General features: G+C 68.4%; 90 protein-coding genes and 2 pseudogenes (1 of these 92 cut by a window edge). 47 read left to right on the top strand and 45 right to left on the bottom strand.

Annotated features, from left to right (window positions below; translation table 11 throughout):
* The 4 genes from AC1RNC_RS10535 to AC1RNC_RS10520 form a co-directional block, all read left to right on the top strand.
* Window positions 1–301: the end of a TadA family conjugal transfer-associated ATPase gene (locus tag AC1RNC_RS10535; RefSeq protein ID WP_492886017.1), read on the top strand. Its footprint begins 1205 nt before the window's first position; only the last 301 of its 1506 coding nucleotides appear in the window; the start codon falls outside the window, past its left edge; it ends in the stop codon at window positions 299–301.
* 3 nt (window positions 302–304) lie between these two features.
* On the top strand, window positions 305–1282 hold the full coding sequence (locus AC1RNC_RS10530) for a type II secretion system F family protein (protein WP_492886015.1): 978 nt from the start codon (window positions 305–307) through the stop codon (window positions 1280–1282).
* Window positions 1283–1295: 13 nt separating this feature from the next.
* Complete coding sequence (locus AC1RNC_RS10525; RefSeq protein WP_492886013.1) at window positions 1296–2279, top strand: type II secretion system F family protein; 984 nt, start codon at window positions 1296–1298, stop codon at window positions 2277–2279.
* A gap of 95 nt (window positions 2280–2374) precedes the next feature.
* Window positions 2375–2560, top strand: a complete 186-nt coding sequence (locus AC1RNC_RS10520; protein ID WP_492886011.1) for a hypothetical protein — start codon at window positions 2375–2377, stop codon at window positions 2558–2560.
* Between the two features lie 67 nt (window positions 2561–2627).
* Here the strand turns inward: AC1RNC_RS10520 and AC1RNC_RS10515 are convergent, their stop codons facing one another.
* Window positions 2628–3509, bottom strand: coding sequence for an aldo/keto reductase family oxidoreductase (locus AC1RNC_RS10515; protein WP_492886009.1), 882 nt, complete (start codon window positions 3507–3509; stop codon window positions 2628–2630).
* Between the two features lie 75 nt (window positions 3510–3584).
* On the opposite strand from AC1RNC_RS10515, the gene AC1RNC_RS10510 reads away from it, so the two are divergent.
* Window positions 3585–4211, top strand: a complete 627-nt coding sequence (locus AC1RNC_RS10510; protein WP_492886007.1) for a TetR/AcrR family transcriptional regulator — start codon at window positions 3585–3587, stop codon at window positions 4209–4211.
* 4 nt (window positions 4212–4215) lie between these two features.
* Here AC1RNC_RS10510 and AC1RNC_RS10505 read toward each other — a convergent pair whose 3' ends face one another.
* Entirely contained in the window at window positions 4216–5034 is an 819-nt protein-coding gene (locus tag AC1RNC_RS10505; RefSeq protein ID WP_492886005.1) for a tetratricopeptide repeat protein, read from the bottom strand.
* Window positions 5035–5119: 85 nt separating this feature from the next.
* Here AC1RNC_RS10505 and AC1RNC_RS10500 point away from each other — a divergent pair, with 85 nt between their 5' ends.
* Both AC1RNC_RS10500 and AC1RNC_RS10495 read left to right on the top strand, forming a co-directional pair.
* Window positions 5120–6541, top strand: coding sequence for a leucyl aminopeptidase family protein (locus tag AC1RNC_RS10500; RefSeq protein ID WP_492886003.1), 1422 nt, complete (start codon window positions 5120–5122; stop codon window positions 6539–6541).
* Complete coding sequence (locus AC1RNC_RS10495) at window positions 6538–7371, top strand: C40 family peptidase (RefSeq protein WP_492886001.1); 834 nt, start codon at window positions 6538–6540, stop codon at window positions 7369–7371. The genes AC1RNC_RS10500 and AC1RNC_RS10495 overlap by 4 nt, the downstream gene beginning before the upstream one ends.
* A 64-nt stretch (window positions 7372–7435) precedes the next feature.
* Here AC1RNC_RS10495 and AC1RNC_RS10490 read toward each other — a convergent pair whose 3' ends face one another.
* On the bottom strand, window positions 7436–8134 hold the full coding sequence (locus AC1RNC_RS10490; RefSeq protein ID WP_492836993.1) for a c-type cytochrome: 699 nt from the start codon (window positions 8132–8134) through the stop codon (window positions 7436–7438).
* Between the two features lie 165 nt (window positions 8135–8299).
* Between AC1RNC_RS10490 and AC1RNC_RS10485 the strand changes: the two genes are divergently transcribed.
* The 3 genes from AC1RNC_RS10485 (at window position 8300) to AC1RNC_RS10475 (ending at window position 10383) form a co-directional block, all read left to right on the top strand.
* Window positions 8300–9040 carry a 3-deoxy-manno-octulosonate cytidylyltransferase gene (locus AC1RNC_RS10485; protein WP_492885998.1) on the top strand — a complete coding sequence of 247 codons (741 nt, stop codon included), beginning with the start codon at window positions 8300–8302 and terminating at the stop codon, window positions 9038–9040.
* Window positions 9037–9891 (top strand): prephenate dehydratase, encoded by an 855-nt coding sequence (locus AC1RNC_RS10480; RefSeq protein WP_492885996.1) that lies wholly within the window; start codon window positions 9037–9039, stop codon window positions 9889–9891. The genes AC1RNC_RS10485 and AC1RNC_RS10480 overlap by 4 nt, the downstream gene beginning before the upstream one ends.
* A 75-nt stretch (window positions 9892–9966) precedes the next feature.
* Window positions 9967–10383: an MAPEG family protein gene (locus AC1RNC_RS10475; RefSeq protein WP_492885994.1), complete on the top strand. Its 417-nt coding sequence runs from the start codon at window positions 9967–9969 to the stop codon at window positions 10381–10383.
* Between the two features lie 76 nt (window positions 10384–10459).
* On the opposite strand, the gene nadC is transcribed toward AC1RNC_RS10475, so the two are convergent.
* From nadC to nadA, 3 genes are all read right to left on the bottom strand, one after another.
* Complete coding sequence (gene nadC, locus AC1RNC_RS10470) at window positions 10460–11308, bottom strand: carboxylating nicotinate-nucleotide diphosphorylase (protein WP_492885992.1); 849 nt, start codon at window positions 11306–11308, stop codon at window positions 10460–10462.
* Window positions 11305–12819: an L-aspartate oxidase gene (locus tag AC1RNC_RS10465; protein ID WP_492885990.1), complete on the bottom strand. Its 1515-nt coding sequence runs from the start codon at window positions 12817–12819 to the stop codon at window positions 11305–11307. The genes nadC and AC1RNC_RS10465 overlap by 4 nt, the downstream gene beginning before the upstream one ends.
* A 130-nt stretch (window positions 12820–12949) precedes the next feature.
* The gene (nadA, locus tag AC1RNC_RS10460; protein ID WP_492836987.1) at window positions 12950–14038 is read right to left on the bottom strand and encodes a quinolinate synthase NadA; all 1089 of its coding nucleotides are present in this window, start codon (window positions 14036–14038) and stop codon (window positions 12950–12952) included.
* Window positions 14039–14746: 708 nt separating this feature from the next.
* Between nadA and AC1RNC_RS10455 the strand changes: the two genes are divergently transcribed.
* Window positions 14747–17731, top strand: coding sequence for a TonB-dependent receptor domain-containing protein (locus AC1RNC_RS10455; protein WP_492885988.1), 2985 nt, complete (start codon window positions 14747–14749; stop codon window positions 17729–17731).
* 225 nt (window positions 17732–17956) lie between these two features.
* On the opposite strand, the gene AC1RNC_RS10450 is transcribed toward AC1RNC_RS10455, so the two are convergent.
* The 3 genes from AC1RNC_RS10450 to AC1RNC_RS10440 all read right to left on the bottom strand — a co-directional run bounded on the left by AC1RNC_RS10450 (window position 17957) and on the right by AC1RNC_RS10440 (window position 22338).
* Window positions 17957–20257, bottom strand: a complete 2301-nt coding sequence (locus AC1RNC_RS10450; RefSeq protein WP_492885986.1) for a TonB-dependent receptor — start codon at window positions 20255–20257, stop codon at window positions 17957–17959.
* Between the two features lie 235 nt (window positions 20258–20492).
* Window positions 20493–21767 (bottom strand): DUF5690 family protein, encoded by a 1275-nt coding sequence (locus AC1RNC_RS10445; protein WP_492885984.1) that lies wholly within the window; start codon window positions 21765–21767, stop codon window positions 20493–20495.
* A 28-nt stretch (window positions 21768–21795) separates the two neighbouring features.
* Window positions 21796–22338: an HD domain-containing protein gene (locus AC1RNC_RS10440; protein ID WP_492885982.1), complete on the bottom strand. Its 543-nt coding sequence runs from the start codon at window positions 22336–22338 to the stop codon at window positions 21796–21798.
* Between the two features lie 293 nt (window positions 22339–22631).
* Here AC1RNC_RS10440 and AC1RNC_RS10435 point away from each other — a divergent pair, with 293 nt between their 5' ends.
* Complete coding sequence (locus AC1RNC_RS10435) at window positions 22632–24953, top strand: TonB-dependent receptor (RefSeq protein WP_492885980.1); 2322 nt, start codon at window positions 22632–22634, stop codon at window positions 24951–24953.
* 89 nt (window positions 24954–25042) lie between these two features.
* On the top strand, window positions 25043–26176 hold the full coding sequence (locus tag AC1RNC_RS10430) for an SGNH/GDSL hydrolase family protein (protein ID WP_492885978.1): 1134 nt from the start codon (window positions 25043–25045) through the stop codon (window positions 26174–26176).
* Here AC1RNC_RS10430 and AC1RNC_RS10425 read toward each other — a convergent pair.
* Window positions 26165–27130 carry a LysR substrate-binding domain-containing protein gene (locus tag AC1RNC_RS10425; protein ID WP_492885976.1) on the bottom strand — a complete coding sequence of 322 codons (966 nt, stop codon included), beginning with the start codon at window positions 27128–27130 and terminating at the stop codon, window positions 26165–26167. The genes AC1RNC_RS10430 and AC1RNC_RS10425 overlap by 12 nt on opposite strands.
* Before the next feature lie 192 nt (window positions 27131–27322).
* On the opposite strand from AC1RNC_RS10425, the gene AC1RNC_RS10420 reads away from it, so the two are divergent.
* A complete protein-coding gene (locus AC1RNC_RS10420; protein ID WP_492885975.1) occupies window positions 27323–28675 on the top strand; it encodes an alkaline phosphatase family protein in 1353 nt (450 codons plus the stop codon).
* 42 nt (window positions 28676–28717) lie between these two features.
* Here the strand turns inward: AC1RNC_RS10420 and uxuA are convergent, their stop codons facing one another.
* From uxuA to AC1RNC_RS10405, 3 genes are all read right to left on the bottom strand, one after another.
* Window positions 28718–29881 (bottom strand): mannonate dehydratase, encoded by a 1164-nt coding sequence (gene uxuA, locus AC1RNC_RS10415; protein ID WP_492885973.1) that lies wholly within the window; start codon window positions 29879–29881, stop codon window positions 28718–28720.
* Between the two features lie 17 nt (window positions 29882–29898).
* Window positions 29899–32589, bottom strand: a complete 2691-nt coding sequence (locus AC1RNC_RS10410) for a glycoside hydrolase family 2 TIM barrel-domain containing protein (RefSeq protein WP_492885971.1) — start codon at window positions 32587–32589, stop codon at window positions 29899–29901.
* 89 nt (window positions 32590–32678) lie between these two features.
* Window positions 32679–33488, bottom strand: a complete 810-nt coding sequence (locus AC1RNC_RS10405; RefSeq protein WP_492885969.1) for a FadR/GntR family transcriptional regulator — start codon at window positions 33486–33488, stop codon at window positions 32679–32681.
* 235 nt (window positions 33489–33723) lie between these two features.
* On the opposite strand from AC1RNC_RS10405, the gene AC1RNC_RS10400 reads away from it, so the two are divergent.
* The 7 genes from AC1RNC_RS10400 (at window position 33724) to AC1RNC_RS10370 (ending at window position 44694) form a co-directional block, all read left to right on the top strand.
* Window positions 33724–35979, top strand: coding sequence for a TonB-dependent receptor (locus tag AC1RNC_RS10400; RefSeq protein WP_492885967.1), 2256 nt, complete (start codon window positions 33724–33726; stop codon window positions 35977–35979).
* Window positions 35948–37207, top strand: coding sequence for a LacI family DNA-binding transcriptional regulator (locus AC1RNC_RS10395; RefSeq protein ID WP_492885965.1), 1260 nt, complete (start codon window positions 35948–35950; stop codon window positions 37205–37207). The genes AC1RNC_RS10400 and AC1RNC_RS10395 overlap by 32 nt, the downstream gene beginning before the upstream one ends.
* A gap of 167 nt (window positions 37208–37374) precedes the next feature.
* Window positions 37375–39561, top strand: a complete 2187-nt coding sequence (locus AC1RNC_RS10390) for a beta-glucosidase (RefSeq protein ID WP_492885963.1) — start codon at window positions 37375–37377, stop codon at window positions 39559–39561.
* 66 nt (window positions 39562–39627) lie between these two features.
* A complete protein-coding gene (locus tag AC1RNC_RS10385; RefSeq protein ID WP_492836972.1) occupies window positions 39628–39840 on the top strand; it encodes a hypothetical protein in 213 nt (70 codons plus the stop codon).
* A gap of 167 nt (window positions 39841–40007) precedes the next feature.
* Window positions 40008–41141 carry an ROK family transcriptional regulator gene (locus AC1RNC_RS10380; protein ID WP_492885961.1) on the top strand — a complete coding sequence of 378 codons (1134 nt, stop codon included), beginning with the start codon at window positions 40008–40010 and terminating at the stop codon, window positions 41139–41141.
* A gap of 95 nt (window positions 41142–41236) precedes the next feature.
* A complete protein-coding gene (locus AC1RNC_RS10375) occupies window positions 41237–43912 on the top strand; it encodes a TonB-dependent receptor (RefSeq protein WP_492885959.1) in 2676 nt (891 codons plus the stop codon).
* Window positions 43912–44694, top strand: a complete 783-nt coding sequence (locus AC1RNC_RS10370; protein ID WP_492885957.1) for a DUF1868 domain-containing protein — start codon at window positions 43912–43914, stop codon at window positions 44692–44694. The genes AC1RNC_RS10375 and AC1RNC_RS10370 overlap by 1 nt, the downstream gene beginning before the upstream one ends.
* Here AC1RNC_RS10370 and AC1RNC_RS10365 read toward each other — a convergent pair.
* Window positions 44691–45848, bottom strand: coding sequence for an ROK family transcriptional regulator (locus AC1RNC_RS10365; RefSeq protein WP_492885955.1), 1158 nt, complete (start codon window positions 45846–45848; stop codon window positions 44691–44693). The two genes, AC1RNC_RS10370 and AC1RNC_RS10365, sit on opposite strands and share 4 nt — an antisense overlap.
* A 172-nt stretch (window positions 45849–46020) precedes the next feature.
* On the opposite strand from AC1RNC_RS10365, the gene AC1RNC_RS10360 reads away from it, so the two are divergent.
* The 3 genes from AC1RNC_RS10360 to AC1RNC_RS10350 all read left to right on the top strand — a co-directional run bounded on the left by AC1RNC_RS10360 (window position 46021) and on the right by AC1RNC_RS10350 (window position 50484).
* Window positions 46021–48300 (top strand): TonB-dependent receptor, encoded by a 2280-nt coding sequence (locus tag AC1RNC_RS10360; RefSeq protein ID WP_492885953.1) that lies wholly within the window; start codon window positions 46021–46023, stop codon window positions 48298–48300.
* The gene (locus AC1RNC_RS10355; protein WP_492885951.1) at window positions 48300–49097 is read left to right on the top strand and encodes a DUF1868 domain-containing protein; all 798 of its coding nucleotides are present in this window, start codon (window positions 48300–48302) and stop codon (window positions 49095–49097) included. Before AC1RNC_RS10360 ends, AC1RNC_RS10355 begins: the two co-directional genes overlap by 1 nt.
* 118 nt (window positions 49098–49215) lie before the next feature.
* A complete protein-coding gene (locus AC1RNC_RS10350; RefSeq protein WP_492885949.1) occupies window positions 49216–50484 on the top strand; it encodes an MFS transporter in 1269 nt (422 codons plus the stop codon).
* A 113-nt stretch (window positions 50485–50597) separates the two neighbouring features.
* Here the strand turns inward: AC1RNC_RS10350 and AC1RNC_RS10345 are convergent, their stop codons facing one another.
* Together AC1RNC_RS10345 and AC1RNC_RS10340 are read right to left on the bottom strand one after the other, a co-directional pair.
* Entirely contained in the window at window positions 50598–53936 is a 3339-nt protein-coding gene (locus AC1RNC_RS10345) for an amidohydrolase family protein (protein WP_492885947.1), read from the bottom strand.
* A gap of 134 nt (window positions 53937–54070) precedes the next feature.
* Window positions 54071–56470 carry a hybrid sensor histidine kinase/response regulator gene (locus AC1RNC_RS10340; RefSeq protein ID WP_492885945.1) on the bottom strand — a complete coding sequence of 800 codons (2400 nt, stop codon included), beginning with the start codon at window positions 56468–56470 and terminating at the stop codon, window positions 54071–54073.
* Window positions 56471–56530: 60 nt separating this feature from the next.
* Here AC1RNC_RS10340 and AC1RNC_RS10335 point away from each other — a divergent pair, with 60 nt between their 5' ends.
* Both AC1RNC_RS10335 and AC1RNC_RS10330 read left to right on the top strand, forming a co-directional pair.
* On the top strand, window positions 56531–57010 hold the full coding sequence (locus tag AC1RNC_RS10335) for a Dps family protein (protein WP_492885943.1): 480 nt from the start codon (window positions 56531–56533) through the stop codon (window positions 57008–57010).
* Window positions 57011–57026: 16 nt separating this feature from the next.
* Window positions 57027–58256, top strand: a complete 1230-nt coding sequence (locus tag AC1RNC_RS10330; protein ID WP_492885941.1) for a cell wall hydrolase — start codon at window positions 57027–57029, stop codon at window positions 58254–58256.
* 130 nt (window positions 58257–58386) lie between these two features.
* Here AC1RNC_RS10330 and trxB read toward each other — a convergent pair whose 3' ends face one another.
* The gene (gene trxB / locus AC1RNC_RS10325) at window positions 58387–59394 is read right to left on the bottom strand and encodes a thioredoxin-disulfide reductase (protein WP_492885939.1); all 1008 of its coding nucleotides are present in this window, start codon (window positions 59392–59394) and stop codon (window positions 58387–58389) included.
* Window positions 59395–59514: 120 nt separating this feature from the next.
* Between trxB and pseI the strand changes: the two genes are divergently transcribed.
* Complete coding sequence (gene pseI / locus AC1RNC_RS10320; RefSeq protein ID WP_492885937.1) at window positions 59515–60567, top strand: pseudaminic acid synthase; 1053 nt, start codon at window positions 59515–59517, stop codon at window positions 60565–60567.
* On the opposite strand, the gene AC1RNC_RS10315 is transcribed toward pseI, so the two are convergent.
* The 7 genes from AC1RNC_RS10315 to AC1RNC_RS10285 all read right to left on the bottom strand — a co-directional run bounded on the left by AC1RNC_RS10315 (window position 60564) and on the right by AC1RNC_RS10285 (window position 67924).
* Window positions 60564–61418 carry an SDR family NAD(P)-dependent oxidoreductase gene (locus AC1RNC_RS10315; protein ID WP_492885935.1) on the bottom strand — a complete coding sequence of 285 codons (855 nt, stop codon included), beginning with the start codon at window positions 61416–61418 and terminating at the stop codon, window positions 60564–60566. The two genes, pseI and AC1RNC_RS10315, sit on opposite strands and share 4 nt — an antisense overlap.
* 51 nt (window positions 61419–61469) lie before the next feature.
* Window positions 61470–62468: a UDP-2,4-diacetamido-2,4,6-trideoxy-beta-L-altropyranose hydrolase gene (gene pseG / locus AC1RNC_RS10310; protein WP_492885933.1), complete on the bottom strand. Its 999-nt coding sequence runs from the start codon at window positions 62466–62468 to the stop codon at window positions 61470–61472.
* A gap of 428 nt (window positions 62469–62896) precedes the next feature.
* Window positions 62897–64042, bottom strand: a complete 1146-nt coding sequence (locus AC1RNC_RS10305) for a mitochondrial fission ELM1 family protein (RefSeq protein ID WP_492885931.1) — start codon at window positions 64040–64042, stop codon at window positions 62897–62899.
* A gap of 188 nt (window positions 64043–64230) precedes the next feature.
* Window positions 64231–64704: a transcription elongation factor GreA gene (gene greA, locus AC1RNC_RS10300; RefSeq protein ID WP_492836952.1), complete on the bottom strand. Its 474-nt coding sequence runs from the start codon at window positions 64702–64704 to the stop codon at window positions 64231–64233.
* A gap of 148 nt (window positions 64705–64852) precedes the next feature.
* On the bottom strand, window positions 64853–66166 hold the full coding sequence (locus tag AC1RNC_RS10295) for a surface lipoprotein assembly modifier (RefSeq protein WP_492885929.1): 1314 nt from the start codon (window positions 66164–66166) through the stop codon (window positions 64853–64855).
* Window positions 66163–67173, bottom strand: coding sequence for a HupA family protein (locus tag AC1RNC_RS10290; RefSeq protein ID WP_492885927.1), 1011 nt, complete (start codon window positions 67171–67173; stop codon window positions 66163–66165). Before AC1RNC_RS10290 ends, AC1RNC_RS10295 begins: the two co-directional genes overlap by 4 nt.
* 88 nt (window positions 67174–67261) lie before the next feature.
* Window positions 67262–67924, bottom strand: a complete 663-nt coding sequence (locus tag AC1RNC_RS10285; RefSeq protein ID WP_492885925.1) for a glutathione S-transferase family protein — start codon at window positions 67922–67924, stop codon at window positions 67262–67264.
* Between the two features lie 112 nt (window positions 67925–68036).
* On the opposite strand from AC1RNC_RS10285, the gene AC1RNC_RS10280 reads away from it, so the two are divergent.
* Window positions 68037–70244 carry a methyl-accepting chemotaxis protein gene (locus tag AC1RNC_RS10280; protein WP_492885923.1) on the top strand — a complete coding sequence of 736 codons (2208 nt, stop codon included), beginning with the start codon at window positions 68037–68039 and terminating at the stop codon, window positions 70242–70244.
* On the opposite strand, the gene AC1RNC_RS10275 is transcribed toward AC1RNC_RS10280, so the two are convergent.
* Both AC1RNC_RS10275 and AC1RNC_RS10270 read right to left on the bottom strand, forming a co-directional pair.
* Window positions 70241–72760, bottom strand: coding sequence for an ABC transporter permease (locus AC1RNC_RS10275; RefSeq protein ID WP_492885921.1), 2520 nt, complete (start codon window positions 72758–72760; stop codon window positions 70241–70243). The genes AC1RNC_RS10280 and AC1RNC_RS10275 overlap by 4 nt on opposite strands.
* On the bottom strand, window positions 72757–73446 hold the full coding sequence (locus AC1RNC_RS10270; protein ID WP_492885919.1) for an ABC transporter ATP-binding protein: 690 nt from the start codon (window positions 73444–73446) through the stop codon (window positions 72757–72759). Before AC1RNC_RS10270 ends, AC1RNC_RS10275 begins: the two co-directional genes overlap by 4 nt.
* 57 nt (window positions 73447–73503) lie before the next feature.
* Here AC1RNC_RS10270 and AC1RNC_RS10265 point away from each other — a divergent pair, with 57 nt between their 5' ends.
* Both AC1RNC_RS10265 and AC1RNC_RS10260 read left to right on the top strand, forming a co-directional pair.
* Window positions 73504–74157, top strand: a complete 654-nt coding sequence (locus AC1RNC_RS10265) for an arylesterase (protein ID WP_492885917.1) — start codon at window positions 73504–73506, stop codon at window positions 74155–74157.
* Window positions 74158–74235: 78 nt separating this feature from the next.
* Window positions 74236–74646, top strand: coding sequence for a hypothetical protein (locus AC1RNC_RS10260; RefSeq protein ID WP_492885915.1), 411 nt, complete (start codon window positions 74236–74238; stop codon window positions 74644–74646).
* Here AC1RNC_RS10260 and AC1RNC_RS10255 read toward each other — a convergent pair.
* The gene (locus AC1RNC_RS10255; RefSeq protein WP_492836942.1) at window positions 74643–75092 is read right to left on the bottom strand and encodes a hypothetical protein; all 450 of its coding nucleotides are present in this window, start codon (window positions 75090–75092) and stop codon (window positions 74643–74645) included. The two genes, AC1RNC_RS10260 and AC1RNC_RS10255, sit on opposite strands and share 4 nt — an antisense overlap.
* Before the next feature lie 258 nt (window positions 75093–75350).
* Between AC1RNC_RS10255 and AC1RNC_RS10250 the strand changes: the two genes are divergently transcribed.
* From AC1RNC_RS10250 to AC1RNC_RS10240, 3 genes are all read left to right on the top strand, one after another.
* On the top strand, window positions 75351–76139 hold the full coding sequence (locus AC1RNC_RS10250; RefSeq protein ID WP_492885913.1) for a hypothetical protein: 789 nt from the start codon (window positions 75351–75353) through the stop codon (window positions 76137–76139).
* A 496-nt stretch (window positions 76140–76635) separates the two neighbouring features.
* Complete coding sequence (locus AC1RNC_RS10245) at window positions 76636–77391, top strand: helix-turn-helix transcriptional regulator (protein WP_492885911.1); 756 nt, start codon at window positions 76636–76638, stop codon at window positions 77389–77391.
* Window positions 77392–77509: 118 nt separating this feature from the next.
* Window positions 77510–78928 carry a S41 family peptidase gene (locus AC1RNC_RS10240; protein ID WP_492885909.1) on the top strand — a complete coding sequence of 473 codons (1419 nt, stop codon included), beginning with the start codon at window positions 77510–77512 and terminating at the stop codon, window positions 78926–78928.
* A gap of 125 nt (window positions 78929–79053) precedes the next feature.
* Here the strand turns inward: AC1RNC_RS10240 and AC1RNC_RS10235 are convergent, their stop codons facing one another.
* Window positions 79054–80739, bottom strand: coding sequence for a sensor histidine kinase (locus AC1RNC_RS10235; protein ID WP_492885907.1), 1686 nt, complete (start codon window positions 80737–80739; stop codon window positions 79054–79056).
* Window positions 80740–80970: 231 nt separating this feature from the next.
* Here AC1RNC_RS10235 and pgsA point away from each other — a divergent pair, with 231 nt between their 5' ends.
* On the top strand, window positions 80971–81588 hold the full coding sequence (gene pgsA, locus AC1RNC_RS10230) for a CDP-diacylglycerol--glycerol-3-phosphate 3-phosphatidyltransferase (protein WP_492885905.1): 618 nt from the start codon (window positions 80971–80973) through the stop codon (window positions 81586–81588).
* 100 nt (window positions 81589–81688) lie between these two features.
* The gene (locus AC1RNC_RS10225) at window positions 81689–83470 is read left to right on the top strand and encodes an SLC13 family permease (protein ID WP_492885903.1); all 1782 of its coding nucleotides are present in this window, start codon (window positions 81689–81691) and stop codon (window positions 83468–83470) included.
* A 317-nt stretch (window positions 83471–83787) separates the two neighbouring features.
* Here AC1RNC_RS10225 and AC1RNC_RS10220 read toward each other — a convergent pair whose 3' ends face one another.
* Window positions 83788–83997 carry a hypothetical protein gene (locus tag AC1RNC_RS10220; protein ID WP_492885901.1) on the bottom strand — a complete coding sequence of 70 codons (210 nt, stop codon included), beginning with the start codon at window positions 83995–83997 and terminating at the stop codon, window positions 83788–83790.
* 296 nt (window positions 83998–84293) lie between these two features.
* On the opposite strand from AC1RNC_RS10220, the gene AC1RNC_RS10215 reads away from it, so the two are divergent.
* Window positions 84294–84503, top strand: coding sequence for a cold-shock protein (locus AC1RNC_RS10215; protein WP_099575950.1), 210 nt, complete (start codon window positions 84294–84296; stop codon window positions 84501–84503).
* 145 nt (window positions 84504–84648) lie between these two features.
* On the top strand, window positions 84649–85863 hold the full coding sequence (locus tag AC1RNC_RS10210) for a patatin-like phospholipase family protein (RefSeq protein WP_492885899.1): 1215 nt from the start codon (window positions 84649–84651) through the stop codon (window positions 85861–85863).
* Window positions 85864–85911: 48 nt separating this feature from the next.
* Here AC1RNC_RS10210 and AC1RNC_RS10205 read toward each other — a convergent pair whose 3' ends face one another.
* Window positions 85912–89172: a hypothetical protein gene (locus AC1RNC_RS10205; protein WP_492885897.1), complete on the bottom strand. Its 3261-nt coding sequence runs from the start codon at window positions 89170–89172 to the stop codon at window positions 85912–85914.
* Between the two features lie 360 nt (window positions 89173–89532).
* Here AC1RNC_RS10205 and carB point away from each other — a divergent pair, with 360 nt between their 5' ends.
* Window positions 89533–92832 carry a carbamoyl-phosphate synthase large subunit gene (gene carB, locus AC1RNC_RS10200; protein ID WP_492885895.1) on the top strand — a complete coding sequence of 1100 codons (3300 nt, stop codon included), beginning with the start codon at window positions 89533–89535 and terminating at the stop codon, window positions 92830–92832.
* A 101-nt stretch (window positions 92833–92933) separates the two neighbouring features.
* Here the strand turns inward: carB and AC1RNC_RS10195 are convergent, their stop codons facing one another.
* Window positions 92934–94067, bottom strand: a complete 1134-nt coding sequence (locus tag AC1RNC_RS10195) for an alkaline phosphatase (protein ID WP_492885893.1) — start codon at window positions 94065–94067, stop codon at window positions 92934–92936.
* Window positions 94068–94170: 103 nt separating this feature from the next.
* Window positions 94171–94707: a hypothetical protein gene (locus AC1RNC_RS10190; RefSeq protein ID WP_492885891.1), complete on the bottom strand. Its 537-nt coding sequence runs from the start codon at window positions 94705–94707 to the stop codon at window positions 94171–94173.
* A gap of 166 nt (window positions 94708–94873) precedes the next feature.
* Here AC1RNC_RS10190 and AC1RNC_RS10185 point away from each other — a divergent pair, with 166 nt between their 5' ends.
* The 3 genes and pseudogenes from AC1RNC_RS10185 to AC1RNC_RS10175 all read left to right on the top strand — a co-directional run.
* On the top strand, window positions 94874–96625 hold the full coding sequence (locus AC1RNC_RS10185) for a DUF6311 domain-containing protein (protein ID WP_492885889.1): 1752 nt from the start codon (window positions 94874–94876) through the stop codon (window positions 96623–96625).
* Between the two features lie 88 nt (window positions 96626–96713).
* Window positions 96714–98654, top strand: a complete 1941-nt coding sequence (locus AC1RNC_RS10180; protein ID WP_492885887.1) for a hypothetical protein — start codon at window positions 96714–96716, stop codon at window positions 98652–98654.
* Between the two features lie 24 nt (window positions 98655–98678).
* Window positions 98679–98816: pseudogene (locus AC1RNC_RS10175) on the top strand (hypothetical protein); the annotation flags it as partial.
* A 29-nt stretch (window positions 98817–98845) separates the two neighbouring features.
* On the opposite strand, the gene AC1RNC_RS10170 reads toward AC1RNC_RS10175, so the two are convergent.
* The 5 genes from AC1RNC_RS10170 to rsgA form a co-directional block, all read right to left on the bottom strand.
* A complete protein-coding gene (locus AC1RNC_RS10170) occupies window positions 98846–99571 on the bottom strand; it encodes a class I SAM-dependent methyltransferase (RefSeq protein ID WP_492885886.1) in 726 nt (241 codons plus the stop codon).
* On the bottom strand, window positions 99559–100008 hold the full coding sequence (locus AC1RNC_RS10165) for a GtrA family protein (RefSeq protein ID WP_492885884.1): 450 nt from the start codon (window positions 100006–100008) through the stop codon (window positions 99559–99561). The genes AC1RNC_RS10170 and AC1RNC_RS10165 overlap by 13 nt, the downstream gene beginning before the upstream one ends.
* Window positions 100005–101057: a glycosyltransferase family 2 protein gene (locus tag AC1RNC_RS10160; protein ID WP_492885882.1), complete on the bottom strand. Its 1053-nt coding sequence runs from the start codon at window positions 101055–101057 to the stop codon at window positions 100005–100007. Before AC1RNC_RS10160 ends, AC1RNC_RS10165 begins: the two co-directional genes overlap by 4 nt.
* An 87-nt stretch (window positions 101058–101144) precedes the next feature.
* Window positions 101145–101483, bottom strand: coding sequence for a hypothetical protein (locus tag AC1RNC_RS10155; protein WP_492885880.1), 339 nt, complete (start codon window positions 101481–101483; stop codon window positions 101145–101147).
* A 100-nt stretch (window positions 101484–101583) separates the two neighbouring features.
* Window positions 101584–102660, bottom strand: a complete 1077-nt coding sequence (gene rsgA / locus AC1RNC_RS10150) for a ribosome small subunit-dependent GTPase A (protein ID WP_492885878.1) — start codon at window positions 102658–102660, stop codon at window positions 101584–101586.
* A 306-nt stretch (window positions 102661–102966) separates the two neighbouring features.
* Here rsgA and AC1RNC_RS10145 point away from each other — a divergent pair, with 306 nt between their 5' ends.
* Both AC1RNC_RS10145 and AC1RNC_RS10140 read left to right on the top strand, forming a co-directional pair.
* Entirely contained in the window at window positions 102967–103758 is a 792-nt protein-coding gene (locus AC1RNC_RS10145) for a tryptophan 2,3-dioxygenase (protein ID WP_492839814.1), read from the top strand.
* Complete coding sequence (locus tag AC1RNC_RS10140; RefSeq protein ID WP_492885876.1) at window positions 103755–104945, top strand: aminotransferase class V-fold PLP-dependent enzyme; 1191 nt, start codon at window positions 103755–103757, stop codon at window positions 104943–104945. Before AC1RNC_RS10145 ends, AC1RNC_RS10140 begins: the two co-directional genes overlap by 4 nt.
* A 76-nt stretch (window positions 104946–105021) precedes the next feature.
* On the opposite strand, the gene AC1RNC_RS10135 is transcribed toward AC1RNC_RS10140, so the two are convergent.
* On the bottom strand, window positions 105022–105591 hold the full coding sequence (locus AC1RNC_RS10135; RefSeq protein WP_125155676.1) for a sigma-70 family RNA polymerase sigma factor: 570 nt from the start codon (window positions 105589–105591) through the stop codon (window positions 105022–105024).
* 372 nt (window positions 105592–105963) lie between these two features.
* Between AC1RNC_RS10135 and AC1RNC_RS10130 the strand changes: the two genes are divergently transcribed.
* Both AC1RNC_RS10130 and AC1RNC_RS10125 read left to right on the top strand, forming a co-directional pair.
* Window positions 105964–106233, top strand: a complete 270-nt coding sequence (locus AC1RNC_RS10130; protein ID WP_492885874.1) for a hypothetical protein — start codon at window positions 105964–105966, stop codon at window positions 106231–106233.
* 16 nt (window positions 106234–106249) lie between these two features.
* Window positions 106250–108289 carry a HAMP domain-containing methyl-accepting chemotaxis protein gene (locus AC1RNC_RS10125; protein WP_492885872.1) on the top strand — a complete coding sequence of 680 codons (2040 nt, stop codon included), beginning with the start codon at window positions 106250–106252 and terminating at the stop codon, window positions 108287–108289.
* A gap of 102 nt (window positions 108290–108391) precedes the next feature.
* Here the strand turns inward: AC1RNC_RS10125 and uvrC are convergent, their stop codons facing one another.
* The 5 genes from uvrC to AC1RNC_RS10100 are packed head-to-tail and all read right to left on the bottom strand — an operon-like array spanning window position 108392 to window position 112018.
* Window positions 108392–110314: an excinuclease ABC subunit UvrC gene (uvrC, locus tag AC1RNC_RS10120; RefSeq protein ID WP_492886563.1), complete on the bottom strand. Its 1923-nt coding sequence runs from the start codon at window positions 110312–110314 to the stop codon at window positions 108392–108394.
* A gap of 19 nt (window positions 110315–110333) precedes the next feature.
* Window positions 110334–110612, bottom strand: coding sequence for a type II toxin-antitoxin system RelE/ParE family toxin (locus AC1RNC_RS10115; RefSeq protein WP_492885870.1), 279 nt, complete (start codon window positions 110610–110612; stop codon window positions 110334–110336).
* Entirely contained in the window at window positions 110609–110902 is a 294-nt protein-coding gene (locus AC1RNC_RS10110; protein ID WP_492885868.1) for an antitoxin, read from the bottom strand. The genes AC1RNC_RS10115 and AC1RNC_RS10110 overlap by 4 nt, the downstream gene beginning before the upstream one ends.
* 35 nt (window positions 110903–110937) lie before the next feature.
* Window positions 110938–111111, bottom strand: coding sequence for a hypothetical protein (locus AC1RNC_RS10105; protein ID WP_492839807.1), 174 nt, complete (start codon window positions 111109–111111; stop codon window positions 110938–110940).
* A gap of 10 nt (window positions 111112–111121) precedes the next feature.
* Entirely contained in the window at window positions 111122–112018 is an 897-nt protein-coding gene (locus AC1RNC_RS10100; protein WP_492885866.1) for a hypothetical protein, read from the bottom strand.
* A gap of 112 nt (window positions 112019–112130) precedes the next feature.
* On the opposite strand from AC1RNC_RS10100, the gene AC1RNC_RS10095 reads away from it, so the two are divergent.
* Entirely contained in the window at window positions 112131–112751 is a 621-nt protein-coding gene (locus tag AC1RNC_RS10095; RefSeq protein WP_492839805.1) for a TIGR02466 family protein, read from the top strand.
* An 86-nt stretch (window positions 112752–112837) separates the two neighbouring features.
* A complete protein-coding gene (locus AC1RNC_RS10090; RefSeq protein ID WP_492885864.1) occupies window positions 112838–113866 on the top strand; it encodes an AI-2E family transporter in 1029 nt (342 codons plus the stop codon).
* Between the two features lie 78 nt (window positions 113867–113944).
* Here the strand turns inward: AC1RNC_RS10090 and AC1RNC_RS10085 are convergent, their stop codons facing one another.
* Window positions 113945–114523, bottom strand: a complete 579-nt coding sequence (locus AC1RNC_RS10085; RefSeq protein ID WP_492885862.1) for a hypothetical protein — start codon at window positions 114521–114523, stop codon at window positions 113945–113947.
* A 29-nt stretch (window positions 114524–114552) separates the two neighbouring features.
* A pseudogene (locus tag AC1RNC_RS10080) lies at window positions 114553–115252 on the bottom strand (DUF998 domain-containing protein).
* Window positions 115253–115343 lie beyond the last annotated feature (91 nt).

The following is a 115343-nucleotide window of genomic DNA, read 5'->3' as shown; positions in this document are numbered from 1 at the left end:
CGGCCTGCCCTCGAAGACCATCAAGGAGATGATCGTCGGCTCGGTCGACGTCATCGTCCAGGCGGCGCGCTTGCGCGATGGTAGTCGCCGCATCACCCACATCACCGAGGTGGTCGGCCTGGAAGGCGACGTGATCGTCACCCAGGACCTGTTCGTCTACGAGATCACCGGCGAGGACGCCGACGGCAAGGTGATCGGCAAGCACCGCTCGACCGGTATCGCCCGGCCGCGCTTCTGGGATCGCGCCCGCTACTACGGCCTGGAGCGTGAGCTGGCCGAAGCCCTCGACGCGGCGGAGTAGGCCATGCTGTTCGTGATCGCCGGCATCCTGGGGTTCATCACCATCGCGGGCCTGGGCTTCGCCTTCGCGGGCGGGGACAGCGGCCAGGCCAAGGCCGCCAAGCGGGCCCAGATGATCGCCGGAGGCGGCGAGCGCCAGGTCGCCGTGCGCGCCAAAGCCGCCGCCAACACGCCCGACGCCCGCCGCCAGAACATCCTCAAGGCGCTCAAGGAGCAGGAGCGCAAGCAGAAGAAGGCCACGCTGAGCATCAGCGCGCGCATGCTGGCCGCGGGCCTGGGCCAGAACGTCAGGATGTTCTGGATCATCAGCGGCGCGCTGGCGGTGGTCGTCGCCCTGATCGTCCTCGTGCTGAGCCAGAACCCGCTGATCGCCCTGGCGGGCGGCTTCGCCGCGGGTATGGGCCTGCCGCGCTGGGTCCTGGGCTTCCTGGCCAAGGGGCGGACCAAGAAGTTCACCGAGGCCTTCTCGGACGCCATCGACATCATCGTGCGCGGCATCAAGTCGGGCCTGCCGGTTCACGACTGCCTGAAGATCATCGGCAAGGAGAGCCCCGAGCCCCTGGGCGGCGAATTCCGCACCCTGACCGAGAACATCGCCATGGGCGTGCCGATAGATGCGGCCCTGGAGAAGATGTACGAGCGCATGCCGACCAACGAGCTGCGCTTCTTCTCGATCGTGCTGGGCATCCAGGCCAAGACCGGCGGCAACCTGGCCGAGGCGCTGGGCAACCTCTCCACCGTGCTGCGCGCGCGCAAGCTGATGAAGGAGAAGATCAAGGCGCTCTCCGCCGAGGCGATCGCCTCGGCCTCGATCATCGGCTGCCTGCCGCCCGGCGTCGTCATCCTGATCAGCGTCACCTCGCCAGCCTATATGAAGCCGATGTTCACCGACCCGCGCGGCCACCTGATGATCCTGGGCGGCCTCCTGTGGATGACCATGGGCATCCTGGTGATGCGCAAGATGATCAACTTCAAGTTCTGAGAGGAGGGTCGCCGTGAGTCTCGCCACCGCCCTGACCGATCCCTCGAACCTGCTGACGGCGTTCATCGCCCTGGTGACGTTCGCCACGATCATCACCCTGGCCTCGCCGGCGCTGCGCGACAACAACCTCGAGGGCCGCCTGAAGTCGGTGGCCAACCGCCGCGAGGAGCTGCGTCGAAGATCGCGCCAGAACATCGCCTCGCGCGGCGCGACGGGCGGCACCCTGCGCCACCAGGACGAGGGCCTCTACAAGAACGTCGTCGAGCGGCTGCAGCTGTCGCGGCTGCTCGAGGATCCCAAGGTCGTCGACAACCTGGCCCAGGCCGGCTTCCGCGGCCCGCGCCCGGTGACCACCTTCTATTTCTTCCGCTTCGTGGCGCCGTTCGTGTTCGCCGGGGTGGTCGGGTTCTATCTCAATGTCGTCAACGGCTTCGGCCTGCTGCCGATGCAGAAGCTGTGCGCCTGCGTCGCGGCCCTGGCCCTCGGCTACTACGCGCCCAACGTCTACATCAGCAACATCGCCCAGAAGCGCCGCGAGTCGATCGTGGCGGCCTTCCCGGATTCGCTGGACCTGCTGCTGATCTGCGTGGAAAGCGGGATGTCGATCGAGGCGGCCATCCAGAAGGTCGGCTCGGAAGTCGGCGCCTCGTCGATGGAGCTGGCCGAGGAGCTGTCCCTGCTCACCGCCGAACTGTCGTACCTGCCCGACCGCCGCCTGGCCTATGAAAACCTGGCGCGCCGGACCAACCATCCGGGCATCAAGTCCGTGGCCACCGCCATGATCCAGGCCGAGCGTTACGGCACGCCGCTGGGCACGGCCCTGCGGGTCATGGCCAAGGAGAACCGCGAGCTGCGCCTCTCGGCCGCCGAGAAGAAGGCCGCGGCCCTGCCGGCCCAACTGACCGTGCCGATGATCGTGTTCTTCCTGCCGGTGCTGTTCGTCATGATCCTGGGCCCGGCGATCCTGAAGGTGCAGGACATCTTCGGGAAGCACTGAGGCTTCCCACCCCTAAAAGACCCGTCCAAGGCGTGGCGCGCGGCTTGCGCTGACCCGACCCCTCGGTTTCGATTTGGGACAGTGGGATGAAACACATGGGGAAGGGCCCTCCGGTCCGCGCGTTCGCGGCCGCGGAAGAGGGAGGCGCGGCCATCGAGACGGCGCTGGTGGCGGGCCTGGCGGCGTTTCTGGCGTTCACCATGAAGAACATGGTGGCGATGCCGCTGCTGGGCTTTCTCACCAAGGCCAGCCGGGTGCTCAGCCAGGCGCTGGGGGGGTAGGCGCGCCGCGCGCGACCGGAGACCGGGACGGCGATCCCGGCGGAGGTTCGCGGCGGCGCCTAGGCGTTCAGGTCGCCACGGCTTCCAGCTCCGCCATCACCGCGTCCGACAATTCCAGGTCCGCCGCCGCCAGGTTCTCGCGCAGGTGGGCGACCGACGAGGTGCCGGGGATCAGCAGGATGTTGGGCGACCGGCGCAGCAGCCAGGCCAGGGCTGTCTGCATCGGCGTGGCGCCGAGACGCTCGGCCACGGCCGACAGGGCCGACGACTGCAGCGGCGAGAAGCCGCCCAGCGGGAAGAACGGCGTGTAGGCGATCCCGGCCTTGGCCAGGTCGTCGACCATCGCGTCGTCGTGGCGGTGGACCAGATTGTACATGTTCTGCACGCAGGCGATGTCGGTGAGGCTTCGCGCCTCGGCGACCTGGGCCCGCGTGACGTTGCTGATCCCGATCTGGCGCACCAGCCCGTCGCGCTTCAGGTCGGCCAGGACGCCCAACGGCTCGGCGATCGAGCCCTCGGCCGGACCCATCATGTCGAACATGGCGCGGTAGTTGACCACGTCCAGCGCCTCCAGCCCCAGGCGGCGCAGGTTGTCGTGCACCGCCGATCTCAGCTCGGCGGGCGAAGTCGCCGTCAGCCACGCGCCGTCGTCGCCCCGCCGCGCGCCGATCTTGGTGACGATCACCAGGTCGTCGGCATAGGGGTGCAGCGCCTCGCGGATGATCTCGTTGGTGACGTGGGGGCCGTAATAGTCGCTGGTGTCGATGTGGTTGACGCCCAGAGCCACGGCCTCGCGCAGCACGGCCAGCGCCGCCGCGCGATCCTTGGGCGGGCCGAACACATGGGGTCCGGCCAGCTGCATCGCCCCGTAGCCCAGCCGCCGGACGTTGCGGTCGCCGAGCTTGAAGGTCCCGGCCCGATCCAGGCTGGAGGTGTCGATGCTGGTCATGCTGACTTCCCTTGCTTGCGTCTCAACGCGAGCTGGAGCATCTGAAGAATCCTTCAGGTTTGGAATTCGCTTTCGATGACCGCCCTCGCAACGCCGCTAAGCCCAAGGAAACAACCGGTCCAGGCCCGGTCGGCGGCCACGATCGAGGCGCTGCACACCGCCGTGATTCAGGTTCTGACCCGTGAGGGCCTCAGCCGCTGCACCACCACGCGGATCGCCGAGCGGGCCGGCATGTCGGTCGGCAGCGTCTATCAGTATTACCCCAACCGCGACGCGCTGCTGGCGGCGGTGCTGGAGCGGCACCTGAGCGGCATCGCCGACGCGATGGAGCGGGTGTGTCTCGACAGCCGGAGCCTTCCGGTCGCCCGGATGGCCGAGGCTCTGGTCGAGGGCTACATGGCCGCCAAGCTGCGCGACGCCGGCGAGTCCAGGGCGCTCTACGCCGTGGCGGGCGAGCGGGGCGGGTTCGAGCTGGCGGCCCGCGTCTACAAGCGCATCGAGGCGGCGGTCACGGTCCTGCTAGCCACCGCGCCCGACGCGACGTTCGAGGACCCGTCCATGACGGCGTCGATCGCCTTGAACGCCCTGGTCGGGCCGGTGCGCTCGATCCTGGACGGCCAGGCCACGCCGGCCTTCGAGGCGCGGCTGCAAGGCCAACTGGTGCTGCTGCTGACGGCCTACCTCAAGGCCGGCAAGGCCTGAGGGCCTACTGCCCGCCGCCGGCCTTCATCGCGTCCCAGCTGCGGCCGGAGCCGGCCTGGCCGAGGGCGGCGCGCAGATAGGCCAGGTTGTTGCTGACCTGCTCGGGCGGCAGGTCGGCGCGGGCCAGTTTCTCGGCTTCCGGCAGGCGGCCTTGCAGGCCGACCACCAGGGCCAGGTTCTGGCGCACCTGGATGCCGGCCGAGGGCAGGGCGGCGGCGCGGCGCAGCTGGGTCTCGGCGCCGGTCAGGTCGCCCTTGGCGGCCAGGTGCATGGCGTAGTTGGCCAGCGGCGTGGCCTCGGTCGGCGCCAGCGCCAGAGCCTGGCGGTGCGCGGCCTCGGCCTCGTCGTCGCGCTCGGCCTGCTCGTAGGCCACGCCCAGCAGGGTCAGCGGACGCCAGTCGCGGGGATTGAGGGCGGCGGCCTTGCGGGCCGGCTCGATGGCGTAGAAGCCCTGGCCCCGGGCGATGTGGGCGCGGGCCAGCTCCAGCAGCAGGGCCTCGTCGTCGGGGCGGGAGACCAGGCCCTTGGTCGCGGCCTCGGCGGCGTCGTCGTTGCGGCCCAGGGCGCGCAGGGATTGGGCCAGGGCGGCGCCGGCCTCGGCGTCCGCCGAGTCGGTCTCGAACTCGGCGCCCCAGAAGGCGGCGCGGGCCAGCGGGTCCAGGCGGCGGGCCTCGGCGCGCTGCTGCGGCGAGGCCTTGACCGGCGCGGCCTTGGCGGCCTCGACCTGGGCGGGCTTGGCGGAGTCGGCGGCGAAGGCGGCCGGCGCGATCAGCAGGACGGCCGGGGCGAGCAGGGTTGCGACGAGCGCGCGCTTGCGACACATGAAAGACATGTCTCCAGAAGGTTCGCCCATTGTCCGGGCGCGGCCCTCAAGGAATCGTTAAGCATAATTTTAAAGGACTTCGTCGATGTCCGACGCGACGCATCCGATCCTAGCCGAGGCCAAAGGGCAGGCGATCCCGGTCCATCCGGTCAGCGAGGCCGAGCTGGAGGCTTTCCTGGCCCGAAAGCGCGCGCCGGTAAGGACTTACGCCGCCGCCAACGCGTTCACGGCCAAGGCCGGCCAGGTGCTGGTGGTCCCCGGATCCAGCGGCGCGGTCGAGCAGGTGCTGCTGGGAACCGGCGCCGGCCGCGCTGATCTGTCGCTGTTCCGGACCCTGGCGGGCAAGCTGCCAGCCGGGGAATACGCTCTGTCCAAGCTGCCGCGCGGCGTCGATCCGGAGCAGGCGGCCCTGGCCTTCGGCCTGGGGACCTACCGCTTCGACCGCTACAAGAAGCGCGGCGAGCCGATCGCCCGGCTGGTGGCGCCCAAGGGCGTCGACGCCGCGACCGTGACCGCCACGGCCCACGCCTGCGCCCTGGCTCGCGACATGGTCAACACCCCGGCCAACGACATGGGGCCGCTGCAGATCGAGACCATCGCCCGCGAGATCGCCGAGAAGTACGGGGCGACGTTCTCCGTGGTCGCTGGCGATGCGTTGCTGACGGAGGGCTATCCCGCCGTCCACGCCGTGGGCCGCGCCGCCGTCGAGGCGCGTGCGCCCCGCATGATCGAGATCACCTGGGGCGATGCCTCGCACCCGATCGTGGCGCTGGTCGGCAAGGGCGTGGTGTTCGACACCGGTGGCCTCGACATCAAGCCCTCGGCCGGCATGCGGCTGATGAAGAAGGACATGGGCGGCGCCGCTCACGCCCTGGCCCTGGGTCGGATGGTCATGGAGGCCGGGCTGCCGGTGCGGCTGGTCATCCTGACCCCCGTGGTCGAGAACGCCATCGCCGGCGACGCCATGCGCCCGGGCGACGTGCTGCGGACCCGCGCCGGCCTGACCGTCGAAGTGGGCAATACCGACGCCGAGGGTCGTCTGATCCTGGCCGACGCCCTGACCCGCGCCGCCGAGCTGAAGCCCGCCCTGACCCTGGACTTCGCCACCCTGACCGGCGCGGCGCGCATGGCCATGGGGCCGTTCGTGATCCCGTTCTGGACGTCCGACGACAAGCTGGCCGGCCAGCTGGAGACGGCGTCGAAAACCGTCGCCGACGCGCTGTGGCGGATGCCCCTGACCGAGGCCTATCGCGAGGCCCTGGACAGCGACATCGCCGACCTGAAGAACGATCCCGACGGCTGGGCCCAGGCCGGGGCGACCACGGCGGCCTTGTTCCTGCAGCGCTTCGCCCCCAAGTCCGACAAGGAGAGCGGCGAGGATGTGGGACCCTGGGCCCACTTCGACGTCTTCGCCTGGAACCCCAAGGCGCGCCCCGGATTCCCGGTCGGCGGGGAAGTCCAGGCCATTCGCGCCGCCTTCGCCATGCTCAAGGGCCGTTTCGCATGACTTTGGACACTCGGATCACCCTGGCCCGGCCCGACTTGGCCGACCAGCGCCTGGAGGGCCTGGTTCCGGCCGAGCGCTACGCGGCCAGCCGATTGATGGTCTGCGCCGCGCCCGCGGCCGCCATCCGCGCCGCCGCCACGCCAGACGCCGAGCAGTGGGACCAGCTGTTGTTCGGCGAGGTCTTCCGGGTGCTGGAGGAAAAGGACGGCTTCGCCTGGGGCCAGGCCCCGCGCGACGGCTATGTCGGCTATGTCGCGACCGGCGACCTGGTCGAACAGGGCCACCCGCCGACCCACGCGGTCTCGGCGATCCGCACCTACGCCTTCGGCAAGCCCGACATCAAGTCGCGGCCGGAGGGGCTCTACAGCCTCAACAGCCTTGTGACGATCGAGGCCCGCGAGGGCCGCTTCGTCAAGGCCACCGGCACGGGCTGGTTCGTCGAGGCGCACCTGACCCCGATCGGCCGGGGCGAGAAGGACTATGTCGCCGTGGCCGAACGCTTCCTAGGCGCGCCCTACCAGTGGGGCGGCCGCGAGAGCCTGGGCCTGGACTGCTCGGGCCTGGTGCAGCAGGCGCTCTATGCCTGCGCCCGCGCCTGTCCGAGGGACACCGACATGCAGCGCGGCTTCTTCGCCGAGATCGCCGAGGCCGACCGCCGGCGCGGCGACCTGGTGTTCTGGAAGGGCCACGTGGCCATCCTGCTGGACGGGGAGACCATCCTCCACGCCAACGCCCACCACATGGCCACGGCGATCGAGCCGCTGGCCGAGGCCGTGGCCCGGATCGCGGCGACGCCCACGGGCGCGGTGCTGGGATATCGGCGGGTTTGAAACCGAAAAAAGGCCGCGGAGCTTTCGCTGCGCGGCCTCTTCGATCTTGTCAGCCTCGGAAGGCTTAGGCCTTCGGCGGGGCCGTCGCGCCACCGGCGGCCGGAGCGGCCGGAGCAGCGGCGGCGCCAGCGGCCGGAGCCGTCGTGCCGCCCGGAGCGGCCGGGGCCGCGGCGTCGGCGGCGGGCGCGCCTTCGGCCGGAGCGGCGGCGGCGGCCGGACGCGGCGGCGGGATCGGCAGCTTCGAGCCGAGGCTGTGCAGGTAGGCGATGACCGCGATGCGATCTTCCGGCTTCTTCAGGCCCACGAAGGTCATGTTGGTGCCGGGGACGTCCTTACCCGGGGCCTTCAGGAAGGTGTACAGGGCGTCGTAGTCCCACACCGGGGTCTTGCCCGAGAAGTCCTTCATCGCGCCCGAATAGTTGAAGCCCGGGTGGCCGGCCGGCTTGCGGCCGACGACGTCCCAGAGGCCCGGGCCGGTGGCGTTGGCGTTCGAGGCGTCCAGCTTGTGGCAGGCCGCGCACTTGGCCGAGACGGCGGCGCCGGCGGCCGCGTTGGCCGGGGTCAGGACCGCGTTCCAGTCGGGCGGGGTGTCGACCGCCGCGGCGGCGCCGCCGGCGGAGTCTTCCTGGACCGCGATCTCGTAGCCGGCCTTCTCGACTTCATGCTTCTTGAAGACGATGTCCGACGCTTCTCGCAGACCAAAGATGATGAGGCCGGTCAGCAGCACGCCGCCAGCGATCTTGTTGAACGTCAGGTCGCTCATTTCAGCCTAGTCAGCCTCTTGTCGGCCCACCCCAGGGCGGGCTTTGAACCAGCGCCTCGGACTCGCGATACGAGTCTCCAGCGCACGTCATGTTGCGCTCGCGTCTCTTACACGCTACCGCCCCTCGCGCAACCGGTCCGCAAAGATTTGAGACCCAGAACCGCCATGAACCCGATCGTCCTGATCCCCGCGCGGATGGCCGCGACGCGTCTGCCCAACAAACCGCTGGCCGACATCGGCGGCGCGCCGATGATCGTCCGGGTTCTGAACCAGGCCCTGGCGGCCGGCATTGGCCCTGTCGCCGTGGCGGCCGGCGATCGCGAAATCGTTGAGGCCGTTCAAGCCGCTGGCGGCGTGGCGGTGCTGACCGATCCTGATCTGCCATCGGGTTCGGACCGGATTCTAGCGGCGCTCGCCGAACTCGATCCGGGGTTCGAACATGACGTCGTGATCAACCTGCAGGGCGACATGCCGTTCGTCGATCCGGCCGTGCTGAGCGACTGCGCCCGGATACTTAAGGAGTTCGACGACGCCGATATCGCCACCGTCGTCGCCCCGGAAGCCTCGCCCGCCGACCGCTCGAACCCGGACGTGGTCAAGGCCGTCCTGGCCATGGAGGACGACGGGCAAAGCGGCCGCGCGCTCTATTTCACCCGCTCGACGCTCTATGGCGACGGGCCGGTATGGCGCCACATCGGCATCTACGGCTATCGCCGCGAGGCGCTGGTGGTGTTCAACGACGCCGCGCCGTCCGCCCTCGAGAAGCGCGAGAAGCTGGAGCAGCTGCGCGCCCTTGAGCTGGGCCTGACCATCCGCGCGGCGGTGGCGGCGACCGCCCCCATTTCCGTCGACAATCCTTCCGATCTGGAAGCCGCCCGCCAAGAAGCTGGAAAGCAGGCCCTATGAGCATCCTCAAGAAGATCGCCTTCCAGGGCGAACCCGGCGCCAACAGCCACGAGGCGTGTCGGACCTATTTCCCGGACTACGAGGCCTATCCCTGCAAGACCTTCGAGGAGGCGTTCGAGGCCATCAAGACCGGGATCGCCGCCCTGGGGATGATCCCGATCGAGAACTCGATCGCCGGCCGGGTCGCCGACGTCCACCACCTGCTGCCGGCCTCGGGCCTGAAGATCATCGGCGAGCGCTTCAAGCCGATCCGCTTCCAGCTGATGGCTAACAAGGGCGTCAAGCTGGAGGACGTGAAGGTGGTCAGCTCAATGCCGATCGCGCTGTCCCAATGCCGCAACAGCCTCAAGCGCCTGGGCGTCGAGACCGAGGCCGCCGGCGACACGGCCGGCGCGGCCAAGGCCCTGGCCCTGAAGCCCAACCCGACCCACGGCGCCGTCGCGCCGGCCCTGGCGGCCGAGATCTACGGCCTGGACATCCTGGCCCGCGACATCGAGGACGAGCGCCACAACACCACCCGCTTCCTGGTGATGACGGCCGACAAGGCCCCGCCGGCCCCGGACTTCACCCACCGCTGCGTGACCAGCTTCGTGTTCCGCGTCCGCAACCTGCCGGCGGCGCTGTACAAGGCGCTTGGCGGCTTCGCGACCAACGGCGTCAACATGACCAAGCTGGAAAGCTACATGGAAGGCGGGAACTTCACGGCGACCTTTTTCTACGCCGAGGTCGACGGCCGGCCGGAGGACCGCTCGCTGGCCCTGGCGCTGGACGAGCTGAAGTTCTTCTCGGAGAAGTTCGAGATCCTGGGGGTCTATCCGGCCGATCCGTTCCGGGATCGGGGCCAAGGTTAGCGCCGTCCCCAAACGTCACCCTTCCGATATCGACGTTATCCCGTTAGGCTTTCCCAAAACAAGGGGAGGGTTCACGTGAATAGTTCGATGATCGCGCCGGTGATGGCGCTGGTGGCCTGGTCGCTGGTGATGTGGGTCTGGATGTACGTCCAGCGGATCCCGGCGATGCAGAAGGCCGGGGTCAAGCCGCAGGACGCCCGCTTTCCGGGCTCGCTGGACATCCTGCCGGATTCCGCGCGGCAGGCGGCCGACAACTACAACCACCTGATGGAGCAGCCGACGATCTTCTACGCGGCGGCGCTGGCCATCCAGGTCGCGGGCCACGCCGACCCGATGGCGGTGCATTTCGCCTGGGTCTATGTCGGCGTGCGGGTGCTGCACAGCCTGCTGCAGATCAGCATCAACCTGGTGCCGGTGCGGTTCCTGCTGTTCGTGATTTCGACGGGCGTGCTGGCCGCGATGGTGGCGCGGGAGTTGATGAAGGTCTTCTGACCGCAAACCATTCTTGTCATCCCGGCCGGCTCTCCGCTTCGCCGTGGCCGGGATGACAAGCTATTTTTGGCTTCGACTAATCCGCGTCCAGCCCGATATCCAGCACCGGCGCCGAGTGGGTCACCGCCCCGACGCTGATCACGTCGACGCCGGTCTCGGCGATGGCCCGGACGGTGGTCAGGTTCACCCCGCCCGAGGCCTCCAGCACCGCGCGGCCCTTGGCCAGGCGCACGGCGGTCTTCAGGTCGTCGAGGCTGAAATTGTCCAGCATCACCACATCCGGCCGATGCTTGAGGGCCTCGTCCAGCTGGTCCAGGCCGTCGACCTCGACCTCGACCTTCACCAGGTGGCCGGCGTGGGCGCGGGCGCGCCTCACGGCTTCGCCGACCCCGCCGCAGGCGGCGACGTGGTTGTCCTTGATCAGGATGGCGTCATCCAGGCCGAAGCGGTGATTGACCCCGCCGCCGCAGCGAACGGCGTATTTCTCCAGGGCCCGCAGGCCCGGCGTGGTCTTGCGAGTGTCGACGATGGTCGCCCCCGTGCCCGCGACCAGGCGGACATAGGCCCGCGTCAGGGTGGCGACGCCCGACAGCCGGCCCAGCAGGTTCAGCCCCGTGCGTTCGGCGGCCAGCACGGCGCGGGCGTTACCCTCGGCGCGGGCCAGGATCGCGCCCGGCATGACATCCGAGCCGTCCGGGGTCGCGACCTCGAAGGTCGCGGTCGGATCCAGCGCCGCCAGCGCCAAGCGCGCGCAGGACAGGCCCGAGACACGGCCGTCCTGCCGGCTGGCCCAGACCACCGACAGGCGGGCGTCCGGATCGATGCAGGCCTGGCCGGTGATGTCGCCGGCCCGACCCAGGTCCTCGGCCAGGGCGTGGTCGACGATCGGGCGGACGAGGATGTCGTCCAGAGGTTGGATAATCATTCGGCGGCGTAGCGGACGGCGGCGTCCGCGCTCGTGAGGGTGACGAAGGTGCGGACCGGCTCGGCGGTCGCGGGGAAGTCGCGGCGATAGTGGCCGCCGCGGCTTTCCTGGCGGGCCAGGGCGGTGTCGACGATCAGCCGGGCGGCGACCAGGGGCGGGCAGGGGCCGTAGGCGGGCTCCAGGGCGTCGATCTGTTCCAGCAGGCGGGTCAGGCCGGCCTCGTCGCGGATCACCCCAGCGTCGCGGCTCATGGCCTTGCGCAGGATCTGGAAGGCGGCGTCGGGCAGGTCGGGCAGGGGCTCCAGGCTGACCGGTTCGCCGCCCGCTTGACCCTCGGCCGCCGCCGCGTGGCCGGCGCGGGCGCCGAACACGGCCGCTTCCAGCAGGCTGTTGGAGGCCAGGCGGTTGGCGCCCTGCACCCCGGTCGAGGCGCACTCGCCGGCGGCGTAGAGGCCCGGCAGGCTGGCGCGGCCGTCCAGATCGGTGGCGACTCCGCCCATGTGGTAGTGCACGGCCGGGACGACCGGGATCATTTCGCGACGCGGGTCCAGGCCGCCCGCGCGGCAGGCCTCGAACACGGCCGGGAATTCCTTGGGGAAGTGCGGGCCGACGGCGGCGACGGCGTCGAGGAACGCGCCGCGCCCGGACTCGCGCTCGGCATGGATGGCGCGGGCCACCACGTCACGCGGGGCCAGCTCGCGGGCCGGGTGATAGTCGGCCATGAAGGCGCGACCGTCGACATTGCGCAGGATCGCGCCCTCGCCGCGCAGGGCCTCGGTGGCCAGGGGGGCGGGATCGCGGCCGATGTCGATGGCCGTGGGGTGGAACTGCACGAACTCCGGATCGGCGATCGTCGCGCCGGCCAGGGCGGCCAAGCCGAGGCCTTCGCCCCGCACTTCCTTGGGCGTGGTGGTGACGGCGTAGAGGCCGCCGATGCCGCCGGTGGCCAGGATCACCGCCTTGGCGCGGATCTCCACGAGCTCGCCGTCGATCTCGGCCAGGACCCCGACCACGCGGCCGGTCGCGTCCTGAAGCAGACGACGGGCGCGGGCGGTCTCGCGGACCTCGATGGTCGGGACGGCGCGGACGGCGGCGATGACGGCGGCCATGATCGCCGCGCCCGCGCCGTCGCCGCCGACCCGGGCGACCCGGGCCCTGGCGTGGGCGGCTTCCAGGCTGAGCACGAAGTCTCCACCTGTCTTGCGGTCAAAGGGCGCGCCCAGAGCGGCCAGGTCGCGGACGGCCTGCGGGCCTTCGCGGGTCAGCAGGTCGACGGCCTTGGGATCGCAGAGGCCCGCGCCGGCGGCGATGGTGTCGGCGGCGTGCAACGCCGGGCTGTCCTCGCTCGACAACGCCGCGGCCATGCCGCCCTGCGCCCAGGCGCTGGAGCAGCCGGTCGCCAGCGGGGTCGGCGACAGGACGAGCGCCTTGTGCGCGGCCAGCGCGGCCGAGAGGCCGGCAAGACCGGCGCCGAGGATGACGGGGCCGTCGAAGTCTACGCGTTCGATCATTCCACACTCCACTCCCCTCCCCCTTGCGGGGAGGGGTTGGGGGTGGGGGTGTAAGCTCGGCTCAGAGCCGACACCCCCATCCGACCGCTTCGCGGCCACCTTCCCCGCAAGGGGGAAGGGAGCCAGTTCGTTAAATCAGCTCGACATTCACGTGATGCCGGGCCTTGACCAGGTCGTACCGGGCCGGGACGGCCGGCGGCGGCAGGTCGATCATCCGCTGCACGGCCAGGCGCGCGCGGTCGAGGATGTCGGCGTCGACCGTCACCTCGAACTGCTCGTGGACCAGGGCGTCATGGATGTTCTGGAGCGTGATCCGCTTCATGTGCGGGCACATGTTGCAGGGGCCGATGAACTGGGTCAGCGGGCTTTCGGCCTGGACGTTGCTGGCCATCGAGCACTCGGTGATCAGCACCACCTGGGCCGGCTTGCGCTGGGCCACATAGTCGTTCATCGCCGCGGTCGAGCCGGCGAAGTCGGCGGCTTCCAGGATCTCGGTCGGGCATTCGGGGTGGGCCAGCACTTCCGCGCCGGGCCAGGCCGCGCGCATGTCGGCGATGTCGCTGGCCGTGAAGCGCTTGTGCACCTCGCAGTGGCCGGCCCAGGCGATGATCTTGACGTCGGTCTGGCGCGCGACGTTACGGGCCAGATACTCGTCCGGGATCAGGATGACCTTGTCGACGCCCCATTCCCTGGCGGCCCACTCGACCACCTGAACCGCGTTGGCGCTGGTGCAGCAGATGTCGGTCTCGGCCTTCACGTCGGCGGTGGTGTTGACATAGGTGACGACCGGGATCCCCGGATAGCGCTGCTTGATCAGTCGCACGTCGGCGCCGGTGATCGAGGAGGCGAGGCTGCAGCCGGCCTTGAGGTCCGGGATCAGGATCTTCTTTTCGGGGCTGAGAACCTTGCTGGTCTCGGCCATGAAGTGGACGCCGGCCTGGACGATGATCTGGGCGTCGGACTTCGCGGCTTCCTTGGCCAGGGCCAGGCTGTCGCCGACGAAGTCGCCCACGCCGTGGAAGATGTCCGGCGTCATGTAGTTGTGGGCCAGGATGGCGGCGTTTTTCTCGCGCTTGAGGCGGTTGATCTCGGCGATCAGCGGGGCCTGGACGCGCCACTCCATCGGGGTGACGTGGTGCTTGACCTTGTCCCAGACGCCGGCGGTCTCCGCCTCGACCTGGGCGGTGAACTCGAGCGGAGCGGCAAACCCGTCAGCCATCTGATACTCCGTTATGCTCAAAGTGAGCATTTCCAGGGCCTCAAAAAACGCCGGAGCTTCCGCGGATGTTCCGCTGGCGACCCGGCGCCTAGGTTATGCTGAAAGTGAGCATAACTGATCCGTACATATAGCCCCTGCTAGCGAGAATGCAAACCCGGCATAAAAGCGCGGCGCCATTTTCCGAGGTGACAGCTTCGCCTTGGAAGCAGCACGTTAAACTACGGCGAGGCGCCGCAGCGGTCGCCGCTTGCCAAGACCTGCCGCGTTATCGCCAGGTTTCAGGCTTACATATCCGTAATGTGGAAGAAAAATTCTGTCACCAGCGCGACTACGCGGAAAGCTAGGTGCTTTTCGATGCGTTTCAAATGTACAGTATTTAGTGTACAAGTATAAGGTAGGAAGATAAGCGCATCAAATTTCATAATTTTTTATGGAATAATATTATCGATAGTAGTGAACTAAACTTCAATCTCTTTGACAGTCTCAGAATAGGTGCGATCATTACAAACTTGTAAGGCTGTGACTTTATTGCGACAGCCGTTTGGCGACGCATTTCAGGCTCGCGATGTTCGTTGACCTGAGATCCATTAAGTTCGTAGCTCCCCGCCAGTCGGATCCCAATCCGTGATCCGGAGCCGCGCATGTGCGCATGCGCGATGTGAGACGCTGGGGAGTACTACCTTGAATACGAAGTCCATCCGGGAGCGCTTGCTCGCTTCCTCCATGATCTGCGGCGCCGCCGTGGCCGTGCTGGGCGCCAGCCAAGCCGCCGCGCAGACCGCGCCCGCGGCCCAAGCCGACCAGACGCAAGTTGAGGAAATTATCGTCACCGGTTCGCTGTTCCGCCGCACCGACACCGAAACCCCGTCGCCGGTCACCGTGCTGACCTCGGAAAACCTGGCCCATGCAGGCATCACCACCGCTGCGGAAGCGATCCGTTCGATCTCGGCCGACGGCGCCGGTTCGATCGGCACCGGCTTCCAGAGCGGTTTCTCGGCCGGCGGCTCGGCCGTGTCGCTGCGCGGTCTGGGCGTTTCGTCGACCCTCGTGCTGGTCGACGGCCTGCGCTCGGCCAACTTCCCGATCAACGACGACGGCCACAACGCCTATGTCGACCTGAACACCATCCCGTTCAGCCTGATCGACCGCATCGAAGTTCTGAAGGACGGCGCCTCGTCGTCGTACGGCGCTGACGCCATCGGCGGCGTGGTGAACCTGAAGCTGAAGAAGACCTTCGTCGGCGTCGCCGGCAGCATGGAAGCCGGCGAAACCGACCGAGGTGATGGCGAGCATAAGCGCGCCGACATCACTTTCGGCTACGGCGACTATGAGGAGTCCGGCTGGAACTTCTATGTCAACGCCGAATATCAGAAGGACGGCCGCGTCACGACGCACTCGCGCGGCTTCCCCTACAACAACCAGGACCTGACCTCGATCGGCGGTCTCGACAACAACTCTGCCGACAGCAATGTCACCTCGGCGACGCCGACCGCGATCGTCGCCCTAGGCACCCAGTCTGACCTGAACAACCCGCTTTCGGGCAGCTCGTCGCTGACCCCGAGCGGCACCTATGTCGACTCCGCCGGCAAGACGCAAAACTACTACAACTACACCGCGCTCAACACGTCGAACTGCACCAACGGCACCTACACGGTGACGACCGGTTCGGCCCGCGGCACGACCTGCAAATGGAACCTGGTCGACACCTACAACCAAGTTCAACCGCTGCAGAAGCGCTACGCCTTCAACGGCCGCCTCAGCATGCGCCTCTCGGAGAACGTCGAGGCCTATGTCACCGGCAGCTATTCGAGCAATGAAGTCGACATCAAGAACCAGCCGCGCACCATCCGTAACACCCAGCCGTTTGGCGCCTCGCCGTCGCTGTCGGGCCTGAACATCGCCCTGCCGGTGTGGATCTGCTCGACCGGGACCAACTGTGCGACGGCGGCTGATCGTCGCCTGAACCCGAACAACCCCTACGCCGCCGCCTTCGCCAGCAATCCGGCCAGCGGCGCCGCGCGAATCTTCTACACGTTCGGCGACATCCCCGCCGGCAGCAATCGCGTCAACGAAGTCATCCGCGGCACGGCTGGCCTGAAGGGCAGCTTCGGCGATGGTTGGAACTGGTCGGTCGACGCTGTCGGCGCCCGTGACAACCTGCGTATCCGCCAGCGCGGGTATCTGAACATCGCTAGCCTGGTGAACGCGATCAACACGGGCTCGTACAACTTCGTCGATCCGTCGAAGAACACCGAGGCCGTGCGCAACGCGATCTCGCCTGACGTCGTGACGAACTCGCACTCGTCGATCATGGCTCTGGACGGCACGATCACCCACAAGCTGTGGACCCTGCCGGGCGGCGACATGATGCTGGCCGTCGGCGGTCAGATCCGTAAGGAAGTCCTGGAGAACAACAACCAGAACGCCCGTCTGGACACCTACGGCCTGACCACCTCGTCGGCCTTCGGCAAGCACACGGTCAAGGCCGGGTTCTTCGAAATCCTGGCGCCAGTCGTCGACAAGTTGGAAATCAACCTGTCGGGTCGTTACGACGACTACTCGGAAGGCTTCAGCCACTTCTCGCCGAAGATCGGCGCCAAGTACACGCCGATGAAGCAACTGGCTTTCCGCGGTACGTATTCGGAAGGCTTCCGCGCCCCGACCTTCGCGGAATCGGGTCCGCGTTCGCAGTACGCCGGTTTCTCGACATATTCGACGCCTGCCTCGTTCCAACTGGCCCACGGTGGCCTGACCAGCGCCGGCAACACCAACCCCTACGCCCAATCCTACTCGCTGGGTTCGGGTCTGGTCGGTAACCCGAACCTGAAGCCGGAAACCTCGCGCAGCTTCACGCTGGGCACCATTGTGCAGCCGACCCGTTGGCTATCGATGACGGTCGACTACTACAACGTCAAGAAGAACAACCTGATCGTCAGCGGCTCGAAGATCTCCGAGGCTCGGGCGGCCTATTATACGAAGACGAACGTGGCTGACGCCTGCGCCGCCGTGGCGGCCGTGGGCGCGGGCTATTCGTGCAACGTGGTGGACTCTCCCGATCCGCTGTACCCGACGGCCTTGCCGCGCATCCTGATCATCAATGCGCCGTTCGAGAACGCCAGCTATTCGCAAACCTCAGGCGTCGACTTCTCGGCCACGGCCAACGTCGGCCTGTGGGCTGACGCCAAGCTGAACAGCCGCGTCGAAGTCACCCACGTGCTGAAGTACGACCTGCACACCGCCGATGGTAAGGTGCAGAAGTACGCCGGCACCCTGGGTCCGTACGAGCTGTCGTCGGGCAACGGTACGCCGAACTGGCGCGCGAACTGGCAGAACACGGTCTCGTGGGACCGCTACACCCTGTCGGCCACCGCCTACTATGTCGGTAAGATCAAGTCGGTCGCGGCCGATGACTACGGCACCACCGACTGCGTGAAGGGCAACCCGTACGCCAACGGCAACACGGATATCGCCAATCGCTTCTGCTACATCAAGAAGTTTGTCTACGTCGACATGAACGGCACGGCCCAGATCAACGATCAGGTCCAACTGTACGCCAATGTCGGCAACGTCTTCGACAAGCGCGCGCCGATTGCTCCGGGCTCGTATGCGTCGAACCCGAACTTCCTGACGACCTTCCATTCGCCCGGCGTGATCGGCCGGACGTTCAAGCTGGGTGTGCGCTTCACCTACTAAGACCTGACGGCCTTCGGGTCGCCAGTCTGGAGACGGGGCCGGTTCCGAAAGGGACCGGCCCTTTCTTTTTGGGCGGAATGTGAGCGGAGCGTCTTCGCCCGACACATCTTCCGAGCTCCCCGGCGAACGCCGGGAAGGTCGGATTTTGGCGAGACCCGCCGCCCCAAAGAAAAAAGCCCCGGAGCGCGGGGCTCCGGGGCTCGAGGTTTTCCGGGGAGGAAGGGTTTACTTCAGCTTGGCGCTGAGCGAGACGCCGACGATGCGGGGCTCGTTGTAGACGGCGGCCATGTAGTTCTCGATCACGCCCTTGAGGTTCTTCTCGTTCGTGATGTTGCGGCCGAACAGGGCGATCTCGTAGCCCTTGTCGAGGTTCTCGTAGCCCAGCTTCAGGCCGCCCTCGAACGAACCCTTGGAGTAGAACTCCTTGGTCTTGTAGAGCACGAAGTTGGTGTAGCCCTGGACGTTCCAGTCGGTGGCCACGAACACGCGGCCGGCCTCGCCGACCGGGATGTCGTAGCGGCCCGTGAAGTTCAGGTTGTACTTCGGGGCGTTCGGCAGCGGCTGGCCGTCGATCTGGGCGAAGGTGTTGGCGCCCACCTTGATCGTCGGGTTTTCGACCGTGCAGACCACCACGCCGTTCAGCGCGCAGACCTGAGCGTAGACGCGCTTATCCTTGATCTCGCTGTGCAGGTAGCTGGCGCCAGCCGTCAGCAGCAGGTTGCGGACCGGACGCCACTCGAGGTCGGCCTCGACGCCGTAGGCTTGCGCCTTGTCGGCGTTGAACAGCACGCCGTTGCCGTTGCTGTCGTTGCCGTTCAGCTGGATGTCCTTGACCTCATAGGTGAAGGCCGAGGCGTTGAAGCGCAGGGTGTTCTCGAGCAGGAAGCTCTTGAAGCCCAGTTCGTACGACTGGATCGTTTCCGAGTCGGCCGTGGTGAAGTCGGCGTTGAACACCGCCGAGCGGCCCTGAATGGTCGGGCCGCGGAAGCCCTTGGCCGCGCGGGCGTAGACGCTGACGTCCGGATTGACCTGGTAGTTGGCCGACAGGTCCCAGCTGACCTGCTCGTCGGCCATGCGCACGTAGCGGCGGCCGCCGTAGGTCGACACGTTGGCGGCGTTGTTCGAGGTCTTCACCAGGACGGTCTTCTTGGCGTCATAGGTGTCGCGCAGACCGCCCGTGATCGTCAGGGCGTCGGTCAGCTGGTAGCTGACCTGGCCGAACACCGCCCACGAGGTGTTCAGGTTGTTCAGGCGCACCCAGTTGTTGGGGTTGTAGCCGGCCGAGGTCGGCAGCAGGAAATAGCCGCGCTGATAGAAGTCGGTGGTGTCGCGCGAGTCGAAGTACAGGCCGCCGACCTGCCACTTCAGCTTGCCTTCGCCGTTGCTGGCCAGGCGGATTTCCTGGGTCAGCTGGTCGAGGTCGCGGATCTGGCCCATCGACTGGCCGAAGCCGTTCGGCACGCCATTGACCGGGAAGTTGGCCGCCGCGCCGCCGTCGGTGTCGCCACGGCTGTAGCCGCTGGTCGACTCATAGGCGCTGATCGAGGTCAGGGTGACCGGACCGAAGTCGTAGTCGATGTGAGCCGAGGTCCCGTAGGTCTTGTAGGCCTGCGGGTTGTTCATGGCCTCGTCGAGCGCGACGCTGTCGCGCGGGGCGGTCGACTTGTTGCTGCCCTTGGTCAGGGCCTGGCGCAGGAACAGGGTCGAGGTGCCGTTGTAGTCGCGGGCGTGGGCCGAGACCAGGACCGACAGCTTGTCGTTCGGCTTGGCCAGCACCTGGATGCGGGCGTCCTTTTCGTCGAAGCCGCCCATGGCGTTCTTCTTCGGCGAGGCGGTGCCGTCGGCGCTGACGCCCGAGAAGGTGTTGTCCACATAGTCGTCGCGGTGCTGGTACAGCACCGAGGCGCGGAACATCAGGCCGTCGGCCAGCGGGCCGCCGACGCCGCCGTCGAAGGTGGTCGTGCCGTAGGTGCCATACGAGGCCGCGAAGCGGGCGTTGAAGTCCTCGCTCGGCTTGATGGTGTCGAACTTGACGATGCCGGCGGTGGTGTTGCGGCCGAACAGCGAGCCTTGCGGGCCGCGCAGCACTTCCACCTGGCCGATGTCGAACAGCGGGTTCGACTTCAGGACCACGTGCTCCATGATCACGTCGTCATGGATGATCGACACCGGCTGCGAGGCGCCGAGGTAGAAGTCGATGTTGCCGAGGCCGCGGATGTAGAAGCGCGGGAAGATCCGGCCCGTGGTGGTTTCGGCGTAGAAGCTGGGGACCTTGCCCGACAGGGCCAGGATGTCGCTGCCGTCGGCGGTGATGGCGCGCAGCTGCTCGCCGGCCACGGCGGCGACCGACAACGGCACCTTCTGCAGGTTTTCCGAGCGGCGCTCGGCGGTGACGACGACTTCGTCCAGCGCCGTCGAGGCGGTGTCGGCCGGAGCGGCCTGCTGGGCGTGGGCGGCGCCGGCGATCAGGGTCGCGGCGGCCGCGCCCAGGAGCAGGGCGAGCTTGTTGGTGTGGGGAGTACGCATGGTGTTTGAGAGACCCTCGTTCGCGGCCTTGATGGCCGTCTAAGACGCGCCGGCGGCGAGGGAGCAAACCTCCCCGCGCCCGAGCGCTGGGGCGCTATAGCGGGGAATCGATGTCGGTTCAGTGAAAGGTTACTTACTTCCGGCGGGGTGTGGCTTTCTTCTGGTGGGGTGTGGCTTTGGCGCCGCTTGGTGGGGGACGGGGACGTCGATCCATCGCCCCAGAAGGACGACGGATCTAAGGCGTCGTCTCTCTTTGTCCCAGGAAACGGCCATAGGAGGCGAGTATCCCAAAGGCGCTCAGAGAAAGGCAGACATAGCTGAGCGCCAGGAAGAACGGCAGCCAGTTGACGTCCGGCAGGGCGAACGCCTTCATCAGGAGGATGAGGACACTGCCCAGGTAGGCCCAGGTGTCGAACAGGTTGACCAGATAGCCGGTGTTCCCGCCGGATCGCAGGGCGGCGATCAGCCGGTCGGCCAGAACCGAGGTGCACGGCACGTAGCCGAGGTAGATCCCCGCGCCCAGGCTGATCATCCAGCCGATGGGGCCGATCATCTTGAGCTGAAACAGGATCGTTGAGGTCAGCGCCAGCGCGACGCCGCCCAGCATGGCCAGATGAACGCGCCGGACGGCCTGGCGATTGTCCTTGACGCGCGCCAGCAGCGCGACCGTCACCAGAACCAGCAGCGCGGCCGGCGCCTCCGACAGGGCCAACACCTGCGGCGCCTTCGCGTAGCCCACCGCCCGCCAGATCTCGACGGCGAAATTGTCCCGGAAGTCGCGGACGGTCGCCAGCAGCGCGAAGGCTCCGCCCAGCAGGAACAGTTCCAGGCGATGCTGCTGAAAGAAGGCCTGGCGGTCGGCCTTGCGCATGGGGACGCGCGCGGTCCTTTCCTCTTTGTCCTGGCTGTCGGGCGCCGGCGTCTGGGCCAGCAGAAATATCGAACAGGCGATGATCGGCAGGAAGATCGCGCCGGCCAGGGCGGGCATCCAGGTGTCGACGACATCGCGCTCGACCAGCAGCCACAGTCCGACGCCCTTCACCACGCCCGAGGAGAGAATAAAGCTCGTGCACAGGCCCGCGCCGAGAATTTCGCTGGTCCGACGCCCTTCCAGATAGCGCAGGACCAGGCTCCAGATCATGCCCAGCGGCAGTCCGTTCAGAAACATCGCGAACGGCTTCAAGGCCGTCGGCAGCACGGCGAACAGGACCAGGGAAAGCTCGCTCAGGCCGATCAACGCCAAGATCAGCCACCCCCGTCCCCGATCGTCGGCCTCGGCGACGATCCTTATGCCTAGGGCCTTGGAGAGCGTGTAGCCGAGCACCTGGCTCAGGATGAGGCTGGCCTTGAAGTCGAAGGCGAAGGGCCAGCCGACGATATGATCATAGGTCGCGGCGGTGAACGGCTTGCGAAACGCGTACATGCAGAAATAGGTCGCGAACGCGAACGACAGGGCCCAGGGCGCGACCAGCCCGCGACGCTCTCGCAGAAAGTTCCTCAGGCCATCCATCGCGCACTCCGTCAGCGCCGTGAGACTTTCAGGCTCGTCGCGCGCAGGCGCGCAGAGCGTCGCGCCAGGCGTCAAGGCCCGGGACGACCTTGCCGACAACCTTGGCGGCGTCGTCGGCTTCCCGAAGGCGCAGGGCGTCGTCGCGATGGGGATCGCTGGCGAACTGGGTGATTTCGGCCGCGTTCATGTCGCCGCCCTGCAGCTCGAAACTGCGCAGGCTGGTGGGGGACAGGCGATCGCGATAGGCGCGCTCAGTGGTCACCAGATACCGCTTGGCCGCGACGTGCAGGGCGACCAGCGCATTCACCCGATCGTTCATCACATCGCGTAGCGCGTGGGCGCCGAACTCGGCGTGGTCGCGGATGTGGCACAGGCCGTGAGCGACATCGTGCAGCAAGCCCGCCACCTGCAACTCGACGTCATCGGGTCGCATCGCCTTCAGCACCTCGGCGCATTGCAGTCCGTGGTCGAGTTCGCTCAGCTCCGGCGCCTCGCACGGCCGGTTGGCCATCTCTTCCAGGAAGGCGTCAAGCGCCTCGAGCGTTGGGAAATAGGCCTTCATCTCAGTCATCGGGCGCTCCTCGCTTTGGGAGAATGATGGCGCCGTCGTATCAATTAGAGAAATTGATATCAAGATTTATTGGATCATAAAAATCTATAATTTGGCTCTGCCTTGGGCGGGTTGCTTCAACAGATACAGGCGAACCAGGGCCGCTTCGTCAGCGTAAATCGGGGTTTTCGCGTCGGGCCAGCACCGACGCTGCGGGCCATCACATTAGTTTCATGGATTTATGAATATCTACTCATCAAGAAATCCGATCAACCGACACGCCCATGCGTGTCAGGCAAATCCTTGGGGGCCCCATGAACAGGTTTGGACCATCGCTCATCGCCATCGCGACCGCGCTCGCCGCGGCCGCCAGCCCGGCGCTCGCCGAGACCCGCGACGACTCCGCGGAGCCGGCGAAGGCTTCGCAAGCCATCGAGGAAATCGTCGTCACGGCGCAGCGGCGCGAGGAGAAGCTGCAATCGGTTCCGGTCTCGATCCTGGCCTTCACGGCCAAGCGGATCGACCAGCTGAACGCGGTCAGCCTCGACAATCTGGAGCGCGCGGCGCCGGGCGTCACCTTCGCCGTCAACCGGGCCAAGACGGTTGGCCAGATCGGCATGCGCGGCGTCGTCGACTACGCCAGCACGCCGGGCTATGACGCGCGCGTGGGCGCCTATCTGGACGGCGTCTACATCAAGCGTTCCTACGCCGACAACCAGACCCTGCTGGGCATGGAGCGGGTTGAATTCCTTCGGGGTCCCCAAGGCACGACCTTCGGCATGAACACCGACGCCGGGGCCATCAGCTTCATCACCCGGAAGCCCGACTTGGGCGATCTGGGCGGCGAGGCCGTCGGCGAGTTCGGCAGCTTCAGCCACCGCCGCTTCGGGGCGCGCGTGAACCTGCCGCTTATCAAGGACAAGCTCGCCCTGGCCGTGACCGCCACCAGCGAGACGTCGGACGGCTTCATCGACAACATCTACCTCGACCGGTCCTATGGCGGGGTGGATCGGCGCTCGTTGCGCGCGCAGCTGCGCTATCAGCCGAACGCGGATGTCGAGATCAATCTGCAGTATTCGGGCCTGTGGGACGACAACAAGTCCATCTGGACCATCGGCGTCTGGTCGCCCGCGCAGTGGGCGAGCTTCCAGAAGCTCTATCCGAAATTCAGCGGCCTGCCGCTGCCCGGCGACCTCCAGATCGCCGACAGCAACGACCAGGGCGAGACGGGCCGGTCGCAGTTCTTCATCGGCTCCGTCGACTGGCGCCTGAGCGAGGGGCTCAAGCTGACCTCGATCAGCGCCTACCAGACCGAGCGCTTCCAGCAGATTTCCGACGCCACCGACCTGCCGGCCCCGGGGCGCGTCTACGACCTCAACCAGACCTCGCGCCAGTTCAGCCAGGAGCTGCGCCTGTCGAGCGACGCCGCCCAGCCGCTCAGCTTCATCGCCGGGCTGTATTACCAGGATGGCAAGAACGGCGCCGACACCCGCTACTATCTGGGCTCGGAGTTCGCGGCCCTGACCTTCTGGAGCCGAGGCGTCGCCGAGGCCGCCATTCCCGCCGCGGTGGCCGCTTCGCCGCTGCGGCTGTACAACAACACCGTCATCCACGCGCCCGCGACGGTGTCGGACCAGTCCTACGCGGCCTACGGCTCGCTGCTCTACCGGCCGACCCCTGATGTGGAGATCGGCGCGGGCGCCCGCTATTCGGTGATCCGCAAGACGCTCGAGCACTTCTCGGAAAACGATCCGCTGCGCGCCGACCCGACCAACGCGGCCAACCTGGCCTACGCCTCCTTCGCCCAGTTCTCCGACCAGACCGACAAGCAGACCTTCCGGGCGTTCACGCCCAAGGTCTCGATCAGCTACCATCCGACGGAGGACGCCACCCTGTTCGCCAGCGTGTCCAAGGGCTTCAAGGCGGGCGGCTGGAACACCGGCGTGATCACCCAGGCCGTGTTCAACGCCGGCCTGCGGCTCGGGGACGAATCCTCCACCAACTACGAGATCGGGCTCAAGTCCGAGTGGTTCGCGCGACGCCTGCGCTTCAACGCGACCGGCTTCTGGGAGGATTTCACCGGCTTCCAGGTGTCGCAATGGACGCCAACCGTGAACGGGTCGTCGGTCGCGCGCCTGGCCAACGCCGGCAAGGCGCGGTCGAAGGGCGTCGAGGCCGAGGTGGAGGCGATCCCCCTGCAAGGGCTCAGCCTGACCGCCAATTTCGCCTATACTCGCGCGCGGTTCACCGATTTCTTGAACTGCAACGGGCTCAACACGAACTGCACCGGCAATCGGTTGCCCTATGCGCCGGACTACAAGCTCTATCTGGCTGGCGCCTATGAGCGGCCGATCACGCCGGCGCTGAAAGCCTTTGTCGGCGGCGGCTATGCGATGGAGACGTTCTCGTACGCCAACGTGGTCAACGCGGTTCGGGAATATATTCCCCACCACTATTCCTTCGACGCCAAGATCGGCGTGGCGGCCCTGGACGAGCGCTGGTCCCTGACCGTGTTCAGCAACAACGTCACCGACCGCCTGAACCAGGTCTATTCGCAGAACGGCGCCTATGGCGACCAGATCCGCTTCTTCCGCGAACCGCGGTCCTATGGCGCGACCTTCAAGCTGCGCTATTGATCTGACATACGGCCATCGCTCCGCCGGGGCGGTGGCCCGTTCGCCAGACATTCCGCTCTCGCCGCCCCCTGTTCTGGAAGCCGCACGCCTTGCGAACCCTGGATCTGACCGATGACCTCGTTCGCGGCGCCGTGACCTGGGCGCGGTCGACGGAAGGTCTTAGCCTGTCGCGACTCCCCGCCACCGCCGAGGGGAGGGACCCTGACCCCCAGCTGGTGCTGACGGCGAGCATGGCCGCCGGGATGCGGCTGCGGCTGGACAGCGACACGCGGGCGCTGGAACTGGACGCGGAAGCGACCGGACTCCGCTATGTCGGCGGCGCGCGACGGCCGGTCGCGTTCGACCTGTTTGTCGATGATCGCCTGTTCGAGCGCCGCGTCGCGGCCGACGGGCCAACCCTGCTGGTCGACTTCGGGCGGCTTCCGCCCGAGGTGACGCGGCAGGCGGGGCCGACCACGCGCCTTCGCTTCGCCCCTCTGCCGCCAGGCCTGAAGCGGCTCGAACTGTGGCTGCCTCAGAACGCGGCGATCACCCTCAAGGCTCTGCGGGTGGACGCGGACGCCCTGGTCGCGCCACCGCCCGGCGCCCAGCGGCGATGGCTGCACTACGGCAGTTCGATCAGCCACGGCAAGGAGGCCGAGGGGCCCAGCGACTGCTGGCCCGCCGTGGCGGCGCGGGGGCTGGACCTGGATCTCACCTCGCTGGGCTATAGCGGCAACTGCCTGCTCGAGGGCTTCGTCGCCCGGGCGATGGCGCGGAGCGACGCTGACATCCTGACCCTGGAGATCGGCGTCAACGTCATCACGACCGACGCCATGCGCGAGCGAGCCTTCATTCCCGCGGTTCACACCTTTCTCGACATCATTCGCCGCGAGCGGCCGGATGTCCCGATCATGGTCATCTCGCCGATCCACTCGGGCGTCTTCGAAACCCACCCAGGGCCCGCGCGGCGCACGGCCGAGGGCGTGGCGCCGCCGCCGCGTCCGGCCAACCTGGCCGAGGGCGCGTTGACCGCCGCCTCGGCGCGCCGTCTGCTTGAAGGCCTGGTCGACCGTCGCCGGGCGCAGGGCGACCGGCGGCTGCACTACCGCGACGGGCGTCTGCTGCTGGGCGACCAGGAGGCCGGCCTGCTCATCGACGGCCTGCATCCGTCCGCCGCCGGACAACAGCTGATGGGGCGACGCGCCACGCCGATCGTCGAACGCCTGCTTTCAGACGACTGAGTCCCCGACGGGCTCGGCGCGCGCGGCTTGCGAAGCGGTCAGCAGCGACGGCGCGGCGGGCTGCTTGCGTTCCACCAGATCGACAAAGGCGCGAACGGCGGGCAGATCGCACAGCGTTTCCGGATAGATCAGATAGGTGCCCGCGACGAGTTGCGGCTCGATCGGAATGAAGCTCACCCGGGAGTCGAAATTGGCTTCCGAGTTGAAGACGATGCCGGCGCCGACGCCGGCCGCGACCGCTTCGCGAACGCTTTCACGGCTATGAATGGTCAGGCGGACGTCTGGCGTCAGTCCCTTTTCCGCGCAGGCGCTCTCGAAGATCCGCCGCGTGATCGACCCCTGCTCGCGCATGACCAGGGGCAGCGTCGCCAAGGTCTCGAGATCGATCGCGGAGCGCCCCGCCAGCGCGTCGCCGGCCGGCAGCCAGGCGCACAGGTGGATGGCCTCGATCAGGCGGCAGTTGAAATCGGTCACCGCCTGCGGCAGGCCGGCGATGGCGATATCGATGCGGTTCTGCTCCAGCAGGCGCAGAAGATCGTCCGAGTTGCCGGCGATGGTGTGGACATCGACGCCGGGGTGATCGCGCATGAACATGCCGATCAGCGATAGCGCGCATCGGGGCGCGCTGATGCCGATCCGGATCTGGCCCAACTCAAGCTGCTTGAACTGGTCCAGACTGGCCTCCAGTTCGTTCACGCGGCTAAGGATGATCCGCACGCGCGTATAGACGTCCCGGCCCACCGAGGTCAGTTCGGGCTTGGGCCGCCTGTGGAACAGGGTCGCCCCCAGCATTTCCTCCACGCTGGCGATCTGAAACGAAACCGTGGGCTGGGCGATCTCCAGCTGTTTGGCCGCGTTGGAAAAGCTGCCCGTTTCGGCGACGGTCACGAAGGTCCGCAGGACCTGCAGACTCAGCGCGCCCAAGCCGCGCTTGCCGTCTTTCTTCTGTTCCATTCAAAACTCCGATGCGCGCGCTCGCCTGATGGATCCTCCCCGGACGCCGAGGACTCATGGCGCGGGCGCGGGCCGATCATGCCGGTCGGGGCGTCCGACGCCAACCGTCCTTGAAATCAATATATATAATCATGGATATGTTACATATTGAATTTATGTATCCCGCAATCGCTTGAGAACGAGGGAAATCGAATGCGTTCGCTGATCCGGTTCGCGGCCCTGATCGCCGCCCTGACGGTTGCATCCGGCTCAATCGCCAGAGCCAGTTCACTGGTGGTCATCTCGATCGACGGCATGCGCCCAAGCGAGATCACCGGTCTGAAGGCCGGCGACCCCGACCTGCCCAACCTTCGCGGCTTTCTGCGGGAGGGCAGCTATGCGGAGTCGGTTCGAAACGAAACGCCGACCCTGACCCTGCCCAACCATGTTTCCCTGGTCACCGGCGTCGGGCCGGAGGAGCATGGCGTTGTCGACAACCTGGTGTTCGACCCTCTGCATCCGAAGGCCAATCAGTACTACTGGTACGCGCAGGACATCCGGACGCCGACGCTGTGGACTCGGGTCAAGCAGCACGGCGGAACCGTCGCCAGCGTCAACTGGCCCGTGACGGTCGGCGCCGCCGACATCGATTTCAACATCCCCCTGTACTGGCGCGACCAGACCCTTGAGGACGTCAAGCTGATCCGCGCCCTGTCGACGCCCGGACTGGTCGACGAACTGGAAAAAAAGACCGGCTCGAAGCTGGCGCAGGCGATCATGCACACGCCGGATTCCGATCGCGTCGCGGGTCGCTTCGCCGCCGAGATCCTGAAGTCGCGTCATCCGCGACTGCTGCTGATCAACTTCTCGGCCTTCGATCACGCGCAGCATCTGTCCGGTCCGGACAGCCCGGAGGCCAAGGCGGCCTTGCGGAATGTCGACCAGGTCGTGGGCGCGCTGGCGGAGGCGGCGAGAGCCGCCGACCCCGGCGCCGTCGTGGCCGTCGTGTCCGATCACGGCTTCGCGCCGCTGCACGACGACGTGAACCTGCTGCAAGCCTTTGCCGACGCGGGGCTCGCGCGGCTCAACCGGGACAAGTCCCAGTTCGAATCCTGGGAGGCCATGCCTTGGGGCGGGGCCTCCGCGTCTGTGTATCTCGCGCGTCCGGGCGACCCTGACCTTCAGCAGAGGGTTCGCGCCTTCCTGACCGATCTCAAGAAAGACCCGTCGTTTCATATTCGCGATGTGGCGGACCTGACCAAGACGCCGGCCTATGCCGCTGGCCGCGCGCCGGCGTTCCGGCTCGGCTTCGAGATCGGCTTCGAAATGGGCCGCGATCCGGCCGCGCCTCGGGTTTCGCCAAGCCGCTATCGGGGCATGCATGGCTATCCCGCCGACTATCCGGAAATGCGCTCGGCGTTCTTCATCCAGGGCGGCGCCGTGCCCAAGGGGCGCAACTTGGGGACCATCCGCATGGAGAGCATCGCCCCGACCCTGGCCGCCGTGATGGGTCTGCCGGCGACGGGTGACGTTCTCTTCAAGGGCGACTCGACTTCGCCTCGGTGAACGCCCAGTTCCGCGAGGCAAGCCAACGGCGGTTACGGCAGGCTAGCCATCCAGCGCATGGGCGATGCCGCGCTCCATGCCCCGCAGTTCGGCCAGTCCCCTCAGGCGGCCGATGAGGGAGTAGCCGGGATTGGTGGTCCTGTTCAGGTCGTCGATCATCTGGTGACCATGGTCCGGGCGCATCGGGATCGAACGCCGCTCTCGGGTCGAGACGTGATGGACGGCCGTGATGACCTTGGCCATCTCAGCGTCGCCTTCCAGGTGCGCGGCCTCGTGGAAGGCGCCATGGGCCTCGCGTTGGATCGAGCGCAGGTGCAGGAAGGCGATGCGCGAGCCCAGGCGCTCGATCATGCCCGGCAGGTCGTTGTCGGGGCGGACACCCAGCGAACCGACACAGAAGCAGACGCCATTGGACGGATTGGGAACCGCCGCGATCAGCGCGTCGAAGTCGGCCTCGGTGCTGACGACGCGCGGCAGGCCGAAGATCGGGAAGGGCGGATCGTCCGGGTGGACCGCCAGCCGCAGGCCCAGGGCGTCGGCGGTGGGGCAGACGGCCTTGAGGAAGGCGATGTGATTGGCGCGCGCCTGCTCGGCGTCGACGCCGTCATAGCGCTGGATCGCCTGCAGGAACGCCCCGGCGGTAAAGGTCTCCTCGGCGCCGGGCAGGCCGGCGATGATCGTCCGCTCCAGGCGCTCGCGCTCGTCGCGGGACAGCGAGACGTAGTGGACCGCCGCGCGCTCCAGCGTGCCGACGTCGTAGTCGCGCTCGGCGTCGGGCCGGCGCAGGATGAACAGGTCGAAGGCCGCGAGGGCGTCCAGCTCGAAGCGCAGGGCCAGGGCGCCGTCGGGCAGGCGCCAGGCCAGGTCCGTGCGCGTCCAGTCCAGCAGCGGCATGAAGTTGTAGGTGACGACCTTCACGCCCTCGGCCGCGAGGTTCATCAGGCTCTGGCGGTAGTTTTCGACGAGTTCGTCCCACCTGGGGCCGCCGGTCTTCAGGTCCTCATGCACCGGCAGGCTCTCGACCACCGTCCAGCCCAGCCCGGCGGCCTCGATCATGGCGCGGCGTTCGGCGATCAGGGCGCGGGGCCAGACCGCGCCGTTGGGGATCTCGTGCAGGGCGGTGACCACCTCCGTGGCGCCGGCTTGCCGGATACCGGCGAGCGAAACCGGATCCGCGGGCCCGAACCAGCGCATGGTCTGCGTCATCAACACGTCTTGGGTTCCTATGGCTTGGCGGCGGGGAGGGGCGTGATCTCGATCGCGGAGACCACCGCCTCGCCCTTGGTGGGGTTGAACTCCAGCGTCAGGCCCTGGTCGCCGGCGCCGGTCTCGAACGTCTTGATCAGCGCCTTGAGCGGACCGCCGGCCTGCGCCGAAACATCAAGGTCGCCCAGCATCCGCGCGCCGTTGGCGACGACGTCGAAGCGCCGCTCGCTGCTCGCCAGCTTGGGCTCGACGAAGGTGAGGCTCACGCGATAGCGGCCGGGCGCGACCGGGATCGCATAGGCGAAGCGGCCCTGGCGATAGCTGGCGGCCACGTCGATCTCGTCGGTTCCGCTGATCTGGGCCCGCGCGGCGGGACGTCCGTAGTCGGCCGGGGTATTGGCCGACAGAGCCTCGCCGCCCTTGAAGAAGGCGTCGGAGCCGAAAGCCGTGGCCTTGCCCGCGCCGACGATCGCGCCCGCGTCGATGCGGAACGCCGCCGCGGCGTCGGCCGGACGTTTCCAGGTGATGCGATCCTCGACGGGCCGGCCGCCGAACCGGGCGCGGGCGACCAGGACGTTTTCGCCGGGCGCCAGGCGCACGCCCGGCCAGACGCAGATCCGTAGCGGACAGTCGCTCAGCGACCCCAGAGAGTGGCCGTTGAGCGTCAGCTCGGTGGTCGCGCCGTTCGAATAGACCCGCACATCGGTGACCGGATAGGCGCGGTCGACATAGCGTCGGCCGTTGATGTGCACCGTCGGCGTGGTCGCCCAGTTGGCCTTGTAGAAGTACCAGGCGTCCTTGCGGATCTTGCGGTCGTAGGTGACCAGGCCCTTGGTGTTGATGTCGTCGGCGTCGCCCTCGTGACGGATCGTGGTGGCGAAGTCGAAGGCGTTCCAAAGCCATGTGCCCCAAAGATAGGGGCGCCGCGACAGGGCCGCCCAGGCGGTTTCGTGAATGTAGCTCTCGTACTCCTCGGGCTGCGTGCGGCCGCGGGAGTCGATCGGGCCGCCCAGGACATCGTCGGTGTGGAGGGTCACCGCGCCGCCAGCGCCATACTCCGTCACCGACAGGGGCTGGCGCGGACGCTTGGCGCGCAGGGCGTCCAGGTGCGGGCCAAGGTCGCCCGGCGCGCCGAAATACCAGCCGAAATAGCGGTTGGCGCCGCCCAGGTCGGCGGCCTCGGCCGTGGTCGGCACATCGACGCCGGCGGCGAAGACCCGGCCCTCGCAGCACGTCGCCAGCGCCGTGGGGCGTCCCGGATCTTCCTGATGGGCCAGGTCGTTCAGCGCCTTCAGCAACGACATCGGATCGGGCGCCTTGCCGTCCTTGTACCCCGTCAGGAAGGCCGGGAACGAGTTGCCGAAATCGACTTCGTTGGCGATGCCCCAGGTGGCGACCGAGGCGTGATTGTAGTTCTGCCGGATCAATTCCTTGAGCTGTTGGCGCGCGTTCTCGATCAGGGCCGGGGTCGGCTCGAGCGCGCCGCCGAGGGTCCAGGCCGAGACCAGCGGGATCTCGTCCCAAAGCACGAAGCCATACTTGTCGGCGAGGTCGTGGATGGTCTGGCCATGCTGGTAATGAGTCAGGCGGATGGTGTTGGCGCCCATCTCGCGCAGGGTCGCCATGTCGTCCTCGACATCGGCGGGGCTGATCGCCCAGCCCTTGCCCTCGCGGTCCTGGTGGTAGCCGACCCCGTGCAGGCGATAGGGCTTTCCATTCAGCAGAAAGCCCCGATCGGGATCGACCGCCATCTGGCGCACCCCGAACGGCGTCGAGACCCGATCGAGCACCCGGCCGTCGGCGGCGACCAGATCGGTCTCCAGGCGGTAGAGATACGGGTCGGCCACGCCGTTCCACGGATGCGGATTGATCAGCGACAGGGTGAGGGTCGCCTCCTGGGCGCCCTTGGCGGGCAGGGCCGTGGTCGTGCTGGCTTGAGCGGCCAAGCGCCCCGAGGCGTCGTAGAGCTTGCTCACCATGCGGGCGGCCAGGGCTCCGACCATCTCGTTGCGGAGTTTGCCGCGAACCTGGATCTCGGCCCTGGCGGGCGAAAGCGTGGTGGTGTTCGCATAGACGCCGGCGCCGCCGAAATCGAGCATGTCGAAATGGGCGGCGTTGGTGAGCACGAGGCTGACAGGGCGGTAGAGGCCGCCATGCACGAAGAAGTCGCCGGTCAGGGGCAGATTGTCGGCCGTGGAAGAGCCGGGCGCGGGTTTGCTGTTGTCGGTGCGCACGACCAGCAGGTTCTGACCTTCGCCTCGCAGGGCGTCCGTGGCGTCGAGGCGGAAGCGCGAGAAACCGCCCTGGTGCTCACCCAGATAGACCCCGTTCAGCCAGACCTTGGCGGCGCGGCTGGCGGCGTCGAACTGCAGGTAGGCGCGGCGGCCCTCCAGCTTGGGCGCGGCGAACGCCAGCCGGTACCAGCCCACGCCCTGGGTCTTGTTGACGGTCTCGGCCTTGTGGGTGCGCTCGACCGGACCGGGCAGGTAGACGCCGACCCGGTTCCAGGTGTGCGGCACGGCGACCCGCTGCCAGTCCTGGTCGTCGAAGGCGGGGTTCTCGGCGCCGCTCAGGGCGTCGTCCTGGCGAAAGCGCCAGTTCTCGGCCAGGGCGGTCTCGGCCCGCACCGGGGCGGCCCGCGACTCGGCCCGTACGATCGCCGGGGCGATGAGGCTCATCATCGCCGTGGCCAGCAGCAATCGTCTCATCGGCATCCCTCCCAGTCGCCACCTGATGGTTGCGTTGGAGCGAGCTTAGCGCCTTAAATCAAATCTGCCAGATCAATTTGAAAAATTGGTCAGTCAGATTTTTCGGGCAAGGCGGTGGAGAAGCGCGCGCGCACGCCCGCGGCCGTCCGGCGCGCTTCCTCCAGCGCCAGTTCTTCGGTCGTGAAGAGCAGGTGATCCATCACGGCGGCGAGGTGGGCGCGCATGGCGGCGCGGGCGGCTTGCGGATCCCGGGCCTTGAGCGCCTCGACGATGCGACGGTGCTCGGCCACGACGGGGCGGATCTTGGCGCTGCGGGCCTTGTTGTGAAGCAGCGCGCAAGCCGGGGACGTCGAGCGCAGGCGCCACAGCTCCTCGATCATCAGCACGATCCCGGCGTTGCGCGTCGCCTGGGCGATGGTCATGTGGAACGCCCGGTCGGCGTCCTCCGTCACCTTGGGGCGAAGGTTTTCGACGGCCATTTCATCCAGCAGCATTTCAAGCCGGGCGATCTCGTCGTCGTTGATATGGTTGGCCGCCAGCGCGGCGGCCTCGCCTTCGAACGCCAGTCGCGTCTCCGTCAGTTCGAAGGCGGTGATGGCGAAGCCGGGGTGGTCTTCGCGGCCTGGCAGTCGGCGAACATAGGCGCCCGAGCCCACGCGAATATCGATATAGCCTTGCACCTCGAGCGCGATCAGCGCCTCGCGCACCGCGGGCCGGCTGGCGCCGTACTCGGCGCAAAGCTCGCGCTCGGCGGGCAGGCGGCTGCCGATCTCGTAACGCCCCGCGATCAGGTCGTCGAACACATGCCGAGCCAATCTCTGGTAGATGCGGTCTCCGCTCGCGGTGGTGTCGCCGGCGGGGTTCGCCTTCTCCACGTCCCCCTTTGCGCGCGCCGCCATTCGGTGTCTCCCAAGTCATCATCGGCCTGTATTTGCGCGCCCAGGCTGTCGGCCGGGGTGGCGCGCTAGTCGATTGTGGCCTGGATCGCTCAGGTTGTCAGGCAAAAAGAGGTTGACGCCACGACCCTAAATCCAAAAATTGGTAAGACAGATTAAGCGCGACCGGACAGACCGTTCGCTAAAATAAACAGGAGGGGAAATGAACAGGCGTCTTCTTTGGATGGCGAGCGCCGCCATGATCGCGGCTTCCGGCCAGGCTTGGGCGCAGACCGCGCCGCAGCCGGCCAACCAGGCCGTGGCGCTCGACGAGATCGTCGTCACCGCGCAAAAGCGCGAACAGAACCTGCAGGACGTGCCCGCCGCCGTCAGCGCCGTCAGCAGCGAGCAGCTGGAAGCGCGCAACGTCGTCCAGGTCACGGATGTGGTCCGCGTCTCGCCCAGCCTGACGGTCACGGAGAACACCAACGCCACCGGCAACAGCATCAATCTGCGCGGGATCGGCACGTTCTCGTTCAGCATCGGCATCGAACCCAGCGTCGCGGTCGTGGTCGATGACGTCGCCTTGCTGCAGCAGGCCCAGGCCTTCTCCGGTCTCAACGACATCGCTCGCCTGGAAATCCTGCGCGGTCCGCAAGGCACGCTGTTTGGCAAGAACGCCGCCGCCGGGGTTATCAACATCGTCACCCAGAAGCCGACAAAGACCCTGACGGGCTCCGTCGGCGGCACGCTCACCAGCGATGGCGAAAAGCGCGTCGAGGGGATGGTCTCGGGCCCGATCTCCGACAAGGCCGGCTTCCGCCTCAACGCCTTCTACGGCGATCGCGACGGCTATATCCGCAACCTCAACACCGGTAACAAGCTGAACGGCGACAGGTCCTACGGTGTCCGCGGGCGGCTTGAACTGGATCCGACCGAAGCGCTCAACATCAGCCTGACGGCCTCGCACACCAACACCAAGACCGATGGCCAGGTCCGCACGTTCCGCAGCGTCAATCCGGGCGCCAGCGCCTTTGGCGCGCCGCTGGCCCTGTCAACCGCGGGCCTGACGCCCGGGGACGACAACTACAAGATCCGTCTCGACACCGAGCCGAAGAACACCAGCAAGCAGACCATGCTGAACGGCCGCGCCAGCCTGGACCTGGGCGGCGCCAACCTGGTGTCGATCACCAGCTATCAGGACTGGCGCTTCCGCTTCCTCGAGGACCTGGACACGCTCGGTTCCCCGACGCTGCTGAACGCCGCCGATCCGACGAGCATCCTGCCCAAGGGCTCGACGGCCGGCGGCCCGTTCCACTCGACGAATTTCACGCAGGAACTGCGGCTGGTTTCGAGCGGCGCGCGCAAGCTCGACTACCTGTTCGCCCTGTTCTACGCCGACGGCGACTCGAACCGCTCCTATGCGCGCGGCCCGAACGCCGCGACGGCCTGGGCGGCGACCGCCGGCACCAAGACCATGGCCGCCTTCACCCAGCTGACCTACCACGTCGGCGAGAAGACCCATCTGGACGGCGGCGTGCGCTTCAACCACGAGTCCATCGACGCGACCTTCGTCAACACCACGCCGACGGCGAACCCGCCGGCCAACAACGCCTCGTGCCTGTCGGTCTGCTCCGGCAAGGCCAAGGACGATCACGTCACTTACAAGGTCGCGCTGCGCCAGGACCTGGCCGAACACATCATGGCCTATGCCTCGTTGTCGACGGGCTACAAGGGCCAGGGCTTCGACATCAGCACGGGCTTCAATCCCGGGCGGGCGGCCAAGCCGGTGCGTCCCGAGACGAGCAAGGCCTATGAACTGGGCTTGAAGAGCCGGATCCTGGAAAACCGTGTCCAGCTCAATGTCACGGGCTTCCTGACCGACTTCACCGACTTCCAGGCCCAGGGCGGCGTCACCCAGCCGGACGGCACCATCGTCCCGCAATTGAGCAATGTCGGCTCGCTGCGGAGCAAGGGTGTCGAGGTCGAGGTCTCGGCCAAGCCGGTGCGCGCCCTGCGCATCGACGCCACCGCCGCCTATACCGACGCGACGATCCGCGAATTCACGAACGCGCCTTGCTACACCAACCAGACGGTCGCCGAGGGGTGCCGCCGGGTCGGGACTCAGAACTTCCAGGACCTGTCGGGCAAGTCGTTGGCCAACTCGCCGAAGTTCAAGTACTCGCTGGCGGGCGCCTACGATGTCGCGTTGCCGAACCTGCCCTTCGACGGCTTCGTGACGGCCGAGTACACGCACCAGAGCGCCGTCATGCTTGACCTCCTGGGTACGCCGATCTCGCGCCAGAAAGCCTACGGCGTGGTCAACGCCAGCCTTGGCGTCGCGGGTCGTGACGAGGACAACTACCGCGTGGCGTTGTTCGTCAATAATCTGTTCGACCAGCACTACGCCAGCTCGCTCGGCTATACCGGCTCGTCCAACGCCGGCGCGGTCGCTCAACTGCTGCCGCGAAACTCCAAGCGCTATGTCGGCCTCCGCGCGCGGATGGGCTTCTAGTCGGAATATAGGCGCGGCCGATCGCGCCGCGTTCTCTCGGGTTCCTCCTCCCTTTCCCTGGGACCCTCGTCGCTTCGGCGACCAGCGGCGCGCCTTAGGGCGCGCCGCTTTTTTGTCGTCGCGAGCGTTCGCCGGAGCAAGGCCGGGGCTCGTCCGTGCGGCGATTCCTGCTAGAGGTTGGGCGATGGGGAAAAGCAACGACAAGAGTGTCACGATCATCGACATCGCGCGCGAAGCGGGTGTGTCGATCGCGACGGTCTCCCGCGTTCTCAATCGGGGAGAGGGAGCCGGGCCCGAAGTCCGCACCCGGGTCCTCGAAATCGTCGAGCGCCTCGGCTACCGGCCAAACGTCTCCGCGCGCGCCCTGTCGGGGCGTCGCAGCTATCTGATCGGCGTCATGTTCCTGCGCCTGGGCGGTTACCACTATGTCGGGGAGGTTCAGCTTGGCGCGATGACCGCCTGCCGCCGCGCCGGCTACCACCTTGTCGTCGAGCAGATCGAGACTCCGCAAGGCGTCATTCCGCCCGAAGCCTTGGGCGCGATCCTGCGGGACGCCGCCTTCGACGGCCTCGTCCTGACCCCGCCGCTCTGTGACGACCTCGGGCTGCTGGCCGCGGTCGAGGATGCGAATATCCCCTACGTCCGCCTGGCGCCGAACAGCGATGTCGACCGCGCGCCCTACGTCTGGATGGACGATCAGGAGGCCGCCCGGGAGCAGACCCTGCGCCTGTGGGACATGGGGCATCGCCGCATCGCCTTCATAGGCGGTCCCGCCGGCCATCGCGCCGCGGTCCGCCGGCGCGCGGGCTATCTGGCCGCCATGCGAGACCGCGGCGCGACCGTTCCCGGCGATTGGATCGCCAACGGCGACTTCTTTAGCGGCTCGGGCTTCAGGGCCGCCGAAGCCCTCTTGGCCCTGGACCCGCGCCCCACGGCCATCTTCGCCGGCAATGATGAGATGGCCATCGGCGCGCTCGCCGCCTTGGCCAAGCATGGGGTAGGGGTGCCGGAGCGCATCTCGGTCGTCGGCTTCGACAACTCCATGGCCGCGCAAACATCCTGGCCGCCGCTCACGACCGTTCACCAGCCCATCGCCGAGATGGCCGAGGCCGCGGTGGACATGCTGATCGCCGGGTTTGGCGACAAGAGGTTTCGGGCGCGGATCAAGGAGCGACAGCTGGACTATCGCTTGATCTCTCGTCAGTCGGTCGCGCCACCGCCCCCCTGAGGCCCTCCCGCGAAGCGCCGCGCATCGGTCCGCGAAAAAGAGGCCTGACCAATTTCGATTATTATAGAAAACGTTTTCGTATCGAGCTAAGCCTTGGCCCTCGCCGGCGCAGAAACGGTGAATCGCGGGGTCCTCGTCATGAGGGCCGGGGGAAGCCAAGGAATTTCATGTCACTCGCTTCTAGCCTCGCCGTCCTCACGTTCGCCGTGGCCGCCCAAGCCGCCGCGCCCGCCGAACGCCCGTGGGCCGACGCCAAGCTCTCGCCGGACGCGCGCGCCGCGCTGCTCGACAAGGCGCTGACCGTGGATGAGCGGATCAGCTTGCTGCACGGGCCGATGGCCATGCCGGTCCTGGGCTTCAAGGTTCCGCAAGGCGCGATCGGATCGGCCGGCTATTTCCCCGGCGTGCCGCGTCTGGGCGTTCCGGCCCTGCAGGAGAGCGACGCCAGCCTGGGCGTGACCAATCCCTTGAACGTGCGGCCGGGCGACGGCGCGACCGCCCTGCCGTCAGGCTTGGCGCAGGCGGCCACCTTCAATACCCGCCTGATCTACGAAGGCGGCGCGATGGTCGGCCGCGAGGCCCGCGCCAAGGGGTTCAATGTGCAACTGGCCGGGGGCGTCAACCTGGCGCGCGATCCCCGCAACGGCCGGAATTTCGAATATCTGGGCGAGGATCCCTGGCTCGCCGGCTCTCTGGCGGGGTCGGCGATCAAGGGCGTCCAGGACCAGGGCGTCATATCGACGATCAAGCACTTCTCGCTGAACGGTCAAGAGACCGGCCGGATGACCGCCAATTCGGTGATCGAGGAGGGCGCCCACCGCGAGAGCGACCTCCTGGCGTTCGAGATCGCCATTGAAAAGGGGCAGCCCGGCTCGGTGATGTGCGCCTACAACCTGGTCAATGGCGACTACAGCTGCGGCAACGACCACCTGCTCAACACCGTGCTCAAGCGCGACTGGGGCTACAAGGGCTGGGTGATGTCCGACTGGGGCGCGGTTCACGCCACCGACTACGCCCTCAAGGGCCTGGACCAGCAGTCCGGCGAGCAACTGGACGGGACCACCTGGTTCGGCGAGCCCCTGAAGGCCGCGGTCGAGAAGGGCGAGGTCCCGGCCGCGCGTCTTTCGGACATGAGCCGCCGGATCCTGCGCTCGATGTTCGCCGCCGGCCTCTTCGATCGCCCCGCCGCCAAGTCCGAGATCGACTACGCCGCCAATGGCGCGGTCAGCCTCGAGGCCGCGCGCGAAGGCGTCGTGCTGCTGAAGAACACCGAAGGCCTGCTGCCGCTGGCCAGGACCGCCCGGTCGATCGCGGTGATCGGCGGCCACGCCGACGCCGGTGTTTTGTCGGGCGGCGGCTCCTCCCAGGTCGTGCCGCCCGGCGGCGCGAAGACGATCATCCCCCTGGGCGGGGAGGGGATGATGGCCCAGTTCCGCAGCCAGTACTTCCACCCGTCCTCGCCGCTGGCCGCGATCCGCAAGCTGGCGCCGCAAGCCAAGGTGACCTTCGACGACGGCCGCTATGTCGCCTCGGCCGTGGCCGCGGCGAAGGCCGCCGACGTGGTGGTGGTGTTCGGCAATCAGTGGATGGGCGAGGGCGAGGACGCCGTCGATCTGTCGCTGCCCGACGGCCAGGACGCCCTGATCGCCGCGGTGACGGCGGCCAATCCCAAGGCCGTCGTCGTGCTGCAGACCGGCGGCGCGGTGGCCATGCCCTGGCTGAAACAGGCCGGGGCCGTCGTCGAGGCCTGGTATTCGGGCGCGCGGGGCGGCGAGGCCATCGCCGACGTGTTGTTTGGCGAAGTCGACGCCTCGGGCCGGTTGCCCGTGACCTTCCCGGCTTCGCTGGCTCAATATCCGCGCGAGCAGTTGCCGGGTCTCGGCGCGCCGGAGAAGACGCGCTTCGACGTCAACTATGTCGAGGGGGCCGATGTCGGCTACCGGCGCTTCGCCAAGACCGGCGACAAGCCGCTGTTCGCCTTCGGCCACGGCCTGTCCTACACGACGTTCGCCTTCTCGAACCTGAAGGTCACCGGGGGCGACACCCTGACGGTCAGCTTCGACGTGGCCAATACCGGCCCGCGAGCCGGCAAGGCGGCGCCGCAGGTCTACCTGACCGGGGCTGGAGGCAAGCCGCTGCAGCGGCTGATCGGCTTCGACAAGCTTGATCTCAAGCCGGGCGAGACCCGCCGTGTCACGCTTGCCGCCGATGCGCGCCTGCTGGGCCGGTTCGACGTCAAGACCAATCGCTGGATCATCGACAAGGGCGGCTATCAGGTCGCGGTCGGCGCGGCCTCCGACGACCTGGCCCTGAAGGGCGGCGCCGATCTCAAGGCCGCGACTCTGAAGCCCTGACGTTCCCCCTACGGCGGCCTGTCGGTCGCCAGCATGACCTAGAGACTCATCCGTGGAATCCGACACATGAACATGGTGCTTGTTGATCAAGAGCAGGTCCTGGTCCTTCGTCGTGCGCTGCCGGCGGTGACCAAGGTCTGGCTGCAGGAAGTGCTGGGCGTGAGCGAGACGACCTGGCGGTCTCTGCGCGATGGAAGACCGATACGACAATCGACGTACAATCGGTTGCTCGCCAAGCTCGAAAGGACGGGCGGACGCGACAGGGTTCGCCCGCGCTAGCGGCGACGTTCGACCCGCTGCCAGGCTCGGCCTCGGCGCGGCCCGGCGGGCCTGGATCTCCCTGTTGGGCGCGCCCCGGATGTGACGCCTTCTTGCGACGGCCGCTTGGCGGACGGCCGTGATGACCTTATCGCACGGAGACGCTCGCGGCTGGCCGGATTCGCAGCATGCCCCAACGACCCTTTTCGACGACCGCCGGCCGGACCGGCCGTACGGACAACGAGCGTCGCCTGCTGACCCTGGTCCGCGACTTCGGTCCGCTTTCGCGCGCCGACCTGGCGCGACGGACGGGCTTGGCGCCGCTTTCCGTCACCCGCCTGATCGGCGACCTGATCGAGGGGGGGCTGGTCGTCGAGGGCGAGCGGGTGATCGCCGGGCGGGGACAGCCCAGCCTGCCGCTGAGCTTGGCCCCCGATGCGGCGTTCGCCTACGGGGTTTCGATCGCCGAGGATGCGCTTTCGGTCGTGCTGATCGACCTGCAAGGTCGGGTGCGGGCCCAGCGGCGTGAGCCTTTCGACGCCTTCGACAAGGACGCGGCGATCGCGCGGCTGGCGGACAGCTTCGACGAGATGGCGGGTGAGGCGCTCATCGATCGCGACCGGTTGTTCGGCGTGGGCGTCGCCGTCTCGGGGTTCTTCACGGGGCAGCGGCGGCAGATCAACACGCCGCTGGTCATGGAGCAGTGGGCCCTGGCCGACCTGGACGCCGAGTTCAGCGCCCGTTTCGGCCTGCCCGTGTGGATCGACAACGACGGCAACGCCGCGGCGATGGGGGAGGCGCTGTACGGTCTCGGCAAGGCGCTCTCCAGCTTCGCCTATCTCTATGTCGGCCGCGGCCTGGGAGGCGGGGTGGTCTTGGACGGGAGGCTGTGGCGAGGCCGCAACGGCAATGCTGGCGAGTTCACCGGCGTCTTGCCGCCCGAACGCCGCGAGGACCGGCCGACCCTCCAGCTGCTGCGGACCCTGCTGGAGGCGGACGGCCGGCGCTTCGACTCGATCGAGGCCATGCTGGCGGGGCTGCCGGACGGCGACCCGATCATCGACAGATGGGCCGAGCGGGCGCGGGCGCAGTTCGAGGCCATCCTCTCGGCCATCGCCGCCATCGTCGATCCCGAGGCGATCGTGCTGGGCGGCCGCCTGACCCCGGCCTTGGCCGACGCCCTGATCGCGCGCTCGGCGTTCTATACCGCGCCCGTGCGTGACCTCGACCGGGCCTTCCCGCCGCTGCTTCGGTCGCGGGTGGAGGGCGACGCCACGGCGCTCGGCGCGGCGGCCTTGGCTTTCGGCGATCATTTCTTCTAGCCCGCGGGGCGCGACCGGCTCATCCCCCGACCGTCACAAATATTAAATAACAGACTGTTATTTAATTGGCGTCAGAGGCATCAAGGGGCGCTCACATGTCTATCGTCGTCAAATCCATGCTCTGCGCGGGCGCCGCGCTTGGGGCGCTGGGCGGTGTCGCCCAGGCCCGGCAGACCGCCGTGGTCGACGAGATCGTCGTCGTCGGGCAGCGGGCGGCCGACCGCAACGCCATCGCCGCCAAGCGCGACACGGTGCAGGTGATGGACGCGATCTCGGCTGATGACATCGGTCAGATGGCCGACTTCAGCGTCGGTGACGCGCTGAAGCGGATCGCCGGCGTCAGTGTCTACGACTATCAGGGCGAGCCGCGCTTCGCGAGCATCCGAGGCTTCAACGCCCACTACATCACCACTACCCTGGACGGTCTGCAGATCGCCTCGCCGGACAACCAGAACCAGACCAACGGCGGCGGCCGCCAGTTCTACCTGGAGACCCTGCCGTCCAATATCGCCTCGCGCATGGAGGTCTACAAGACCAGCACGCCGGACATGGACGGCCACTCCGTCGGCGGCTCGATCAATTTCAGGCTTCCGGGCGCCTTCGACTTTCGCAAGGACCAGACCCGCTTCTCGGCCAAGCTGGGCTACCAGATTCAGGACAAGTCGAAGGGCGGCGAGCGCCCGGTGGCTCAGGCCGAGGCCTTCGTCACCCGCCGCTTTGGCGCGGACGACCAGTTCGGCCTGACGCTGAGCGCCTCGTACTGGCGGCGCGAGATGTGGATCCCGCAGCTGGAGCGCGGCAGCTCGGCCTATTGGTTCGACGCCAGCGGCAAGAACACCGGCCAGCCCTATGTCGGCGCGGGCCCGGCCCCGGTCGAGCGGCGCTGGTACGCCTACGACAACACCCGCGAGCGGCGCTCGCTGATGAGCGTCCTGGACTGGCGGGCCAGCGAGAAACTCAGTGTACGGACGACAGGCTACTATTTCGGCCAGAACGAGAAGTCGCTGCGCAACGACATGATCGCCAGCATCGGCGCCAACGCCCTGGTCAGCGGCCAGACCGCCACCTCGGGCGTGTTCTCGCCGCGCGCCGGCCAGCCCGGCGACGTCGCCCAGAACGTCCGCTCGTTCAAGCTGCTGTTCGATCGCAAGGTCTATGGCCTGCAGAGCGCCGTCGACTACCAGGCCGGCGACTGGACGCTGGGCCTGAAACTGGCCGCGTCGCGGGCCACCTACAACAATCCGCAGATCAGCGACAACTTCAGCCGGAACGGCCTGTCGTTCCGCTATGACGTCAGCGACGACGAGGTGGCCTTCACCCCGGTGAACCAAACCGCCTACGACAATCTGGCCGCCTATGTCGGCGGGACCGGCGCGTCGAACCCGCAGCACTATGACGAGCGCTACAAGACCGACGCCCGTAACTATGAGGGCCGGCTGAAGGCGGCCTACAACATGGACGCCGGCGACACGGGCCTGGGCGTCGAGTTCGGCGGCGGCGCGATCCGGCGCCAGCACGGCGAGAACTACGCCAAGAGCTATCAGACCGGCATGCCCTACACCCTGGCCGACGTCGCCTCGACCACGCGGATCTGCGCGCTGAACTGCGACGCCGGCCAGATGGTCTTCGTCGACCAGGGCAAGCTGATCGGCATGCTGGACCGCTATCTGTCCACTGTCCCCAAGACCGTCGACACGGCCAGCGCCTTCAGCAAGGCCTTCTGGATCCAGGAGGACCTCTACGCGGCCTATGGCATGGCGCGCTGGAAGACCGACCGCTGGACGGTCCAGGGCGGCCTGCGCCTGGAGGCGACCGACGTCGAGACCACCGGCTTCCGCGCCACGACCAAGGCCGGCAAGACCACCTACGACCCGGTGACCGCCGCCAGCGACTATTCGCACTGGATGCCGTCGGCCCAGGCGATCTACGACCTCGCGCCCGACAAGAAGATCCGCGCGGCCTACAGCCGCACGATCGGCCGGCCCAAGCTGACCGACATGGCCCTGCTGGGCGGCTCGCTGAACCTGGCGGACGCCTCGTTGCCCAAGCTGACGACCGGCAATCCGGACCTGAAGCCGCGGGTCTCCGACAATTTCGACCTGTCGCTGGAATGGTACCTGGACGAGGGCAAGGGCCTGGCCTCGCTGGCCCTGTTCCACAAGCGGATCCGGAACGAGATCTATTCGCTGGGCCGCACGGCCGACATCGACGTCGGCGGCGGGACGCTGGTTTCGGGCGTGCTGACCACGGCCGTCAACGCCGATGAGGCCGCCACGACGCAAGGCGTCGAGGTCAACCTGATCAAGTACCTGACCTTCCTGCCCGGCGCTTGGAGCAACTTCGGCGTCAACTTCAACGGCATCGCCTCGAAGACCGACTTTCCGATCAAGCTGGCGGACGGCGCGCCCAAGACCCTGGATGGCCTGCCGGGCCAGCCGAAATACGCGACCAACCTTTCGGTCTTCTACGAGGGCGACAAGCTGCGCGCCCGCGTGGCCTGGAACCACACCGACCTGATGACCGAGGAGCGCTATATCGGCAACGGCACGACCAGCCCGGCCAATTTCTACCGCATCCGCTGGGTGCTGCCGTCCGACAAGATCGACGCCTCGCTATCGTACGACATCAACAAGACCTACACCCTGCGCATCGATGGCTCGAACCTGACGGGGCAGGGCGTGGACACCAATCTGGGCCTCGACAAGGAGATCCCGGTGGCGCGGATCAAACAGCCCAGGGCCGTGATGGTCGGCGTGTCGGCGAGGTTCTGATGCTCAGCCGACGCGTACTCCTGGCGGCGGCGCCCGCGCTGGGCCTCGCCGGCGCGGCCCTGGCGGGTGAGCGTGGGGCCTATCCGCCCGACGTCGGCCGCAAGTTCCGCGCCGACGGTCGGGTCATGCCGTTTCGCGGGAACACGATCATCAGCCACCTGTCGCAGCAGGGGCCGGGATCGGAATTCTTCGACGCCCTTCTGGAGGTCTATCGCGAGCTGCCGGCCCACGCCTTCAGCCGCAAGATCACGGCCCTGCCGCCGTCCAGCTATCACATGACCCTCTTCGGCGGGGCCAACGATTCCGACCGGCGGCCCGGACTGTGGCCCGCGGGCCTGCCGCTCGACCTGCCGATGGCCGAGTGCGATCGGATCCTGGGCGAGCGGCTGAAGGCCTTCGACCTCGACTGCGAGCTCCCCTTCCGCATGCGGGTCGACCTCGCCGAGCCGCCGCCCGCCGAACGGCCCCTGACCATTCGTCTGGTTCCGCTGGACGCGGCCGAGGACGCCAAGCTGCGCCGCCTGCGGTCTCGCCTGTCGGACGTCCTGGGCATCCGGGCGCCGGGCCAGGACGCCTACCGCTTCCATGTCACCCTGGCCTATCTCTATCGCTGGCTGACACCGGAGGAGGATCGGGCGTTCCGCGCCGTCTTGGCCGGCTGGCGCGACCGGTTGGCCAAGGCCTGTCCGGTGATCGAGCTAGGCGCGCCGGAATACTGCCTGCTGGAGGACATGTTCGCCTTCAAGCGCCAGTTTTATCTGGGGCGGCCCTCGATACTCTAGCTCAAATAGACGGCGCGCAACGGCAGCATGGCCGCGCCGATCGCGGCGGCCTCGCCGGGCGCCTCGCTGGGAACGAGCCGTGCGGTCGGCCGCGGCGCCAATCGCCGCTTCTGGTCGAAAAGCTCGATGTGGCCGATCATTCGCCGCGCCAGGTCGGGCGGCGTGCGTCCGCCGATCACGATCGCTTCGAGGTCGAGGATCGCCGTGGCGTTCGAGGCGATGATCGACAGGGAGTCGCGGACCCGCGCGATCCATTCGTCGATGGCCGGCCAGCTGGGATCATAGGCCTCGGTCATTTCGTCGACCGTGTCGAACCGCTGGCCGCCCTGGGCCACGATCAGGCGCAGCAGTTCCAGATTGGGGAACGGATAGATGTTGCCCGGCAGGCCGCCCGCGAACTCGCCGGCGTTGCCGAAACGGCCGCGCCAAAGCTCGCCGTCCAGCACGACGCCGCCGCCGACCCCGGCGCCCAGATAGAGATAGGCGAAGCTCTTGGCCCAGCGGCCGACGCCGATCATCGCCTCGGCCATGGCGGCGGCGCTGCCGTCGTTCTCGGCGAAGGCGGGCAGGGCGTAGCGCTCCGAAAACAGTCGGGCGACGTCGAGACCGGCCCATTCTTCGAGGCTGTGGGGCGTGTTGAAGCCCGGCGCGTCACCGATGAACGAGCCGGCGACGCTGATCCCCAGGCCCGCCAGAGTCCCCAGCGGTCGCCCCAGGGCGTCGGCGGCTTCCGCCAGGGCCGCGTCGGTCCAGGCCAGCACCTTGGCCACGGGCATCGCGCCCATCCGGGCCTTGCGCTCGAACCGGACCTTGCCGGCGAAGTCGACCGCCGCCAGCGCCACCGCGTCGGCCATCACCGCCACGCCCAGGCCATAGGTGTGATCGGGCGCCAGGTGGACCAAGGTGGACGGGTAGCTGCGCTTGCCGAGGCTGGCCTTCTCGCCAAACACCACCATGCCCTGGGCGGCGAGGCCGCCCACCAGGCGCGAGACGGACTGCTGGGTCAGGTCCGTCGCTTCGATCAACGCCGCCTGGGTCGCCCCGCCGCGACGGAACAGCAGGCCCAGCAGCCGGCGCTCGCTGCGGGTCAGTTCCGGAGGGCGCGAGGGCGGGGAGGGAGCGTCCATGCGGCCCTCATAGCGCGACTCGATCATGGCGCCATCCATCTCACGCATGAAAAGTGAGATTCTGGATCCGAGCTCTGTACTTCGTCACATAATGTACGCATAAAAAGTGCAATAGCGCATCGAACAGGCTCGTTCCAGGTTGCATTGCACCCACGGCGAGTGACTTTAAGCCGCGCCACGGCGCTTCGGGGATTTCGTCATGCGACTACGCATCCGTCTTTGTTCGTCCGCCGCCCTGGCCATCGCCTTGACGAGCGTCGCCCTCGACGCCGCCCACGCCCAGGCGGCCCACACCCAGGCGGCCCACACCCAGGCGGCCCACACCCAGGCGGACGATGCGATCGCCGAGATCATCGTCACCGCCACGCGCCGGCCGGAGAAGCTGCAGGACGTGCCGGTGGCGGTCACCGTCGTCGACGGCGAGCGACTGGCGCGGTCGAATCTCAACAGCCTGCGCGACATCGCCACGATCGTGCCGACCCTGAACTTCCGCACCGCGGCCTCGAACAAGGATCAGGCGCTGTTCATCCGCGGCCTGGGCACGGTCTCGACCTCGCCCGGCGTCGAGCCGACCGTCTCGACCGTGGTCGACGGCGTGGTGCTGGCGCGCCAGGGCCAGGCGACGCTGGACCTGCTGGACGTCGACCACATCGAGGTGCTGCGCGGGCCGCAGGGCACGCTGTTCGGCAAGAACGCCTCGGGCGGGGTGGTCAACATCGTCACCAAGGATCCCGGCCAGGACCTCCACGCCTATGGCGAGGCCTTCTACGGCACGGGCGGCGACGAGCGGCGGTTCAAGGCCGGCCTTTCGGGCCCGATCGTGGCCGGCAAGCTGGCCGGGTCGCTGAACCTCTTCACTGGCAAGTACGACGGCAACGTCACCAACGTCTTCAACGGCGAGACGGTCAACGGCTACGAGCGGACCGGCGCGCGCGGCAAGCTGGTCTACACGCCGAACCAGGACCTGACCCTGCGCCTGGTCGCCGACTACATGGCCTCGCGCGACACCGCCCCGACCGGCGTGGCGCGACGCACCTACCTGACCGCCTATCCGACCGGCGTCGTCAGCAACTTCCCGGCCTTCGCCGCCGCTCTGGGACCCGTCGTCCCCGGCGACGACAACCGCCAGATCAACAGCAACCTCGACACCCACGCCCGCGACTTCAACAGCGGCCTGTCGCTGCAGGCGGACTGGAGCTTCGCCGGCCACACCCTGACCAGCGTCACCGCCTTCCGCCGCTGGGACAACATCCAGTTCCAGGACCAGGACCGCCTGCCCGGCGTGGTCGCGGGCCTGCCGCAACAGCATGATCGCGGCGACCTCGGCTTCGAGCAGCTGTCGCAGGAAATCCGCCTGGCCTCGCCGAAGGGCGGCCTGATCGAGTACGTGGTCGGGGCCTATTTCATGCGCGCGACCGACGACGAGCTCTATCGCCGCGAGACCACCACCCTGACCGGGACCACCCGCGCGGTGTTCAACGGCCTGGCCGACTACGGCGTCACGGACAACAACACCTCGCTGTTCGGCGAGGCGACGATCAACGCCTCCGACCGCCTGCGCCTGATCGCCGGCCTGCGCGGCGTGCGCGACGCGCTGAGCTACCGCTTCCAGCGCGTCTCCTCGTCGCCGACCCCGGTCGCGGGCATCCAGACCAGCTTCGTCAGCGCCGGTTCGACCGACAAGGACGGCTACGCCGCCCGCCTGGGCGCGCGGTATGACCTGACGGGGGCGAGCATGGCCTATGTCACCTATTCGCGCGGCTACAAGGGCCCCGCCTACAACGTCGCCTTCAGCATGCTGCCGCAGGACACCGGGGTCCTGAAGCCCGAGACCAACGACGCCTATGAGGTCGGCTTGAAGTCCCGGCTGTTCGACGGCCGCCTGCAGGCCAACCTGGCCGGCTTTGTCACCGACTTCTCGAACTACCAGGTCAATTTCTACGACCTTTACAACGGCTCGCCCGTCACCCGGCTGATCAACGCCGGCAAGGTCTCGACGCGTGGGGTCGAGGCCGACCTGGCGGCCAAGCCCGTCCGGGGCCTGACCCTGACCGGCGCCGCGGCCTATATCCACGCCCGCATCGACGACTTCAAATGCCCGACCGGGACCGCGGCCTCGTGCCAGGTCAACGGCAAGCCGTTGCCGTTCTCGCCGGACTGGAAGCTGAACGCCCGGGCCGACTACCGCCTGCCGCTGGAGAGCGCCTTCGTCGTCGAGCTGACGACCGAATACAGCTGGCGGAGCAAGACGCAGTACAGCATCAACCAGACCCCCGACACGGTGCAGGACGCCTACGGGATCTGGAACGCCGGCGTGACCGTCACCGCGCCCGGCGACTGGCGCTTTACGCTGCTGGCCAAGAACCTGGCCAACACCCACTATTCGTCGATGATGTCGACCTTCGGCAGCGGCGTGGTGCGCTTCGTACCGCGCGACGACCGCCGCTACTTCGGCTTCGGCCTGCGCAAGGACTTCTGATGCGGCGTGGCGATCTCCTTTCCGAAGGCCGCCGCGCGCTGTTGCGGGCGGCGGCGGGCGTCGCGGTGGCCGGACCGGCGGCGCGGGCGGGGGCCGCCAGCCGCCCGGCCTATCCGCCGGACGTCTTCAGCAAGTTTCTGCCAGACGGTCGGCCCCTTCGGTTCGCCGGCAACACGATCATCTGCCACCTGGACCAGCAGGGCGAGCGGTCGGCGGCGTTCGACGCCTTTCTGGACATCTATCGCGAGGTCCCGGCCCTGCCGTTCGCCCGCAAGGTCGCGTGGCTGCCGCCGTCCAGCTACCACACCACGATCTTCGGCGGCGCGAACGACCGGCCGCGCCTGAAGGCGAGCTGGCCGGCGGACCTGCCGCTGGACCTGCCGATCGCCGACTGCGACCGGGTGCTGGGCGAGCGGCTGAAAGGGTTCGCCCTGGACCACGCGCCGCCGATCCGCCTGAAGGTCGACCTCGAACAGCTCCAGGATCCGGCGAGGCCGCTGACCCTGCTGCTGCTGCCCGTCGACGCCGCCGAGGAGGCCAGGCTGCGCGGCCTGCGCGACCGCCTGTCCCGCCTCCTGGCCATCCGCTCGCCGAACCACGACGTCTACCGGTTCCACGTCTCGCTGGGCTATCCGGTCGCCTGGTTCACGGAAGGCGAGGCGAGCCAGTTCCAGGCGACCTGGCGGCGCTGGGTGGGCGCCGTCGCCTCGAAGTCGCCCGTGATCAACCTGGGCGCGCCGGAGTATTGCCTTTTCGACGACATGTTCGCCTTTCATCGCCAGTTCTATCTGCGCTAGACCCGCTGGGCCGTACTCAATGCAAATGCGCCAGAGTCCCCTTCTGGCGCGAACCAACCGCCGGGCGTCACCGATTTGCTGTCATTGAACCGTTTCCGTCGCGCCCCATAGACGCGGCATGGCGTCGATCCAGAAGCCCCTTCGAGCGAATGGTCCCGCGAGCGCGGCCCTGCTGCGCTCGGCCTATGGCGCGGGTCACTTTGCCAAAAGCCTGGCCTGGACCTTCACCGACCTGCTGCTGGCCTATTACGCCAATGTGCGGCTGGGGCTGTCGGCGGCCGAGACCGGGCTGCTGTTGTTCTTCTCGATGGCCTATGGCGCGGTGCTGGATATCGGCGTCGCCTTCCTGTTGCGACGGGCCGAGGGCAGCCGCCGGCGGATCCTGCTGATCCAGTTCGCCGCCGGCCTGGCCACGGCGACGACGCTGATCATCGTCTTCAGCCCGGTTCACGGCGCCTTGCCTCCGTTCGCCTATCTCATCGTCGCGCTAGGCCTGCTGCGCACGGCCTACGCGGTCTACGATGTCGCCCAGAACGCGCTGGTGTCGCTGCTGCCCAGCGACGGGGCCGACGCGGAGCGGTACGTGGTCTTGCGCCAGGCGTTGAGCGCCCTGGCCCGGCTCTGCGTGGCGGCGCTCTCCTTCCTGGTCGTCGGGCAGGGCGTGCGCGAAGGGCGCGAGATCGTCGTGGTCGGGGCGATCGCGATCCTGATCGCGCTGACGGCCGGATGGATCTTGCGCTGGGCCGGGCCCGCGCCGGTCGTCGCGACGCCGCCGCGCCTCAAGGGCCTGACCACGCCGCGAGGCATAGGCCGGCTGCTGCTGGCCGCGGCCGCCCAGGCGGGACCGCTGAGCATGACCGCGCGCATGGTCACCTTCGTCGAGCGCGACGGGCCTCACGACCACACCGGCGCGGCCCTGTTGTTCGCCCTGGTGCTCGGAAACCTGATCGGCCCGATCGCCGTGGCGCGCTGGCCGTCCCGGGGCGATGTCGGGCCCCAGGCGCTCGGCTTCACCACCCTGGCCCTGATCGCCGGCGCGGTCTTTCTGGCCGATCCCTGGTCGGGGCCGGTCGCCCTGGTCGCCTGCTGCGCGCATGGCGTCGGCCTGGGCGGGGTGATGACACTGTTCTGGCGCGGCATGAGCGCGGCGATCCGCGACCATGCCGAGCAGACTGGCGTGCGCACCGACATGGCCGCCTTCGCCCTGCTGACCGCCACGCTGAAACTGTCCAGCGCCATCTTCGGCGCCAGCCTTGGCCTGCTGCTCGACGGGTTCAAGGCCGCTGACCCGATGAGCCTGTTGGCGCTGGCGGTGATGACCGCCTCGGGCGGCGTCGGTTTCGTGCTGGCGATCGCGCCGGTCCGGTCCTTCGGCGCGCGCGTCTGACGGTTCAGTATTTCGACATCAAGGACCCGATCGATCGTGAGCTGATCGACGCATGAAAAAGGCGGGCCGCTGAGCGGCCCGCCGGTGTTTCAAGCCAACAGATCCGCGGCCCCTTACCCCACGTCCTCGGTCGTCGACTCCGCGGGCTGGCTGCCGCCATAGGCTTCGCCCGAGCGTTCCCACCAGTAGGGCTGACGCGTGCGCTTGCCCGTGCCGACCTCGTTCAAGGTCGTCGGGTCGTAGAGCCGGCCGCCCAGCATCACGCGGTTGATCTTGTCGCTGTTGCGGATGTCGACCGTGGGGTCGGCGTCCAGGACCAGGAGGTCGGCCAGCTTGCCGGGCTCCAGCGAGCCGACGTCCTTGTCGTAGCCCAGGCTGCGGGCCGAGCTGATGGTGCCGGCCGCCAGGGCCTCCACCGGGGTCCAGCCGCCGCGCACGAACGACCACAGCTCCCAGTGAGGACCCAGGCCCGCCTGCTGGCCATGGGCGCCGATGGCCACCTGCACGCCGCGATCGGCCAGCTTCTTGGCCTCGCGAGCCGTCGCGCCGTCGACATAGTCCTCTTCCGGCGCGGACGGGCGGCGGACGTTGCGCGCGGCCAGCAGGGCCGGCGGCGCGTGCCTGGACAGCAGCGGGTGCTTCCAGACGTCCATGTGCTGGCGCCAGTAAGGATCGCCGGCCAGGCCGCCATAGGCCACCACCAGGGTCGGGGTGTAGTTGGTCTTGGTCTGCGACCACAGGCTGACGATGTCGTCGTAGAAGTGCTCGACCGGCAGGTTGTGCTCCAGCGTCGAATTGCCGTCCTGCACCAGGCTGACGTCCATGCTGTAGAGCGAGCCGCCCTCCGGCACGACCTCCATCCCCTCCTTCTGGGCGGCGATCACCACCATCTGGCGCTGTTCGCGGCGGGGCTGGTTGTAGTTCTTGACGCTGTGGGCGCCCTGCGACTTCAGCCGGCGGACGTGGGCCAGGGCGTCGTCCAGCGTGTTGATCTCGGCATAGACCTCCGGCGCCTTGGCCCCGTAGATGATCTCGCCGGTCGAGAAGGTGCGCGGGGCCAGGATCTTGCCGGCCCGCTGCATCTCGCCGGCCACGAAGATCTCGGCGGCGCGGGCCGACGGATCGTGGATCGTGGTCGAGCCCATGGCCAGGTTGACCATCGACGACCAGTTCTGTTGCGGCACCAGGTCGTCCTCGCCCTGCGGCCCGTGGGCGTGGGCGTCGACCAGGCCCGGGATGATGGTCTTGCCGGCCACGTCGATCAGCTTGGCGTTGGCGGGGATGACCGCGCTGGCCTTGGGCCCGACCGAGACGATGCGGTCGCCGTTGATGACGATGACGCCGTCCTCGATGACGCCGCCATCCTTGCTGGCCATGGTGACGATGCGGGCGCCGGTCAGGGCCACCACGCCCGTCGGCTTGTCGGCGGCGACCTCCATCGACAGGGAGAGGCCCGTGGCGACCGGCTTGAACTTGCCAGACTCCTTGGCGCTGTCTTTGGAGGCGTCCTTTGGAGCCTCAGCGGCCGGGGCGTTGGCGTACAGCGCCTCGGTGCTGGCCGTGAACAGGGTCGGGCCCATGCTCCAGTGGATCTGGGCCCCGCCGTTCGACCAGTTGATGAAGTCCGCGCCCTCGGCGCTGACCCGGGTGACGGGCAGGGGGCCGCCCTTCTGGTCGACCGAGACGTCCTGCGTTCCCGGCAGCAGCGGCATGACGAAGGCTTCGTAGTTCTGGCGGAAGGCCACGTTCTGGCCGTCGGGCGCGACCTGATAGTCGTTGACCATCTCACCGCTGGCGTGGACGTGCTTGGCCTCGCCGTCGAGGTTGGTGCTGACCAGCTGGCGCTTGCCCTTCTCGGACATCAGCATGAAGACGCGGTCGTTGCTGGCCCCGAACTGCGGCTCGGACCCTTCACGGGAGATGCGCACCGGGGTCCCGCCGGTCGCGGCCACGCGATAGACGCCCGGGTTCTGCGACCAGCGCGACGAGGTCAGCCCACCGCTGCGCCGCTGCTCGAACACGATCGTCTTGCCGTCCGGCGAGAACCGCGGGACGCCGAAGTGGCCCGGCTGGCTCATGACGTCCTTGGCCGCGCCGCCGGCGGCCGAGACGGTGCGGATGTGGCCCAGGCCCTGGTCGGTCCAGCCGACGAAGACGATGGTCTTGCCGTCGCGCGACCAGGCGGGGAACAGCTCGAACTCGGCCTCGTCGCCGGTCACCAGCCGGCGTGGAGCGCCACCCGATGTCGGCTTGATCCACAGCTTGCCGAGAGTCTCGAACACCACCGACTTGCCGTCGGGCGAGACGCTGGCCCAGCGCGGCATCTTGGTCTGGAACTTGTCGGGGGCGATCTCGACCTTCGGGTGGATGGCGTCGATAACCACGCGGGTGTCGTCGACCTTGAACGGGATCAGGCTGTTGGCGCCGTCCGCGACGTTGACTCGGCGGATCTTGCCGCCGGCCCAGAACACCACGCTGGCGCCATCGGGCGTCCAGGCCATGTTCGGATAGACGCCGGTGACCGCCCAGGTCTCCTGCACGTCCTGGTCCAGGGCGTCATAGACCTTCTTCTCCTCGCCCGAGGCCAGGTCCTTCACATAGAGCTTGGACTTGGCGCGCTCGCGGCGGACGAAGGCGATCTTCTTGCCGTCCGGCGACGGGGTCGGGCGCACCGAGCCGCCGACGCCCGAGACGACGGTGGTCACCTCGCCGGTCTCCAGGTCGTAGCGCTCGATGTCGAACAGGTCGGTGTTGGAGTCCTGGGCGTATTCGAAGATCGGGCCCGAGGTGACGTTGCGGACGTAGAAGATGCTCTTGCCGTCGGCGGCGTAGATCGGCTCGCCCAGCTCCTTTTGCAGCACCTCGTTCGGACGCTTGACCAGCGGCACGCCGCCGCCGCCCGAGACGTGGTAGATCCACACCTCGCCGGTGCCCAGCGAGCGGCCGGTGGTGAAGTGCTTCTTGGCGACGATGAAGCGGCCGTCCGGGCTCCAGCTGGGCTGGTTCAGCAGGCGGAAGTCTTCCTTGGTCACCTGGCGCTTGTCGCTGCCGTCCAGGTTCATCACCCAGATGTTGTCGCCGCCGCCGCGGTCCGAGGTGAAGGCGATGCGCTTGCCGTCCGGCGAGAAGCGCGGCTGGTGGTCATAGGCCAGGCCCTCGGCGATCCGGGTCGGCGTCCCGCCGGCGATCGGCATCGTGTAGATGTCGCCCAGCAGGTCGAAGGCGATCAGCTTGCCGTCGCGCGAGACGTCGACATTCATCCAGGTGCCGTTGTCGACGGCGATGCGCACTTCGCGGGTGGCCACGCCGGGCGGGGCGTTGACGTTCCACTTCTCGGGCTTGTCCGGCTTTGCCGCATCGGCGGCGGGGGCCGGAGCGGGCGGCGCGGTCTGCGCCAGCGCCGAGCCCGACATCAACAACAAGGCGACCAGCGCCGTCAGCCGACGATCCATTCCCAATACCCCCTCAGACGCAATCCGTACGCGCGGAAGCGGAGCCTAGGGGGGAAGGCGCGCGGAGTCACGGTGGAGGTTGGAAGGTTTGAGCAGGTGGAGATCTCCGAGGGCGGCGGCGCCTTCGAAGCCCCCTAATGCGGCCGCGCCTGGGCCAGCGCCTGCGCTAAACTCTCCAGGGAGAACGGCTTGCTCAGGAAGGGCCAGCCGCCCGCTCGCGCCCGGCCCTCGTCGCTGCCGGTGTAGCCCGAGCACAGCACGACAGGCAGGCCCGGACGGGTGGCGGCCAGCGTCTCGGCCAGGTCGACGCCGCTCATGCCGCCGGGCATGATCACGTCGCTGAGCACCAGCTGGATGCCGTCGTCCTGGGCCAGGCGGGTCAGGGCCTCTTCGACGCCGCCGGCGCGGACCACCGAGTGGCCCAGGTCGCGCAGCATGGTGTCGACAAGCTCGGCGACCTGGGGATCGTCCTCGACCAGCAGCACGCGCGAGGGGACCTGGGCCTGGACGTGGTCCACGGCGGGCGTGGCGTCGGCGACCGGCGCGCCCTCATCGATGGGCAGCAGCAGGGCCACGCTGGCGCCCTGGCCGAGCTTGCTCTCGATGTCGACCGAGCCGCCCGACTGCCGCGCGAAGCCGTAGACCTGGGACAGCCCCAGCCCGGTGCCCTCGCCGGGCGCCTTGGTGGTGAAGAACGGCTCGACCGCGCGGGCGATGGTGGCCGCGTCCATGCCCATGCCGGTGTCGCGCACGGCCACGCGCAGGTACTGGCCGGGCTCCAGCTCGCCCTGCTTGCGGGTGAGGGTGACGGGGCGGCTCTCGATGGTGACCTCGCCGCCCGGCGGGGTGGCGTCGCGGGCGTTGACGACCAAGTTCAGCAGGGCCGCCTCGAACTGGCCGGCGTCGATCCTGGCCGAGCGGACACCGCCGCCCAGGCGCAGGTTGAAGGTGTAGGCGTCGCCCAGGGCGCGCTTGAGCAGGCCCTCGGACTCGGCGATCAGCCGGTCGACGCGGCAGACCTCGGGCTTCAGCGGCTGGCGGCGGGCGAAGGCCAGGAGGTGCTGGGTCAACTTCTCGCCCCGCTTGGCGGCGGCGAGGGCGGCGCCGACCATCCGCGCGCGCCGGCGTTCGTCGTCGGGGTGGCGTTCGACCACGTCCAGGGCCCCGATGATCACGGTCAGCAGGTTGTTGAAGTCGTGGGCCACTCCGCCGGTCAGCTGGCCGATGGCTTCCAGCTTCTGCGACTGCAGCAGGGCGGCCTGGGCCGCGTCGCGCTGGGCCACGGCCGCCGCGACGCGCTCTTCCAGAAGCTCGTTGATCCCGGTCAGCTTGGCCTCGGCCTGCTTGGCTTCGGTGGTGTCGAAGGCGATGCCGATGAAGCCGACGAAGTCGCCGCTCGCATCGAAACGCGGTCGCGAGAACGACTTCAGCCAGCGCCATTCGCCGTCGGCCCGGCGATAGCGCCCCTCCAGCTGGAACGGCTTGCGCGAGGCCTCGCCCTGGGCCTGGGCCTTGAGGATGTCGGGCAGGTCGTCGGGATAGAGACGCGTGCGCCAGTCCAGGGTCAGCGCCGCCTCGTAGTCCAGGCCGGCGAACTCGACATAGGTCTTGTTGACGAACTCGCGGACGCCGCCGGGGCGCGTGACCCACATCAGGGCTGGGGCGCTGTCGGCCAGCGTGCGGAAGCGCGCCTCGCTTTCGCGCACGCTCTCCTCGGCGCGGCGGCGGGTGGTGACGTCGAAGTTCAGGCCGATCATGCGGATCGGCTTGCCGTCCTCGTCGCGGACCACCTCGCCGCGGGCGTGGATCCAGCGCTCGCCCTGGCTGGTGTCGGCCAGGCGATACTCGACCTCGTAGTCCCCGAAGTCCTTCAGGGCCCGCCGCACGTGCGTCTGGATCATGGCGCGGTCGTCGGGGTGGATGTAGCGGGGGATGTCGTCCAGGCGGATCACCGCGTCGTCCGGAACGCCCATGCCCCGCCGGGCCGCCAGCGACATGTGGACCGCGCCGGTCAGCAGGTCGTAGTCCCAGGGACCCACGCCCGCCGCGGTCTGGGTGACGCGCAGCCGGGCCTCGGCCTCGGCGCGCTCCTCCCGCGCCTGGGCCAGGCCGCGCATCGCCCCGCGCAGGCCCTCGGCGGCGACCAGCACCATGACCGCGCAGAGCAGATAGATGACCATGGTGGCCAGCTCGTCCTCGGACATCGGCACGGCGCCCTGGTCGCTCCACAGCCACGCGGCGAAGGCCGCGCCGGCGGCCACCGGGATCAGACCCCAGCGCCAGCCGGCGTACAGCGTCACCAGCATGATCGGCGGAAAGAAGGGCTGGGTGGCGCCGACGCCGCCGTGCAGGCCCAGCAGCGCGATGCGCATCAGCACGGCCATGGTCACGCCGATCAGCGCGGCGACGACACATCGCCACGCCGGCGGTGGAACCGGAGGGATGAGCCAAGCGCTAACTAGAGTATGGATTCGACGGTGCTCGTCGGAAGCCAAGTTCGGGGCGTCTCTCTTCTCCACCTTCGCTCCCCGCAAAGATGTCTTGCCATGAGCATGGACACGCTTACCTAGAGCACGCAACACGGGAGATCAGTGATGGCCGACACCCTGAACACCGGACTGAGCGCCAAGCAGCGCGCCGACATCGCCGCTTCGCTGAACAAGGTCCTGGCCGATAGCTACGCGCTCTATCTGAAGACGCACGGCTATCACTGGAATGTTCGCGGTCCCAACTTCCAGTCCCTGCACGTCCTGCTCGAAGGTCAGTACCAGGAGGAATGGGCGGCGCTGGACGACATCGCCGAACGCATTCGCGCCCTGGGCGAGCTGGCTCCGCAGGGCTACGGCGCGTTCGGCAATCTCTCCAGCATCAAGGACGGCAATCCCGAAAACGAGTGGGAAGCCATGCTGAAGGAGCTTTTGGCCGACAACGAGACGGTGATCCGCACCCTGCGCGACAGCTTCCCGACCGCCGACGACGCCGGCGACGAGGCCACGGCCGACCTCCTGACCCAGCGCCTTCAGGCCCACGAGAAACACGCCTGGATGATCCGCTCCACCCTGGGCGGCAAGTAAGCTGACCGGGGACGGGGTGGGGACCCTGACAGCGCCTCTAGCCTGGAAGGCCGCCGCGACCGTGCTGGTTGTCGGCGGCCTTTCCGCGTGCGCGACCTATTACGTGCCGTCCGGATCCGGGGGCGAGGCCGGCCTGATGCGGGTGACGGGCAGTTTCACCGAGCGCGCTCTGCGCCACTATGTCGCGGACTTCGACCCCGCCATGCTGGCCCTGGCCAAGCGTCATGATCCCCGCCCGCACCAGGACTATTGGGGCCGCGTCGAGGGCTGGGAGGTCATCGATCTGAAGGACATCCCGCGCCTGGGCGACCGGGCTCCGGACTTCGACGAGGCGCGGGTGATCAACGCCCTGCGTCCGGCGGTTCCGGAGGCCCTGGAGGCCGCCAGGCCGTTCGTGCTGACGGGTGGCGCCGAGGCCCGCGCCAAGGCGCTGAACTGCCTGACCCAGGCGGTCTATTACGAAGCCGGGTTCGAGCCGGGCGAGGGCCAGATGGCCGTGGCCCAGACCGTGATCAACCGCATGCGCCACCCGGGCTATCCGAAGTCGATCTGCGGGGTGATCTACGAGGGCGCGGCGCGGGCCACCGGCTGTCAGTTCAGCTTCGCCTGCGACGGCTCGCTGGCGCGCGAGCCCGTCCCCGTGATCTGGGCCAACGCCGAGGCGGTGGCGCGGCGCGCCCTGAAGGGTTTCGTGTTCAAGCCGGTGGGCGTGGCGACGCACTACCACGCCGACTATGTCTCGCCGTACTGGGCGCCGACCCTGGTCAAGCTGAAGCAGTTCGGCCAGCACATCTTCTATCGCTGGACCGGTCCGGCCGGGACGCTGAAGGCCTTCAGCGGCCGCTATTCCGGCAACGAGACGGTCAGCGCCGACATCCTGATGGCCGCCGACCCGCGCACCCTGGAGGCCGCGACGCCCGAGATCCTGGCCGCCCAGAACACGCCGGCCAGCCCGGTGGAGACGGGCGCCATGGCCCAGATGCTGGGGGTCTCGAACCTGGCCCTGCCCGACGCCAAGCTGGTCAGCGTGCCGGACGAGACCTCGCCGACCGGCGAACGCCTCACGATGCAGGGCACGGTGGCGGGGCGGCGGATCCCGACCGCCGACGAGATCGCCCGGATCAACAAGGCGCTGGAAGCGGTCAGCGAGCCGACGCCGGCGGTGGTCGCCGCTCCGCCCACGCCGCCGCCGCCGCCGCCGAAACCGAAGTCACGGCCGCCGAGTCTGCTCAATCCGCTGAATTAAATCCTCCCCCCAGCGGGGGAGGTGGTCGCGTAGCGACCGGAGGGGGAGGGGGCAAGCTCGCGGGACTTCCCCCTCCGTCGTCTCTATGAGCCGACACCTCCCCCGCTAGGGGGAGGATTTGATAACGCCCTCACCAAACCCCGATCTTGTTCGCCTCTTGATGGCTGATCGGATGGTGCGCGGCCTTGTGGTCTTCCTCGGCCAGGAAGCGGACGGCCTCCAGAGCGGCCATGCAGCCCATGCCGGCCGCGGTCACCGCCTGGCGGTAGACGTCGTCGGTCACGTCGCCGGCGGCGTAGACGCCCTCGATCGCGGTCGAGGCGCTGCCGGGCTTGACCTTCAGATAGCCGCCGGGACCAACCTCCAGCTGGCCGGCGAACAGCTCCGACGACGGGGCGTGGCCGATGGCGATGAACACGCCGTCGGCGGCGACCTCGGTGGTCTCGCCGGTCTTGATGTTCTTCAGCCGCGCGCCGGTGACGCCCATCGGGTCGGTCTGGCCGGTGACCTCGTCGATGACGCTGTCCCAGACCACCTGGATCTTCGGGTGGGCCAGCAGGCGCTCCTGCAGGATCTTCTCGGCCCGCAGCTCGTCCTTGCGGTGGACCAGGGTGACCTTGCTGGCGAAGCTGGTCAGGAACAGCGCTTCCTCGACGGCCGTGTTGCCGCCGCCGACCACGATCACCTCTTTATTCCGATAGAAGAAGCCGTCACAGGTGGCGCAGGCCGAAACGCCGAAGCCCTGGAACCTGCTCTCGCTTTCCAGGCCCAGCCACTTGGCCTGGGCGCCGGTGGCGATGATGATCGTCTCGGCGATCCAGTCCTGGCCGCTGTCGGTCTTCACCATGAACGGGCGCTTGGACAGGTCCACCGAGGTGACGATGTCGTTGACCAACTCGGTCCCGACATGCTCGGCCTGGGCGCGCATCTGGTCCATCAGCCAGGGACCCTGGATGACGTCGGCGAAGCCCGGATAGTTCTCGACATCGGTGGTGATGGTCAGCTGGCCGCCGGGCTGGATGCCGGCGATCAGCACGGGCTTCAGCAGCGCGCGGGCGGCATAGATGGCGGCGGTGTAGCCGGCGGGGCCCGAACCAATGATCAGGCAGCGGGTCTGGCGGGGAGCGGTCGTGGACATGGCGGATATCTAGGCGCGATTCCGCTCCGGCGCTACTCGAAGACGCCCCCAGATCGATTGACGCCTCATCCACTTTTGATGGGTTAAACTGGCGGTGACCACGTTCTCGGGTGATCCGTCATGTCCGCCCCCTTCATCGAAATCGCTGGACGCAAGATCGGCGCCGACTATCCGCCGTATGTGATCTGCGAGCTGTCGGGCAATCACAACGGCAGTCTCGAGCGCTGCCTTTCGATGGTCGACGCCGCCGCCGACACCGGCTGCGACGCCATCAAGATCCAGAGCTACACCGCCGACACCATCACGCTGGACGTCGACCGGCCCGAGTTCAGGATCAAGGGCGGCCTGTGGGACGGGCGCACCCTCTACGAACTCTACGCCGAGGCCCACACGCCGTTCGAATGGCACGCGGCCATCTTCGAGCGCGCCCGCCGGCGCGGGGTGACGATCTTCTCCAGCCCGTTCGACGAGACCGCGGTCGATCTGCTCGACGCCCTGGACGCCCCGGCCTTCAAGATCGCCTCGTTCGAGGCCGTCGACCTGCCGCTGATCCGGTACGCCGCCTCCAAGGGCAAGCCGCTGATCATCTCGACCGGCATGGCCAACCTAGCCGAGATGCGGACGGCGCTGGACACCGCTTTGGGCGCCGGGGCGGCGGGCGTACTGCTGCTGCACTGCGTGTCGAGCTATCCGGCCACGTTCGCCGACGCCAATGTTCGGACCGTCCCCGACATGGCCGCCCGCTTCGGCTGCCCGATCGGCCTGTCGGACCACACGCCGGGCACGGCGGCTTCGGTGGCGGCGGTGTCGCTGGGCGCCTGCGTGATCGAGAAACACTTCACCCTGGCCCGCGCCGACGGCGGACCGGACGCCGCCTTCAGCCTGGAGCCCGCCGAGTTCAAGGCCCTGGTCGACGACACCAAGAACGCCTGGGCCTCGCTAGGCGTGGCGCACTACGACGTGCTGGGCGCCGAGCAGGGCAGCCTGCTCTTCCGCCGCTCGCTCTACGTCACCGCAGACGTGAAAGCCGGCGAACCGCTTTCCCGCGCCAACATCCGCTCGGTCCGCCCCGGCAACGGCCTGCCGCCCGCCGAACTGGACAACGTCCTGGGCAAGACCGCCACCCGCGACATCGCGCGCGGCGAGCCGCTGGACTGGTCGATGGTGGGTTAGATCAGCCCCAGCCTCTTGCCCGTGATCCGGTCCAGGGTCCGCTTGGGCAGGATTTCGGTCATCAGCACCTGCATCGGCGACGGCGAGACGACGTAGCGGACCTTGGGCTTCGTGGCGGTCAGGGCCGTGTGGATGGCCTCGCCGATCGTCTCGGGCGGCAGGCCGGACTTGCCGATCGACAGCATGTAGGACCGTAGGCGCTCCAGGGCGGGAGCGTAGACGGTGTTGGCGTAGCGGGCGGTGTCGGTCTCGTCGGCCTTGTCCCAGATCGGCGTGGCGACCGCGCCGGGGGCGACGACCACGACGTCGACGCCGAAGGGCAGGAGTTCGCGGCGCAGGGATTCCGACAGACCCTCCAGCCCGAACTTGCTGGTGCAGTAGGGGGCCATGAACGGGTTGGCGTTGCGGCCGCCGACCGAGGAGATGTTGACGATGCGGCCAGGCTCCTTGGCCGGCTGCGCGCCGCCGGCCCCGAGCAGGGGCGCGAAGGCCTGGGTGACGGTGACCACCCCGGTCAGGTTGACCTCCAGCTGCTGGCGCCATTCGTCGATCGGCAGGTACAGCAGCGGGCCGGCCACGGCGATGCCGGCGTTGTTGACCAGGCCCGCCAGGGTCGCGCCGGCCAGAGCCCTCTCGACCTGGCGCGCGCCGGCGCGGACGCCCGGACCATCGGTGACGTCGAACACCAGGGGCGTGAAGGCGTCGCCGAACTCAGCCTGCAGCCGGTTGGCGTCGGCCTGTTTCCGGACGCTGCCAAAGACGTGAAAGCCCTTGCCGATCAGCACCTTGACGGCTCCCCAGCCGATGCCGGTCGATACCCCGGTGATCACCACCGATTTCTTCTGCGCCATGTCGCCCCTCCGTTGGTTACGGCCAAGATAGGGGGAGTTGAACGCCGTTCGCTAGAGGGCGGGTTTCGCGAGGGCGTGGATCAGGAAAGCCTCGGCCGTCCACTCCGCGCCCATCCCGTCGCACACGGCGGCGCTGGCGAGCGACAGGGCCGCGCGTTTGTCGGCGTCGGCCAGCAGGGTCCGCGCCGCGTCGACGAAGGCGGCGTCGAACTCCGGCGTCTCGACCGCCAGGCAGGTCGTGACGCCGGCCGCCTCCAGCGCGCGGGCCGCCGCGACCTGGTTGTCGGCCAGGATCAGGGTCAGGGTTGGCAGGGCCAGGACGCAGCGCTCCCAGGTCGTCGAGCCGCCGGCGCCGATGGCCAGGTCGGCGGCCAGGATCAGCTCGGGCATGCGCGGGGTGTCGACGTGCAGCGCCAGGCGCGGGTCGTCGGCGGCCAGGGCCCGCAGGGCCGGCAGGCTGGACGCGCCGCCGCCCAGGACGATGTCCAGCGTCACCGCGCCGACGATCGGGCGCAGCAGGTCGACGACGCGGCCGGTGATTCCGCCGACGTCGGTCAGGCCCAGGGAGACCAGGATCCGGCTCACCGGCGGGCGCTGGGCGCGGCGGGCCAGGGCGGCCTCTCGCAGCGCCGCGAAGGCCGGGCGGACGGGGGCGTAGCCGGGGCCGAGCAGTAGCCTGGCGGTCGGCGGGACGAGACCGGCATAGTCTCGCGCGGTTCGCGCCGGGCCGGAGTCCAGGACCAGATCGGCGGCCAGCGGCCGGTCGGCCAGGTCGTCGATGACCAGGGTCGGGCGGCCCTTGGCCACCGCGCGGTGGTCGGTGGCGGTCAGGGCGTAGCTGTCGAAGACCAGGGCGTCGAAGCCGTCATCGGTCTTGGCCCGGGCCATGTCCGGCGCGAAGGCGTCCAGCACCGTGGCGACTTCGGGCGAGGCCAGGAAGGCGCAGGTCGCGCCGCGCGCCTCGAGGGCCCGCGCCAGGGTCAGGGACCGCATCACGTGGCCGCCGCCGACGCTGGGGCCGGCCGCGCAGACGAAGAGGATGCGGGTCACGGCGTTGACCGCCGACCGTAGGACAGCGCGGGCTCTATCACGCCCGGTCGCGCTGCTTCTTCTCGCGATTGTAGTCACGCATGAAGAACCAGTGAACGCCAAACGCCGAGGCGATGAACACGAGACAGATCAGCATTGATTGAAAGATGGGGGCCATTCAGTCCTCCACGCGGAAAAGAATGTAGTGCAAGGCTCCTTGCAGGGCAACGAAGGCCAACAATGCTCCGGCCACCAGCAGCAGATTGGAATGGCCGGAAACCAAAGGCTGAAGGAGCGACGAGCCCAGAAACGCGATGGCCGCTGCATTGCAGGTCGCCGCCAGCGCCTTGCGCTATTCGTTTCGCGCCGCCTTGCCTGGGCGGGATATCGGCGGCTCAATCATCGCGCGAACATAAAGCGAACATTCGCGCGCTCGCAAGCGGCAAAAATCAGGCTTTCGCTTTTGTCGCGCGAGGCTTCCGCGGCTTCGGCGCGGGTTTCTCGGCGGGCGTTTCCGCGACCGCCTCGACCGTCTTCGCCCGAGGCTTCCGCTTCCGCTTGGGAGCCTCCTCGACGACCGCGACCTCGACCTGCGGCTCCGGGATCTCCACCCCGATCCGCGCCAGCACTTCGCGCGCCGCGCGGTCGGTCTCGTTGACCGGCGCATAGGTCCAGCCGTGGAACGCGCCGCCGTAGGGCCGCGCCGCGCCCTGGCTTTCCAGCTCCTCGTGGAACATGCGGAACTTCAGGCTGGAGCCGTCCATCTTCAGCACGAACACCGGCTTGCCGGTCGAGGCCGCCTCGGTGGCCATGTTGGTCGAGTCCTCGGTGACGAGGATGTAGTCGGCGGCGGCCAGGAAGGCGAAATAGGGGTTCGGACCTTCCCCATCCCAGATCACGCCCGGCAGGTGGCGCAGGCGCGCGGTCATCAGGGCGCGGGCCGGCTCGGGCGTGCGCCGCGAGAAGGTCATCAGCAGCGAGCCGCCCTCCTGCTCCAGCGGGATCTGGATCGAATGGGCGATCTGGGCCGCGCGCTCGCTGGAGAGGTCGAAGGCCTTGGACTTGCCGCCGATCAGCACCGCCACGCGCGGCCGGGGCAGGGGATCGATGACCTCGGCGAAGGCCGCGTACTCGGTCTCGAGCCGCTTGGGCGTCACGCGATGCGGCGAGCCGGTGATCGGCAGGATGTTGTCGCCGGTCAGGCGGTCGTGCTTGGGCGGGATCACCAGGTCGAACATGGTGGCCGGCACGCGCGGGTCCTGGATCTGGACCACGAAGGTCTTGCCGCCGGACCAGCGCTTGGCGCGGATGGAGAGCGGCAGGGTGGCGCGGCCGGCGGCGATCCACAGGTCGGGCCAGTCGTCATCCTTGTTCCGGGGGATGCCGCTTTCTGGCGTCAGCCAGCGCTTGGGCAAGAGGTTCAGCCACCACGGCAGGCGGCCGATGGCGCCGGTCCAGCCCACGCGCTTGACGGTGACCTCGCAAGGGACCAGACGCGCGATCGCCTCCGACAGGCCCACGACCTGGGCCTCGATGCCGGCGCGGCCGTCGGACACGGCCCACACTTTCAAGGGATGTTTCGGCGTTTCGGCCAAGTGGCGTCCCCGGGAACACGCAAACGAAACGAGGCCGCTCCAAGAGCGCGATAGCCGAAAGTGGCGGCCGGTTTCGGCGGCCATCGCGCTCTCAACTAACAGAACTCGGGCCTGCCATACGGCAGGCCCGTTGGGCAGCCTCGCTTCATTGTACTCGATTTATGGCGCGGCTGGGGCGGCGAACCGCCTTACAGCCACTCCACCTTGAGGATCTCGTAGGCCTTGGTGCCGCCGGGCGTGTTGACCTCGACCACCTCGCCGACTTCCTTGCCGATCATCGCGCGCGACAGCGGCGACGACACCGAGATCCGGCCCGACTTCACGTCGGCCTCGTGCTCGCCGACGATCTGGTAGCGGGCCTCGTCCTCGGTGTCCTCGTCGACCACCGACACGGTGGCGCCGAACTTCACCTGCTTTCCCGACAGTTTCGACACGTCGATCACCTGAGCGCGCGCGATCTTGTCCTCGATCTCGGCGATCTGGCCTTCGATCCAGCCCTGACGCTCCTTTGCCGCGTGATACTCGGCGTTTTCCGACAGGTCGCCATGCGAGCGCGCCTCTGCGATCGCGGCGATCACGGACGGTCGTTCGATGGTCTTCAAACGCTTCAGTTCTTCGTCGAGGGTTTGATACCCACCGACGGTCATCGGCACTTTTTCCATTGCGGATTTTAGCTCGGACGCCTTTGGGAGGAAATTCTTCCGGTCGAGGGCGCTCACAACCGGGGGCTGGGAGGATAGGCGCCCAACTCGGTAGACGCAAGGGGGGCGGCGGCGCTTGACGCCAAGCGCGTCTCGACGGACTTGGCGTTCAGAAGTCGCGGGTGAATCCGAACTCGACGCGCTGACGGGCGTAGCGGCCCAGGGCCACGTTCGAGGCCGCGCGCGAGACCGAGACCTGGACGAAAGGAAAAGCGCCGAACACCAGCAGGTCGCGCCGCGAAACGCGGGCCGACACGCCGTATTCCCGGTCGCGGCGGCGAACGCCGAACAGCGCCGAGCGGTCGCCGAACCGCCGGGCCTGGGCATAGGGCTCGATGAAGGCCAGGGTCGAGAAGGGTAGCGGGAGCAGCCGGCCGGCCGCCAGGCGCGCTTCGGCATAGCTTGACGACGCGTCCGTCAGGTCGTGCGTGTCTATCGCCAGGCTCGCGCGCCAGAGCGCCGAGGGGCCGAGGAAGCGCGTCCGGCTGGCCTGTGCGCCATAACTCCAGCCGTCGAAGGCCGGGCCCCGGCGGCTGTCGATATGGTCCAGGTGCGCCGCGCCGTCCCAACGCAGATCCTGGCGGGAATAGGCCTCAAGCGTCGTCCGCAGGCCGGTCCAGGCTTCGAGGGGCGCGCCGCCGAAGCGGATGTCGCGATAGGTCGCCGCCAGGTCCAGGCGCAGATGGTCGTTGACGCGCAGTTCGGGACCGGCCTCGATCGACCATTGCGATTGGTCGAACGTCCGGCCTGGCGCGTCGGTCACGAACAGCGAGCTGCGGGCCCCGAGCGCCAGGCGGCGCGACAGACGCCAGCGACGCTCGATCGAAGCGCCGGCGCTGGCCGAGACGCCGCCCTGGCGGCGCGCCTCGTCGGAGAGGGTGAAGGGCAGGCCGAACAGCTCCACCGACGTGGCGTTGGTCGCGCCGTTGATGTTGCTGTCGGGCGCGATCGAGGCCGAGAACGACAGGCGCAGATCGCGGCGGGCCTCGATCTCCGAAAGGCGGGCGGCGACGATGGATCGGCGGGGCGTGTCCAGCGCGCCCGCCAGCGCCAGGCGATAGGCCAGCGCGGCGGCTCGGTCGCGGCGGGCGGCGAAGTGCAGCTCGCCCAGCTGGAATCGGGCCAGGGCGTCCTTGTCGTCCTGGGTGAGGTGACTTTCCAGCAGGGCGATGGCCTCGGGCTGGCGGCCCAGCCTGGCCAGGAGCTCGGCGCGCAGGCGAACGCCGGCCGGGGTGGCGGCGATGTCCGGACGGGCCTCGATCAGGGCCAGGGCCGCGGCGTGGTCGCCGGCCCGCAGGTCGCGCACCAGGGTGTCGGCGAAGGCGCGGTTGGCCTCGCCCGTCGTCAGCGGCGGGTCGCTGGCCTGGGCGGCGGCCGGCGTCGCGACGGCCAGCGTGATCGCCGGCCAGGCAGCTGGGATCACGGGTTGCGCTTGAGGCCGCCCGCGCCCACCAGCGTGCCGCCAGAGGTGTCCGTCAGCTTGTAGTTCATGCCGATCTCGGCCGGCGCCTGGTTGCGTTCGCCGTAGAAGGCGCCGCTGACGGTCCCCGTGGCGTTCGTCCCCGTGGCCGTCCCATCGAATCGTGGGCCCCAGACCGCGCTGGTCTCGATCGCGGCGGAGAAGTTGAAGTTCAGCTCCTTGGGCGCGAAGGCCGCCGCCCCGGCGGAATCGACGACGTAGAAGTTCGACGCCGATCCGCTGACCGAAGCCTTGGCGAAGTCGGCGGTCAGGGTGAGGTCGCTGAGGGTCGAATACACCGGGCCAGCGCCGGTGACGTAGGACCCGCGCGCGCCGCCGTCGAACTTTGCCGTTCCCGTGGTCGGCAGGCGCGGCTGCTGGAAGCTCTGACCCATGGCGAAATAGGCCGGCGCACCGGTGGCGCCGGGCGTCGCCAGGCTGCCCAGCTGGACATAGTCCAGGCCGCCCTGCAGCACGTTGGTGATGTCGTAGAGGGTCAGGGTGGTCCCGTCACCCGGCAAGCTTCCTCCGGTGACCCCGTCACGGCCGTAGTTGGCCCCGACCCGGATCCGGCCCAGACCGTCGATCTTGGCCAGCGGCGTTTCGTAGTAGCGATAGATGATCCCCGCGCCCGCGTCGTTGGCCAGTACGTACCGGTCGTCGTCGGTCTGAGGGGTCTTGAGGTTGTTCAGGACGGCAAAGGTGAACTTGAAGCCGCCCTGGTCTGCCTGCATCTGCTGGATATTGAACTCGCCCGTCCCGATGCCGCCTTTCGAGCAGGTCAGCGCGTTCGGCGTCGTGGCGCAGTTCGATGAATAGGGCGTGGCCGGCGGCGTCGGCGCCTTGGGCGGGGTCGCGGGCGGGGGCGTGACGGGTGGGGTGACGGGCGGAGAACCGCCGCTACCGCCACCGGCGCAAGCGGACAAGGCCAGAGCCGCGGCCAGAACGACAACCGAACGCATAGGCGACATGAAGAGCACTCCCCTAGGGTTGAGCTATCAAACCGCTGGAAGTTCAGCAACCGCTTCCTCGCCTTTGGAAACGCCCTGGCCCGGCCCCTTACGCGTAGGCGTAGGGCCCGCCCTTCTCCAGCGCGCGCTGATAGGCGGGGCGGGCGTGGATCTTGGCCAGGAAGGCCTTCACGTGCGGGCGGTCGCCCGCCCCGGCCCGCGCCGCGCCGACCTCCAGCGGAAAGCTCATCATGATGTCGGCGGCGGTGAACTCGGCGCCGGCGAACCATGGCGTCTTGGTCAGCTCGGCCTCCCAATAGTCGACATGCGCCTTGAGCTGCGGGTCGACGAAGCCCTGCTGGGCCTTGCTGGAGATCGACCTGACCAGGCCCTTCAGCAGGCCCGGCGCGCGCTCCGGCAGGGCGGTGAAGACCAGCTTCAGCAGCAGGGGCGTCATGGCCGAGCCCTCGGCATAGTGCAGCCAGTAGGTATAGCGCAGCCGCTCGGGACCGCCGGCGGCCGGGATCAGGCGGCCCTGGCCGTAGGTCTCGATGATGTACTCCACGATCGCCCCGGTCTCGGCGATCGTCTTGCCGTCGTCGGTGATGACCGGCGACTTGCCCAGCGGGTGGATCGCCCGCAGCTCCGGCGGCGCCAGCATGGTCTTGGCGTCGCGCTCGTAGCGCTTGACCTCGTACGGAACGCCCAGCTCCTCAAGCAGCCAGAGCACGCGCTGGCTGCGCGAATTGTTGAGGTGATGGACGACGAGCATCGGGCGCTTCCTCATTATGGATAACGTGGCGGGCGAACGATGGTCGCGCGTTCAGCGTTCGGCAAGGTTTAGCTCCTCTTCTCGCTCCCTAGTCGAGTCGGGAGTGCGTAGGATGACCGGAGCGTTCAAGCGGTTGTCTCTGGCGGGAAAGCTGATGGCCGCGGGCGGCGCCGCCCTGGGCGGCTTGCTCCTGGTCGCCTCGCTGTTGATCAGCGTCGGCAGCGGCCAGGCCGTGCGGACCCTGGCCGAGCGCTACGCCGCCAGCCTGACCAGCGAGACCGCCATGGGGGTCAAGAACGACCTCGACGACGCCGACGCGGTGGTCCGTTCCGCCGCCGGCCTGTTCTCGGCCACCTACGCCGCCGGCCAGCGCGACCGCGCCGTCTACATGGCTCAACTGAAGCCGATCGCCACCGCGTCCAAGGGGATGCTGGGCGGCTGGCTGATGTTCGAGCCCGACGCCCTGGGCGACGACGCCGCCGTGGCCGGCAAGGCCGAGCTGGGCTCGACCCCGTTGGGCCGCTTCGTCGGCTACTGGGTGCGCGACGGCGAAACCCTGACCGCTGAACAAGGTGAGGATGGCGAGTTCAACGAGGCCTTCTTCACCACCAGCTTCACCAGCGGCAAGCCGGCGATCCTGGAGCCCTATTCCGACAATGTCGCCGACGGCGGCGCGCAGAAGCAGGTGCTGATGACCTCGATCACCTACCCGGTGGTCGCGGCCGGCAGGACCGTGGGCGTCATGGGCGCCGACCTCGCCTTGGGCGACATCGCCAGCCGCCTCAACGCCCTCAAGCCCTTCGACGATGGCCGCGCCATGCTGGTCTCGCCCGGCGGCGTATGGGTCTCGCACCCCGACGCGGCGTTGCGGATGAAGGCCTATGCCGATCCGGGCCTCGACGTGGTCAAGCGCGTGATGGCCGAGGGCAAGCCGGCCCTGATCCAAGGTGTGAAACTCAATGGCCACAAGGCCCAGCGCCTGGTGGCCCCGGTCAAGCTGGCCTCGGGCGCGACCTGGGCGGTGGTGGCCGATGTGAGCGAGGCGGCCCTGCTGGCCCCGGCGCGCAAGCTGGCCCTGGGCCTGGCGATCGGCGGCCTGGTGCTGCTGGCCGCCGCTCTGTCGGTGCTGGCCATCGCCTCGCGCAAACTGATCGCCAGGCCGCTGCTGGGCCTGCGCGCGGCGGTCGGCGAGCTGGCCGAGCATCGCTATGATCAGGCCGTGGCCGAGACCGACCGCGCCGACGAGATCGGAGCCATCGCCCGGGCCCTGGAGACCCTGCGCGCGGAGCTGGCCAAGGCTCAGGCCCTGCGCGACCAGCAGGACGCCCTGCGCCGCGCCGCCGACGCCGACCGCGACCGCGCCGCCGCCCTGACCCTGTCGATCGACGAGCAGACCGCCGTGGTCCGCCAGGTCGGCGAGGCCCTGGCCGCCGTGGCCGAGGGCGATCTCTCGCGCCGCATCGCCGGTCCGTTCGCGCCGGTTTACGAGCCGCTGCGCGCCGACTTCAACACCGCCGTCCAGAGCCTGGAGCAGGCGATCGGCGAGATCGCCCAGGCCGCCGACGCGATCGGCGCGGCCAGCGACACGCTGAGCCGCTCCTCGACCGAACTGGCCCGCCGCACCGAGCGTCAGGCCCAGGGGCTGGAGCGGGCGTCCGGCTCGCTGAACGCCGTGACCGGGGCCATGGGCGAGGCCGCCGCCGGGGCGGATGAAACCCGCCGCCTGGTCGCCTCCGCGCGCGGCGAGGCCGACGAGGGCGGCGGCGTGGTCGCCGAGGCCGCCCGCACCATGGACGACATCGACGTCTCCTCGCGCCAGATCGGCGACATCGTCGGCCTGATCGACGAGATCGCCTTCCAGACCAATCTGCTGGCGCTGAACGCGGGCGTCGAGGCCGCGCGCGCGGGCGAGGCCGGCCGCGGCTTCGCGGTCGTGGCCCAGGAGGTCCGGGCTCTCGCCCAGCGCTCGGCGGACTCGGCCAAGCAGATCAAGAGCCTGATCGTCCAGTCCAACACCCGGGTCGAGGCCGGCGTGGCGCAAGTCGAGCGCACCGGCGCGGCCCTGCATGGCGTGGCCGGACGGATGGCCGGCATCGACGCCGCCGCCACTCGCATCGCCGCGTCGGTCCGCGAGCAGGCCCAGGACCTTTCGGCGGTCAACGCCGAGGTCGCCGCGATCGAGCGCTTCACCCAGGAGAACCTGGCCATGGTCGACCAGGCGCGCGTCGCGGACGAGGCGCTGGCCGGCGAGGGCGCGCGGCTGATGGAACTGGTTGGACGCTTCCGCCTCGGTGGCTTCGGGACGCGCCGCGCCGCCTAGTCGCCACGCAGCACGGGCGCGGGACGTTGCGACAGCGCCAGGCTGGCGGCGATCAGCCCGCCCAGGGTCGCCAGGCCCGTCGCGCCGGCCAGCAGCGCCAGCACCCCGCTCCAATCGACGCTCCAGCTGGCCTCGAACACCTTGACCACCACCGGCCAGGCGGCGGCGAAGCCGAACGCGACGCCGGCCGCGCCGGCGATCAGGCCCACCGCGCCATATTCGATGACATAGGCGACCAGGATCTGGGTTCGGGTGGCGCCCAGCACCTTCAGCGTCGCGGCCTCGCGAGCCCGGGCCCGCGCCCCGGCGGCGATGGCTCCGGCCAGCACCAGCAGGCCCGCGAGGCCGGCGACCGCCGCCGCGCCGCGCACGGCCAGCGCCAGGCGGTCGAACAGGGCCGCCGCCGCGTCGAGCTGCTCGCGGACGCTGATCACATTGACCCCTGGAAACACCTCGCCGAGCTTGCGGGTCAGGGTCGCTTCCTGCGCGCGGCTCAGGCGGGCGATGGCCACGCTGCGCAGTTCCGCGCCCTCCAGAGTGGCGGGGTTGAAGATCAGGTTGAAGCTGGGGCCGAAGCCGCCGAAGTCGATCTTGCGCAGCACGGCGACCTTGGCCTCGATCTCGCGGCCCAGCACCAGGACGGTGAGGGTGTCGCCGACCTTGAGGCCCGCCGCCTGGGCGATCTCGGCGCTGAGGGCGACCTTGGGCGGGCCAGCGTCGTTGGCGGGCCACCAGCGGCCGGAGACCACGCCGGCGTTCCTCGGCTCCTTCGCCAGCAGCGACAGGCTGAGGTCGTTGTCGAAGGCCCAGCGCTCGGAACTCTTGATGGTCTTCACGTCGACCGGCTTGCCCTTCAGGGCGATGATCCGGCCGGTGGCGAACGGCATCCGCAGATAGGCGTCCTCGCGCAGCGGGCCGATGACGCTGGCCACGGCGGCGTCGAAGGCGGTCGCGCGGTCGCCGGGGATCTCGGTGAAGACCATGGCCGGAGCGGTGCGCGGGGCCACGTCGCTGACCTGGGCCAGCAGCGCCGACTGGATCAGCACCACGCAGGCCAGCAGGGCCACGCCCAGGCCGATGGCCGGGCTGGCGGTCCGCGCCGCCGAGCCCGGACCCGCCAGGTTGGCCAGGCCCAGCTTGACGGGGCCTCGCGTCAGGCCGCGCGCCTTGCCCGCCAGCCAGGCGGCCGAGCGGCCCAGCACGGTCAGCAGGCCAAAGGCGACGGCGACGCCGGCGATCATGATCGCCGCGGCCAGCGGGGTCGGAGCGGTGGCCACGGCCAGGGCGGCCAGGCCCGCGCCCGCGACGACCGCGCCGAGGGTCTCCAGGCCGAGCGGCAGGCGGGCCTTGGGCGCGCGGCGGAACAGGGCCGAGGGCGGCGTGACCCGGGCGCGGGCCAGCGGGACCAGCGAGAAGGCCGCCGCCGCCAGCACGCCGAACAGTCCGGCCTTGGCCAGCGGCCACGGATAGACCTTGAACAGCGCCGGGATCGGCAGGCTCGAGCCGGCCAGCTGGCCCAGCACCAGCGGCGCGACGGCCCCGACCGCCAGGCCGATGGCGACGCCCAGCAGGGCCAGCACCCCGATCTGGATCAGGTGCAGGTCGCGGATCAGCCCGCTCTCGGCGCCCAGGGCCTTGAGCACCGCGATGGCCGGCTCGCGGGTCGACAGATAGGCCGAGACCGCGCCCGCGACGCCCAGGCCGCCGGCCACCAGGGAAGCCAGGCCGATGAAGCCCAGGAAATATTCCAGCTGGTCGATCAGCCGCCGCGCGCCCGGCGCGCTGTCCAGGCGGTCGCGGACCCGCAGGTGGGAGTCTGGCAGCGCGGCCTGCACGGCCTTGCCGAGCGCGCGGGGATCCTCGCTGGGCTTCAGCGCCACCCGAACGGTGCGGCTCGTCAGGCCGCCGGGCGCCAGCAGGCCGGAGCGTTCCAGCACCTCGCCGCGGACCAGCACGCGCGGGGCCATCGAGAAGCCGCGCGACAGGCCGTCGGGCTCGCTGACCAGGCGGGCGCGCACGACCAGGGTCATCGGGCCGGCCTCGAACCGGTCGCCGATCTTCAGGTGCAGGCGGTCGAGCAGCGCCGGTTCGACCGCCGCGCCGGCCAGGCCGTCGCGGTCGGCGAGGGCGGTCGCCAGGTTCGGCGCGCCCTCCAGGGTCACCGACCCGGCCAGCGGGAAGCGGGCGTCGACGCCGCGCAGGCTGACCAGCCGGCGCTCGCCGCTGGGGGCCTGCGCCATGGCCCGCGCCACGGCGGCGTAGGTGGTGACGCCCAGCCTGTCGAAGGCCGCGCGCTCCTTGTCGGTGAAGTCGCGGTTCTCGACCGAGAATGACAGGTCGCCGCCCAGGATCTCGCGCGCCTGGCTGGCCAGGCCCTGACGGAAGGCCTCGGCGGTCGAGCCGGCGGCGGCGATGGCGGCCACGCCCAGGGCCAGGCAGGCCAGGAAGATGCGGAAACCGCGCACGCCCGAGCGCAGCTCGCGGGCGGCCAGGCGGAAGGAGAGGGGGAGGTTCACGAGGCGATGCGCCCGTCGGCCATGCGCACGATGCGGTCGGCGCGGGTGGCGAGACTGGGGTCGTGGGTGACCATGACCAGGGCGGCCCCGACCTCGGCGACCAGGTTGAACATCAGATCGGCGACCGAGGCGGCGGTCGCGCCATCGAGATTACCGGTCGGCTCGTCGGCGAAAAGCAGGGCCGGCCGCGCGGCCAGGGCGCGGGCTAGGGCCACGCGCTGCTGCTCGCCGCCCGACAGTTGGTGCGGATAGTGGGTCAGGCGTCCAGACAGGCCCACGCGACCCAGCCAGTCGCGGGCGGTCGGGAGAGCGTCGCGGGTCCCGGCGATCTCCAGCGGGGTGGCGACGTTCTCCTCGGCGGTCATGTTGGGCAGCAGGTGGAAGGACTGGAACACCAGCGCCGCCCGACCGCGCCGCAGGCGGGCCCGGCCATCTTCGCTCAGCGTCGCCAGGTCCTGGCCGAACAGGCGCACCGTCCCGGCGGTCGGCTCTTCCAGCCCGGCCCCGACCGCGATCAGCGACGACTTGCCCGAGCCCGACGGACCGACCACGGCCACGCGCTCGCCGACGTTCACCACCAGGTCGACGCCGCGCAGGATGTTCACGGGTCCGGCGGAGGAGGGCAGGGTCAGGGCGACGGCGCTCAAAACCAGGGGGGGAACCAGGGGCGAGGCGTCGTCGGTCATGGTGTTTCCTGTAGGGCCGGTCCTTGTTCGGCCGGCAGCCTGACTACATAGGAAGGCATGAGCCTGACCGCACAGCGTTTTCCCAGCCGTCGCCGCATTTTGCTCGGCCTGGGCCTCCTGACCCAGATCGCCGCCGCCCCCAAGCCGCCGGCGAAGCCGCAGATCGTCACCGTCCTGGGCGACTCGATCACCGCCGGCCTTGGCCTGCCGGCGCGCGACGCCATGCCGGCCCAACTGCAGGCGGCGCTGGGCAGGCTGGGGGTCTCGGCCGTGGTCCGGGCCGCGGGCGTCTCGGGCGACACCAGCGGCGGCGGCCTTGCGCGGGTCGGCTTCAGCGTCGCGGCCGACACCCGGGTCTGCGTGGTGGCGCTGGGCGGCAACGACCTGCTGCAAGGTGTCGAGCCGGCCCAGACCAAGGCCAATCTGCGCGGCGTCCTGCGGAAGCTTAAAAGCCGCGGCATCGGCGCGGTGCTGGTCGGCGTCGGCGCGCCGCCGGCCATCGGGGCGTCCTACGCCCGCGAGTTCAACGCCCTCTATCCCAGCCTGGCGCGGGAGTTCGGGGTTCCGCTCTACGCCAACATCCTGGCCGGGGTGGGCGGCCATTCGACCCTGCTGCAGCGCGACGGAATCCACCCCAACGCGGTCGGCGCCAGGAAGATCGGCGAGGCCCTGGCCCCGGTCGTGGCCAAGGCTCTGAAGGGGCGCCCCTAGGTTCCGACATTGACTTGCGGCTATTTGAGGTTGAGCTTCGCGCCCTGGTGTCGATCGCGAAGGGGTGCGACGGAGAAAATGGGTATTCAACCTAAGACCTGGGCCGTGATGGCGGCGATGGGGGTCCTGGCGGCCTCCGGCGCCCAGGCCGAGAACGCCAAGGGCGAGGCGACGCTGGCCAAGATGCTGGAAGGGCGGACCGTTCTCGCCGGGGTCAACTGCCTCGAGACGCGCAAGATCATCACCACCCAGATCATCAACGGCACGGCCATCGTCTACCGTCTGCGCGGCAGTCCGACGCTGTACGTCAACCGGCCGACCGCCGGCCTCGACGACCTGAACTCGAACAACGCGCTGCTCGTCGGCGACACCCCGAGCCTGTGCGAGGGCAACAACCTGTTCGTGGGCGACAACGGCGGGCGCGGCGCGGCCGCCGGCTATACCGGCGGCGTCCGGCTGGGCGAATTCATCCCCTGGGCCAAGAACTAGAGGCCGTCCCGCGGCGCGGGCGGATGGGCCAGCGGCTTCAGGTCGGGGTCCACCCACCAGCGGCGGGCCTCGACCGAGAACAGCCGCTCGCGCGACCAGTGCGTGAGCGGCCAGTTCTTGTCGCCCAGCGGCGTGGCCAGCAGCAGGGCGACGGCCTCGGCGTCGGACGTTCCGGGCGGCAGGGCCGCCTCGAAGGCGCGGATCGCGGCCAGATAGGCCTGGGTGATCGTCTCGTGATAGCCGCTGGTCTCGGTGTTCTGGCCGCCGACCGCGACATTGTAGGTGCGGATCACCCACGGCAGGTCGCGCTCCAGGTTCGCGTCGCGCAGACGGACCAGGCGAAGGGTGGCGGTCAGGTGGGCCGCGTGGGTCCACTGGTCCTTGGGCAGGCTGCGGTCCAGCAGCCCCTCGGCCAGGGCGGCGATCTCGGCGTCGGTGTAGCTCATGCGATCAGGGTTTAGCTGACTCTGTGCAAGCGCGTCAGGTCCATGGCGAAATCTATCGGGATCGACGATCGTCCCGACGCTGACGATCTCAGGGGCCGCTTGCCGGAAGAATGCTGGCGGGGGCTCTCGACCCTAAGCGGACGTTAGGCTTGTCCGCTTCATCAAGCGCAGAGTTGAGGGTGGCGAATGGACTCGCGAGCGAGGCGAGTAGGGTTCCGCTCCTGTGGGTTTGATCACTAAGGTGTAGGAATGAGCTCCATGCGCCACACCTTGGTTTGTTCTGCCTTATTAGCGCTCGCGAACTCTTCCGTGGTGAGTGCATCGCCAGCAAATTGGCAGGACTGTCCCGGTGCCCTGCAGGTCCTGGGCACACTACCGCGTAGCCTTCCCCAATGCATCGCCGCCTCTGGAGCAAAAGCGGCCCATTCGATCCGCTTTTCTCTCGGCGCATCGGTTGGCGAAATGCAACGCCAAGCCACCCTCCCCCTTGAATTCGACCCGTTGCTCACGAGCAATACGCCTGTAGATATCGTCTGGGTCGATGGCAGCCATGAATTCCGTTTCGAAGATGTCGGCGGGGATAACAATTCCGTTCTGATCGCCAGCGTCGATTCTGAGCGGGGAGGCCTGAGCGAATTCAGTTTCGATTGGCAAAACCGACCCATGCGGCTGGACGAAGCCGTTGCCAAGGCGTCGCGCCTTGAGAGTTGGTTGAAGGCGGCAGGGTATCGACCTGTAGAGGAAGCCGCGCCTGTTGAAGACACAGACCTAGCGCGACCTTCATCCTTAGCCCGATCTCCGATGGACTGGGCCAGCGCGAGATCGAGCCTTTTGGACGATGAGAAGGACGTGGCGAGACTCTATCTGCCCCCTCTGCGTAGCTGGGACACCGAGGTCAGCATCTCGCTCGTAAACGCGCGTCGGGAAGCTTTGAATTTCCAGAAAATGAGCGACAGAACTCGTCCGCCAGGTCGCCGAACTATCTTCGATGGAAACGGCGGTTATGAGTGGTTTCTGAAAGTCCTTGTCGGTCGCCCTGAAAAATAGATGTGCTTCTGGCGCTCTGTGGGACGCTGGAATGTCCGATAATCACCCTTCTCGGCTTTTGGGCGCGACCGCTTTTCGGCACCTGCGGGAAACTCTGGGCATCTCCGAGAACGTGCGCGAAACGGTGCGCGGATACGGACGCTGCCGAGAACTATGAGTGGCCGCTGGCAATTTAGCGGACCAAAGACCGGCCGCAACGGGTGGCGAGCATTGCGTTGCAACCGCCGGAACCGAGGCATTGAACAGCGGACAACAGGCTTTCCGTGCTCTGCAATCGCTACTTGAGGAGCTCGTCCCCTACGCATCGCCATTCGCCATTACCTCGGACCATGCTGTGACCGAGCTCACGCCGAGCTGGTCATGTGGCGCCGGGTGAGACCCTGCGGTGACGGACGGGCGCTCGCGGAGATTGAATTATCGCTAGCGACGCCGTAGCGTTTTGCTTTGGCTGGACCGACGTCAAGGCTGGCCGATCAGGCATTTGATGAGGCGAGTCATGAGTCCCCCGCCTGTCTCCGCTCGCGCCAAGGTTTCGCGCTACGCGGCCGGCGTCATGGTAGTCCACAGTCATAACACGCCCAGTCTCACCCTGGTTCTGGACGGTCGCTATGAGGAGACGATCCGGGGGCGCGCCGCCTGGCATGGCCCCGGCGCGCTGCTGTTCTATCCACCGGGCGAGCCCCACTCGCAGCTTTTCGCGCCCGGCGGAGCAGTGAAGCTCGGCCTTTCGCTCCAGGCGCCCATGTTGGACTATCTGGCGGATAACCTGCCGCTGGCCGAAGCGCCGGTCGCCGTCGCGCCGGAGCTAGCGCGCCTGGGCCGCCGCATGGCGCAAGAGATACGGCTGGCCGACGCCTATTCGCGAACGGCGCTCGAGGGCCTGTCTTGGGAGATGATCGCGCTGTTCGGCCGTCATGCCGGGCGTACCGAGGTCGAGGGGGCGGGCAGCGTCGCCATGGCCCGCGACTTCATCGTCGCTCACCTGGATCAGCCGCTGTCGATCGCCCGCTTGGCCGAGCTTTGCGATGTCCATCCGGCTCGCTTGGCCCGGGCCTTCCGCCGCGAGACGGGTGTCGGGCCGGGCGAATACCAACGCGCGCTTCGCCTGCGACACGCTCTGCGCCTGGTGGCCGAGACCGACGCGCCGCTTAGCGAGGTGGCTCTGGCGTGCGGCTTCTGCGACCAGTCGCATTTCTCCCGCGCCTTCAAGGCCGTCTACGGCTGCGCCCCGAAGACCTATAGGCGTGCGTAGAATACCAATTGTCGTTCCCGTCCAAGACCGGGCCTCCACCCAACTATAGGCTTCTGGCGGAGCCGGATGGGGAAAGAGAATGATTCCGTTGCTGAGTGTGGCGTTGGCGTCCGTCGCCTTGACGAGCGCGTCCCCGCCGTATGACGCGGCCGCGTGGCGCGCCGACTTCGTCCAGATGCGCACTGAACTGGAGGCGCGCTATGTGAACCTGGCCTGGATGGGGTCCTATGAGAGCGGCGTCGACGTGCCGTCGATGGTCCGCCGGACCGAAGCGGCGCTGGACTCGGCCCACAGCGACGCCGAGGCTAGCGATGCCTTGCGAGCTTTCGTCGCGAACTTCCACGACGGCCATCTGTCGGAATTGGCCACCTTGGCGCCGTCCAGGACTAAAGCGCCCGAGCCCGACAAGGCGACGCTTAACCCGGACGATCCGATCTCGGGCTGCGCGGCGTTCGGCCATGCCTCGACGGCCAGCGTCGCCTTCAGCCTACCCATGGAAAGCCTTCCCGGCGTCCGCCTGCTCGGCGACGGACAGGACAGCGTGTTTCGCGTCGGCCTCGCCGAGGTTGGCGGCAAGCGCATCGGCTTGATCCGGATCCAGGTCTTCCGCGCGCGAGGGTTTCCCAGAGCCTGCCGTCGCGCCTGGGACAAGGCGCGCGCTGCGGGAACGCCGATCACGCGCGGGGCGATAGGCGAAGCGGCCGGCCATCTGTGGCTCCAGGATTTGGCCGATCAGCTAAAGGCCTTGCGGGCCGCCGGCGCCCAGGCCGTGATCGTCGATGTGGGTAATAACTCCGGCGGCGACGACAGTGGCGATTGGATTCCCCGCCTGTTCGGCTCACGGCCCATTGCCTCGGCCCGCCTGCTGGTCGTCGACGCCCCTTCCGGCGTGACATATCTCGACGAGGAGATCGACGACCTGACTGAAGCGCTGGGCGCCGGACCCGGCCCCAAGGCCAAGGCAGACCTTGAGAAGGCTCTGGCCTTGTTCAGGGCGCGCAAGGCCAGCGTCGGCGCGGCGCCTTGCGATCTGTCTTGGGTCTGGAGCGAGCGGCGCGCCTGGGGCGATCTCACCTGTCGCCGGGTGATCGAGGCCGGCTATGCCGACGGGCCGCTGCCCGGCCTGCCCGCCCACGCCTATGGCGACAAGCGGACAGAGAGCGCCCTGGCGTGGTCAACAGTCGTCCAGGATCTCTACGGCGCATGGCCCGGTCCAGCCTATGTCCTCACTGATCGCAAGACCTTTTCCTCAGCCGAGATGTTCTCGGCGACGATGCGGGACAATGGCGCGGCGAAGATCGTCGGCGTGAGAACCGGAGGCGACGGCTGCGGTTTCATGGGCGACTCCCCGCCGCTGGTTCTGACCCACTCACGCCTACGCTTCCGGGTGCCCAACTGTATTCGTCTGCGCGCAGACGGGACCAACGAGGTCGCCGGCGTCGCGCCGGATCTGCCGGTCATCCCCACCGAGGACGAAAGCGACCGCGCCCGGGCCGCGCGTGTTCTTCAGGCCGTGGCGGCTGACCTGAAGCCTTAGCGGCTGCGAAGCCACCCCAGGCAGACGACGTCCGCCCACCCCCGAACAGACGACCGGAATGTCCGCTGTTCGCGAGGTCGGTGGAGGCTCCCGGCGCAAGGGCGGACCGGCGGAGCTTTCCTTCCTCAGAACGCATTGCTCCACCGCGCCTGTTCGGGCAGCGGCAGGCTGGCTTCGAAGACCAGGCCGTCGGGGCGGAAGTCGAACCGGGCCTGGCCCTTCTGCTCGCGGCGGATCGAGCTCTCGATCAGGCGGGTGCCGAAGCCCGATCGCGCCGGCGGGGTGACCGGCGGGCCGCCGACGTCGCGCCAGGTGAAGAGCAGGTTGTCGGTGACCGGGTCGCGCTTCCAGGTCAGCTCGACCCGGCCGCCCGGCGCGGACAGGGCCCCGTACTTGGCGCTGTTGGTGGCCAGTTCGTGGAACACCATGGACAGACCCACGGCCGTGTGCGGGGCCAGGGCCACCTCGGGACCGGAACGGTCGACGCGCTCGACATGCGCGCCCAGGCTGGCCTCGACCACGGCGGCCATGTCGGCCTCGCGCCAGCCGGTGCGGGTCAGCAGATCGTGGGCGCCCGAGAGCGCGATCAGCCGGTCGGTGAACACCTCGAGCGGCGCGCTCCCGTCCGTGGAATTCGGGATCTTGGCGAAGGTCTGGCGGGCCAGGGCCTGGACCGTGGCCAGGGTGTTCTTCACGCGGTGGTTCAGCTCGTTGATCATCACCGCCTGGCGCTCTTCGCGGGTCTTCAGCTCGCGGGAGGCCTGGCGCAGGGCGGCGTGGACGGCGGCGATCTCCTCCAGGCTGTCGGGATCGGCGGGCGGCAGGGTCTCGCCGCGTCCGATGAGGCGGGCGTCGGAGACCAGGTGGCCTATCTCCTGGTTGATGCGGCGGGAATAGACCACCGACAGGGCGACGCCCAGCACCAGCAGCAGCAGGAAGACGCCGGTTCCCAGGGCCACGGCGCGGTTGACCGTGCTGGCCAGGTCCTCGCGCGGGATGGCCACCACCAGGGTCCAGCCGGTCTGGGGCGAGCGGGTGTAGGCGACCATGGTCGGCACGCCTTCCAGCGAGACGCTCTTGCTGACGCCTTCGGTCGAGTGGCGGAGGTTCTCCTCCATGTCCTTGGAGGCCAGGTGTCCGGTGAACGCCTCGTTCAGCCGCGAGCGGGCGATCACGTGGCGGTGGTTGTCCAGCAGGGTGGCGACCCAGCGGTCGGGCACGCGCTGCTGGCGGAACACCGAGGTGAACGAGGCCGAGTCGACCACGTAGGAGAGGACGTAGAACTTGCCTTTGACGACGATCGGCGCGCCGACCGTGATCACCGGCTTGCCGGCCACGGGGCCGTCCAGCAGGTCCGAGACCTTGCTGCGCCCGGCCGAGAAGGCGGCGGCCTCTTCCCGCGTGCGTTTGACGCGCGGCAGGGGCGTTCCATAGGGCTTCAGCGTGTTGAGCACCTGCTGGCCGTCCTGGTCGGCGACGACGATCCAGCCGGCGCGGCGCTCCATGGCGCGGCGAGCGCGGGCGTCGAAGGCGGCCCAGTCGCCGTTGATCAGGGCCTGGTCGGTGGCCAGGGTCTCGACCACCGAGACGCCCACCGCCGCCTGGCGGTCGACCGCGCCGCTCAGGGCCCGGGCGGTGGTGACCAGCTGTTGATAGAGCCGCCCGCGCGACTCGCGGTCGGCGCCGGCCAGCAGGAAGCCCATCGACAGCAGGGCCGGAACCAGCAGGCTGACAGTCAGGAGCACGAGCCGGCCGCGCACCGAACTGACGCGGCGTCGGCCGCCAAGGCCGCCTCGATCCCGTTCTTCCATGCCTGGACGGACCCGCGATGACGAGCGCCGCGTCGCTCTCCTGGTTTGTATAGCGAAGCGAGTCGCGCCCGGCGTCTCAAAAATCGGACGTCTCGGTTAAAGCGCGCGGGCAAGGCGTGGACGGTTTCGCCGCCCGGACGCGCTTCAGGATCTCAGGCTGAAGCTCTCCAATGAAGGCTCCTGGGGAGCGGCCGTAGCCCAGGCCCGCCTTTGTGCGTTATGAACAGCGCCATGAAGAACCTGCCCAATATCCTGACCGGCTCGCGCCTCGTGATGGCGCTGTTCATGTTCGTCGCCCTGGCGGCCGCGGCGGGCGCCGTGCCGTATCTGAGCGAGACCCTGACCGCGGAGACCCAGCTGCGGCTGGAGCGCTGGGCGTTCTACGCCTTCGTGGTGGCCGCGGTGACCGACTTCTTCGACGGCTGGCTGGCGCGCAAGCTGGACGCGGTCAGCGTCTGGGGCGCGATCCTCGACCCGATCGGCGACAAGATCCTGGTCTGCGGCGCGCTGCTGGGCCTGATGGCCCTGGGCCCCAACGCCATGGTCGTGCTGCCGGCCGGCCTGATCCTGTTCCGCGAGTTCGCGGTCAGCGCCTTGCGTGAAGTCGGGGCCGGCAAGGGCGTCAAGCTGCCGGTGACCCTGCTGGCCAAGTGGAAGACCACCCTGCAACTGGTGGCCATCGGCGCCGAACTGATCCTGGCCAGCTGGGGCGCGTTCGGCCTGTCGCCGGAGCCCAGCGTGATGGGCGGCTTCACGATCGTGGCCCACGGCCTGCTGTGGCTGGCGACCCTGGTGACCCTGATCACCGGCGCGCAATACTGGGAAGCGGCGCGCAAGGCGCTGGTTTAGGGCTGAGCGGCTTCACTCCTCCCCCTCCTGGGGAGGAGAGTTTGAACCATCCCCGTCATTCTCCCGTTCCCCCCAGGCACAGCTTCGGGGAAGACTCTCAGTGACACTACACCAAGGCCTCGCGTTCGGTCTGATCGCGGCCACCATCGCCGCGTTCGTCTGGGGGCGGTGGCGCTACGACCTGATCGCGCTGGGCGCGCTGGCGGCTGGCATGGCCATGGGCCTGATCCCGGTGAAGGAGGCCTTCAACGGCTTCGCCAACGACATCGTCATCATCATCGCCAGCGCCCTGGTGCTGAGCGCCGCCGTCGCGCGCTCGGGGATCGTCGACCTGGTCATGGCCCCGCTGCTGCCCAGGCTGAAGGACGAGCGCACCCAGGTTCCCGTGCTGGCCGGAACCACGGCCGTGCTGTCCATGGCCACCAAGAACGTCGGGGCCCTGGCCCTGATGATCCCCAGCGCCCTGCAGATCGCCCGCCGCACCGGCGTGTCGCCCGGTCGCCTGCTGATGCCGATGAGCTTCGGCTCGCTGGTCGGCGGGCTGGCCGTGCTGGTCGGCACCTCGCCCAACATCATCGTCTCGGAGGTGCGCCAGGAAGCCCTGGGCCAGCCGTTCCGGATGTTCGACTTCTTCCCGGTCGGCGGCATCCTGACGCTCATCGCCATCGCCTATCTGTCCTTCGCCTACCGGCTGCTGCCGCGCGACCGCAAGGCGGCCATCGACGTCGACGCGGCCCTGGCGGCCAGCGCCTATGTCACCGAGGTCGAGGTCCCCGAGGGCTGGAGCTTTCAAGCCGGCAGCGTCGGCGCCCTGAAGAAGGCCGCCGAGGGCGCGGTCTCGGTGGTCGCCATCCTGCGCGGACGCAAGCGGATCGCGGCGCCGCACGCCAACCTCAAGATCCATCCCGGCGACGTCCTGTTGCTGGAGGGCGAGCAGCAGGAACTGAACCAGCTGATCGTCGCGGCCAAGCTGCGGCTGCGCGACGCCGACCGGCCGGTGGCCATGAACGAGCCGACCGAGGAGGTCCGCGTGGTCGAGGCGGTGATCGGCCGCGAGAGCGACCTGATCGGCCAGTCGGCGCGCAGCGTCACCCTTTCCGACACCCATGGCGTCAACCTGCTGGGCGTGTCGCGCAGCGGCCACCGCATGGCCGGCCGCCTGGCGACCATCCGCCTGAAGGCCGGCGACATCCTGGTGCTGCAGGGGGCCGAGCAGTCGCTGCCGGGCGCCTTGCAGGCCTTGGGCCTACTGCCGCTGGCTGAACGCGAGGTGCGGCTGGGCGGGGTGCGGCACGCGCTGCTGCCGGTGGCGATCCTGGCGGTGGCCATGGCCCTGGTGGCGACCGGCGTCGTCCCGGTGGCGGCGGGCTTCTTCGGCGCGGCGGTGCTGGTGGTGGCCGTCGGCGCCCTGCGGATGCGCGAGGCCTATGCCGCCCTCGAGGCGCCGGTGCTGGTGCTGGTCGCGGCCCTGATCCCGGTCAGCGACACGGTGCAGAAGACCGGCGGGGCCGATCTGATCTCCGCCTGGCTGTCGGGGGCCTTCCATGGCCTGCCGCCGATCGCCACCCTGACCGCGATGATGGCCGTGGCCATGGCGGCCACGCCGTTCCTGAACAACGCCGCCACGGTGCTGATCGCCGCCCCGATCGGCATGGGCGTGGCCCAGCGGCTGGGCCTGTCGCCCGACCCGTTCCTGATGGCCGTGGCGGTGGGAGCGGGCTGCGATTTCCTCACGCCGGTCGGCCACCAGTGCAACACCCTGGTGCTGGGTCCCGGCGGTTATCGGTTCGGGGACTACGCCCGGCTGGGCGCGCCGCTCACCGCGCTGATCCTGCTGATCGCGCCCTGGCTGATCGCCTGGATCTGGCCGTTCGTGAAGTAGGGGCGGGGTTGTCTCTCCTCCTCCTGCTGGGGGAGAGGGACCGCCGAACGGTGGCGGAGGGGGTCAGCGCCGCGCCATGGCGCCCGCGCCGTCCCCCTCCGTCTCGTCGCGTATCCGCGCCGATCCAACTCCCCCAAGAGGGGAGGAGAGTCTTTTCAGCGCCGCGAGCCTCTCAGGCTCGGGCGCCCCGTCCAGCAGCGCTGACCGCTCTTCCGGCTCGCGCTCGGCCCGCATCATCGACGCCAGCCAACTGGCGCCCGTCTCCCGCAGAACCATCGTCGTCTCCTCGCGATGATGCTTCTGAGAATGAATTGCAATTACGAGTCCCGCAAGACCGATTTCGCGCTGATCGAGGTCTTCGAGCGGACCGCGCGTCGGCGGGAGTCCTCGCGCTCCAGCGGCGTCCTCACCTCGGCCGCCTGGCGGCGCTGGTCGGGCGTGCCGGTGACGTCCAGCCGCCGGGCGTTGGCGAGCAGGGTCTTGAGCTCGGCGTCGCTGAGGGTGGAGATCTTCTCGATCAGGGTCATGCCGAAGCTCCGGATGTCGTGGGGCGCCAATTTGGCGAACGGTAGAGTCCGCCCGACAGGCAACGCTTGAAGCCAAGCCTGGGTCCGGGATTCCCGTTAAGTAGACCGGAAATTCCGGCCTTGATTTCTGAAATAAAATCGCCGATTGTGGGCTATCGAATTCGCTGCCGCTCGGCCTGCTATTCCTTGCTCCCGTGGTGGAGCGCCGGACGCGCCTTCCGAACTTCCAACGAAATTTGATCGTCGATCGGGACGTTTTCGGCCGACGAACACACTTGTCTACAAGGATACTCACCATGGCTACTGGCACCGTGAAGTGGTTCAATTCCACCAAGGGCTTTGGCTTCATTCAGCCGGACAACGGCGGCGCGGACATCTTCGTGCACATCTCGGCCGTCGAACGCGCGGGCCTCGGCTCGCTGAACGAAGGTCAGAAGATCTCGTTCGAGCCGGAAGTCGACCGCCGCAGCGGCAAGACCTCGGCCGGCCAACTGCAAGCGGTCTAATCGACCCTCGCAGTCGGACCCACGGGTTCAAGTCAACAGGCCAGCGCTCGCGCTGGCCTGTTTTCGTTTGGGGATCCCCTTCTCCCGCGAGGGGAGAAGGGAATGGGTCTTGACGCCGCCCGGCCGCGCAGCTTTCCAATCTTCCATGGTCAGGCTGCTCGCCCTCCTCTTCGCCGTTCTCGCCCTGGCCGCCTGCGGATCGCTGCCGCGCGACGTGTTCACGGTCAACGACCTGGCGGGCGAGGCCCCGCAGGGGCTGGCCGACATCCGCTTCAACGCCAGCGACGCGGACGCCAGCATCCGCTTCGCCGAGGCCGCCCGCACCCGCCGCGCCAGCCAGAAAACTTTCGACGTCCTGGCCATTTCCGGCGGCGGCTCGAACGGCGCCTATGGGGCGGGGGTGCTGGTGGGCTGGACCAAGACCGGCCAGCGGCCCGAGTTCGACATCGTCACCGGCGTCTCGACCGGCGCCTTGACCGCGCCTTTCGCCTTTCTCGGCCCCGACTGGGACCGCCGCCTGACCGAGGCCTACACCAGCGAGGCCGCGGCCAAGATCCTGGAGCGGCGGGGCATCGACCTGCTGTTCCGTCCCGGCTTCTACGACACCAAGGCGCTGCGGGGCCTGGTCGAGAAATATGTCGACCCGCCGATGCTCTACGCGATCGCCATGGAGCAGGCGCGCGGCCGGCGCCTGCTGATCGCCACCACCAATCTCGACACCGAGGAGACGGTGATCTGGGACATGGGGGCCATCGCCGCGCGGGGCGACGACGCCTCGCTGAAGCTGTTCCAGGACGTGCTGGTGGCCTCGGCCAGCATCCCCGGCGTCTTCCCGCCGACCCTGATCCAGGTCGAGGGCAGGGGCCGGCGGCTGTCGGAAATGCATGTCGACGGCGGCGTCTCGATCCCGTTCTTCGTGGCCCCGGAATCGCTCCTGCTGTGGACCGCGCCCAAGACCGGAGAGGCCCGGCCCGGGCGGATCCGGGTGATCGTCAACGGCAAGGTCGGCGGGGCCTTCGGCTTCACCAAGGGCGGCACCTTGTCGGTGGTGGGCCGTTCGTGGCTGACCATGAGCAAGGCCTTGCTGCGCACGCACCTGACCGCCAGCGCCGCCTTCGCGCGCCGCAACGGCGGCAACCTGGTCTATGCGGCCATTCCCGACGACGCGGCGCTCGACACCTCGGGCCTGGATTTCAGCGCCGACAATCGCCAGACCCTGTTCGACCTCGGCCGCCGGCGGGCCGAGATGGAGGTCGCCTGGACCGAGCCCGCGATCCCCGAGGCCGCGCCGTCGGTCGCTCCCGTCGCCGCCGCGCCTCTGGTGGGCGCGCCTGCGGCGGTCCCGATGCTCCGCCCGTAGATCTGGCTGGCCCCCCGCCTGAGCGGCCGCGGGACCAGCCGTTGACCGTCAGAGCGTCAAGACCGCACCGGCGACGCTCGAAGCCGCCAGGTTCAGCGTGCCCACCAGCTTGACCGCATAGTCGACACCGGTCGTGAAGGTGGTGTTGTCGCTGTGATCGAGCACGACATAGGTGTCACCGCCGAACACGAACCACTTGACCACCGGCGTTCCCGCGCCGGTGGCGCTGGCCGCGGCGGCGTCAAGCGAGGCCGCCAGGGAGCCGCCCGCCGCGACCGCCGCGCCCAGAGCGCCCGCCGTTGGCGCCTGGCCGGTGAAGGTGATCGTATCCGCGGCTCCCATGCCCGTGATCGCCGTGAAGCTGGCGCTGCTGGCGGTCGCGGCGCTGAAGGTGACGCCATCGGCGCCCGAACCCACATCGATGGTGTTGGCGCCGCCGCCGACGGAAATCGCGTCGGCGCCCGTGCCGGCCGTGACGGTGTGGTTGCCCGTCGTGGCGGTGTAGCTGTTGGCGCCGTTCCCCAGGCTGACGATGTTGTTCAGGCCGTTCGAACCCGTCACGTTGTCATTGCCCGAACCGCCAGTGTAGGTCACCGCGCCGCCGGTCGCCAAGCTGAAGGTGACCGTGTTGGTTCCCGTGGCCGAGCCCTTGATCGCCGCTGCCGCCGTGAGGGCGCCCGAGGTGAAGCTGAAGCCGCCCAGCGTGATCCCGCTGGCGTCGACACTGGTCAGCGCCGTGCTGTCGGCGGTCAGGGTCAGGCCGGCGTTGCCGCTGACGTTGATGGTCTTGATGTCGCTGTTCCGCCAGGTGACGAGGTCGTTGAACCCGCCGGTGGGAGTCGCCTGGGTGTCGGTGACGGTGATGTTGGCCGTCTCGACGCCCGTGGCGGTGATTCCGGTCGACGCGAAGCTCACGCCGGAGTTCGAGCCGTCGGTCAGCTGCAGGTTGATGCTGTCGGAGCCGCCGCCGAAGTTGCCCGAACCGAGCGTATAGGCCGTGCCGGCGCCGGTCAGGACGACGGTGTCGGTCGAGACCAGACCGTTCAGGGTCAAGCCGTTGCCGCCGCTGGTCGAGACGTGGTGATAGTTGCCCAGGATTCCCAGATCGATCGTCTGGTTGGTCGCGCCGGTCAGCTGCAGGCGCTCGAAGTTGGTGACCAGCGTGGCGAACGTCCCGGACCCCGAGGCCGTCGCGGCTTGAGCGGCCGTCATCTTCAGGATGTCGATCCCACCCGTGCCGCCATTGATGGCTTTGGTGACCGTGTTGTTCGTCAGGGTAACGGTGTCAGCGCCCGTGCCGCCGGTGAAGGTGGCGTTGGCGCCGTTGATGGTCACAGTGTTGGCGCCGGTGGTGGCCGCCGTGTTGACCGAGGTCACGGTCGCGCCCGACAGGTCCGCCACGATGCCGGCCGCCCCGGTGACCGTCACGGTCGCCAGAGCCGTCATGCCCGCCGTGCTGTTCAGGGTGAGCTGGCTGGCGCCCGCGAGGTTCAGCGTGGTGAGGCCCCCGAAGGTGAGGTTGGCCAGGGTCGAAGCCTGGGCGCCGGTCGTGGCGTTGACCGTCGTGTAGATGTCGGCGTCGTCCAGCGTGCCGCCCGTCGTGCCGTTGAGCGTCAGGGCCAGGGTCAGGGTCTTGTCGCCGGGCGCCAGGGTGCTGCTGTTGTCGATGATCAGGTTGTCGCTGGTATGGGCGGCGCTGAAGTTCGACAGGGCGTTGCTCGTGATGTTCACCGAGGTCGCGCCGTCGACGGTGATCGAGGTGATCGTGGCCTTGGTGGCCGAACCGGCGGCGATCAGGTCGTTGATGGTCACGGTGTTGGCGTTGACGCCCGAGACGCCGGCGGCCTGGGTGATCGCCGTGGGGCCCTTGACGGTCACCGCGGTTGTCGTGGCCTTGCCGTTGACGGTGACAGCGCCCGTGGTCTGGGTCGTGGCGTTGGCGTTGCTGTTGACGGCGTTGACGGTGACCGTCGTGCCGCCGGTCACCGTGACGGCGCCCAGCGTGGAGGCGGAGGTCGAGTTCACGTTGACGACGATCGCGCCGGTCGGGGCGGTCGTACCGCCGACGGTGATGGTTCCGGTCGTGCCGTTGTTGGCGTTGACGGTGACGCCGGCGCCGCCGTTCACCGCCACGTTGCCCGCGGCCAGGGTATTGGCGGTGACGGTTGCGGTCGAGCCGGCGCCCGCGTTGACGGTCGCCGCGCCGGTGCTCGTGACGTTCAGTTGGGTGACCCCGGTCCAGCCCGAGACCACGGCGGCGGTGTCGACGGCGCCGCCGGCGACGATGTTAACGGTCTCGATCCCGGTCACCGTCGACGCCGGCACGGTGAAGCCGCCCGTGGCGTTGATCGTGAGGGTGTCGGCGCCCGCGCCGCCGTTGAGGTTTTCGGTGGCGTCAAACGTCCCGTTCGGGGCGGTGAAGGTATCGTCCGTGGCGGCGCCGACGAGTGTCTCGGCGCCGGCCGCCAGGGTGAACGACAGGGGGCTCGGCGTCGTCGGCGTCGTCGGCGTGGTGGGCGTCGTCGGCGTGATCACGGTCGGGCCGCGATCGATGGCCTTGCCGGTGCCGTGCGAGAACGAGTCGACGGTCGGCTCGTAGGTCTTGGTGATGTCGGTGTTATAGGTCGCCGTGCCCTGGGCCATGGCGACCATGAAGTTGTTGGCGGCCGCGGCGTAGATGCCGACGTCCGACTTGATCGCTTCACCCATCAGGTAGCCCGCCGTGGCGGCCTTGAGGGCCAGGTCGATCTCGGCGGCGGTCGCGTTCGGCTTGATCATGCCGGCCGACTGGGCCGTGGCCAGGATCGCGTCCTTGCGCGAGATGATGTCGGCGATCGCGTTCGCGACATTGACGCCGGCCGCGGTGGCGTACGAGCCGCCGATGATCGTCTGATAGATCGAGGCCACATAGTCGGCGAAGCTCATCGCGCCGTACTTGCCAGCGAAGCTCGTCGCGCCTTCGCCGATGACGCCCAGGTTGGCGGCGAAGTTGATGTAGCGGTTCTCGATGTTGAACTTGGCGTAGTAGCCGTCGTTCAGGTCGGCCTGATTGACCGACGAATTGACCAGGTAGTCGACGCCGACCTTGGTCGGGCTCTTGCCCGTGAAGAACTGGTAGCTGAGGATCGCCAGCGCCGTGCTGTTGTCGGCGCTGTTGACGATGTTGCCGAGGATCTGGGCGTCGGTCATCTGACCGTTGGCGCTCAGCACCGCCACGACCTGGAAGTTGGCCGCCGTCGCCGCATCGGGCGCAACGCCGTCGTGGACGGCCGTCCACGCCTGCGAAATCTGCTCGTATGTATAGGCCATTCGAGTCGTCTCCCAATATTATGATAAATTTATTGGATTTGACTATGATGGGTTCGCGTTAGAAGTGCGATGACGAAATAAATTATGGTTTCTCAATTCCATAATTATTCGAAATGTTGAGATGGCTTCGGCATGTGTGTTGACGCAATAAATTAGAGTTTGTGCTTAAGCTTTGAGTGGCACAAGCTTAAGCTTGTGCATGCCTTCCAGCGGATGCGCGCGCGGCGCGCCCGATAACCATGCTCCGCCGTTCCGGGGTTGCGCCGGGCCGACTCCGTCTCTAAACGGGCGGCTTAACCTGCAAGATGGTCGACAGCGGGCGCGCGGATGTGCGCGACCGTGTCTTTGCGCGAGTTAGCCATGCCCAAGAGAACAGACCTTTCCTCGATCCTGATCATCGGCGCGGGCCCGATCGTCATCGGTCAGGCCTGTGAATTCGACTATTCGGGCGTGCAAGCCTGCAAGGCGCTGCGCGCCGAGGGCTATCGCATCATCCTGGTCAATTCGAACCCGGCCACGATCATGACCGATCCGGACGTGGCGGACGCGACCTATATCGAGCCGATCACGCCGGAGATGGTCGCCAAGATCATCGAGAAGGAGCGCCCCGACGCGCTGCTGCCGACCATGGGCGGCCAGACCGCGCTGAACACCGCCCTGGCGCTGGAAGCCGACGGCACCCTGGCCAAGTACGGCGTCGAGATGATCGGCGCCAAGGCCGAGGTCATCGACAAGGCCGAGGACCGCCAGAAGTTCCGCGACGCCATGGACAAGCTGGGCCTCGAGAGCCCCAAGTCCAAGGCCGCCCACAACATGGACGAGGCCCGCGAAGGCCTGGCCTTCGTCGGCCTGCCGGCGATCATCCGTCCGTCGTTCACCCTGGCCGGCACCGGCGGCGGCATCGCCTATAACCTCGAGGAGTTCGAGGAGATCGTCGAACGCGGCCTCGACCTGTCGCCGACCACGGAAGTCCTGATCGAGGAAAGCGTCCTCGGCTGGAAGGAATACGAGATGGAAGTGGTCCGCGACACCGCGGACAACTGCATCATCGTCTGCTCGATCGAGAACATCGACCCGATGGGCGTCCACACCGGCGACTCGATCACCGTCGCCCCGGCCCTGACCCTGACGGACAAGGAATACCAGTGGATGCGCGCGGCCTCGATCGCCGTGCTGCGCGAGATCGGCGTCGAGACCGGCGGCTCGAACGTCCAGTTCGCCCTGAACCCCAAGGACGGCCGCATGGTCGTCATCGAGATGAACCCGCGCGTGTCGCGCTCGTCGGCCCTGGCGTCCAAGGCCACCGGCTTCCCGATCGCAAAGGTCGCCGCGCGCCTGGCCGTCGGCTACACCCTGGACGAGCTGAAGAACGACATCACCGGCGGCGCGACCCCGGCCTCGTTCGAGCCCTCGATCGACTACGTCGTCACCAAGATCCCGCGCTTCGCCTTCGAGAAGTATCCGGGTTCGGAGCCCCTGCTGACCACGGCCATGAAGTCGGTCGGCGAGGTCATGGCCATCGGCCGCACCTTCAAGGAAAGCGTTCAGAAGGCCCTGCGCGGCCTGGAGACCGGCCTGTCGGGCTTCGACGAGGTGGAAATCCACGGCGCCGACGATCCGGACACCGGCAAGGCCGCGGTGATCCGCGCCCTGGGCACCCCGACGCCGGACCGCCTGCGCGTCATCGCCCAGGCCTTCCGCCACGGCCTGACCGTGGAAGAGGTCAACGCCGCCTGTTCCTATGAGCCCTGGTTCCTGCGCCAGATCGCCGAGCTGATCCGCCAGGAAGGCTGGGTCCGCGCCGGCGGTCTGCCCAAGGACGCCGCCGGCTTCCGCGCCCTCAAGGCCCAAGGCTTCTCCGACGCCCGTCTGGCCAAGCTGACCGGCTCGACCGAAGGCGCCGTGCGCGCCCTGCGCCAGGAGCTGTCGGTCCGCCCGGTGTTCAAGCGCATCGACAGCTGCGCCGGCGAGTTCCTGGCCTCGACGCCCTACATGTACTCGACCTACGAGACCGGCGCCCTGGGCCAGGTTCCCGAGTGCGAGAGCGAGCCGTCCGACCGCAAGAAGGCGGTGATCCTGGGCGGGGGTCCCAACCGGATCGGCCAGGGCATCGAGTTCGACTACTGCTGCTGCCACGCGGCCTTCGCTCTGGACGCGATTGGCGTCGAGTCGATCATGGTCAACTGCAACCCCGAGACCGTCTCGACCGACTACGACACCTCCGACCGCTTGTACTTCGAGCCGCTGACGGCCGAGGACGTGCTGGAGCTGCTGCATGTCGAGATGAGCAAGGGCGCGCTGGCCGGCGTCATCGTCCAGTTCGGCGGCCAGACCCCGCTGAAGCTGGCCCACGCCCTCGAGGAAGCCGGCATCCCGATCCTGGGCACCAGCCCGGACGCCATCGACCTGGCCGAGGACCGCGAGCGCTTCCAGCAGCTGCTGGACGGCCTGAAGATCGCCCAGCCCGAAAACGCCATCGCCCGCACCTGGGACGAGGCCCGCGCCGCCGGCGAGGAGATCGGCTTCCCGTTCGTGATGCGTCCGTCCTACGTGCTGGGCGGCCGGGGCATGGAGATCATCCGCGACCACGAGCATCTGGAACGCTACATCGCCAACACCGGCGAGATCTCGTTCGAGCACCCGATCCTGCTGGACCACTATCTGAGCCGCGCCACCGAGGTGGACGTCGACGCCCTGTGCGACGGCAAGGACGTGTTCGTGGCCGGCGTGCTGGAGCACATCGAGGAAGCTGGCGTCCACTCGGGCGACTCGGCGTGCTCGATGCCGCCCTTCTCGCTGAAGGCCGAGACCATCGAGGAGCTGAAGCGCCAGACGGTGCAGATGGCCCTGGCCCTGAACGTCCGTGGCCTGATGAACGTGCAGTTCGCCATCGAGGAGCCGCACTCGGCCAATCCGCGCATCTATGTGCTGGAAGTGAACCCGCGCGCCTCGCGCACGGTGCCGTTCGTGGCCAAGACCATCGGCCAGCCGGTCGCCGCTATCGCCGCCAAGATCATGGCCGGCGAGACCCTGGCCAGCTTCGGTCTCAAGGACGTTCCCTACGATCACATCGCGGTCAAGGAAGCGGTCTTCCCGTTCGCCCGCTTCGCCGGCGTCGACACGGTGCTGGGCCCGGAAATGCGCTCGACCGGCGAGGTCATGGGCCTGGACTGGAAGCGTGAGGGCGAGGCCGACATGGCTCCCGCCTTCGCCCGCGCCTTCGCCAAGAGCCAGCTGGGCGGCGGCGTGAAGCTGCCCCGCAAGGGCGTGGCCTTCGTCTCGGTCAAGGAAAGCGACAAGCCCTGGATCGTCGAGCCGGTGAAGCTGTTGCAGGCGGCCGGCTTCACGGTGCTGTCGACCGAGGGCACCCGCGCCTATCTGGCCGAGCAGGGCGTCCAGGTCGACTATGTGAAGAAGGTCCTGGAGGGCCGTCCGCACATCGTCGACGTGATGAAGAACGGCGGCGTCCAGCTGGTGTTCAACACCACCGAGGGCAAGCAGGCCCTGGAGGACAGCTTCGAGATCCGCCGCACCGCCCTGATGATGAAGGTGCCGTACTACACGACCTCGGCCGGAGCCCTGGCGGCGGCGCAAGCCATCGCCGGCGCCCCGGAAGAGGCGTTGGAAGTCCGCCCGCTGCAGAGCTACGCGGCGGAGTAGGGGAGCCTTCCCCGCGATGCGGGGGAGTTCCAAATTCTTGTCATCCCGGACAGCCTCTTCGAGGCTTCCGGGATGACAAGAAGAACAGGGCCGCTCAGGCCCTACTTCGCGTCCTTCTTCCAGCCCCAGGCGTCCATCATCACGTCGAACAGGTGGGTGTTGGGGAAGTAGCCGCGCACGCGCTCGGACCCGGGGCCGGTGGCCAGGGCGGCGACTTCCTCGCCCGTGTGGCTCCGGTTGACCATGACGTTCTTGAGGCGGATGACGTCCTCGTCCTTCTGGCTGGCCTTCCAGGCCTCGTAGCCTTCCAGCAGCGGCTCGCCGCGCCGGCCGCCGTCCACCTGCAGGCCGAAGGAGTGGTCGGCGGTGAACACCAGCAGGGTGTCCTTCAGGTCGACGCGCTTTTCGATCTCGGCGATCAGCTTGTCGAAGTCGACGATGTGCTGCAGGCCCTCGCGCGGATCGTCGGTGTGGGCGTCCCACTCGACCACCAGCAGATAGCCCTTGGGCGAGCCCTTCAGCAGGTCCAGCGCCCGCAGCGTCGCCGCGCGGGTGTCGATCTCGTCGGCCACGACCACCGGCCTGGCGTTGGCGGACGGGGCGTCCTCCAGCCGGGCGTAGATCGGACGCTCATGCGCCTTGGCGATCTGGTCGAAACCGGTTCCCGCCGTGGCCAGCTGCTGACCGATCTTGGCGCGGCCGGTCCCGAACAGCACGTCGACCCCGTCGCCATAGCGGGGGGCGAAGGCCTGCTGGAAGATCTCGCCCCACTTCCCGCGATCGTTCGAATGGGCGTAGGTCGCCGCCGGCGTGGCGTCGGTGATCGGCTGGGAGGTGACGACGCCAGTGCGCAGGCCGCGCTCCTCGGCGTATTCCAGCAGGGTCTTGGTCGGTTCGCCGTCGGTCTTGCCGCGCACGGCGGCGGGCGACTGGCTGATCACGCCGTTGCGGGTCTTCACGCCGGTCATGATCGCCGACATGCCGTTGGCCGAGTCCGAGACGAACTGGTCGACGGGCGAGGTCTCGCTGAGGCCCAGATTGGGCCACTGCTGGACGTGCAGCTTCAAGGGCTCGCCATAGCCCAGCAGGCTGGCGGCGTGCACCGACGGAACGCCGCCCGCGTCCGCCAGGAACAGAATCACGTTCTTGGCCTTCTGAGGGGAGACGGGCTCCGCCAGAACGGGCGATCCGATCGCCAACGACAATGAGGCGGCGACCAAAAGACCTTTGAACATAGGCGTCTCCCAGGGAAGCAAGGTTTCGATGGAGACGGCTTCTAGCGGCTGTGGCGCGCGATCGGTGTGACATGAGTATGACAGCGCGCCCGAGGCCGTCGACCTACTCGCGGGCCCCGCCGCGCACGGTGTAGCAGTGCCGCCGCCCGGCCTCGCTGCCGCAGAAGCCGGGCTCCATGGTTCCGGCGTGCAGGGTCACGTACTGGTCGCGGCGGCACTCGAACCAGGCCTTCTGAAACGCGACGTGCTCGACGTCCTGGTGGAACACCGGCTTTTGGTCGACCGTGTAGAACCGCACCATGCTGGAGAGGCCGCCGAAGCTGCCGCGGCCGTTGACCAGGCCGCAGATCTGGCCGGTGCGGGTGGACCACACCGCGCCCAGTTCCAGCGGCAGGGTTTGGTTCAGCCGGCTGTCGAGATTGGCCTGCACGATCCGCCACTCGGTCTGGGCCAGTGGGCGATAGCGGGCCAGTTGCTCGGGACGGGGCCGGGGCAGGAAGGCGTTGGCGCGCTCGAACAGCGCCAGGTCGAAGCCGGTGAACAGGAGGACCCCCAGCATCCCGACCACGGCCAGGCCTGAGAAGATCAGCGGCGTCCACAGCCGCCGTGTCGTCCGCGTTCCGAAATCCCGCACCGCCATGGCCTGGCCTCCATTCGTTCCCGAGGGAGGTTTGGCGGGGATTTTAAGAATTACAAGTCTAAATTATTTACAGATGTAATTATCTTCGGCGACACCCGGACGTCGCCAGGGCTGCGCGGGGCCAAGCTTCGATGTTAAGCAGGTCGTCGAGTACTCGGGGGAGCGCATGGTTTCGTTCAAGGTCGATCCCAAAAGCGATGGGAGCCGGATCCTGTTCGCCCTGGCGGCGACGCTGATCCCGGTCGTGCTGTGCGGCTTCATGTTCGGCTTCGACATCGCCTTCGCCCATGCCGCGTTCTGGACCCGGCCCAAGGGCGACATGGCCGTGATGAACGCGGGCTACGAGGCCTTCCTTCGCCAGCCCTGGCATTGGCCGCTGACCGCGGTGAGCGGGCTGGGCGACAAGCCGATCTCGATCGTCTTCACCGACAGCATCCCCTGGCTGTCCCTGATCCTGAAGGCGACGGGCCTGTCGCATGTGTTCAACCCGATCGGCCTGTTCCTGCTGCTGTCCTATCCGCTGCAGGCCTGGAGCATGATCGCCCTGCTGCGAGCCCTGGGCGTCACCGACCGCTGGACGCTGCTGCTGGGTGGGCTGATGGCGCTGATGGTTCCGGCCTGGATCGCCCGACAGTTCGGCCACATCGCCCTGTCGGGCCATTGGATCCTGCTGCTGGCCCTGACCCTGTCGGTGCGGTCGGCGCGCGAGGGGCTGACCTGGCGGCGGATCGCGGGCCTCGCGGCGCTGCTGGCCCTGGTGGTCGGGGTCCATGCCTATCACCTGCCGCCGGTCGGGGCGCTGTTTGGCGCGGCCCTGCTGGCCGAGCTGCTGCAGCGCCGGGCCGGCGCCGTGGCGCGCGTCGCCGGAGCCGCGGCCCTGGCTTGCGCGGCGATCGCCGTCTCGGTCTGGTTTCTGGACTACCAGGACGGCCGGGGCTGGACGGGCGCGTCGACGGCGCTGGGCCTCTATTCGATGAATCTGGTCGGGCCGTTCTGGCCACAGGCCTCGACCCTGGCTGGCCAGGCCTGGAACGGCTCGTGGTACGAGGGCGTGATGGACGCCACGGGCGGTCAGAGCTTCGAGGGCTTCCAGTACTTGGGCGCGGGGGCCTTGCTGCTGGTCCTGGCCATGGCTGGCTTCCAGGCGACCCTGGCCGTGCGCCGGCGCGGCGTCTCCAAGGCCTTCTGGGTGCGCTGGGCGCCGATGACCCTGGCCCTGCTGGGCCTGACGGTCTGGGCGGTGGGCTGGTCGGCCTACGCCTTCAAGACCCACGTCTATGACCTGCCGCGGCCCAAGGGCGAGATCGCCGAGGTTATCGGCGGCTTCCGCGCCTACGGGCGGTTCTTCTGGGCGGTCGGCTACCTGCTGCTGGCGCTGGGCGTCACCTGGGCCAGCCGCCTGCCGCGCCGGACGGGGATGGCGGTGCTGGCCGCCGCCCTGGCCGTGCAGGCCGTCGACACCAGCGGGCTGCGCCACGGCGTGCGCGAGACCTTCGCTTCGCTGGATCCGCTGAGCTATCCGGTCGCCCTGGTGTCCAGCCCGAAAACGGCCAACCGGCCCTGGGTCTTCGTTCCGACCTACTACTGCTCGGCCAACTGGCGCGACCTGCGGGTCATGCGGCAGATGTTCCAGGCCATCGGCCGCACTGGCGGCACGGGCAACACCTTCCCGACCGCGCGCGACAGCGACCCGCCCTGCATCGTCACCCGTCCCGAGACCTTCGTCGACGCAGCCCCCGGCGATCGGCGCATCACCGTCGTGGTGGCTGACGGCGTGACGCGCGGCGGCGTGCTGGAGCCGGTCGCCAAGCGCACCGACTGCCATCGTTTCGGCTCCGGCGTGGCCTGCGGCCGCGACCTGGCGGGGATCCCCGGCCTGACGCCGGTGAAGCCCGGCGAGCTGGCGGCGGTCCCCTAGAGCTTTCACCCTCCAAGCTTTCGTCCTGGCGTTTTGCTGCTAGAAAACTTCGCGCGTGGGGCGCGTGAGAATCGAGTTGGGGAATCCGGTGGGCAACAACACCAAGTGGATTTGGGGCGTCGGCGCGGCCGTCTGGTGCCTGCTGCTGGCCGGCCTGCTGTCGACCGACCGCCTGCTGTCGCTGTCGGTGGACAGTTCCTATCACCTGCAGGTCATGGAGGTCGTGCGCCACGCCTTCCTGATCCCGCAGCAGGGCCATGAGTTCATGGCCGAGATGTTCATCTACCCCAAGCTCAGCCACCGGTTCGCGGCCCTGTTCGCCACCCTGGGCTGGTCCGAGCTGAACGCCCTGCTGATGGCCGGGGTGCTGTCGGCGGCGGTGGTCTGGATCGTGCTGTTCGACCAGGCGCGACGGGTGTCGCTGACCTATCTGGTCGCCAGCCTCGGCTTCATGGTCGTCAACATCTTCGCCGTGCGCGGGGCGTTCGGGGCCGAGCTGGTCGACAACTTCTTCTTCCCGCAGATCGTCGGCGAGGCCGTGGCCATGCTGTGCCTGGTCGGCGGCGCGGCGCTGCTGCCCCGCTCGCGTCCGCTCTACGTGGTCTACGCCACCGCCGCGGTGCTGTTCTGCGGCTGCTTCCACCTGGTGCCGACCCTGAAACTGGCCGGCGCCCTGATGGCCATGCTGGGCCTGGCCTGGCTGCGCGACCTGATCCACGCCCGCCGCTTCGACTGGGTCGGGCTGGTGGGCCTTGTCGCCATCGCCGGCGGCGTCGTCGGCAGCCCCTATTTCTGGCGGATGCGCTGGATGGCGGCCAACAATGGCAGCCTGCACCTGGCCAGCGAGATGCCGTTGAACGGTCTCGCCGCCGCCGCCATCGTGCTGGCCCTGCTGTCGGCCTGGGTGCTGCTGGTCGAGCTGCGCCGCGATCCCGGCGCGGTCCAGGAGGACGCCGGTCCGACCGCCGCCACCGTGCTGCTGGCCTCGCTGGGCGCGGCCGCTGCCCTGGCCGCGCTGGCCCAGTACGGCATGTACGTGTTCAAGGGCGATGGCTCCGAATACGCCGTTCTCAAGCACAGCTTCGGCGTCTTCACCCTGCTGGCCTTCGTGACGCCGCTCTGGTTCCTGACCGTGCTGGGCGTGCGCTCGGTCCCCGCCGAGGCCCCCTCCGAAAACAATAGGCCCGCCTGGGTTTCCGCCCTCGGCCCGGCCCCGGCCTTCGTCGCCCAGCTGGTGGTGATGCTGTGCCTGTTCCTGCGGCCTAGCGCCCTGGACGTTCCCCGGATGGACGCCATCCTCCGCGACGTGCGCGAGGTGCGCCTGACGCGCGGCCTGGAGGGCGAGAAGGTGATGTTCTCGGCCGCCGACGTGAAGCCGGTGACCACCTATATGGCCACCATCGCCATGCTGCGCTCGCCCCATGGCGGCAACGTGCTGAGCCTGCTGGCCGACGGCCGGCCGGACCGTCCGGGCGACGTCGACTATGTCGTGACCCTGCCGGGCGACGCCTATGACAAGCCCGGCTGCCGCTCGGGCAAGCCCGTCGGCCTGGTCGTGGTGATGATCGGCCCGTGCATCGAGCCGCGGTCGCTGCTGTTCAAGGCGGGCGGCTCGGGCGTGCCCTATCTGCGCGAGGGCTGGGGCCTGCCCGAGGGCGGCGGCGTCTGGTCCGGCGGCAAGCGCGCGGTCGTCGAACTGCCGATCTCGCCGTCCCAGCGGACGCTCTCCGGCGCCTCGGTGCAGATCGCGGCCTTCGGCTTCCTGCCGCCGCAGTCGCCGTCGCGCACGGTCACCGTCTCGGTCCCGGGAGGCCAGCCGGAGACCTTCACCTTCGGCCTGCACACGGCGCTGCGCCACGACTACCTGCTGGCCCTGCCGCCGGAATCCCTGAAGGGCGAGACCCTGAAGGTGACCTTCGACATCCACGATCCGAAGACCCCGCGTGAACTGGGCGCGGGCCCCGACGACCGCCAACTGGGCGTGGGCCTGGAGGCGATGCGGATCATCCCGACGCCGGTCATGCGGTAGGGATTCTCGCAACGCCCATAACCACCGTCATTCCCGCCCTTGTGGCGGGAACCCCTCTGTCCGCCGCAGGTGCGGGAGGGGTGGATCGCTGGCGATCCGCTTGCATCTCACGTGTCAGCTGAACCAGGGGTTCCCGCCACAAGGGCGGGAATGACGGTGGGTTTGAATCAGCGGACGATCCGCCGATTTCGCTAAACCTTCCGGGCGATCACCGCGATCGACAGGCCGAAGGGCAGGCCGCCGCCGACCGCCAGGGGGGCCTCCAGCGAGAACACGCCGGCCAGGGCCTTGTTCAGCCAGGACGGCGGCATCGCGTCGTCGGCGCTGTCGTTCTTCAGCAGCTTCTTGGCGGTGCGCTGCACGGCCGCCAGCGGGAACAGCAGGGTGTTGAAATAGGTCGCGGTCTCGACCTTCAGGCCCGCATCCTCGAACAGGGCGCGGTAGCGCGGCAGCAGGTAGCGGCGCTTGTGGTGGTGCAGCACGTCGTGGTGGCTCCACATCCACTGATAGGCCGGCACCGTGGTCAGGATCGCGCCGCCGGGCTTGACCAGCCTGGCCAGGGCCCTCACCGAGCCGGCGTCGTCATCGACGTGCTCGACCACGTCGAAGGCGCAGACCAGGTCGAAGGTCTCGGGCGCGTAGGGCAGGCCGTCCGGCAGCAGGCCGGTGTCGATCGCCAGGCCCAGGCGCTCGGAGGCGTAGGCGCGCGACTCGTCGTCCGGCTCCAGGGCCTTCACGTCGCCGAACTCGCGCAGCAGCGGGACATTGCCGCCCGCGCCGCAGCCGACCTCCAGGATCCGCGCGCCGGCCGGCGGGGCCAGGCGCTGCAGCAGGCCGCGCAGGATCTTGCGGCGGCCGACGAACCACCAGTGGTCGGTCTCCAGCTCGCGGATGCGGTCGTAGATCAGGCGGTCCATGCGGCGTCCCGGTCGGCGGTGGGTTGGTGGGCGAAGACCCAGAAATGGCTCAGCAGGAAGAGCGCGGCGGTATAGCTTGCCACGGCCGCGCCCTGGGCGGCGACATCGAACAGGGCGCCATGCGGCAATACCATCCGGGCCAGGGTCAGCACGCCCTGGTTCAGAGCGAAGGCCGCGGCCACGGCCATGCCGTAGCGCAGCGGCGCCGAGCGCGCGGCGCGGCGGGCCTTGAATACGAAGAGCTTGCTCAGGGCGAAGCTCACGCAGACCCCGACGGCGTAGCCGACGGCGTTGGCGATGTGCGGGTCGACATGCAGCCCGACGTCCAGGGCCAGGATGATGGAGAGGCCGACCAGGGTGTTGGCCACGCCGGCCACGCCGTAGCGCAGGGCCGAGACCAGGAACTCGCGCCGGGCCGGGGTCAGCAGGGCGCTCACGTCTCCGGGTTCCGCGCGTCGAAGCCGTAGCGGTCCATGATCACGTACAGCGGCCGGCCCTTCACCTCCTGATAGATGCGGGCGACGTACTCGCCCAGCGAGCCGATGGCCAGCATCTGGATGGCGAAGCCGGACAGGATCACCACCATCAGCGACGGGTAGCCGGGGACCTTGTTGCCTTCCAGCAGGGTGCGCAGCACCAGGAACACCGCCGCCGAGGCCGCCAGCAGGCCGGCGATCAGGCCGACATAGCTCCAGATCCGGATCGGGGCGGTGCTGAACGAGGTGATGCCGTCGAGGGCGAAGTTCCAGAGCTTCCAGTAGCGGAACGAGCTGGTCCCGGCCGCGCGCTCGGGGCGGGCGTAGGGGATCGGCGTCTGCTTGAAGCCGACCCAGGCGAACAGGCCCTTCATGAAGCGGTTGCGTTCGGGCAACTGGCGCAGCACGTCGACGACCCGCCTGTCCATCAGCCGGTAGTCGCCGGCGTTGTAGGGCAGGTCGACGTCCGACATCCGGTTGAAGGCCTTGTAGAAGCCCTGGGCCGTCAGGCGCTTGACGAAGGTGTCGCTGCTGCGGTCGACCCGCACGCCATAGGCGACGTCGGCTCCGGCCTCCCAGGCCTCGATGAACTGGCCGATCAGCTCGGGCGGGTCCTGCAGGTCGCAGTCGATCGGCACCACCATGTCGCCGGTCACCGCGTCCAGGCCGGCCGACAGGGCGACCTCCTTGCCGAAGTTGCGGGCCAGGTTGATGACCTTGATGCGCGGATCCCGCTGATGGTGCTTCAGCAGCACGGCCAGGGTGTGGTCGCGGCTGCCGTCGTTGACGCAGACGATCTCGTAGTCGACCCCCAGCTTGGCCAGCTCGGCGTCGATGCGGTCGAAGAACATGTCCAGGACCTCCTGCTCGTTGAAGCAGGGCGCGACGATCGACAGCGTCTTGCCGACGCGCGAGCGCGTGGCGACGGGCGCGGGCTGAAGCGCGGCTTGGAGCTCGGCTTGCGGCGCGACGGGGGGCGCGGCGATGACGGACGCGGACGACTGAACCATGAGGGAGGGTTTAGCGGGGTTAGACGCGAAGGGGGAGGGGAAAGCGCCGCCGGCGCGCCTGATGCGGCGTCGCCGACGGCCATTTCGTCAGGAAGCTTCGGCTTCCGTCTCGGTCTCGTCGGTCCCGTCGCGGAATTCGTCCGCCGTCAGGAAGGCGATGCCTTCCTCGTCCAGCACCCAGGCGCCCAGGAACGCGGCGTGGCTGGGGTCGACCTCTTCGTCGATCAGGTCGCCTTCATAGAGGCCGACATGGCTGTAGTCGAAGTCCAGCGAAAGCTGATGGGCCATGCTGAGCATCTCGTCGGCCATGCGGCGCGAATAGCCCAGGGCTTCGCTGTCGCTGCCGAACTCATCGGCCAGCGAGCTGACCTCCGCCGCATCGCTGCCTTGGGTCGCACTGGTCGTGACGATGGTGAAAGCGGGCATGGCAAGGGTCTCTCTTTAGTCTGGAATCACCACCCCTAACCCGTTCGGCCCGGGGAAGGGTCCAAATTCTGAGAGAACATCGTGCGGCGACGCGGCCGGTTCAGCGATCGGCCCCGCCGCGCACGTCCTTCTTGGTGGCGCGATAGACCTTCTGCAGCCCGCCTTGCCGGCGGCGTTCGGCGTCCCGGGCCAGGCGCTCGGTCTTCTGCTCCATGGCGGCCAGCTCCAGCCCCAGCTTCTGGAAGTGCGCCCAGCGGTCGGGATCCAGCGTTCCGCTCTCGATCGCCGCGCGCACCGCGCAGCCGGGTTCGTTGGCGTGGGTGCAGTCGCTGAACTTGCAGTTATGGGTCAGCTGCTCGATGTCGTCGAAGACCACGCTGACGCCTTGCTCGGCGTCGACCAGGCCGATCTCGCGCACGCCGGGGGTGTCGACGATCAGCCCGCCGCCGGGCAGCAAAACGAGCTCGCGGTGGCTGGTGGTGTGGCGGCCCTTGTCGTCGCCTTCGCGGACGTCCTGGGTCGCCATCCGCTGCTCGCCCAGCAGCACATTGACCAGGGTGGACTTGCCGACCCCGGACGAGCCGATCAGCACGCAGGTCTCGCCCGGCGCCAGATGGGCCAGCAGGGCGTCGAGGCCGACGCCTTGCCGCGCCGAGATGCTGACCACCGGGCAGCCGGCGGCCAGGGCCTCGATCTGCGCGGTCTGGGGTCCCGTCTCGGCGACGAGGTCGGACTTGGTCAGCACGATCACCGGCCGCGCGCCGCTCTGCCAGGCCGCGGCCAGATAGCGCTCGATCCGGCGCGGATTGAGGTCGCCGTTCATCGAGGTGACGATGAAGGCCAGGTCGACATTGGCGGCGATGACCTGCGGCGACTGCAGGCTGTCGGCGGCCCGGCGGATGAAGGCGGTGCGGCGCGGCAGCAGGGCGTGGATGGTGGCGGTGCGCTCGGCGGCGTTGACCGACATCGCCACCCAGTCGCCGACGGCGGGATGGCCGATCTCGCGGGCCTCGTGGCGCAGACGGCCGGACAGCTTGGCGCGCAGCTCGCCCCGGTCGGCGGTCACCAGATAGCCGTCGCGCCGCTGGACGACGACGCGCCCGGGAACGTAGCCGGCGCGGGCGTGCGGCTTGAAGTCCCGCGCCAGCGCGTCGGACCATCCGTATTGCGTGATCAAGTCGAGGCTTTCAAACGCCAGGGCTCCTTGAGGCGGTTTCTGGGAGTGCGGGTTGTGGTGGGTCATTCTAGAGGCGCCGGCCCCCGACGGCCAGCCGTCCGAGGAGCATCGGGAAAGCCAACGCTCCAAACTCTTGTCATCCCGGCCGAAGCGCAGCGTAGAGCCGGGACCCAGGGGCGGCGCGCACGGTGTTCCTTCACCCCCTGGGTCCCGGACAGCGCTACGCGCTTCCGGGATGACAAGTTGAGAGCCTCAGCCCCCGCCCCGGAGTAGCGAGGCGCCGCGAAAAGCGGCATAGGGTTGTCCATGGCGAAAGACATGACCTACGCGCGCTATCTGGCGCTGGACGAACTGCTCGCGGCCCAGAAGCCGCAGAGCGACCGGCACGACGAACTGCTGTTCATCGTCATCCACCAGACCAAGGAGCTGTGGCTCAAGGAGATCATCCACGAGGTCGAGCTGGCCAAGCGGCTGATCGCGGCCCACGACGTCGAGCCGGCCTACAAGGCCCTGGCCCGGGTGTCGCGGATCCAGACGGTGATGACCCTGTCGTGGGACGTGCTGGCGACCATGACGCCGGCCGACTATCTGAGCTTCCGGGGCGACCTGGGTTCGTCCTCGGGCTTCCAGTCGCACCAGTTCCGGACGCTGGAATACCTGCTGGGCCTGAAGGACCAGAGCTTCCTGAAGTTCCACGAGGAGGGCTCCTCGGCCCTGGGCCAGCTGCAGGCGGCGCTCGATGCGCCCAGCCTGTACGACGTGGCCATCGCCCAACTTCCGCGTCATGGCCTGGCCGTGCCGGATAATGCATTGAACCGCGACTTCAGCCAGACCTACGCGCCCTCGCCCGAGGTGGAGGCCGCTTGGCTGGAGGTCTATCGCGACCCGCAGCGCTATTGGGAGCTGTACCAGCTGGCCGAAAAGCTGGTCGACCTGGACGACGCCCTGGTCACCTGGCGGCACAAGCACGTGCTGACCGTCGAGCGGATCATCGGCGGCCGGCCGGGGACGGGCGGCACCGACGGTGTGGGGTATCTGGCCTCGACCCTGCGCCGCCGCGCCTTCCCCGAGCTGTGGTCCCTAAGAACGAAACTATGAGGGAGGACCAGGCTCCGATGACCGCGCGCAAGGACCTGTTTTCCAAGGCCCTCGCTGTCCCTGGCCGCCTGCACATGGCCGCCCACAGCCATCACCTGTGGCCCGACGCCACCCTGGCCGGGCAGGTCGAGGCCTGGGAGGACGCGGTCGTCCTGGCCGACCACAAGTGGGACAAGGCGCTGGGCCAGGTCTATCCGGCCGCTCAGGGCCTGGTCGCCCGCGAGCTGTCGCTGCCCAGCTCTGACAGCGTGGTCTTCGCGCCCAACACCCACGCCCTGCTGGCGGTGCTGATGTCGGCGATCGAGCGCCCCGCCGCCGGCCAGCCGATCCGCGTCCTGTCGACCGACGGCGAGTTCCACTCGTTCCGCCGCCAGGCCCAGCGCTGGGTCGAGGCCGGCGAGATCGAGCTGACCCTGGTCGAGACCGACCGCCCCGACTTCGTCGAGCGGTTCCTGTCCGCGGCCAGGAGCGGGACCTACGACCTGATCTTCGTCAGCCACGTGTTCTTCAAGACCGGCTTCGTGTTCGAGCGCGTCTGGGAGCTGGCCGAGCTGGCCCGGCCCGAGGGGCCGTGGGTCGCGGTCGACGGCTATCACGGCTTCCGCGCCGTCCCGACCGACCTGTCGGCCGTCGCGGACCGGATCTTCTATGTCGCCGGCGGCTACAAATACGCCATGGCCGGGGAGGGCGCGGCCTTCCTGCACGCGCCCGAGGGCTTTGGTCCGCGCCCGGTGCTGACCGGCTGGTACGCCGAGTTCGGCGACCTGGAGGGCCCGCCGGGCGGAGTCGGCTATGTCCGCGACGCCGGCCGCTTCCTGGGCGCGACCTTCGATCCGTCGGGGCTGTACCGCTTCGTGGCGGCGGGCCGGATGCTGGAGGCCGAAGGCCTGAGCACGGCGACGATCGCGGCCCATGTCGGGCGCCTGCAACGGCTGCTGCTGGACAGGATCGCCGAGGGCGAGGCCGGGCCGCTGAAGGACGCCGTGACGCTGAACCCGCCGGGCGAGGGCCCCCAGGCGCGCTTCCTGGCCCTGCGGCACGAAAAAGCCAGCGCCTGGAAACAGGCGCTGGCCGAAAAGGGCGTGGTGACCGACGTCCGCGACGACGTGCTGCGGGTGGGGCTGTCGATCTATCACGACGAGGGGGATGTGGCGGCGTTCTGCGGAGTGTGCCGGGGGTTGACCTAAAGCCACCTACACCCGTTTTCCCCGGCGAAGGCCGGGGAGATCGGAGTTCGGGGAGAGGGGGAGGAGAAATCCGCCTCTAAGCCGCCAGGCGCTCCAGGGCCCGCAGCATCGAGCCCATGGCCTCGTGCACCGGCTTGCCGTCACGCTCGTAGCTGCCGGTCTCGAAGATCTGGACCAGGTCCGAACGGGCGCGGCTGACGCGGCTCTTCACCGTGCCGACGGCGACGCCGATGATCTCGGCCGCTTCCTCGTACGAGAAGCCGCCGGCGCCGATCAGGATCAGCGCCTCGCGCTGGTTCTCGGGCAGCATCAGCATCGCCTGGCGCAGGTCGTCCAGGGCGATGGCGCCGTCGAAATTGGTGTTGGCCACCAGGGTGCGTTCGGCGGTTTCCTGGTCCAGGCCGACCGAGCGCCAGCTGCGGCGCTTTTCCGAATAGAACTGGTTGCGCAGGATCATGAAGGTCCAGGCCTTCATGTTGGTGCCCATGGCGAAGCTGTTGCGGCTGGCCCAGGCCTTGGCCACGGCCTCCTGCGCCAGGTCGTCGGCGGCGGTGGCGTCGCCGCACAGCGAACGGGCGAAGGCGCGCAGATGCGGAATCAGCGCGACCAGATCGCGCTCGAAGGTCTTTTGGTCCTGATGGTCCATGACGGTCCCCGCTTGAAAATACTCAAGTTAACAAACGAGGCCGGAGGGCTTTGGTTGCGCCGAAGAACGGTGTTCTTTCAGGTGGCGGAGAGCGCGGCGGCGTCGATCGTCACCCGCTCGACCATCTCGACGTTCATCGGAGGCGCCTCCCGACCCCCCGCCACCAAACAGTTCGGGCCAAGGCTTTGAGCGCGAAAAACGCAAGCTAAACTTATAGTTGGGGGAAAATCGATGCCGTCTGGAAGCGTCTCGCGAGGAGGCCGGGCGCTTCGGGTTGCAGAGTTTACTCTAATTTAAACTTGGAGGTTGCATCTTAAATTTCAGGTATAGATTCGTTCTGTCAGCGGACTATATTTGCTCTGAGGGGTGGGTATGTCGAGCGAATTCGAGAGTTCGGTTATCCTGTTTTTGGATAACATGAAATATACTATGTTCGCAGCTTTCGAGCGCGAAAGTTCAACTAGGATCGAGATCGGCCTCGAGGAGGCGGGTTCTAAATTCATTCAGCTGATCGAGTCTGCTCGGCGGACGGCCGCAGCAGGCGGTCGTTCGATCCCGTTGGCCGGCTATGTGCGCGAGGTCCTGGACCTGCTGCCCGAGACGCTGGTTCCCGTCACCCCCCTCCCCACCGCCCAACGCTGATCGCCCGGAGTATCCCATGCGTCTGACCATCAAACTTAAGCTCGGCCTAGCCTTCGGGTTCGTGATCGCCCTGCTGCTCATCGGCAACGTCTTAGGCGTCACCAATCTGGCCAAGACGAACAAGGCTCTCGACGACGTGGTGGACGGTCCGGCGATGCGCCTGGAAGCGGCCCAGCAGCTCAACATCCACCTGCTGAACGTCGTGCGCTCCGAAAAGAACATGATCCTCGTCGGCTCTCCCGAGGAGGTGAACAAGCTTGAAACCTCCATCGAAAAGGAGCGCCAGGCGTTCGACGCCCTGCTGACCAAGGCCGAAGGCCTGGCCACGGCCGAGGGCAGGCCGAAGTGGCGGGCTCTGGGTGGGGCCTTCGATCAGATGATGGAGGTCCATGGCCGCATCCTGTCGATGGCGATCGCCGGCCATGATGTCGAAGCCTCGGCTCTGTCGATGGGCGAAGGTCGCAAGGTCGTGGTCGAGGCCGGCGCCCGCGTGGAGGAACTGGTCGAGCTGTCGAAGGCCCAGCTGGAAACCGCGACCGCCAAGGCCGACGCCGATTTCGCCGCCACCCGTAACCTGCTGATCGGGATGTCGGTTCTCTCGCTGCTCGGCGCGGTCGGCGCGGCGCTCTGGATCGCGCTCGGCATCAGCACGGGCCTGAGCCGGTTGAAGTTGGTCGCCAACGCCGTGGGCATCGGCGACCTGAGCCAGCGCGTCGAGATCAACTCCAATGACGAAATCAAGGACTTGGTCGACACGTTCAACGGCATGACCGACAATCTGAAGGCTACCGCGGCGCTTGCCGACCAGGTCTCCGCTGGCGACCTCTCGGTCGAGATCAAGCCGCTGTCGGACAAGGATACGCTGGGTCTTTCCCTGCGCAGTATGGTCGGCAGCCTGCGCGAAAGCGCCTCCATGGTCGACAAGGTGGCCGAAGGCGATCTCTCCGTCGACGTCAAGCCGCGGTCGGACAAGGACACGCTGAGCCTTTCGCTGCGCGCCATGGTCGCCAATCTTCGCGACACCGCGGCGCTTGCCGACCAGGTCGCCGATGGCGACCTGACCGTCCAACCCACGCCGCTGTCGAACAGGGACACCCTGGGCCTGGCCCTGGAGCGCATGGTGGAGCGCCTGCGCGGCGTGGTCGCCGACGCCATCGCCGCTTCCGAGAACGTCTCGGCCGGCAGCCAGGAGCTGTCGGTGACCTCGGAGCAGATGAGCCAGGGCGCGACCGAACAGGCCACGGCCGCCGAACAGGCTTCGGCTTCGATGGAAGAGATGTCGGCCAACATCAAGCAGAACGCCGACAACGCCATGCAGACCGAGAAGATCGCTCGCCAGTCGGCGATCGACGCCGCGACCTCGGGCGACGCGGTCAACCGCGCCGTCGACGCGATGCGCACGATCGCCGAGAAGATCACCATCGTGCAGGAGATCGCTCGCCAGACCGACCTGCTGGCCTTGAACGCCGCCGTCGAAGCCGCTCGCGCTGGCGAACACGGTCGCGGCTTCGCGGTCGTGGCCTCGGAAGTGCGCAAGCTGGCCGAACGCAGCCAGACCGCCGCCTCCGAGATCAGCGCCGTGTCGTCCGACACCGTCAAGGCCGCCCAGTCCGCAGGCGACATGCTGACCGAGCTGGTCCCCAATATTCGCAAGACCGCCGAACTGGTCGCCGAGATCAGCGCCGCCTGCCGCGAGCAGGACATCGGCTCCTCGCAGATCAACGAGGCCATCCAGCAGTTGGACAAGGTCACGCAACAGAACGCCAGCGCGTCCGAAGAGATGTCGGCCACCTCCGAGGAACTGGCCGCCCAGTCCGAGGAGTTGCAGGCCTCGATCGCGTACTTCCGGATCAACGCCAATGGCGCGCCCGCGCGCCGATCTGCGCCGCGGTCCGCCGCCAAGCGGCCCCCCGCGGCAACCGTCCGCAAGTCCGCCGCCTCATCGGCCCCGCGTCAGTCGGTGGCCGCCCAGCAGACCCGCGCGAAAGGCTTCGCGCTTGATCTCACCCACGGCGGTCCTGATGTCGACGACGCCGATTTCCGCGAATACGCCTGACGGCGGCGTCCACCTAAAATCAGCTCATCGCCCAGGGCCTGGGCGATGAGTATTCGCGGTCTCGGTCTCGGTCGCGGCCGGGCCGATCGGGATATCGCGCCCTCACCCCTTCCTGAAAAACCCATGGATCCGCTCGGCCAACGCCAAGCTGACCCCCTCGACCTTCACCAGGTCCTCCACGCTCGCCCGACCCACGCCCTTGGCTGAGCCGAACGCGTGGAGCAGGGCCTTCTTGCGGCCCGGGCCGACGCCTTCGATCTCGTCGAGCGGGTTCTTCTTCAGGTCCATGGACCGGCGGGTGCGGTGGGCGCCGATGGCGAAGCGGTGGGCTTCGTCGCGGAGGCGCTGCAGGTAGTAGAGCACCGGCGACTTGGGCTCGAGCATGAACGGGGTTTGGCCGGGAATGAAGAAGCGCTCCAGGCCGGCGTCGCGGTCGGGGCCCTTGGCCACCCCGACCACGGCGATGTCGTCGACGCCGAGGTCGGCCATGATCTCCAGGGCCGCGTCCAGCTGGCCCTTGCCGCCGTCGACCAGGACGAGGTCGGGGCGGTTGTCGCTGTCGCCCTCTTCCTCCTCCTTGACCAGGCGGGCGAAGCGGCGCTTCAGCACTTCCTTCATCATGCCGTAGTCGTCGCCGGGGGTGAGCTCGGTGCTCTTGATGTTGAACTTGCGGTACTGGCCCTTCATGAAGCCTTCGGGCCCGGCCACGATCATGCCGCCGACGGCGTTGGTGCCCTGGATGTGGCTGTTGTCATAGACCTCGATCCGCTCGGGCGGGGCCTCCAGCTTGAAGGCCTCGGCGACGCCGGCCAGAAGCTTGGTCTGGGCGCTGCCCTCGGCCATTTTTCGCCCGAGGGCCTCGCGGGCGTTGGTCAGGGCGTGCTGAACGAGGTCGGCCTTCTCGCCGCGCTTGGGGACGGCGATCTCGACCTTGCGGCCGCTCTTCAGGGCGAAGGCCTCGGCCAGCAGCTCGGCCTCGGCCGGCTGCAGGTTGGCCAGGATCAGGCGCGGGATCGGCTTGTCGTCGTAGAACTGGCCGAGGAAGGCGGTAAGGATGCGCTGCTCCTCGGTGGTGGTCTCGCCCCTCTCGTCCACGCCCTCCTCGACATTGCCGGTGACGCGCGGGAAATAGGCGCGGTTGCCCCAGTTCTGGCCGGCCCGGAAGAAGAACACCTGCACGCAGGCCTGGCCGCCCTCGACGTGCAGGGCCACGACGTCGGCCTCGTCCACGGTCTCGGGGTTGATCTGGGTCTCCTGGGCGACGCTGGAGAGGGCGCGGATGCGGTCGCGCAGGCGGGCGGCGCGCTCGAACTCCAGCTCTTCGGCGGCCTCTTCCATCTGCTTGGCCATGCTGGACATCACCGCGCGGGACTTGCCTCTGAGGAAGGCTTCCGCCTGGTCGACGAGGCCCTGGTAGTCTTCCTTGCCGATCAGGCCGGTGCAGGGGGCGGCGCAGCGCTTGATCTGGTGCAGCATGCAGGGGCGGTCGCGCGTCTCGTAGACGCTGTCGCTGCACGAGCGGAGAAGAAACGCCTTCTGCAGAGTGTTCAGCGTGCGGTTCACCGCCCAGGCGCTGGCGAACGGCCCGAAATAGTCGCCCTTGATGGTGTGGGCGCCGCGATGCTTGCGCAGCTGCGGAGCGTCGTGGTCGCGGCGGATGACGATCTCGGGGAAGCTCTTGTCGTCGCGCAGCAGCACGTTGAAGCGGGGTTTCAGCTGCTTGATCAGGTTGATCTCGAGCAGCAGGGCGTCGGCTTCGGTGCGGGTGGTGATGAACTCCATGGCCCGCGTGGCGTCGACCATGTTGGCGATGCGGTTGGTGTGGAAGCGGCCTTGCGCGTACTGGACGACGCGCTTCTTCAGGCTCTTGGCCTTGCCGACATAGAGCACTTCGTCGGCCTCGCCGATCATCCGGTAGACACCGGGCGCATCGGGCAGGCGCGTGACCTCGTCCTTGATCAGGGCGGCGCCGGACAGGCGGGGGGAGGCGGAGGTGTCGGTCGTCGTATCGGTCACGGGGCAGATATAGGCGAGTCCGGCGCGTTCAGCGATCTTCCAGGCTGTGGAAGACGCGGGCGATGACGACGCGATCCCGTCTGACGCCGTACCGGAGCACGTAACCGGCCGAACCGAATGGAACAACGAGTTCGCGTAGGCCGGATCTAACAAGCCGCCCACGCTCGGGAAACTCCGTGAGTGATCTCGCCGCCGAAATCAAGGTCTCGACGGCGTCCTCGGCGGCGTTCGGCGCGCGTTCCGCCAGCCAAAGGCGTAGACGGTCGAGATCGCGCCTCGCGGTCAGCGCAAATTCGACAGGCTTCATTCGCGCGTGCGCGGACGGGCTTCAGGTGGGGGGAGCTCTTTGGCTGTTCCCCAGGATTTCATCCAGCGCTCGACATCCTCCAGAGGAACACCACCCCGCCGATCGGTCTCGTCGACGATGCGATCTATCTCGTCCCAGGCGGCGTTGTTGTCTTCGAAGCCTTGAGTGTTTCCGAACGCGAGCAACTCATAGGCATACGCCTCGACACTCCGCCCCGCCGCTTCGGCGCGGGCGCGCAGGCTCTCGGCGAGCGCCGCATCGATCTTGAGGGTCAGTTCGCCGTCGGCCATGGACTCATGATCCGCCCGGACGGGGAGGGCGTCAATCACGCCGGGAAGGTGGCCGTCACGGTGTAGGTGCCGTCGGCGGCCTTGAAGGTTTCCACCCTGAGCGCGCCCGACGCCCAGAGGATGCCAATCAAGGTCGGGCGACGGCTTTCGGCGACGCCTTCATAGACGTCCTGGGTGACCTTCGTGCTGTGGCTGGGCGTCTCGGCCATGGGATCCCTCCTAGTTGACGGCCTGGTTCCTGCCCTTCAGGCAGCCGATGATCTCGACGCGCTCCTCACGGGTTCCCGCCTCAAGCACGTGGGCCACCTCGCGGCGCTTGTCGTTCTGGCTCGTCATCTTGTGGGCCGACGGCGAGCAGTCGGCGACGAGATCGAGGCGGGTCACGAAGTTGTCCGTGCCGACCGCCAGATAGGTGTTGATCTTGTCGGAGGTGTCGTCGGCGGTGGACTTGTATCGGTTGATCCGGGTGATCTCCTCGACGGCCGCCTGGTTCTTGACGCCGGCGTCGTTGGCGACCTGGGTCAGGGCGCCGTTCAAGGTGCCGACCGCGTAGTAGGCTTTCAGGTCCGACAGCGCCGCGTCCAGGGAATAGTCCGCGTCCGTCCGGGTCTTGCCCTGAACGATGCGCGCCAGGACCACGTTGCGCGAAGCGTCCATCTGGCTGATGAGCACCGGGAGCGTCTTGCTGAGGAACAGTTCCTTGTCGACGCTGCCGCGCAGGCCCAGGACGAGGCTGGCATAGGTCGTCAGGTGGGTCTTGGTGCGCGCGCTCTTGGCCAGGGTGGCCGCCGCCGCGAGGCCGGACGTCGCCAAATCGGACCCGACGGCGAAGGTCTTCTGGTCACTCGATAGGCCCTGGGCGAACACGCCGTAGCTGGTGTCGATCGCCGCCAGGCAGCTGTCGATGAAGGCGTTTCGCGCCGCGCCGCGCTTGGCGTCGATGGTTTCCTTGTCATAGGCGGTTCGGCTCGGCGCCGCGCCCTTGGCGGTTACCGGACAGGCCGAGACCGCAGCCGCCGCGATCGTCGTGTCAGGCGAACCCTTGAACCCTCCGGCGCAGCCTCCAAGGCTGGCGGCCACCAGCAGGATCATTGTCCGAACAGCGATAGAACGCATCCTCCGCCCCTTTTGGAAGAACGCTGATATGCTACCCTGACACTAGTCTTATTTTTGAACAACTAGAAAGTGTCTTTGACATCTCCGAGCCCGGTGGACTACGCCGCGCTCCATGACCACGCGCCCGCTCTTCGTCACGCCGCTCTATGAAGCCAGCCTCGCCGGCGAGAAGGACGCCGAGGCGTTCCTCGACGAGCTGCACGACGCCTGCATCGCCATCGCCGAGGACGACGAGGCCGGCCAGGCCTGGGCCTATAACAAGGGCTATCTGGGCTACACGTCCTACGCCTCGCTGAACGACCTGCCGCAGCGCGACAGCCTGTTCGAGACGCTGAAGAAGAAGCTGGACAGGCACGCGGCGGCCTTCGCCAAGGATCTGGCCTTCGACCTGTCCGGCGGCAAGCTGGTCATGGACAGCCTGTGGATCAACATCCTGGAGCCGGGCGGCTCGCACAGCGGCCACATCCACCCGCACAGCGTCATCTCCGGCACGATCTACATCACCATCCCGCCGGGCGCCTCGGCCCTGAAGTTCGAGGATCCGCGCCTGCCGATGATGATGGCCGCCCCGACCCGCGCCGACGACGCGCCCGAGACCCTGCGGCCGTTCATCTACGTCAAGCCGTCGACCGGCACGGTGCTGATGTGGGAGAGCTGGCTGCGCCACGAGGTGACCACCAACCAGGCCGACGAGCAGCGGATCAGCGTCAGCTTCAACTACGCCTGGCGGTAGGCGCGCGTGGCGGCGGGCGCCTTGGCTAGGGAAAGCCTGTCGCCCGTGCGGGATGATCGCCTTCGAACCGGACGCGCGGAGATCAAGTGAGCAAGACGGGCACATCGTTCCTGGTGAACTTCGCCGCGGCCTCGGCCCTGCTGTACGTGTTTCGCGCCGTGCTGTGGCCCTTCGCCCTGGCCCTCGTCCTGGCCATCCTGATCGTCTCGCTGAGCGACCGGGTCGTGCGGCTGCTGCCCAGGGCGCGGCGCTGGATGGTGTTCGCCATCACCGCCGTGATCCTGGGCGGGATCATCGTCGCCAGCATGGCGATGGTGGTCGAGGGCGCCTCGCGGATCGTCGCCGAGATGCCGGCCATGCTGGCGCGCATCGACCAGCTGCTGGCCCTGATCCGCCTGCCGGGCGGCGGGACCCTGAGTCTGGAGGCCCTGGCCCAGAAGGTCGAGCTTGGTCCCCTGGCCGACCGCTTGCTGGGCAGCGTCCAGGACGCCTCGGCGGGCCTGGGCCTGACCCTGATCTTCCTGTTCTTCCTGCTGATCTCCAAGCCGATGATCGAAAAGCGGGTCGACCGGATCGTCGCCGCGCGCGGCGGGCGGGGCCTAGCCTCGGTGCTGGAGCGCAGCTTCTCGGGCGTCGAGAGCTACATGTACGTCCAGTCGGTCACCGGCCTGATGATCGCGGTCGGTTCGGGCGTGGTGATGTTCGCCGTGGGCCTGGACAACGCCCTGTTCTGGAGCCTGGTGATCTTCCTGTTCTCGTACCTGCCGGTGCTGGGCGTGCTGGCCGGCAGCGTCGGGCCGACCCTGTTCGCCCTGCTGCAGTTCCCCAGCCTGACGCCGGCGATCGCCGTCTTCATCGGCATCCAGATCGTCTCGTCGGTCGTCGGCAATCTGGTGCTGCCCAAGATGCAGGCCGACAGTCAGAACATCGACCCGGCCGCCAGCCTGATCGCCGTGGGCATGTGGACGGTGCTGTGGGGCGTGCCGGGCGCGTTCCTGGCCATCCCGCTGACCCTGGCCCTGATGTACGGCCTGGCCCAGTACGATGACCTGCGCTGGCTGGCCGTGCTGATCTCGCACGACGGCGACCCCACACCGATGGAGCCGGGGGAGTAGGGACCGCCGCCGCGCCGTTTCCTGTTTTTACGCATTTTTGGCGACGAGCCGGAGCCGGAGCCGGAGCCTGGGCAAGGCCTACGGCCCGCACGTCCAGGTCCCGACGAACACCCGCTTGGCGCCGTCGGCGCGGTCGTAGGTCAGGGTGGCCGGGTAGGGCGGGGACTCGCCGCCGCCAGTCGCCGGACCGGTGATGGCGATGGTCACCGTCTTGCCCTGGCCGCTTAGGGCCGTACCTTTGACCATGGCGTCGTAGCCGCCCGGCGCGACGACCTGCTCGACGGAGTCCAGCACCTTGACCAGGCCGAAGCCGGGCTCCTTGACGCCCGAGAAGCCCGAGGCGACCAGCAGCAGGGCGCCGGCCTTGTCGCGGAAATGGCAGCTCAGCTCTCCCTTCAGCGGATGGGCCTGCTGGTCGGCGAGGGTGAGGTCCGACAGCTGGATCTGCGAGCCGTCGCCGCCGATGGTTCCACCTTCCGCGGGGACGGGGGCGGCGGCCACGGGGGCCGGGACGGCGGGCGCCACCGCCGGCGTGCGGGTCTCGTCGCCCACGGCCGGGGGCGGCGTGGCGGCCGGCTGATCCTCGGTCTTCTGTTGCGAGCAGGCGGTCAGGACCAGGGCGGCCAATCCTAGGGTCGCGAAACGATATCCGGTCATGGTGGGTGTTCTCCCGTTGTGGGGAGACCCTAGACGGCCGCCGGCTCGGTCGCCAGCGCGCTCGCCTTCCACCCCTTCTCCAGGCTCCAGGCGGCGATGGCCAGCCACAGCAGGCCCAGGAACGCGTGGCCGCGCTGCCAGTAGCCGACGTCGTAGCCGGTGCGGACGTTCCAGACCCCGGTCAGCAGGGCGAAGACCAGCAGCAGGCCGAAGAACCAGCCCAGTGAGAACTGGGCCAGCCGCCGATAGCCCGGCTTGCCCCACAGGGCCCAGGCGGTGAACAGCGGCGCGAACTGCATGGCCAGGCCGACGCCGCAGGCGCGATGCATGGGATCGGGCCAGTGGAACACCCCGGCGAAGAAGGCGCCCAGGCCCGTCAGCGCCACGAACAGTCCCGCGAAGGCCGAGACCCGCCGCCGGCCGCCGGCGTGCTCCAGGGCGTGGGTGAAGCCGGCGCCGGCCAGCAGGCCCGCGATACCAGCGATCATCATGCCGTAGTTGAAGATCTCGGGCAGGGGGGCCTTGGGGCCGCCCAGCTCGCTGATGAACTGGGCCCCGGCGTCGAAGCCCGGGAACAGGCGCTGGGCCAGCGCGACGTCGGCCACCATGATGGCCGGCGCGATCACGCCGATCTTCAGGAAGGCGCCGGTGCGGGCGGTCACGGTGCGAGGATATCCGGGTCGAAACGAAGGAGGGCGGCAGAATCCCTTCCGCCGCCCTCCGGGTCAATTCCAAATCCTGTTTTCCTCATCCCCGTCTTCCCGGCGAAAGCCGGGACCCAGATCTCATGGCGCTGGGGATGATTGGACGGGCTCAGAGT

It is taken from the genome of Caulobacter sp. GW822-FHT01G02 (genome assembly GCF_058802865.1).
The sequence above is the reverse complement of the archived record's forward strand: the minus strand, read 5'-3'. Positions and strand labels throughout refer to the sequence as shown.

Excerpts from the sequence above, each read along its gene's own strand:
- greA (WP_492836952.1), bottom strand. The coding sequence starts at position 64,704 with ATGGAAAAAGTGCCGATGACCGTCGGTGGGTATCAAACCCTCGACGAA.
- AC1RNC_RS10360 (WP_492885953.1), top strand. The coding sequence starts at position 46,021 with ATGCGACTACGCATCCGTCTTTGTTCGTCCGCCGCCCTGGCCATCGCC.
- AC1RNC_RS10105 (WP_492839807.1), bottom strand. The coding sequence starts at position 111,111 with ATGGCCGAGACGCCCAGCCACAGCACGAAGGTCACCCAGGACGTCTAT.
- AC1RNC_RS10450 (WP_492885986.1), bottom strand. The coding sequence starts at position 20,257 with ATGCGTACTCCCCACACCAACAAGCTCGCCCTGCTCCTGGGCGCGGCC.
- AC1RNC_RS10215 (WP_099575950.1), top strand. The coding sequence starts at position 84,294 with ATGGCTACTGGCACCGTGAAGTGGTTCAATTCCACCAAGGGCTTTGGC.
- AC1RNC_RS10095 (WP_492839805.1), top strand. The coding sequence starts at position 112,131 with ATGACCACGCGCCCGCTCTTCGTCACGCCGCTCTATGAAGCCAGCCTC.
- AC1RNC_RS10125 (WP_492885872.1), top strand. The coding sequence starts at position 106,250 with ATGCGTCTGACCATCAAACTTAAGCTCGGCCTAGCCTTCGGGTTCGTG.
- AC1RNC_RS10130 (WP_492885874.1), top strand. The coding sequence starts at position 105,964 with ATGTCGAGCGAATTCGAGAGTTCGGTTATCCTGTTTTTGGATAACATG.
- AC1RNC_RS10250 (WP_492885913.1), top strand. The coding sequence starts at position 75,351 with ATGCGCCACACCTTGGTTTGTTCTGCCTTATTAGCGCTCGCGAACTCT.
- AC1RNC_RS10170 (WP_492885886.1), bottom strand. The coding sequence starts at position 99,571 with ATGGACCGCCTGATCTACGACCGCATCCGCGAGCTGGAGACCGACCAC.
- AC1RNC_RS10365 (WP_492885955.1), bottom strand. The coding sequence starts at position 45,848 with ATGATCGAGTCGCGCTATGAGGGCCGCATGGACGCTCCCTCCCCGCCC.
- AC1RNC_RS10260 (WP_492885915.1), top strand. The coding sequence starts at position 74,236 with ATGGGTATTCAACCTAAGACCTGGGCCGTGATGGCGGCGATGGGGGTC.
- AC1RNC_RS10190 (WP_492885891.1), bottom strand. The coding sequence starts at position 94,707 with ATGGCGGTGCGGGATTTCGGAACGCGGACGACACGGCGGCTGTGGACG.
- AC1RNC_RS10265 (WP_492885917.1), top strand. The coding sequence starts at position 73,504 with ATGAGCCTGACCGCACAGCGTTTTCCCAGCCGTCGCCGCATTTTGCTC.
- AC1RNC_RS10410 (WP_492885971.1), bottom strand. The coding sequence starts at position 32,589 with ATGAGACGATTGCTGCTGGCCACGGCGATGATGAGCCTCATCGCCCCG.
- AC1RNC_RS10400 (WP_492885967.1), top strand. The coding sequence starts at position 33,724 with ATGATCGCGGCTTCCGGCCAGGCTTGGGCGCAGACCGCGCCGCAGCCG.
- AC1RNC_RS10395 (WP_492885965.1), top strand. The coding sequence starts at position 35,948 with ATGTCGGCCTCCGCGCGCGGATGGGCTTCTAGTCGGAATATAGGCGCG.
- pseI (WP_492885937.1), top strand. The coding sequence starts at position 59,515 with ATGTCCGCCCCCTTCATCGAAATCGCTGGACGCAAGATCGGCGCCGAC.
- AC1RNC_RS10205 (WP_492885897.1), bottom strand. The coding sequence starts at position 89,172 with ATGGCCTATACATACGAGCAGATTTCGCAGGCGTGGACGGCCGTCCAC.
- AC1RNC_RS10345 (WP_492885947.1), bottom strand. The coding sequence starts at position 53,936 with ATGGATCGTCGGCTGACGGCGCTGGTCGCCTTGTTGTTGATGTCGGGC.
- AC1RNC_RS10195 (WP_492885893.1), bottom strand. The coding sequence starts at position 94,067 with ATGTTCAAAGGTCTTTTGGTCGCCGCCTCATTGTCGTTGGCGATCGGA.
- AC1RNC_RS10425 (WP_492885976.1), bottom strand. The coding sequence starts at position 27,130 with ATGGAACAGAAGAAAGACGGCAAGCGCGGCTTGGGCGCGCTGAGTCTG.
- AC1RNC_RS10335 (WP_492885943.1), top strand. The coding sequence starts at position 56,531 with ATGGCCGACACCCTGAACACCGGACTGAGCGCCAAGCAGCGCGCCGAC.
- AC1RNC_RS10405 (WP_492885969.1), bottom strand. The coding sequence starts at position 33,488 with ATGGCGGCGCGCGCAAAGGGGGACGTGGAGAAGGCGAACCCCGCCGGC.
- AC1RNC_RS10355 (WP_492885951.1), top strand. The coding sequence starts at position 48,300 with ATGCGGCGTGGCGATCTCCTTTCCGAAGGCCGCCGCGCGCTGTTGCGG.
- AC1RNC_RS10370 (WP_492885957.1), top strand. The coding sequence starts at position 43,912 with ATGCTCAGCCGACGCGTACTCCTGGCGGCGGCGCCCGCGCTGGGCCTC.
- AC1RNC_RS10480 (WP_492885996.1), top strand. The coding sequence starts at position 9,037 with ATGAGCATCCTCAAGAAGATCGCCTTCCAGGGCGAACCCGGCGCCAAC.
- AC1RNC_RS10510 (WP_492886007.1), top strand. The coding sequence starts at position 3,585 with ATGACCGCCCTCGCAACGCCGCTAAGCCCAAGGAAACAACCGGTCCAG.
- AC1RNC_RS10255 (WP_492836942.1), bottom strand. The coding sequence starts at position 75,092 with ATGAGCTACACCGACGCCGAGATCGCCGCCCTGGCCGAGGGGCTGCTG.
- AC1RNC_RS10445 (WP_492885984.1), bottom strand. The coding sequence starts at position 21,767 with ATGGATGGCCTGAGGAACTTTCTGCGAGAGCGTCGCGGGCTGGTCGCG.
- AC1RNC_RS10220 (WP_492885901.1), bottom strand. The coding sequence starts at position 83,997 with ATGACCCTGATCGAGAAGATCTCCACCCTCAGCGACGCCGAGCTCAAG.
- AC1RNC_RS10530 (WP_492886015.1), top strand. The coding sequence starts at position 305 with ATGCTGTTCGTGATCGCCGGCATCCTGGGGTTCATCACCATCGCGGGC.
- AC1RNC_RS10495 (WP_492886001.1), top strand. The coding sequence starts at position 6,538 with ATGACTTTGGACACTCGGATCACCCTGGCCCGGCCCGACTTGGCCGAC.
- AC1RNC_RS10465 (WP_492885990.1), bottom strand. The coding sequence starts at position 12,819 with ATGATCGAACGCGTAGACTTCGACGGCCCCGTCATCCTCGGCGCCGGT.
- AC1RNC_RS10375 (WP_492885959.1), top strand. The coding sequence starts at position 41,237 with ATGTCTATCGTCGTCAAATCCATGCTCTGCGCGGGCGCCGCGCTTGGG.
- AC1RNC_RS10290 (WP_492885927.1), bottom strand. The coding sequence starts at position 67,173 with ATGTCGCCTATGCGTTCGGTTGTCGTTCTGGCCGCGGCTCTGGCCTTG.
- AC1RNC_RS10135 (WP_125155676.1), bottom strand. The coding sequence starts at position 105,591 with ATGGACCATCAGGACCAAAAGACCTTCGAGCGCGATCTGGTCGCGCTG.
- AC1RNC_RS10350 (WP_492885949.1), top strand. The coding sequence starts at position 49,216 with ATGGCGTCGATCCAGAAGCCCCTTCGAGCGAATGGTCCCGCGAGCGCG.
- AC1RNC_RS10100 (WP_492885866.1), bottom strand. The coding sequence starts at position 112,018 with ATGCGTTCTATCGCTGTTCGGACAATGATCCTGCTGGTGGCCGCCAGC.
- uxuA (WP_492885973.1), bottom strand. The coding sequence starts at position 29,881 with ATGACGCAGACCATGCGCTGGTTCGGGCCCGCGGATCCGGTTTCGCTC.
- pgsA (WP_492885905.1), top strand. The coding sequence starts at position 80,971 with ATGAAGAACCTGCCCAATATCCTGACCGGCTCGCGCCTCGTGATGGCG.
- AC1RNC_RS10485 (WP_492885998.1), top strand. The coding sequence starts at position 8,300 with ATGAACCCGATCGTCCTGATCCCCGCGCGGATGGCCGCGACGCGTCTG.
- AC1RNC_RS10110 (WP_492885868.1), bottom strand. The coding sequence starts at position 110,902 with ATGGCCGACGGCGAACTGACCCTCAAGATCGATGCGGCGCTCGCCGAG.
- nadA (WP_492836987.1), bottom strand. The coding sequence starts at position 14,038 with ATGGCTGACGGGTTTGCCGCTCCGCTCGAGTTCACCGCCCAGGTCGAG.
- trxB (WP_492885939.1), bottom strand. The coding sequence starts at position 59,394 with ATGTCCACGACCGCTCCCCGCCAGACCCGCTGCCTGATCATTGGTTCG.
- AC1RNC_RS10145 (WP_492839814.1), top strand. The coding sequence starts at position 102,967 with ATGGCGAAAGACATGACCTACGCGCGCTATCTGGCGCTGGACGAACTG.
- AC1RNC_RS10270 (WP_492885919.1), bottom strand. The coding sequence starts at position 73,446 with ATGACCGACGACGCCTCGCCCCTGGTTCCCCCCCTGGTTTTGAGCGCC.
- AC1RNC_RS10385 (WP_492836972.1), top strand. The coding sequence starts at position 39,628 with ATGAACATGGTGCTTGTTGATCAAGAGCAGGTCCTGGTCCTTCGTCGT.
- AC1RNC_RS10185 (WP_492885889.1), top strand. The coding sequence starts at position 94,874 with ATGGTTTCGTTCAAGGTCGATCCCAAAAGCGATGGGAGCCGGATCCTG.
- AC1RNC_RS10440 (WP_492885982.1), bottom strand. The coding sequence starts at position 22,338 with ATGACTGAGATGAAGGCCTATTTCCCAACGCTCGAGGCGCTTGACGCC.
- AC1RNC_RS10435 (WP_492885980.1), top strand. The coding sequence starts at position 22,632 with ATGAACAGGTTTGGACCATCGCTCATCGCCATCGCGACCGCGCTCGCC.
- AC1RNC_RS10380 (WP_492885961.1), top strand. The coding sequence starts at position 40,008 with ATGCCCCAACGACCCTTTTCGACGACCGCCGGCCGGACCGGCCGTACG.
- AC1RNC_RS10390 (WP_492885963.1), top strand. The coding sequence starts at position 37,375 with ATGTCACTCGCTTCTAGCCTCGCCGTCCTCACGTTCGCCGTGGCCGCC.
- AC1RNC_RS10085 (WP_492885862.1), bottom strand. The coding sequence starts at position 114,523 with ATGACCGGATATCGTTTCGCGACCCTAGGATTGGCCGCCCTGGTCCTG.
- nadC (WP_492885992.1), bottom strand. The coding sequence starts at position 11,308 with ATGATTATCCAACCTCTGGACGACATCCTCGTCCGCCCGATCGTCGAC.
- AC1RNC_RS10315 (WP_492885935.1), bottom strand. The coding sequence starts at position 61,418 with ATGGCGCAGAAGAAATCGGTGGTGATCACCGGGGTATCGACCGGCATC.
- AC1RNC_RS10160 (WP_492885882.1), bottom strand. The coding sequence starts at position 101,057 with ATGGTTCAGTCGTCCGCGTCCGTCATCGCCGCGCCCCCCGTCGCGCCG.
- AC1RNC_RS10500 (WP_492886003.1), top strand. The coding sequence starts at position 5,120 with ATGTCCGACGCGACGCATCCGATCCTAGCCGAGGCCAAAGGGCAGGCG.
- AC1RNC_RS10280 (WP_492885923.1), top strand. The coding sequence starts at position 68,037 with ATGACCGGAGCGTTCAAGCGGTTGTCTCTGGCGGGAAAGCTGATGGCC.
- AC1RNC_RS10515 (WP_492886009.1), bottom strand. The coding sequence starts at position 3,509 with ATGACCAGCATCGACACCTCCAGCCTGGATCGGGCCGGGACCTTCAAG.
- AC1RNC_RS10520 (WP_492886011.1), top strand. The coding sequence starts at position 2,375 with ATGGGGAAGGGCCCTCCGGTCCGCGCGTTCGCGGCCGCGGAAGAGGGA.
- AC1RNC_RS10115 (WP_492885870.1), bottom strand. The coding sequence starts at position 110,612 with ATGAAGCCTGTCGAATTTGCGCTGACCGCGAGGCGCGATCTCGACCGT.
- AC1RNC_RS10285 (WP_492885925.1), bottom strand. The coding sequence starts at position 67,924 with ATGCTCGTCGTCCATCACCTCAACAATTCGCGCAGCCAGCGCGTGCTC.
- carB (WP_492885895.1), top strand. The coding sequence starts at position 89,533 with ATGCCCAAGAGAACAGACCTTTCCTCGATCCTGATCATCGGCGCGGGC.
- AC1RNC_RS10140 (WP_492885876.1), top strand. The coding sequence starts at position 103,755 with ATGAGGGAGGACCAGGCTCCGATGACCGCGCGCAAGGACCTGTTTTCC.
- AC1RNC_RS10235 (WP_492885907.1), bottom strand. The coding sequence starts at position 80,739 with ATGGAAGAACGGGATCGAGGCGGCCTTGGCGGCCGACGCCGCGTCAGT.
- AC1RNC_RS10210 (WP_492885899.1), top strand. The coding sequence starts at position 84,649 with ATGGTCAGGCTGCTCGCCCTCCTCTTCGCCGTTCTCGCCCTGGCCGCC.
- AC1RNC_RS10505 (WP_492886005.1), bottom strand. The coding sequence starts at position 5,034 with ATGTGTCGCAAGCGCGCGCTCGTCGCAACCCTGCTCGCCCCGGCCGTC.
- AC1RNC_RS10420 (WP_492885975.1), top strand. The coding sequence starts at position 27,323 with ATGCGTTCGCTGATCCGGTTCGCGGCCCTGATCGCCGCCCTGACGGTT.
- AC1RNC_RS10490 (WP_492836993.1), bottom strand. The coding sequence starts at position 8,134 with ATGAGCGACCTGACGTTCAACAAGATCGCTGGCGGCGTGCTGCTGACC.
- AC1RNC_RS10245 (WP_492885911.1), top strand. The coding sequence starts at position 76,636 with ATGAGTCCCCCGCCTGTCTCCGCTCGCGCCAAGGTTTCGCGCTACGCG.
- AC1RNC_RS10155 (WP_492885880.1), bottom strand. The coding sequence starts at position 101,483 with ATGCCCGCTTTCACCATCGTCACGACCAGTGCGACCCAAGGCAGCGAT.